The 112,865-nt window shown below is 64.8% G+C and carries 99 protein-coding genes, 2 tRNA genes, 1 other RNA gene and 2 pseudogenes (1 of these 104 running past the window's edge); 41 read left to right on the top strand and 63 right to left on the bottom strand.

Annotated elements, in window-relative coordinates:
* Positions 1-481: 481 nt before the first annotated feature.
* Genes htpX through flgB form a run of 8 tightly spaced genes read right to left on the bottom strand, consistent with a single transcriptional unit; the run spans position 482 to position 7,214 of the window.
* Entirely contained in the window at positions 482-1,327 is an 846-nt protein-coding gene (htpX, locus tag BR00_RS05785; protein ID WP_496476646.1) for a zinc metalloprotease HtpX, read from the bottom strand.
* Between the two features lie 56 nt (positions 1,328-1,383).
* Positions 1,384-2,715: a FliI/YscN family ATPase gene (locus tag BR00_RS05790; protein ID WP_496476647.1), complete on the bottom strand. Its 1,332-nt coding sequence runs from the start codon at positions 2,713-2,715 to the stop codon at positions 1,384-1,386.
* Complete coding sequence (locus BR00_RS05795) at positions 2,708-3,391, bottom strand: FliH/SctL family protein (RefSeq protein WP_496476648.1); 684 nt, start codon at positions 3,389-3,391, stop codon at positions 2,708-2,710. Before BR00_RS05795 ends, BR00_RS05790 begins: the two co-directional genes overlap by 8 nt.
* Complete coding sequence (gene fliG, locus BR00_RS05800; protein WP_496476649.1) at positions 3,384-4,406, bottom strand: flagellar motor switch protein FliG; 1,023 nt, start codon at positions 4,404-4,406, stop codon at positions 3,384-3,386. The genes BR00_RS05795 and fliG overlap by 8 nt, the downstream gene beginning before the upstream one ends.
* A gap of 1 nt (position 4,407) precedes the next feature.
* Complete coding sequence (gene fliF / locus BR00_RS05805; protein ID WP_496476650.1) at positions 4,408-6,012, bottom strand: flagellar basal-body MS-ring/collar protein FliF; 1,605 nt, start codon at positions 6,010-6,012, stop codon at positions 4,408-4,410.
* Positions 6,013-6,044: 32 nt separating this feature from the next.
* The gene (fliE, locus tag BR00_RS05810; RefSeq protein WP_496476651.1) at positions 6,045-6,368 is read right to left on the bottom strand and encodes a flagellar hook-basal body complex protein FliE; all 324 of its coding nucleotides are present in this window, start codon (positions 6,366-6,368) and stop codon (positions 6,045-6,047) included.
* 10 nt (positions 6,369-6,378) lie between these two features.
* On the bottom strand, positions 6,379-6,807 hold the full coding sequence (gene flgC, locus BR00_RS05815) for a flagellar basal body rod protein FlgC (RefSeq protein ID WP_496476652.1): 429 nt from the start codon (positions 6,805-6,807) through the stop codon (positions 6,379-6,381).
* Complete coding sequence (gene flgB / locus BR00_RS05820; protein ID WP_496476653.1) at positions 6,807-7,214, bottom strand: flagellar basal body rod protein FlgB; 408 nt, start codon at positions 7,212-7,214, stop codon at positions 6,807-6,809. Before flgB ends, flgC begins: the two co-directional genes overlap by 1 nt.
* 167 nt (positions 7,215-7,381) lie before the next feature.
* Between flgB and BR00_RS05825 the strand changes: the two genes are divergently transcribed.
* The 5 genes from BR00_RS05825 (at position 7,382) to BR00_RS05845 (ending at position 12,470) form a co-directional block, all read left to right on the top strand.
* Complete coding sequence (locus tag BR00_RS05825) at positions 7,382-7,942, top strand: tetratricopeptide repeat protein (RefSeq protein ID WP_496476654.1); 561 nt, start codon at positions 7,382-7,384, stop codon at positions 7,940-7,942.
* Between the two features lie 101 nt (positions 7,943-8,043).
* A complete protein-coding gene (locus BR00_RS05830) occupies positions 8,044-8,634 on the top strand; it encodes an IMP cyclohydrolase (protein ID WP_496476655.1) in 591 nt (196 codons plus the stop codon).
* An 85-nt stretch (positions 8,635-8,719) separates the two neighbouring features.
* On the top strand, positions 8,720-10,297 hold the full coding sequence (gene hflX / locus BR00_RS05835; RefSeq protein ID WP_496476656.1) for a GTPase HflX: 1,578 nt from the start codon (positions 8,720-8,722) through the stop codon (positions 10,295-10,297).
* 99 nt (positions 10,298-10,396) lie between these two features.
* On the top strand, positions 10,397-11,686 hold the full coding sequence (locus BR00_RS05840) for a double-cubane-cluster-containing anaerobic reductase (RefSeq protein ID WP_496476657.1): 1,290 nt from the start codon (positions 10,397-10,399) through the stop codon (positions 11,684-11,686).
* A complete protein-coding gene (locus BR00_RS05845) occupies positions 11,679-12,470 on the top strand; it encodes an acyl-CoA dehydratase activase (protein WP_496476658.1) in 792 nt (263 codons plus the stop codon). Before BR00_RS05840 ends, BR00_RS05845 begins: the two co-directional genes overlap by 8 nt.
* Here BR00_RS05845 and BR00_RS05850 read toward each other — a convergent pair.
* The 4 genes from BR00_RS05850 to BR00_RS05865 all read right to left on the bottom strand — a co-directional run bounded on the left by BR00_RS05850 (position 12,425) and on the right by BR00_RS05865 (position 19,498).
* A complete protein-coding gene (locus BR00_RS05850; protein ID WP_496476659.1) occupies positions 12,425-14,815 on the bottom strand; it encodes an acetate--CoA ligase family protein in 2,391 nt (796 codons plus the stop codon). The two genes, BR00_RS05845 and BR00_RS05850, sit on opposite strands and share 46 nt — an antisense overlap.
* A gap of 89 nt (positions 14,816-14,904) precedes the next feature.
* On the bottom strand, positions 14,905-16,974 hold the full coding sequence (locus BR00_RS05855; protein ID WP_496476660.1) for a methyl-accepting chemotaxis protein: 2,070 nt from the start codon (positions 16,972-16,974) through the stop codon (positions 14,905-14,907).
* 36 nt (positions 16,975-17,010) lie between these two features.
* A complete protein-coding gene (locus tag BR00_RS05860; protein ID WP_496476661.1) occupies positions 17,011-18,252 on the bottom strand; it encodes a GGDEF domain-containing protein in 1,242 nt (413 codons plus the stop codon).
* A gap of 10 nt (positions 18,253-18,262) precedes the next feature.
* The gene (locus tag BR00_RS05865; protein ID WP_496476662.1) at positions 18,263-19,498 is read right to left on the bottom strand and encodes a BaiN/RdsA family NAD(P)/FAD-dependent oxidoreductase; all 1,236 of its coding nucleotides are present in this window, start codon (positions 19,496-19,498) and stop codon (positions 18,263-18,265) included.
* 210 nt (positions 19,499-19,708) lie between these two features.
* On the opposite strand from BR00_RS05865, the pseudogene BR00_RS05870 reads away from it, so the two are divergent.
* The 7 genes and pseudogenes from BR00_RS05870 (at position 19,709) to ffs (ending at position 26,356) form a co-directional block, all read left to right on the top strand.
* Positions 19,709-20,641: pseudogene (locus BR00_RS05870) on the top strand (TRAP transporter substrate-binding protein).
* 10 nt (positions 20,642-20,651) lie between these two features.
* Positions 20,652-21,212, top strand: coding sequence for a TRAP transporter small permease (locus BR00_RS05875; RefSeq protein WP_496476663.1), 561 nt, complete (start codon positions 20,652-20,654; stop codon positions 21,210-21,212).
* Positions 21,209-22,609, top strand: coding sequence for a TRAP transporter large permease (locus BR00_RS05880; protein WP_496476664.1), 1,401 nt, complete (start codon positions 21,209-21,211; stop codon positions 22,607-22,609). Before BR00_RS05875 ends, BR00_RS05880 begins: the two co-directional genes overlap by 4 nt.
* Positions 22,610-22,636: 27 nt before the next feature.
* Complete coding sequence (locus BR00_RS05885; protein ID WP_496476665.1) at positions 22,637-25,036, top strand: PEP/pyruvate-binding domain-containing protein; 2,400 nt, start codon at positions 22,637-22,639, stop codon at positions 25,034-25,036.
* 4 nt (positions 25,037-25,040) lie between these two features.
* Positions 25,041-26,099: a protein-tyrosine phosphatase family protein gene (locus BR00_RS05890; protein ID WP_496476666.1), complete on the top strand. Its 1,059-nt coding sequence runs from the start codon at positions 25,041-25,043 to the stop codon at positions 26,097-26,099.
* 16 nt (positions 26,100-26,115) lie between these two features.
* A tRNA-Ser gene (locus tag BR00_RS05895) sits at positions 26,116-26,206 on the top strand.
* Between the two features lie 53 nt (positions 26,207-26,259).
* An RNA gene (gene ffs / locus BR00_RS05900) (signal recognition particle sRNA small type) lies at positions 26,260-26,356 on the top strand.
* 32 nt (positions 26,357-26,388) lie between these two features.
* Here ffs and BR00_RS05905 read toward each other — a convergent pair.
* The 23 genes from BR00_RS05905 to BR00_RS06015 form a co-directional block, all read right to left on the bottom strand.
* Entirely contained in the window at positions 26,389-27,294 is a 906-nt protein-coding gene (locus tag BR00_RS05905; RefSeq protein ID WP_496476667.1) for a pseudouridine synthase, read from the bottom strand.
* Positions 27,294-29,816 carry a chemotaxis protein CheA gene (locus BR00_RS05910; RefSeq protein ID WP_496476668.1) on the bottom strand — a complete coding sequence of 841 codons (2,523 nt, stop codon included), beginning with the start codon at positions 29,814-29,816 and terminating at the stop codon, positions 27,294-27,296. The genes BR00_RS05905 and BR00_RS05910 overlap by 1 nt, the downstream gene beginning before the upstream one ends.
* 9 nt (positions 29,817-29,825) lie before the next feature.
* Complete coding sequence (locus BR00_RS05915) at positions 29,826-30,197, bottom strand: response regulator (RefSeq protein WP_496476669.1); 372 nt, start codon at positions 30,195-30,197, stop codon at positions 29,826-29,828.
* Positions 30,198-30,206: 9 nt separating this feature from the next.
* Positions 30,207-30,935 (bottom strand): chemotaxis protein CheW, encoded by a 729-nt coding sequence (locus tag BR00_RS05920; RefSeq protein WP_496476670.1) that lies wholly within the window; start codon positions 30,933-30,935, stop codon positions 30,207-30,209.
* Complete coding sequence (locus BR00_RS05925) at positions 30,932-31,711, bottom strand: ParA family protein (RefSeq protein WP_496476671.1); 780 nt, start codon at positions 31,709-31,711, stop codon at positions 30,932-30,934. Before BR00_RS05925 ends, BR00_RS05920 begins: the two co-directional genes overlap by 4 nt.
* Positions 31,708-32,094, bottom strand: a complete 387-nt coding sequence (locus tag BR00_RS05930) for a PilZ domain-containing protein (RefSeq protein ID WP_496476672.1) — start codon at positions 32,092-32,094, stop codon at positions 31,708-31,710. The genes BR00_RS05925 and BR00_RS05930 overlap by 4 nt, the downstream gene beginning before the upstream one ends.
* Positions 32,091-32,972: a CheR family methyltransferase gene (locus BR00_RS05935; RefSeq protein ID WP_496476673.1), complete on the bottom strand. Its 882-nt coding sequence runs from the start codon at positions 32,970-32,972 to the stop codon at positions 32,091-32,093. The genes BR00_RS05930 and BR00_RS05935 overlap by 4 nt, the downstream gene beginning before the upstream one ends.
* On the bottom strand, positions 32,969-34,918 hold the full coding sequence (locus BR00_RS05940) for a HEAT repeat domain-containing protein (RefSeq protein WP_496476674.1): 1,950 nt from the start codon (positions 34,916-34,918) through the stop codon (positions 32,969-32,971). The genes BR00_RS05935 and BR00_RS05940 overlap by 4 nt, the downstream gene beginning before the upstream one ends.
* Positions 34,911-35,975, bottom strand: coding sequence for a protein-glutamate methylesterase/protein-glutamine glutaminase (locus BR00_RS05945; RefSeq protein ID WP_496476675.1), 1,065 nt, complete (start codon positions 35,973-35,975; stop codon positions 34,911-34,913). The genes BR00_RS05940 and BR00_RS05945 overlap by 8 nt, the downstream gene beginning before the upstream one ends.
* 174 nt (positions 35,976-36,149) lie before the next feature.
* Positions 36,150-36,737, bottom strand: coding sequence for a type II secretion system protein (locus tag BR00_RS05950; RefSeq protein WP_496476676.1), 588 nt, complete (start codon positions 36,735-36,737; stop codon positions 36,150-36,152).
* A 182-nt stretch (positions 36,738-36,919) separates the two neighbouring features.
* A complete protein-coding gene (locus tag BR00_RS05955; RefSeq protein ID WP_496476677.1) occupies positions 36,920-37,717 on the bottom strand; it encodes a tetratricopeptide repeat protein in 798 nt (265 codons plus the stop codon).
* Positions 37,714-39,279 (bottom strand): secretin GspD/PilQ domain-containing protein, encoded by a 1,566-nt coding sequence (locus BR00_RS05960; protein ID WP_496476678.1) that lies wholly within the window; start codon positions 39,277-39,279, stop codon positions 37,714-37,716. Before BR00_RS05960 ends, BR00_RS05955 begins: the two co-directional genes overlap by 4 nt.
* Positions 39,269-39,901, bottom strand: a complete 633-nt coding sequence (locus BR00_RS05965; RefSeq protein WP_496476679.1) for a hypothetical protein — start codon at positions 39,899-39,901, stop codon at positions 39,269-39,271. Before BR00_RS05965 ends, BR00_RS05960 begins: the two co-directional genes overlap by 11 nt.
* A gap of 2 nt (positions 39,902-39,903) precedes the next feature.
* Complete coding sequence (locus BR00_RS05970) at positions 39,904-41,742, bottom strand: hypothetical protein (protein WP_496476680.1); 1,839 nt, start codon at positions 41,740-41,742, stop codon at positions 39,904-39,906.
* On the bottom strand, positions 41,739-42,188 hold the full coding sequence (locus tag BR00_RS05975) for a hypothetical protein (protein WP_496476681.1): 450 nt from the start codon (positions 42,186-42,188) through the stop codon (positions 41,739-41,741). Before BR00_RS05975 ends, BR00_RS05970 begins: the two co-directional genes overlap by 4 nt.
* The gene (locus BR00_RS05980) at positions 42,185-43,414 is read right to left on the bottom strand and encodes a type II secretion system F family protein (protein WP_496476682.1); all 1,230 of its coding nucleotides are present in this window, start codon (positions 43,412-43,414) and stop codon (positions 42,185-42,187) included. Before BR00_RS05980 ends, BR00_RS05975 begins: the two co-directional genes overlap by 4 nt.
* Positions 43,415-43,416: 2 nt before the next feature.
* Positions 43,417-45,075: a GspE/PulE family protein gene (locus tag BR00_RS05985; protein ID WP_496476683.1), complete on the bottom strand. Its 1,659-nt coding sequence runs from the start codon at positions 45,073-45,075 to the stop codon at positions 43,417-43,419.
* Positions 45,072-46,067, bottom strand: a complete 996-nt coding sequence (locus BR00_RS05990) for an ExeA family protein (RefSeq protein WP_496476684.1) — start codon at positions 46,065-46,067, stop codon at positions 45,072-45,074. Before BR00_RS05990 ends, BR00_RS05985 begins: the two co-directional genes overlap by 4 nt.
* 71 nt (positions 46,068-46,138) lie before the next feature.
* Entirely contained in the window at positions 46,139-46,606 is a 468-nt protein-coding gene (locus tag BR00_RS05995) for a type II secretion system protein (RefSeq protein ID WP_496476685.1), read from the bottom strand.
* Positions 46,572-48,032 (bottom strand): polymer-forming cytoskeletal protein, encoded by a 1,461-nt coding sequence (locus BR00_RS06000; RefSeq protein WP_496476686.1) that lies wholly within the window; start codon positions 48,030-48,032, stop codon positions 46,572-46,574. Before BR00_RS06000 ends, BR00_RS05995 begins: the two co-directional genes overlap by 35 nt.
* A 2-nt stretch (positions 48,033-48,034) precedes the next feature.
* Positions 48,035-49,468 (bottom strand): prepilin-type N-terminal cleavage/methylation domain-containing protein, encoded by a 1,434-nt coding sequence (locus tag BR00_RS06005; RefSeq protein ID WP_496476687.1) that lies wholly within the window; start codon positions 49,466-49,468, stop codon positions 48,035-48,037.
* Complete coding sequence (locus tag BR00_RS06010; protein WP_496476688.1) at positions 49,465-50,079, bottom strand: type II secretion system protein; 615 nt, start codon at positions 50,077-50,079, stop codon at positions 49,465-49,467. The genes BR00_RS06005 and BR00_RS06010 overlap by 4 nt, the downstream gene beginning before the upstream one ends.
* Entirely contained in the window at positions 50,076-50,666 is a 591-nt protein-coding gene (locus BR00_RS06015; protein ID WP_496476689.1) for a carbonic anhydrase, read from the bottom strand. Before BR00_RS06015 ends, BR00_RS06010 begins: the two co-directional genes overlap by 4 nt.
* Before the next feature lie 164 nt (positions 50,667-50,830).
* Between BR00_RS06015 and BR00_RS06020 the strand changes: the two genes are divergently transcribed.
* Positions 50,831-51,154, top strand: coding sequence for a PilZ domain-containing protein (locus BR00_RS06020; protein ID WP_496476690.1), 324 nt, complete (start codon positions 50,831-50,833; stop codon positions 51,152-51,154).
* A 28-nt stretch (positions 51,155-51,182) separates the two neighbouring features.
* On the opposite strand, the gene BR00_RS06025 is transcribed toward BR00_RS06020, so the two are convergent.
* Both BR00_RS06025 and BR00_RS06030 read right to left on the bottom strand, forming a co-directional pair.
* Entirely contained in the window at positions 51,183-52,190 is a 1,008-nt protein-coding gene (locus tag BR00_RS06025) for an alpha-hydroxy-acid oxidizing protein (protein ID WP_496476691.1), read from the bottom strand.
* Complete coding sequence (locus BR00_RS06030; RefSeq protein ID WP_496476692.1) at positions 52,187-52,855, bottom strand: FadR/GntR family transcriptional regulator; 669 nt, start codon at positions 52,853-52,855, stop codon at positions 52,187-52,189. Before BR00_RS06030 ends, BR00_RS06025 begins: the two co-directional genes overlap by 4 nt.
* Positions 52,856-52,923: 68 nt before the next feature.
* Here BR00_RS06030 and BR00_RS06035 point away from each other — a divergent pair, with 68 nt between their 5' ends.
* Complete coding sequence (locus BR00_RS06035; RefSeq protein WP_496476693.1) at positions 52,924-53,226, top strand: hypothetical protein; 303 nt, start codon at positions 52,924-52,926, stop codon at positions 53,224-53,226.
* 51 nt (positions 53,227-53,277) lie between these two features.
* Here the strand turns inward: BR00_RS06035 and BR00_RS06040 are convergent, their stop codons facing one another.
* Both BR00_RS06040 and BR00_RS06045 read right to left on the bottom strand, forming a co-directional pair.
* Entirely contained in the window at positions 53,278-53,709 is a 432-nt protein-coding gene (locus tag BR00_RS06040; protein ID WP_281750864.1) for an ACT domain-containing protein, read from the bottom strand.
* A gap of 19 nt (positions 53,710-53,728) precedes the next feature.
* The gene (locus BR00_RS06045) at positions 53,729-55,030 is read right to left on the bottom strand and encodes a phenylacetate--CoA ligase family protein (protein ID WP_496476694.1); all 1,302 of its coding nucleotides are present in this window, start codon (positions 55,028-55,030) and stop codon (positions 53,729-53,731) included.
* A gap of 158 nt (positions 55,031-55,188) precedes the next feature.
* Between BR00_RS06045 and rsfS the strand changes: the two genes are divergently transcribed.
* A complete protein-coding gene (rsfS, locus tag BR00_RS06050) occupies positions 55,189-55,527 on the top strand; it encodes a ribosome silencing factor (protein WP_496476695.1) in 339 nt (112 codons plus the stop codon).
* On the opposite strand, the gene BR00_RS06055 is transcribed toward rsfS, so the two are convergent.
* A complete protein-coding gene (locus BR00_RS06055) occupies positions 55,524-55,862 on the bottom strand; it encodes a tRNA-binding protein (protein ID WP_496476696.1) in 339 nt (112 codons plus the stop codon). The two genes, rsfS and BR00_RS06055, sit on opposite strands and share 4 nt — an antisense overlap.
* Positions 55,863-56,260: 398 nt before the next feature.
* On the opposite strand from BR00_RS06055, the gene BR00_RS06060 reads away from it, so the two are divergent.
* Genes BR00_RS06060 through alr form a run of 7 tightly spaced genes read left to right on the top strand, consistent with a single transcriptional unit; the run spans position 56,261 to position 66,047 of the window.
* Positions 56,261-56,749 (top strand): PilZ domain-containing protein, encoded by a 489-nt coding sequence (locus tag BR00_RS06060; RefSeq protein ID WP_496476697.1) that lies wholly within the window; start codon positions 56,261-56,263, stop codon positions 56,747-56,749.
* Positions 56,750-56,800: 51 nt separating this feature from the next.
* Positions 56,801-57,937, top strand: coding sequence for a substrate-binding domain-containing protein (locus BR00_RS06065; RefSeq protein WP_496476698.1), 1,137 nt, complete (start codon positions 56,801-56,803; stop codon positions 57,935-57,937).
* A 21-nt stretch (positions 57,938-57,958) separates the two neighbouring features.
* Entirely contained in the window at positions 57,959-58,333 is a 375-nt protein-coding gene (locus BR00_RS06070; RefSeq protein WP_496476699.1) for a response regulator, read from the top strand.
* A 43-nt stretch (positions 58,334-58,376) separates the two neighbouring features.
* Positions 58,377-62,132: a response regulator gene (locus tag BR00_RS06075; RefSeq protein WP_496476700.1), complete on the top strand. Its 3,756-nt coding sequence runs from the start codon at positions 58,377-58,379 to the stop codon at positions 62,130-62,132.
* 3 nt (positions 62,133-62,135) lie between these two features.
* Positions 62,136-62,621 (top strand): response regulator, encoded by a 486-nt coding sequence (locus BR00_RS06080; protein ID WP_496476701.1) that lies wholly within the window; start codon positions 62,136-62,138, stop codon positions 62,619-62,621.
* Positions 62,622-62,631: 10 nt separating this feature from the next.
* Positions 62,632-64,932, top strand: coding sequence for a GspE/PulE family protein (locus BR00_RS06085; protein ID WP_496476702.1), 2,301 nt, complete (start codon positions 62,632-62,634; stop codon positions 64,930-64,932).
* Positions 64,929-66,047, top strand: a complete 1,119-nt coding sequence (gene alr / locus BR00_RS06090) for an alanine racemase (protein ID WP_496476703.1) — start codon at positions 64,929-64,931, stop codon at positions 66,045-66,047. The genes BR00_RS06085 and alr overlap by 4 nt, the downstream gene beginning before the upstream one ends.
* Here the strand turns inward: alr and galE are convergent.
* Positions 66,044-67,021 carry a UDP-glucose 4-epimerase GalE gene (galE, locus tag BR00_RS06095; protein WP_496476704.1) on the bottom strand — a complete coding sequence of 326 codons (978 nt, stop codon included), beginning with the start codon at positions 67,019-67,021 and terminating at the stop codon, positions 66,044-66,046. The two genes, alr and galE, sit on opposite strands and share 4 nt — an antisense overlap.
* 120 nt (positions 67,022-67,141) lie before the next feature.
* On the opposite strand from galE, the gene BR00_RS06100 reads away from it, so the two are divergent.
* The 4 genes and pseudogenes from BR00_RS06100 to BR00_RS06115 all read left to right on the top strand — a co-directional run bounded on the left by BR00_RS06100 (position 67,142) and on the right by BR00_RS06115 (position 71,723).
* On the top strand, positions 67,142-70,036 hold the full coding sequence (locus BR00_RS06100) for an insulinase family protein (RefSeq protein ID WP_496476705.1): 2,895 nt from the start codon (positions 67,142-67,144) through the stop codon (positions 70,034-70,036).
* A gap of 698 nt (positions 70,037-70,734) precedes the next feature.
* A pseudogene (locus tag BR00_RS06105) lies at positions 70,735-71,169 on the top strand (hypothetical protein); the annotation flags it as partial.
* Positions 71,103-71,609: an HD-GYP domain-containing protein gene (locus tag BR00_RS06110; protein WP_496476934.1), complete on the top strand. Its 507-nt coding sequence runs from the start codon at positions 71,103-71,105 to the stop codon at positions 71,607-71,609. The pseudogene BR00_RS06105 and the gene BR00_RS06110, both read left to right, overlap by 67 nt.
* A 38-nt stretch (positions 71,610-71,647) precedes the next feature.
* Positions 71,648-71,723: transfer RNA gene (locus BR00_RS06115), tRNA-Thr, on the top strand.
* A gap of 127 nt (positions 71,724-71,850) precedes the next feature.
* Here BR00_RS06115 and BR00_RS06120 read toward each other — a convergent pair.
* The 15 genes from BR00_RS06120 to BR00_RS06190 all read right to left on the bottom strand — a co-directional run bounded on the left by BR00_RS06120 (position 71,851) and on the right by BR00_RS06190 (position 89,396).
* A complete protein-coding gene (locus BR00_RS06120) occupies positions 71,851-74,334 on the bottom strand; it encodes a 2-oxoacid:acceptor oxidoreductase family protein (protein ID WP_496476706.1) in 2,484 nt (827 codons plus the stop codon).
* A gap of 7 nt (positions 74,335-74,341) precedes the next feature.
* Positions 74,342-75,748, bottom strand: coding sequence for a B12-binding domain-containing radical SAM protein (locus BR00_RS06125; RefSeq protein ID WP_496476707.1), 1,407 nt, complete (start codon positions 75,746-75,748; stop codon positions 74,342-74,344).
* A complete protein-coding gene (locus BR00_RS06130) occupies positions 75,666-76,421 on the bottom strand; it encodes a tetratricopeptide repeat protein (protein ID WP_496476708.1) in 756 nt (251 codons plus the stop codon). Before BR00_RS06130 ends, BR00_RS06125 begins: the two co-directional genes overlap by 83 nt.
* A 39-nt stretch (positions 76,422-76,460) precedes the next feature.
* Entirely contained in the window at positions 76,461-77,339 is an 879-nt protein-coding gene (hisG, locus tag BR00_RS06135) for an ATP phosphoribosyltransferase (protein ID WP_496476709.1), read from the bottom strand.
* Positions 77,339-77,716 carry a phosphoribosyl-AMP cyclohydrolase gene (gene hisI / locus BR00_RS06140; RefSeq protein WP_496476710.1) on the bottom strand — a complete coding sequence of 126 codons (378 nt, stop codon included), beginning with the start codon at positions 77,714-77,716 and terminating at the stop codon, positions 77,339-77,341. Before hisI ends, hisG begins: the two co-directional genes overlap by 1 nt.
* Entirely contained in the window at positions 77,703-78,755 is a 1,053-nt protein-coding gene (rlmN, locus tag BR00_RS06145) for a dual-specificity RNA methyltransferase RlmN (RefSeq protein WP_496476711.1), read from the bottom strand. The genes hisI and rlmN overlap by 14 nt, the downstream gene beginning before the upstream one ends.
* Positions 78,756-78,760: 5 nt before the next feature.
* On the bottom strand, positions 78,761-80,077 hold the full coding sequence (locus tag BR00_RS06150) for an HD domain-containing protein (protein WP_496476712.1): 1,317 nt from the start codon (positions 80,075-80,077) through the stop codon (positions 78,761-78,763).
* A 34-nt stretch (positions 80,078-80,111) separates the two neighbouring features.
* Positions 80,112-81,497 carry a sigma-54-dependent transcriptional regulator gene (locus tag BR00_RS06155; RefSeq protein ID WP_496476713.1) on the bottom strand — a complete coding sequence of 462 codons (1,386 nt, stop codon included), beginning with the start codon at positions 81,495-81,497 and terminating at the stop codon, positions 80,112-80,114.
* Positions 81,482-82,768, bottom strand: coding sequence for a dihydroorotase (locus BR00_RS06160; RefSeq protein ID WP_496476714.1), 1,287 nt, complete (start codon positions 82,766-82,768; stop codon positions 81,482-81,484). The genes BR00_RS06155 and BR00_RS06160 overlap by 16 nt, the downstream gene beginning before the upstream one ends.
* A gap of 11 nt (positions 82,769-82,779) precedes the next feature.
* Positions 82,780-83,706 (bottom strand): aspartate carbamoyltransferase catalytic subunit, encoded by a 927-nt coding sequence (locus tag BR00_RS06165; RefSeq protein ID WP_496476715.1) that lies wholly within the window; start codon positions 83,704-83,706, stop codon positions 82,780-82,782.
* 170 nt (positions 83,707-83,876) lie between these two features.
* Positions 83,877-84,890, bottom strand: a complete 1,014-nt coding sequence (locus tag BR00_RS06170) for an ABC transporter ATP-binding protein (RefSeq protein WP_496476716.1) — start codon at positions 84,888-84,890, stop codon at positions 83,877-83,879.
* Between the two features lie 13 nt (positions 84,891-84,903).
* Entirely contained in the window at positions 84,904-85,878 is a 975-nt protein-coding gene (locus tag BR00_RS06175; protein ID WP_496476717.1) for an ABC transporter ATP-binding protein, read from the bottom strand.
* 12 nt (positions 85,879-85,890) lie between these two features.
* Positions 85,891-86,808, bottom strand: a complete 918-nt coding sequence (locus tag BR00_RS06180) for an ABC transporter permease (RefSeq protein WP_496476718.1) — start codon at positions 86,806-86,808, stop codon at positions 85,891-85,893.
* A complete protein-coding gene (locus BR00_RS06185) occupies positions 86,808-87,785 on the bottom strand; it encodes an ABC transporter permease (RefSeq protein WP_496476719.1) in 978 nt (325 codons plus the stop codon). Before BR00_RS06185 ends, BR00_RS06180 begins: the two co-directional genes overlap by 1 nt.
* A gap of 60 nt (positions 87,786-87,845) precedes the next feature.
* Entirely contained in the window at positions 87,846-89,396 is a 1,551-nt protein-coding gene (locus tag BR00_RS06190; protein ID WP_496476720.1) for an ABC transporter substrate-binding protein, read from the bottom strand.
* Between the two features lie 189 nt (positions 89,397-89,585).
* Here BR00_RS06190 and BR00_RS06195 point away from each other — a divergent pair, with 189 nt between their 5' ends.
* Positions 89,586-90,191 (top strand): flavodoxin family protein, encoded by a 606-nt coding sequence (locus BR00_RS06195; protein WP_496476721.1) that lies wholly within the window; start codon positions 89,586-89,588, stop codon positions 90,189-90,191.
* 224 nt (positions 90,192-90,415) lie between these two features.
* Here the strand turns inward: BR00_RS06195 and rfbA are convergent, their stop codons facing one another.
* From rfbA to BR00_RS06225, 6 genes are read right to left on the bottom strand one after another with little or no spacing between them, the layout of a single operon-like run.
* The gene (gene rfbA, locus BR00_RS06200; protein ID WP_496476722.1) at positions 90,416-91,300 is read right to left on the bottom strand and encodes a glucose-1-phosphate thymidylyltransferase RfbA; all 885 of its coding nucleotides are present in this window, start codon (positions 91,298-91,300) and stop codon (positions 90,416-90,418) included.
* Positions 91,301-91,307: 7 nt separating this feature from the next.
* Positions 91,308-91,829, bottom strand: a complete 522-nt coding sequence (locus BR00_RS06205) for a helix-turn-helix domain-containing protein (protein WP_496476723.1) — start codon at positions 91,827-91,829, stop codon at positions 91,308-91,310.
* Between the two features lie 26 nt (positions 91,830-91,855).
* Positions 91,856-94,276, bottom strand: coding sequence for a DNA gyrase subunit A (gene gyrA / locus BR00_RS06210; RefSeq protein ID WP_496476724.1), 2,421 nt, complete (start codon positions 94,274-94,276; stop codon positions 91,856-91,858).
* A gap of 48 nt (positions 94,277-94,324) precedes the next feature.
* A complete protein-coding gene (gene gyrB, locus BR00_RS06215) occupies positions 94,325-96,712 on the bottom strand; it encodes a DNA topoisomerase (ATP-hydrolyzing) subunit B (protein WP_496476725.1) in 2,388 nt (795 codons plus the stop codon).
* A 5-nt stretch (positions 96,713-96,717) separates the two neighbouring features.
* On the bottom strand, positions 96,718-97,854 hold the full coding sequence (locus BR00_RS06220) for a DNA polymerase III subunit beta (RefSeq protein WP_496476726.1): 1,137 nt from the start codon (positions 97,852-97,854) through the stop codon (positions 96,718-96,720).
* A 10-nt stretch (positions 97,855-97,864) separates the two neighbouring features.
* Positions 97,865-99,118 (bottom strand): DnaA/Hda family protein, encoded by a 1,254-nt coding sequence (locus BR00_RS06225; protein ID WP_496476727.1) that lies wholly within the window; start codon positions 99,116-99,118, stop codon positions 97,865-97,867.
* A 78-nt stretch (positions 99,119-99,196) separates the two neighbouring features.
* Between BR00_RS06225 and BR00_RS06230 the strand changes: the two genes are divergently transcribed.
* The 11 genes from BR00_RS06230 (at position 99,197) to BR00_RS06280 (ending at position 108,967) form a co-directional block, all read left to right on the top strand.
* The gene (locus BR00_RS06230; RefSeq protein WP_496476728.1) at positions 99,197-100,369 is read left to right on the top strand and encodes a homocysteine biosynthesis protein; all 1,173 of its coding nucleotides are present in this window, start codon (positions 99,197-99,199) and stop codon (positions 100,367-100,369) included.
* A 5-nt stretch (positions 100,370-100,374) separates the two neighbouring features.
* Positions 100,375-101,484, top strand: coding sequence for a DUF362 domain-containing protein (locus BR00_RS06235; protein ID WP_496476729.1), 1,110 nt, complete (start codon positions 100,375-100,377; stop codon positions 101,482-101,484).
* Between the two features lie 257 nt (positions 101,485-101,741).
* Entirely contained in the window at positions 101,742-102,011 is a 270-nt protein-coding gene (locus tag BR00_RS06240; RefSeq protein WP_496476730.1) for an FmdB family zinc ribbon protein, read from the top strand.
* Between the two features lie 54 nt (positions 102,012-102,065).
* Entirely contained in the window at positions 102,066-103,364 is a 1,299-nt protein-coding gene (gene purB, locus BR00_RS06245; RefSeq protein ID WP_496476731.1) for an adenylosuccinate lyase, read from the top strand.
* Positions 103,364-103,915 (top strand): orotate phosphoribosyltransferase, encoded by a 552-nt coding sequence (pyrE, locus tag BR00_RS06250; RefSeq protein ID WP_496476935.1) that lies wholly within the window; start codon positions 103,364-103,366, stop codon positions 103,913-103,915. Before purB ends, pyrE begins: the two co-directional genes overlap by 1 nt.
* Positions 103,916-104,047: 132 nt before the next feature.
* Positions 104,048-104,668, top strand: a complete 621-nt coding sequence (locus BR00_RS06255; protein WP_496476732.1) for an MBL fold metallo-hydrolase — start codon at positions 104,048-104,050, stop codon at positions 104,666-104,668.
* Positions 104,669-104,717: 49 nt separating this feature from the next.
* Positions 104,718-104,906 (top strand): hypothetical protein, encoded by a 189-nt coding sequence (locus BR00_RS06260; RefSeq protein WP_496476733.1) that lies wholly within the window; start codon positions 104,718-104,720, stop codon positions 104,904-104,906.
* On the top strand, positions 104,897-105,439 hold the full coding sequence (locus BR00_RS06265) for a flavodoxin family protein (RefSeq protein WP_496476734.1): 543 nt from the start codon (positions 104,897-104,899) through the stop codon (positions 105,437-105,439). Before BR00_RS06260 ends, BR00_RS06265 begins: the two co-directional genes overlap by 10 nt.
* Complete coding sequence (locus BR00_RS06270) at positions 105,436-106,116, top strand: ComFC family protein (protein WP_496476735.1); 681 nt, start codon at positions 105,436-105,438, stop codon at positions 106,114-106,116. Before BR00_RS06265 ends, BR00_RS06270 begins: the two co-directional genes overlap by 4 nt.
* Positions 106,089-108,473 carry a response regulator gene (locus BR00_RS06275; protein WP_496476736.1) on the top strand — a complete coding sequence of 795 codons (2,385 nt, stop codon included), beginning with the start codon at positions 106,089-106,091 and terminating at the stop codon, positions 108,471-108,473. Before BR00_RS06270 ends, BR00_RS06275 begins: the two co-directional genes overlap by 28 nt.
* The gene (locus BR00_RS06280) at positions 108,470-108,967 is read left to right on the top strand and encodes a DUF456 domain-containing protein (RefSeq protein WP_496476737.1); all 498 of its coding nucleotides are present in this window, start codon (positions 108,470-108,472) and stop codon (positions 108,965-108,967) included. The genes BR00_RS06275 and BR00_RS06280 overlap by 4 nt, the downstream gene beginning before the upstream one ends.
* On the opposite strand, the gene BR00_RS06285 is transcribed toward BR00_RS06280, so the two are convergent.
* The gene (locus BR00_RS06285; RefSeq protein ID WP_496476738.1) at positions 108,964-109,821 is read right to left on the bottom strand and encodes a DMT family transporter; all 858 of its coding nucleotides are present in this window, start codon (positions 109,819-109,821) and stop codon (positions 108,964-108,966) included. The genes BR00_RS06280 and BR00_RS06285 overlap by 4 nt on opposite strands.
* Positions 109,822-110,045: 224 nt before the next feature.
* Here BR00_RS06285 and BR00_RS06290 point away from each other — a divergent pair, with 224 nt between their 5' ends.
* The 3 genes in view from BR00_RS06290 to metK are tightly spaced (at most 10 nt apart) and all read left to right on the top strand, a layout consistent with a single transcriptional unit that may run on beyond the window.
* Positions 110,046-111,008: an ArsR/SmtB family transcription factor gene (locus tag BR00_RS06290; RefSeq protein WP_496476739.1), complete on the top strand. Its 963-nt coding sequence runs from the start codon at positions 110,046-110,048 to the stop codon at positions 111,006-111,008.
* Entirely contained in the window at positions 111,005-112,426 is a 1,422-nt protein-coding gene (gene ahcY / locus BR00_RS06295) for an adenosylhomocysteinase (protein WP_496476740.1), read from the top strand. The genes BR00_RS06290 and ahcY overlap by 4 nt, the downstream gene beginning before the upstream one ends.
* Positions 112,427-112,436: 10 nt before the next feature.
* Positions 112,437-112,865, top strand: the start of a protein-coding gene (gene metK / locus BR00_RS06300; protein WP_496476741.1) for a methionine adenosyltransferase. It continues 741 nt past the right edge of the window; only the first 429 of its 1,170 coding nucleotides appear in the window; its start codon is at positions 112,437-112,439; its stop codon lies beyond the right edge, outside the window.

A 112,865-nucleotide genomic window follows, 5' to 3' on the forward strand; every position in this document is an offset into this window, starting at 1 on the left:
GCGCTTTAATCCACGCCCCCGCGTGGGGGGCGACAGGCGTGCGATTGCCCCTTATTTGGCAGACTTTTCCGCATACTTCTACATGATGATTACTGAGGGCAACGCTCTCCAAAGCACGTTTCTGAACCTCTAAATCATCTCCATGATGATTACCTCTTTCCGGCGCACCGCTTCCTCCTCCGTCTGCCTCGAACTCATCTCCACGATGGTTACCAGTTTCAATCTACGCCCCGCGTGAAGGCGCCCCCTTCTTCCGGATTCCCAGAGTTACGTCTTTTTCATATCAGCGGGAGTCCGAAGTCCCTGGGTCCACGCAACGGCGTCCGCAAGGAGCTCCTCCTGTCATCCTGGGCCGCGCCGCGCACGCCGCGTCAGACATGCGCCTTCCCGGAATTTCCCCACGTGGACGACCTCAACTTTCTCACACACAAAAAAACGCCCGGAAAAACCGGGCGCAGCATGCCTTCAAGAAAACTCCCCCCTAGCGGCCCGCCATAGCCTTGAGGCGAGCGATACGCTCTTCTACCGGCGGGTGGGTGGAGAACAGGGCAAGCACGTTGCTGCCAGAAAGGGGACTGACGATAAAGAGGTGGGATGTTGCCGGGTTGGCATCCATGGGCATCATATGGGCCGCCTGCTGGAGTTTTCCCAGCGCCGAGGCAAGGGCAAGGGGCTTTCCGGAAAGCTGGGCGCCGGCCTCATCGGCGAGGAACTCCCGGGAGCGGGAGACGGCCATTTGCACCAGGGTTGCCGCGATGGGGGCGACGATGGCCATGATGAGTCCGCCGGCCAGCCCTGGGCCTTCTTCATCGTCGCCACGGCCCATGCCGAAGAGCACCGCCCATTGCAGCCAATTGGCGAGCATACTGATAGCGCCGGCGATGGTGGCGGCGATGGTGGCGATGAGGGTGTCGCGGTGGATGACGTGCCCGAGTTCGTGAGCCATGACCCCCATGAGTTCATCGCGGTTGAGGATCCGCAGAATGCCTTGGGTGGCGGCGACAGCAGCGTGCTTTGGGCTTCGTCCCGTGGCGAAGGCGTTGGGGCTTTCCGTGGGGATGATGTACACCCGCGGCATGGGGATGCCTGCCCGTTGGGCCAGTTCCTGGACGATGCCGTAGAGCTCCGGCGCCTCGGCAGGTCCCACCTCTTGCGCGCCATACATGGAAAGGACGATTTTATCTGAATACCAATACGCAAGGAAATTCATGATTCCCGCAAGGCCCAGGGCCATCACCATGCCCGTCTTCCCTCCCATGGCGCCGCCGAGAAAGACGAGCAGGGCGGTGAGTAGGGCGAGAAAGATGGTGGTCTTGAGCTGATTCATGCACAGTCTCCTTATTGTGGTGAAATCGGTGTCGCTTCGCCAGAGTGGCGAAGTCTTCAAGTAAGGGCTGATGCGGACGAGTCAAGGTGGGCGAGGGCGAGGAGGGCGTCGAAGCTCTGCGTGAGGGGGGATGCTTCGGAGACGTCCTGACGCAGGAATTTGCGGATGGGTTCGATGAGCTCCAGGGCGCGGTCGATTTCGGGAGTCGTGCCTTTTTGGTAGGCGCCGATGTTCACCATGTCTTCCACCCGGGTATAGGTGGCGAGCACCGCGAGGATGTCGCGGGCGGCGCGGCGGACTTCCGGCGGGGTGACGTCGCCTGCCAGGCGGCTGACGCTTTTGAGCACGTCGATGGCGGGAAAATGGCCTTGGTCCGCCAGCTCGCGCGTGAGCACGATGTGCCCGTCGAGGATGGAACGGGTGGCGTCGGCCACGGGTTCGTTGAAGTCGTCCCCTTCCACCAACACGGTGTAAATACCGGTGATGCTTCCCTGTTGTGCCCGACCGGCGCGTTCCAGCAGGCGCGGCAGATGCGAGAATACCGTGGGGGTGTAGCCGCGGGTGGTGGGCGGCTCGCCGGCGGCAAGGCCGATCTCCCGGGCCGCCATGGCAAAGCGGGTGACGGAATCCATCATGAGCAGGACATCCATGCCTTCGTCGCGGAAGAACTCCGCCATGGCGGTGGCGGCGTAGGCCAGGCGCAGGCGCAAAAGCGGGCTTTGGTCCGAGGTGGAGACCAGCACCACCGAGCGGGCCATGCCCTCAGGACCGAGATCTTTTTCCATGAATTCCACTACCTCGCGACCGCGTTCTCCCACGAGGGCGATGACGTTGACGTCCGCCGAGGTGCGCCGCGCCATCATGCCCATGAGGGTGCTCTTGCCGACCCCGGACCCGGCCATGATCCCCACACGCTGGCCTTTGCCGAGGGTGAGCAGCGCGTTGATGGCCCGCACGCCGACGTCGAGCGGCTCTTGGATGCGGGGGCGTGTCAGCGGGTTGGGAGGATCGGCATAGAGGGGGCGGAAGCGGGCCGGGGTGATGTGCACCCCGGGCGTCAGGGGGGCCCCGAAGGCATCGATGGCGTGCCCCAGATAGCGGTGTCCCACGGGAAAGATGGGTGGGCTGGCGGTGGCACGCACCCGGCTTCCCGGGCGGATGCCGCGCAGGTCGCCGTAGGGCATGAAGAGGACGCTGCCGTCGCGAAAACCTACGGCCTCCACGGGCAGGGGTGGTGCATCTTCGGCCAGCACGTGGCATACCGCCCCAAGGGGGACTTCGAGCCCTCGGGCCTCGGCAATGAGGCCCACCACCTTGGTCACGGTGCCGTAGGCATTGACGGGATCAAGGCGATCCAAGAGCTGGAGGCCGGCTTCCAGGTCAATCATGGCCGGTCAACTGCTCCAGGATGTCCAACACCTGGCGCAGACGCTCGTCTACGGTGTTGTCCACAACGGTGCTGCTCGATTCGATGCGCACCCCGCCTTGGGAGATGGCGGCGTCGGTGCGCACACGCATGCTGCGTCCTTCCTGGGAAAGTTCACTCTGGGCGAGGAGTTCTTCCATGAGCGGGGCGTCTTCCGGATGGACGAAGATCGTAACCGTTCCTTCATCCAGGAGTTTGGCCTGGGCCTCGCTAAAGAGGCGCCACAGGGCATCTTTGCGTTCCGTCTGCAGCACCAGGCCCGTGGCCTTTTCCACCGCCAGGATCAAAAGCCGGCGCAGCAGGGTTTCGCGCCGAGTGGACTCCTCCTGGGCGTGGGCGCGCAGTTCGGCATGCAGGGCCGTGGTGAGCGCCGCCAGTCGCGCCAGCTCTTCCTGCCGCGTGGCCTCGGCCTCGGCGCGGCCTTCTTCCAGACCTTGGGCCTGAGCCTGCTCACGGATTTTCTGGGCTTCGGCCATGGCCTCGGCCAAGATGGTTTTGGCCATTTCCTCGGCCCGGGCGCGGACGTCGTTCATATATTGGGTTTGTGTGCCTTCGTCCCAGGCGCCGGCGTGGCGGGAGCGGGTGGCAAACGCCGTGGCGTCGCCCAAACGGCCGTGAAGGATGCGCGGCCTAGACAAGGACGTCGCCTCCGCTGCCGGCAATGACGATGCGGCCTTCGCCCTCCAGGCGGCGGACGGTCTTGACGATGTTCTGCTGCGCCGCCTCCACTTCGGAGAGCTTCACCGGTCCCATGATCTCCAAGTCCTCGCGGATCATATTGCCTGCACGCTCGGAGAGGTTCTTGAAAAACTTCTCTTGGAGTTCGGGCGGGGCGGTCTTGAGGGCCAAGGTGAGGTCTTCGTTGCTGATCTCCTTGAGGATTTCCCGCACGGCCCGGTCGTCCAGACTGAGAATGTCCTCGAAGACGAACATGAGTTGTTTGATGTCTTCGGCCAGTTGAGCGCTTTCTTCCTCGATGTCCGCCATGATCTCGTCGCTGGTGGCGCGATCGATGGCGTTGAGGATCTCGGCCACGGCGCCCACGCCGCCCATTTTTTTGCCTTCCCTGCCGCCGATGGCGATGAGCTGGGATTGAAGCACGCGGTCCACCTCCAAGAGCATTTCTTCGGCTACGGCCTCCAGCTTGGCCAGGCGCATCAGCACCTCCGCCCGGACCCCTGGGGCCAGGTTTTGGAGCAGGGCCCCGGCGCTGTCGGTGGGCAGATGGGCAAGGATCAAGGCCAAGGTCTGGGGATGCTCGTTGCGCAGGATCTGGGCGAGGATTTTGGGGCTCACGTTGGCGAGCTCTTTGAAAGGCACGGGTCCGGTGTCCAATTCTAACTCGTCCAGGATGTACCGGGCGGTGTCCGAATCCAGGTTGGCGGTGATCATTTTGCGCACCTGTTCCGGGCCGCCGTAGAGGAGTTCTTGGCCGAGGACCATGGCTTGATTGAACTCTTTGAGTACCTCTTCGGCCTGCTCCTTGGATATGGTGTCCAATTCGGCCATGGCTTTGGACACGGCGGTGATTTCCCGCCGGTCCAGTTTTTTGAAGACTTCCGCCGTAAAGGCGTCGCCCAGGGCCAAGAGGAGGACCGCGGTCTTTTGCGGACCAGTGAGGCGGGATTGCGCTTTTGCCGGAGCGGGAGGCATGTTAGGATTCTCCTTGAGCCAGCCATTGGCGCATGATCATCAAGGCTTGGTCCATGTTCTGTTCCACCAATTGCTGGGCAAGAATCTTGGCGTTTTCGATGCGTTTGGCCGATTCCATAGCCTCCATCTCTTCGTCGCTCAAGCCTTCGAGCAAGGCCTTGCGTTCTTCGGCGGCTCCCAGGGCGCTCATGGCCTCCGCTGCAGGCTCCTCGCTGACCTTCGGCTTGATGAGGGCCAGGACGATGGGGCGGACCACCAGTACCAGGAAGATGAGAATCACCAAGGTATTGAGGAGCGGTTTGCCCAACAGCTGGAAATAATTGGCCGCGATCTCCAGGAAGGTCTCCTGCGGCTGCATGCTCTCGTCGCCGAACGGAATGGACGAGACTTCGATGGCGTCCCCGCGGGTGGCATCGAAACCCACGGCCCGTTGGGCCAGATTGCGGATGCGCTCGATCTGCTCCACGGGCAGGGGCTGGAATTGGGGATTGCCGTCGGCATCGGTGGTGCTGACACCGTCCACGAGCACGGCGATGCTCAAGCGGCGGATGGCCCCGGCCTGGGAGACGATTTCCTGTTCCTCGCGGTTGATCTCGTAGTTGGTGGTGGATGTGGTGCGGCTGGTTTCCTGGGTCGTTCCTGTGGCTCCGAGGTTATTCTCTCCTTGAAAATTGGGGCTGGCACCCTGGGCGACGTTGGCCGTTCCGCGGCTGGTTTCATCACTTTTGACCTCGCTGCGCACCACCTGGCTTTTGGGGTCAAAGAGTTCCTTGCGCACTACGGTACGGCTGAAGTCCAGGTCCGCCGAGACCTTGGCGATGACCTTGCCTTGTCCCACCACCGGGATGACCAACTGCTCGATGCGGCTCTCCAGGGAGCGCTCCAGGGCCCGCTGCATCTCCAATTGGCTGGTGGAGAGCCCCATCAGATCTTTTTCCCGGGGTTCGAAGAGCACCTTGCCGCGGTTGTCCGTGACGGTGATGTGTTCTTGGGTGAGGCCTCCGACGCTGGAAGCCACGAGGTTCACCACCGCCTGGACCTGCTGGGAAGAGAGGGTGCGCCCACCCTTGAGCTTCACCATCACCGCGGCAGAAGGCGGGGTTTGCTCTTCCACGAACAGGCTCTTGGCAGGGAGCACCAAGTGCACCCGGGCGCTTTCCACCTCCGGGAGTTCGGAGATGGTGCGCGCCAGCTCTCCCTGCAGGGCACGCTGGTAGTTGATGTTCTGGACAAAGCTCGTCTGGCCGATCTTGTTGGCGTCGAAGATCTCAAACCCCATGCCCTGGCCGCGCAAGGTGCCTTCACTGGCGAACTTGAGCCGCAGATCATACACTTTGTCCGCGGGCACCAGCACTGTCATCCCCCCGTTTTCCAATTTGTAGGGGATGTTGTCTTTCTGAAGTGTCTGCACTACTTGGGCGGCATCTTCGGGATACAACTGATTGTACAGTGGACGGTACTCGGTATGATTGAGCCAGTAGAGCATCACTGCAAATGCAATGAATGCACACGCCACCAGTCCTGCTATGGTAATGCGTTGTGGAAGGCTTTTAGCTTCCCAAAATCCAGAGATTTGTCCTGCAAGATTTTGAAAAAACGGTGGCATGAAGGCGCTCCGTGCAATTCATTATCTCTAAGTTAAAACTGCAGCCGCATCACTTCTTGATAGGCGCTCATCACTTTGTTGCGCACCGCAGCGGTCAGTTCCATGGCAAGGCTTGCCTTTTGCAGCCCGATCATGAGTTCGTGCACGTTTTGGTTTTTCCCGGAGGCAAATTCTTCGATGAGCTTGGCCTTGTCCTGCTGCAGGTCGTTGACCGCTGCGAGGGACTGGCGGACGGTTTCGGAAAAGCTGCGGGCCTGGGCTTCGGTGGCGGAAGCTGCACCGCGGACTTTTTGTCCTGAGGCGGTGGCCTGCGCTGCCTGGGCGTATGCCTTGAGGGCGACGGGGGTGATGGCCATGAGGAACCTCCTAGCGGCCGATTTCCAAGGCCTTGGCGAACATGTTCTTGGCCGTGGTGATGGTGGAGACATTGGCCTCGTAGGCGCGCATGGCCGAGAGCATCGTTGTCATTTCCTCCATCACGTTGATATCTGGATAATTCACGTATCCCTCCTCGTCGGCGTCCGGGTGTCCGGGCTCGTACACGCGCCGGAAGGGGCGGTCCTGGGTGCGTACCTCCTGCACCCGCACCCCGGAGAGGTTGCGCTCGCGGTCGAGCAGACTGGCGAAGGGCGACATGGGCGCTTCGGCGAAGAGGGGCTCTTTGCGGCGATATGGACCACCTTCCACGGTGCGCGTGGTCTTGGCGTTGGCAAGGTTCATGGCCGTCACATCCAATTGGGTGCGTTGCGCCGTGAGCCCGGAGGACGCGATGTCGATGGCTTGGATGAGGTCCATTACTTCCCTCCTTCTTGGATGATTTTTTGGATCCCGGCGTAGCCTTTTTGGAGCACGGTGGCCAAGGTGTTGTAGGACAAGGCGTTTTTGGTCATGAGGGCCATTTCCGTGTCCAAATTGACGCCGTCGGTGCCGGGAACCACGCGGGGGTGGAGTTCCCGCAGGACGCTGCCGATCTCGCCGGGACGAAAGGGGCTGGGAGCGTGTCCCGTCCGAGTGCGGGCCAGGCGGTGGGTGTCGTCCAGGTCGAGCGCGGCCTGGAGCGCTTTTTCAAACTCAAGCCGCCGCGGCTGGTAGCCTGGCGTATTGAGGTTGGCGATATTGGAACTGACGAGATTTTGACGTTCGAGCTGCAGGTCCATGACCGCGGCGCTGACTTCGAGGTGACGGGGAAATAGTGTCTTCATAGAGGGCATCTCCTTGACGCGGCTGCATGTGGGCCGTTTCGCCAAAGATGATTGCAATGGTCGTTCCAGTCCTGCAGAATGTAGGTGGGCGGCCGTCTCAGGAGAAGTTGGCATCACCCTTGCTTTTCTTTCGGGCAGGATTCCATTTTTTCCGTAAGGAGGATGCCATGAGTTCCCATCTGGACTATGAAATCAACAAGGAATTGGGTGAATGTTATTTGTTCATGGGGGATTACGACAAGGCAGAGTCGTATTACCTCAAGGCCGCCGGCAGTAACGGCATCCACCCGGATCCGTATCTGGGGCTGGCCACCATCGCGGTGCATCGGGGTGACTTGGAGCGGGCCCTGCACCTCTACGAGCGCGCCGAATCCATCGCCTCTTCGGACAAGTCGCTCACGGGCATTGGGCTCATTGCCATGGAGCAGGGGGATCTGGAGCGGGCGCACGAGGCGTACTCCAAGGCCTTGGGAATCAACCCCGAGAATTTGTACGCCCTCTTCGGGCTGGTACAGACCGCCCATCGTCTGAACCGCACCGCCGATGCGGTGGAGTATTTGCAGCGCTATCTGGAGGCGGATCCCGCCAAGGTGGAGGTGCGGTACTCTCTTGCCGGATGTCTGGTGGCGTGCGGCCGCAGCGCCGAGGCCCAGGAGCAGCTCCGTCATATTTTGGACCAGGACCCGAGCTACGCGCCGGCATTGGAACTTTTGGCCCAGCTGGTGTAACTGGCCTTGGCGTCCTCCCGGGCGGGTCTTTCGGCCCGCCCGATCTTGCCAAGGCGCGGCGATGCTGGCAGGAAGGCCCCACTTCGGATACGGGGGTGCCTATGGATATCTTGCCGGTACGCCGGGCGATCTTGAGCGTGACGGATAAAAGCGGGCTGGTGGACCTGGCCCGGTTTTTGGTGGATCAGGGAGTGGAGTTGGTGTCCACCGGGGGGACCCGGCGGCTTTTGGTGGCCGAGGGACTTGCGGTGCGCTCGGTGCGCGAGGTCACAGGATTTCCGGAGATCTTGGGCGGCCGCGTGAAGACCCTGCACCCGGCGGTGCACGCCGGGATCTTGGCGGACAAGGACGATCCGTCCCACCTGGCCGTGCTCAAGGATTTGGGTTTGGCCCCGTTTGATGTGGTGTGTGTCAATCTCTACAATTTCGCCCAGGCCGTGGAGCAGGCTTTGGATGATCGCCGGGCCATCGAACAGATCGACATCGGCGGCCCCACCATGCTGCGGGCGGCAGCCAAAAATTTCCATTCCGTGTGCGTGCTCCCACATCCGCGGGTGTATTCGGACTTCATGGCCGAGGTTGCGGCCCATGGCGGCGTCTCGTTGGCCTTTCGTCGGCGCATGTGCGTGGAGACCTTTGCCGCCACCGCCGCCTACGACGCCATGATCGCCGAGTATTTGCAGCGGGCCTGATCCTCAAGGAGAATTCCCCATCGCCTCTTCTCCGGTCGGCAATCTCACCGGGCTGCGTCCCGGACAGCTCAAGGCCCTCTCCCGTTTGTTCCATCGCCGTTTTCCGAGCCTGGGGGGCTTCACCCTGGATCAGGCCCGGGAAGTGGCCTTGCTTTCCGCGGACATGGGCCGACAGATCGGCCTGCTCATCTCCCGCAAGGGTATCCCGGAGATGGTGGTGGTGGGCGATGCCCACGGCCTCGTCATTCCGGAGCTCTCCCGCATCCGCCATGCCGGCTCCCGCCTGGCGGGGGTGCGTCTGCTCCATACGCATTTGGGGGACGGCCTGCTTTCCGAGGAAGACCTCATGGACATGGTCTTCCTGCGCCTCGACGCCGTCACCGTGGTGACGGTTTCGGCGCAAGGTGAGCCCCTCCAGGCCCAAACCGCACATCTGCTTCCCCCTGGGGCGGCGGAAGGCGCGTACCGGGTGCTGGATTCCTGTCGGGTGGAGCGGCATGCCGTGGACCTGGCGGCCGTCGTGGCCGGGGTGGAGGAAGAGCTGGATCGGGCGGGAGAAAGTATCGCCGCCAGCCTTTCCGAAGAGCGGGCCGTGCTGGTGCACGTGGGGCCTCAGCCCCGAGCCGTGGCGGAGGCTTCGTTGGCGGAGCTGGCGGAACTGTGCCGCACCGCGGGGCTTGATGTGGTGGGCCGGGTGGTGCAGCGCAATCCCTCCATCAATCCGCGCTCCATCCTCGGCAAGGGCAAACTCGCCGAGGTGGAGGTCCTCGCCTTGCAGCGCGAGGCCGGGGCCTTGGTGTTCGACTGTGAGCTCACCGCCACCCAGCAGCGCAATCTGTGCGAACTCACCGAGCGTAAAGTGCTCGACCGCACTCAGGTGATCCTCGACATCTTCGCCCAGCGCGCCAGAAGCCGCGAAGGCAAGCTCCAGGTGGAGATGGCCCAGCTCAAGTACACGCTTCCGCGGCTCATCAAGCAGAACCGGGCGCTCAGTCGGTTGACCGGCGGTATCGGCGGCCGGGGGCCGGGAGAGACCCGCTTGGAACTGGACCGCCGCAAGATCCGCGACCGCATCGCCGCCATCCGCCGCGAACTGGATGCGGTCCGCGCCCACCGCCGGGTCACCCGCAGCCGCCGCGAGCGCAGCGGCCTGCCCGTGGTCTCGTTGGTGGGCTATACCAATGCCGGGAAATCCACCCTGCTCAATACCCTCACCGGCAGCCAGGTCCTGGCCGAGGACAAGCTTTTTGCCACCCTGGATCCCACCACCCGCCTGCTGCGCGTCCCGCGTCTGCGCGACGTGGTCCTCACGGATACGGTGGGTTTCATCCGCCATCTGCCCGAGGACCTACGCGAGGCCTTCATGGCCACCCTGGAAGAGCTGGAAAACGCTGACCTCCTCCTGCACGTGGCCGACGCCGCCAGCCTCGAACTGGAAGAACAGATGGCCGCCGTGGAGGGTATCCTGGAAGATCTCCACCTGCAGGACGCTCCACGCCTCCTGGTGCTCAACAAGTGCGACCTCTTGGATGCCACGGCCAAGGACAACCTCATGGTCCGCTTCCCGGAGGCCGTCCTCGTCTCCGCCCGCTTCGGCCACGGGCTCGACGCCTTGGTGGAGCGGATTGTCGGGCATATGGGGCGACTGAATCGTCTTTTTTGATACAAAGCGTCTTTTTGTATTTTTCTTGCCGATTTGACATCCACCGTTCCCGGATGCTGAGAAAGGCTCCCGTTTTCTTTTTACCGCAAAGGAGCCTGTATGCAACACGACGCGTATCGCGCCATGTGGGAACGCTTGGATCTCGACCTGCCGGCCCATGACGGCCTCTTGCAGGTGCTCGGCAAATTTTACGGTGACATCTACATGTCCCAGCAGGGCCGACTGCAGGGCATGGAGTACTTGGACTTCGTCCTCTCCGAAGTCCACGGCCTGCGCATTCAAGAGCTCCAGGACGCCAAGGCTCAGGGGCGTAAGGTCATTGGCACGTTTTGCGTCTTTGTGCCGGAGGAGATCACCTTGGCCGCCGGCGCCATCCACGTAGGGCTGTGCTCCGGGGCCGAGGCCGGCACCGAGCTGGCCGAGCAGCTCGTGCCCCGCAATACCTGCGCGCTCATCAAGAGCTTCATCGGCTTCAAGCTCGCCAAACTCTGCCCGTTTACCCAGAGCTGTGACCTGGTGGTGGGCGAGACCACCTGCGATGGCAAGAAAAAGGCCTATGAGGCCTTTGCCGAGCACGTGCCCATGCTGGTGTTGGAAGTGCCGCAGCAAAAGCGGGCCTGTGATCGCGAGCTGTGGAAGGCCGAGGTGCTGCGCTACAAGGCCGAGGTGGAGGCCCTCACCGGCCAGACCATCACCGCCCAGTCTTTGGCCGCCGCCATCCGCACGGTCAATGCCCGGCGCCGGGTGTTGCAGCGGCTGGGCGCCTTGCGGGCGGCCAGTCCTGCCCCCATCTCCGGCCGTGACGCCCTGCTCATCAACCAGGTGAGCTTTTACGACGACCCCGAGCGCTTTACCGGCGCCATCAGCACCCTGTGCGACCAGATGGAGGCGCGGGTGGCTGCGGGCGAAGGCGTGGCGCCGGCGGATACCCCGCGGCTCTTGCTCTCCGGCTGTCCCATGGCGGTGCCCAATTGGAAGCTCCCGTACGTGGTGGAGAGCGCCGGCGCGGTCATCGTGGGCGAGGAATCGTGCATCGGTACCCGCAACACCCGCGATCTGGTGGATGAGTCCGGGACCACGGTGGAAGAGATGATCGACGCCATCGTGGACCGCTACCTGCGCATCGACTGCGCGTGCTTCACGCCCAATAGCGAGCGCATGGACAACGTGGTGGACTTGGCCCGGGCCCAGAAGGCCGACGGTGTGCTGCAATATACGCTGCTCTTCTGCCAGCCTTACGGCCACGAATCCATGAAGCTTGCCCGGCGCCTGGAGGCCGAGGGCATCCCGAATCTTGCCATCGAGACCGATTACTCCATGGAGGACGTGGAGCAGCTCAAGACCCGGGTGGAGGCTTTCGTGGAAATGCTGCGGAGCCGCCGTGGCTGAGATCGTCGCCCTGGGCATCGACGTGGGCTCCCGCTCCATGGAGTTGGTGGCCCTGGATGCCCAGGCCGCGGTGGTGGACAGCGCGCGCCTGCCCACCACCTTCCATCCTGTGGCCCAGCTTGCGGCCCTGCTGGCCGGCCGTACGGCCCCCATGGTGACGGCCACCGGTTATGGCCGGGAGTTGGTGGGGCAGGTGGTGGGGAGCGAAGTGGCCACCATCACCGAGATCACGGCCTACGCCCTGGGGGCGGCGGTGAGTGCCCCCAGGGCGCGCACCATCCTCGATATCGGCGGCCAGGATACCAAGGCCATCCGTCTGGATGCCCAGGGTCAGGTGCTCAAGTTCGAGATGAACGACCGCTGCGCCGCGGGTACCGGGAAGTTTTTGGAGCACATGGCCACGGTCTTCCAGATCCCGGTGGAGGAGTTCGGCGTCTTTGCCCTTGGCGGCCGGGAGGGGGTGCGCATCAACGCCATGTGCACGGTGTTTGCCGAGACCGAGGCCACGTCCCTCATGGCCCAGGGGCACCGGCCCGAAGACATCGCCTGGGCCCTGCACGCCTCGGTGTGCCAGCGCACCGCCTCCATGCTCGGCCGGGTGGGACTGACCCCGCCGCTGCTCTTTGCCGGCGGCGTGGCCCGCAACCCGTGCATGGTGCGTCTGGTGGAGAAGCTCACCGGGGTCTCGCCCATCATTCCCGAGGACCCGGACACGGTGGGCGCCTTAGGTGCCGCCTATCACGCCTGGAGGCGTTGGGCTTCGTCGGCGCAGTCCGCGTCGTGACGCAGGCGTTGGGCGAAGAGTCGGGCCTGGAGGTAACGGCCAAGGCAGCGCATGGCGTAGTCCGCATCGGTAAAGATCGGGACCCCATACTTTGCGAGCGCGTCGGTGAGGTGCGGCGCAGCCCCGTCCACGACCACGACGATGGGTTTGGCGCTGGTTTGGAAGAGGCGTCCGAGTCGGTCGAGGAAGGCGGCGCTGGCTTGAGGCGTGAACGAGGGGTTGAGCGGGATGAGCCCCACCACCAGGGCGTCCACGCCGGGATCGGCCTCAAAGGCGCAGGCGGCGGCCTCGAATACGGCTTCCGATGCCCCAGGGGTAAGATCCAGCGGATTGGTGAGGGCCACCAGGCGGCCCAGCCCATGGGCGTCGAGGGTATGCGCGATGGCCCGGCGGGTGTCTTCGCCGAGCACGGCCAGGCGCAGGTGGTAGCCTTCGCCGTGGATGGCGTCGGCCATGCCCACGGCTTCATACCCTGCAGAAGAAAGGGCGGCCACGCGGTTTCCGGTCACGGCCTTGGCGTGCAGCGCCTGGGCGAGGCGGAAAATCCCAGAAAATTCTGCAAAATCGCTGCTCACCACGGCCCCGGCCTGGGTCAGGCAGGCCTCGGCCACGGCGTAGTCGCCCGCCAGCGAGGCGGTATGGCTGGAGGTGGCGCTTTTGCCTTCCGGCGTGCGGCCGGCCTTGTAGACGATCACGGTTTTCCCCTGGAGTACGGCCTGGCGGGTGGCTGCGGCAAAGGCGAGACCGTCGCCGTCGGCAAAGCCTTCGGCGTAGACCGCCACCACGTCCATGGCCTCGTGCTGGGCAAGGTAGCCCATGAGGTCGCCCAGGGTGACGTCCGTTTGGTTCCCCATGGAGACGAGGTAGGCGGGGTGAAGGTCGGCAAAGCGGCTCATGCGCGTGGCCATGAACGCCCCGGACTGGCTGACGAAGGCTGCGCGGCAGGGGTTTTTTTGCGGCCGGCGGGGGAGTTTGTCTTCGGGGATGAACCAGGCGTCGTAGCGGCCGGGGTGGGAGATGATCCCCATGGAGTTGGCGCCCACGAACACCGGGGCATGTCCCTGGGCGCGGGCGGCGTCGATGCGCTGGCGAAGACCCTGGGCCAGGTCTTTGCTGTCTTCGGTCTCCCCAAGGCCGCCGGGGATGAGGAGCACGGCGGCAATGGGCGGCCCGTGGAAGATGTCGTCGAGAAGCTCCGGAACGCTGCGGGCGGGGACGGCGATGATGAGAAGATCCAGGGCGTGGGGGCGCGCCGCGAGATTCGGGATGCAGGTGACGCCGTCCACCTCCGTGGCCGTGGGGTGGATGACGAGGAGGCGCTCCGGGGCAAAGCCTTGGGCGAGCACGTTGTGGAGGATGGCGCGACCGAAATTGGTCCGTGAGGCAGACACCCCGGCGATGGCGATGCGCTGGGGATGGAGCAGGGCGTGGATCTGTTCCACAGGGCGCGGCGGCCGTTGCCGGGGGCGTTTGAGGGCAAAGCGGCACAGGCCGTCCAGCGGCAGCATCATGAAGTCGTGGAAGGCAAACGGGTTGATCTCCAGTTCTTCCAGCACGAAAGCGCCCTCGCCGGTGGTGGAGAAAAACCGGGCCGTGGCGATCATGGCCGTGAAGCATTCTTCGAGTTGTTCGTCGCTCACCAACCGGCGCTGGGCCCGGGTCTTGCCCGCAAGGATCTGGTAGCTGATGGTGCGGCGGAAGAGTTCGAAAAATTCCGTCCCTGAGGTGAGGTGCGCCGCGGCGCTCACCACTCCGCGCCACTTTTTGAGCCCTGCGGCCAGAAGCTCGGTATCCGTTCCCCCCACGCCGGCGGTGATCACCGGGCCGAATTCCCGGCTGTGGCGCAGCCCCACCAGCAGCTCGCTGCCCACGCTTTCGGAATCTTTGGGCATCCATTGGACGCAGAGCACGCCGAAGGTGTCCTGGATGAGGGCCTGGATGAGGTCGTCGCCGGTAAGCCCTTGATACCGCTGGGGCATGGTGGCTGGCGCGCGTTCCAGACGTTCGGCCTGCGCCGTGGCGGTCTCGTAGGGCAGGCGCCGGATGCCGGCGCGGATCTTTTCCGGCTGGTTGGGCAGGATGCGCACCCCGCCCACATCGCTTTTGTGGACGATGGCCGGGGACACAATCTTGAGCACCACCTGATCTCCGGAAAGCCCCTGGAGCTCATGGTCGGCAATACGCACGCCGCGGGGGAAGAACCGGGCTTGCGGCACGGTTTCTGCGCCCATGTGGCGCAGGAAAGCGTAGACCTCGTGCTCCAGAAGAAAATGTCGCCCCTCGGCGGCGGCGTGATGGAGCACGGCCTCCATGGCGGCAAAATCGATGGCGGTAGCGACGGGCATGGGGCGTCCTTCGTGGGAGGGGGAATACTATGCGGCCATGGATGCCTTCGCGTCCATGGCCGCAGTTGTCTAGGCAACGCGTTGCCTGGTTACGAGACCTTGAAGCGCTGCATGATGGTCCGCAGGTCCACGACCTTCTCGGTGACTTCGGCGGCGCGCATCTCCACGGTCTTGCTGTGATCCGTAAGCTCCGCGGCCAGGGTGCCCATGGCCTCGTTTTCCTGGGCCATGGCGTCCACCATGGTGTTGGTGGCCGCCACGCTCGTCGCCACCTCGCTTAAGCCCGCCGATGCCTGGCCCACGTTGTCGGCGATATCCCGTGTGGTCACGCTTTGCTCTTCCACCGCCGCCGCCACCGTGGCCACGACCTCATCAATGGCGGAGATGGCCTGGCTCACGTCGCCGATATTGGCGACCGTGCCGCCAATGGCCGTTTGGATGGCGCTGATGCGGTTGTGGATTTCCTGGGTGGCGGCGGCGGTTTGGTTGGCGAGCTCCTTGATCTCGTTGGCCACCACCGCAAAGCCTCGGCCCGCTTCCCCGGCTCGGGCCGCTTCGATGGTGGCGTTGAGGGCCAGGAGGTTGGTCTGGGAGGAAATGGCGGCGATGGCCTCCGTGACCTTGCCGATTTCTTGCGCGGCTTGCCCCAGTTCGCCCAGTTGCTGGCTGGTGACTTCGGCCTTGGCCACAGCGTCTTGGGTGACGCCCTTGGCCCGCTCGGTGTTGCCCGCGATCTCGGTGATGGTGGCGGTCATCTGCTCGGCGGCGGCGGCCACGGTGGCGACATTGGTGCTTGCCTGCTCCATGGCCGCGGCCACGGTGTTCATGCGCTCCCGCACCTCCTTGGCCTTGGCGGCGGCGTTCAGGGCCCCAGCTCTGCCTGCCTCGGCGTTGTCCGCCATGGTTTTAGCCATTTGGGTGAGTTCCGTGGCGTTGCGGTCGAGAACGTCGGCGGTCTCGGTCAGGGAATGGATGGTCTGCCGGGTGGCGTCGATCATGGCGGCGAGGCTTTGGGTCACGTCGCCGATGATGTCTCGTGCAGGGTACTCCACCGTGACGCAGTAGTCTCCTTGGGCGATGCGTTGGGTTGCGCCCGCCAATTGGCGCAAAGGCTTTTGGAGGCCCCGCACCAGGAGGAAGGCCACGATGAGGCCCATGGCGACGATTGCCGAGCCCACCATGAGGTTCTGTTGGAGGATGGTTTTATCCGCCCCCTGGAGGATCTCCGAGTGCTTGAGCCCGGTGGCGATGTAGAGGTCCCAGGGTTTAATGTAGCGCACGTAGGCGGTCTTGAGTTCGCCATCCCACGGGTATTCCAAAAACCCCTCTTTATGGTTGCGGAAGAGTTCGCCGATGGCGGGAAGTTCGAAGAGGTTTTTGCCTTCGAGCTTGGGGTGGACCCAGACGGTCCCTTGGGAATCATAGGCAAAGAAATAGCCGCTGCCGGCCACCTTGACCCCGCTGATGAAGTCCCGCACTTCGGGGGTGAGGATGGGCCGGCCCACGAAGAGCGCCCCGATCACTTTGCCGGAGCCGTCCTTGAGGGGCTCGTACACCGTGACATACCATTCCTTCACCACAAAGGCCCGGCCGGTGTAGGTTTTCCCCGCAAGAATGGCCTGGGTCACCGGACTGTCCGCCGGGATGTACGTGCCGATGGCCCGGGAGCCGTCGGCCTTCTTCACCGTGGTGCCGATGCGCAGGAGTTTGCCGTCCACCACCTGAAAGAGCGTCACGTCCGCGCCTTTGGCCGTGGCCTGGACTTGATCCACCAAGGTGGTGTCCCCAAAGAAGAGATCGAAATTCCCCGCGGAAAGCAGCGGGATCTCCCTTTTTTCCTGCGCCTTGGTGATCTGGTTCACCATGGTTACCGGCTGGATGGGCTTTTCCCCGAGTTTGGGGGTCCCCATGTCCGTTATTTCTTTTTGGAAGATGGCGAGGTCCCCCAGGAGTTTTTGCTGGAGGGAGTTGCTGTACATGGTCAGCGCCGCTTCCAGGGTGTCTCCCGCGCTTTTGAGGGAGTCCTTGCCTATGGAACAGGCGCTGTCTGTGGCCTCGCGGATACTGAAAGCGCTGATGCCCGCGATGCTGACCAGTACCAGCAGGATCATGCCGGCATACAGTTTCACGTGAAACGGGATGCGTTGGAAGATGTGCATGAGAGACCTCCTTGGGGGCGCGTGATGATGCAGGTGTTATACCTTGCTCGGAGAAATTGGCAAGGGTTGTGGCGGAGAAAATGCCTCGGGCCTAGGGGTGTGGTGCCGGGCCTTGGCGGCGTACATGGCGGCGTCCGCCTGACGCAGGAGTTCCTCGAAGCTCCAGTCCGGCTGCCATGAGGCGATGCCGATGGATGCGGACACGTGCACCCGTTGGGTCATGCCGGTGTGGGCGGGGATGTGGATGCCGAGCACCGCTTCTTCCAGACGCCGGGTGAGGGCCAGGGCGTCTTCGGGGCTGGATTCGGGCATGAGGATGGCAAACTCGTCACCACCGAGGCGCACGCAGATGTCGTAGCTGCGCACCATGCCGGCCAGGGTGCGGGCCACCTGCACGAGCACCAGGTCTCCCGCATCGTGCCCCAGGCGGTCGTTGACTGCCTTGAAGCCGTCGAGGTCGATGAAGAGGAGCTGCACGGGCCGGCCTTTGCGCCGTGCCAGGTCCAAAAGCCGCGGGGCGTGCCGCTCCATGTAGGCGCGGTTGTGGATGCCGGTGAGACTGTCGCGCACCGTGAGGGCGTCGAGCTCGGCGTGCTCCAAGGCCGTGATCAGGGTGGAGCCCAAAACGGCGCAGAAGTGATCGAGGAAATCCGTGGCCTTGGTGCGGGAAAAGCGTTCCGGATCGGTGTCCAGGGCGCTGAAGATGCCGATGGTGCGGCGGGCGTCGTATTTGTGGCGCAAGGGAAAGATGACGCAGGAGCTCCGGCCGGGAAAGTCCAGGCCCAAAAAGAACGCGGGATCCGGCACCCGCGTTGCGGGGCCGATGTAGGGGGAAAGTCGGCCGCGCCGGTCTTCGAGGAAGGTGAGCCGGTCGAGGAGTGCGCTTGCCGGGATTGCGGGAATGTCTTCAGGCAGGTGGCGGGCAAAGAGGTCGGCATCCAAGACCACACGTACGGCGGTGAGATGCGTCTCCATGCGGATGGCTTCCAGCACTGCGGGGAGGTCCTCCAGATCCGTGAGCTGGAGGATGCGGTCAATGGTGCGGCGGAAGGTTTGGAAGGTCTCCAGCAGCGACCGGTACGCCGCCACCGAAGTGGAAAAACCCTGTTTGGATGCGGCGATGGTCCGCTCCAGCCGGGCGATGCGCGCCTCGGCGTTGTGGAGCTGTTCCCCTGCGGCGAGCACCGCTTCGCGGAGCGCCTGGGCGTCTTCCGGGGCAATCCGGGGGGTGATGCGACGGGCGATTGCTTCGAGGAGTGTCGTGGGGTCCGAGTGCATAGCGGCTCCTTCAGCTCCGAATCATGGCGGCGGCATGGAGTCCTGCATGCCAGCCTGTGGCAAAGGCGGCGTGGAGGTTGAATCCGCCGGTGGGGCCGTCCATATCCAGGATCTCGCCGGCGAAAAAGAGGCCTGGGACGCGGCGGGACATGAGGGTGCGGGCGGTGATGTCGCTGCGCGCCACTCCGCCGCAGGTGATCATGGCCCGTTTCCAGCCGTCGTGGCCGGTGACGGGAAGCGTGAGCCCGGTTACGGCCTGGGAGAGGCCGCGGCGGGCCGAGGCCGACAGGTGGGCGATGGGAGTTTTTTCGTCCAGGCGGCAAAAATGTACGATGAAGCGCGCCAGCTTGGGGGGCGCCCAGGTTTCCAGCAGCCGGACGAGGCTTCGGCGCGGGGAGTTCCGGATGGCTTCGTGCAGGCGGCGGTCCATGGCGGCGGCGTCCATGCCGGGGGCGAGGTTGAGGCGAACGGCGGGGGAATTTCCTGCCTGCAGGGCCTTGGTGGCGTGTTTGCTCATGTCGAGCACCGCCGGTCCGGAAACGCCGCTGTGGGTGAAGAGCACCGGCCCGGTGGTGCGTCCGAGGCTGCGGCCGGCGGCGAGCACCGTGACCTCCGCCAGGGCGGAGCTGCCTTGCGCCGGTTGGGTCCCGGGGCAGTGCAGTCCCACGAGACCCGGATGCAGCGGCTCGATGCGGTGCCCCAGGGTTTCGGCCAGGCGGAAGCCGTCGCCGCGCGAGCCCGTGGCAGGATACGACATGCCACCGGTGGTGAGGATGACGGCGCGGCTTGCGATGGGGGCGCTGTGGGCGCAGCGGACGCGCCAATGGTCGCCCTCGGGACAAAGCTCCGTGACGCGGGTCTGGCAGCGCAGCTCCACCCCGTGGGCGCAGGCCGCGGCGGTGAGGATTTGGGCGAGCTCGCGTGCGCCAACGCTGGCGGGAAAGATCCGGCCGTCCGCCTCGGTGGTGAGCCGCACCCCCACGGTTTCCAGCACGGCGGTGAGCCGGGCAAGGGGAAGGCTATAGAAGGCAGGCTTGAGAAAGGCCGCGGCCGGGCCAAAGGCGGCGAGCAGGGCTTCGGTCTCCATCTGGTGGCTGACGTTGCCGCGGCCATGGCCGGTGAGGGCGAGCTTGCGGCCGGGCCGGTCCATGGACTCCAGAAGCACGACCTGGCAGCCGCGCTGCGCCGCAGCCAAGGCGGCCATGAGTCCGGCGGGGCCGGCGCCGATGACGGTGACGTGGTGCATGGAAAAAGCGCTAGTCCTGACCGGGAGGTAGAGCAAGGCGTACGCCGTCCACTGTTCCGCTGAACGGCTTTTTTTTTCGGTGAGCGGCATTGCCCAAAGCGAGGCAAACTCGATAGGCAAAGGCCACCGTAACCATTTACCTGGGAGGTTTGTGGCATGAAAAAGATTTTTGGATGGATGCTTGCATTGGCCCTGGTGTTGGTTTTGGCCATGCCGGCCCTGTCCGCGCCCATTGTGATCAAGTTTTCCCACGTGGTGGCCGAGGACACCCCCAAAGGCAAGATGGCCCTGAAGTTCAAAGAATTGGTGGACCAGCGCCTGGCCGGCAAGGTGGTGGTGGAGGTCTATCCCAACTCGCAGCTCTTTGGTGACGGCAAGGAATTGGAGGCCCTGCTTCTGGGCGATGTGCAGCTGCTGGCCCCTGCCTTGTCCAAGTTCCAGAAGTACACGCCCCTTTTGCAGATTTACGATCTGCCTTTCCTGTTCAAGGACATGAAGGCCATCGACACCTTCCAGCGCGGGCCCCGTGGCCAGGCGTTGCTCAATTCCATGAAGGACAAAGGCATCATCGGTCTGGGGTATCTCCATAACGGCCTCAAGCAGATCTCGGCCAACCATCCCATCCGGGTGCCTGCGGACGTCAAGGGCAAGAAGTTCCGCATCATGACTTCGGACGTCTTGGCCGCCCAGTACGAAGCCGTAGGCGCCATCCCCATCAAGAAGCCTTTCTCCGAGGTCTTCACCCTGCTGCAGACCAATGCCATCGATGGCCAGGAAAACACCTGGTCCAACATCTATTCCAAGAAGTTCTATGAGGTGCAGCCGTACATCACCGAGACCAACCACGGGATCCTGGACTAACTGGTGATCTCTTCGGTGGAGTTTTGGGACGGCCTGCCGGCGGACATCCGCGCGGAGCTGGAAAAGGCCCTGGCCGAGGCCATCGAGTATGGCAACCAGGTGGCGGCAGCCAAGGATCAGGAAGATAAACAGAAGATCATCGAGTCCAAGCGCAGCGAGATCATCACCCTCACCGAGGCCGAGCGCGCCCAGTGGGTGGAGGCCATGAAGCCCGTGTGGAAGCAGTTCGAGAGCGCCGTGGGCAAGGAAAACCTCGATGCCGCCATTGCCAGCAACGAGTAAGGGGGGCGTCTTGGCTCGTATCCGCAATGTGTTTGCGGCGCTGGAGGAGGGGATCATTTCCCTCCTCCTGGCGTCCATGACCCTTTTGGTCTTCGTCGAGGTCGTCTTTCGGTTTGTGCTGCATCAAGGCATCGCTTGGGCCCAGGAGCTTACCCTGCTGCTTTCGGGGTGGATGGTGCTCTTTGGCGTCTCCTACGGCATCAAGGTGGGCTCCCATATCGGCGTGGATGCGCTGGTGAAGATCCTCCCCCCCAAGGCGCGGCGCATGGTCAGCGTGGTGGCGGTGGTTTTGTGCTTGGCGTACTGCGGCCTTTTTCTCGTGGGCGGCTGGGCGTATATCGCCAAGCTCATGCGCGTGAATGTGTATCTGGAAGATCTTCCGATCCCCAAATGGGTGGCCAGCAGCATCATCCTCATCGGCATGGGACTTTTGGCATTGCGCCTTGTGGGACTTTTGGCGGCCCTGGTGCGTGGCGAGGCCGAGGGGTTCCAGCTCTTGGACGAGGCCAAGGAGAGCGTTTATTTGGCGCACGAGGAAAAACCCGCGGGACTGGAGGGGGATGACGAATGACTTCTCTGTGTCTTTTCTCCCTGCTTTTCCTGTTCATTGCCACGGGCATGCCCATCGCCTTTGCCCTGGGGCTTTCCAGTATCGCCACCATTTTATTTTTTTCCAACGATTCGCTTGCCTCCATCGCCCTCAAGCTGTTGGAGAGCGTTTCCGAGCATTACACCCTCCTCGCCATCCCCTTTTTCATCCTGTCGTCGCAATTTCTCACCACCGGTGGCGTGGCCCGGCGTATCATCCGTTTCGCCTTGGATTGCGTGGGCCACGTGCGCGGCGGCCTGGCCATGGCCGGGGTCTTGGCCTGCATGATCTTTGCCGCGGTGTCGGGGTCGTCGCCGGCCACGGTGGCCGCCATCGGTTCCATCGTCATCGGGGGCATGGTGCGGGCGGGGTATCCCGAGAGCTTTGCCGCAGGTGTCATCGCCAATGCCGGCACCCTGGGGATCCTCATCCCGCCGTCCATCGTCATGCTGGTGTATGCCGCCGCCACCCAGGAATCCGCGGCGCGGCTGTTCATGGCCGGCTTCATCCCCGGGATCCTCTTGGGCCTTGCCCTCATGGCCGCCATCTACGTGGTGGCGCGCGTCAAGGGCCTGCCCTCCCTGCCGTGGGCGGGAGTGCGGCAGATCGTCCGCTCGGGGCTGGCGGCGTCTGGTGGGCTGATGCTCATTGTCATCGTGCTCGGCACCATCTACGGCGGCGTGTGCAGCCCCACGGAGGCGGCGGCCATCTCCGCGGTGTACGCCTATTTTGTGGCGGTGTTCGTGTATCGGGACATGGGCCCGCTGCACCGGGTCCCGCTGCGCGCTGCGGGGGAGAGCGCGCTGCAGGCGGGCCTGCGCTTTGTGCGGGACGTCTTGCGGGCCGCGCCGCGCTCCGTCATGCACCCCGAGGTGCGTCATGTGGTGCTCGACGCCGCCAAGGTGAGCGTCATGCTGCTTTTCATCATCGGCAACGCCATGCTCTTTGCCCATGTGCTCACCACGGAACGCATCCCCCACACCATCGCCGAGACCATCGTGGGCTGGGGGCTCCCGGCGTGGGGGTTTCTCATCGTGGTCAATATCCTGCTTCTGGTGGCAGGCAACTTCATGGAGCCTTCGGCCATCACCATGATCATGATCCCCATCCTCTTCCCCATCGCCCGCAAACTGGGCATCGACCCCATCCATTTGGGCGTTGTCTGCGTGGTGAACATGGAAATCGGCATGATCACCCCGCCGGTGGGCCTCAACCTCTTCGTCACTGCCGGCATCACCGGCAGGGATCTCGCCTGGGTGGTGCGCGCCGCTGTGCCGTGGCTTTTGGTGCTGCTGGCCTTTTTGGTGTTCATCACCTATGTGCCGTCCGTCTCCCTCTTTTTGCCGGAACTCATCGACTCCATTCAGGGATATCGGTAGGCGGAAGCGGGACGATGCGGAGGCCCCATGGCGATCGAGCCTCGATTCCATGCCTTGGGGCGGTGGGTTCGCGAGACCTTCCGCCCCAGGCAGACCCTTGCCCAGCGCTACGCCGCCTTTCGGCGGGTGCTGGACCGTGATGCCCATACCCTCGAGTGCTTGGGTGCGCTCCACGAGCACCTGACGGGCGCCGACCCGGCCGATGCAGCGCGGATCCTGTGGTTGGCGCGCGAAAGTGTGTCCCGCGCCCGGGAACTCGTCCGAGCCCTTGCCCCCTTGGATACGCCGCTTTCCCGGGGCCTCGTGGATGCCCTCTTCCGCATTGCGGGCGCGCTTCCACCGCCCTCCCCGTGGCCTCAGGACCCGCCGTATGTGCTCTCCCTCTCCGAGGCCCACCGTTTTCCGCAGCGCTGCGGCGGCAAGGCGGTGGGGCTTTCCCGGCTGTTGTCCTTGGGCGCGTCGGTCCCCCCGGGTGTGGTGCTCACAGCCCAGGCCTTTGGGCGTTTTCTGACCGCCTCGGGCCTGGATACGGTCATTGCGCGGCATTTGCGCGTGGCGCGCGTGCACGACCCCGAGGCGGTGATCCGCGCCTGCGCCGCCATTCAGGAGGCCATTTTGGCGGCGGACCTCCCGGATGCGGTGGAAGCCGCCGTGGTGGAGGCCGTGCGGGGTCTGGGGGCCGACGTGCTTGCCGTGCGCTCCAGCGCCCTTGCCGAAGACGGCACGGATTCCTTTGCGGGCCAGTACGCCAGCGAGATCGGGGTGCCGGTGGAGGACCTCTTGATGGCCATCAAACGGGTGTATGCCGGCAAGTACTGCCCTCGGGCGGTCATCTACCGCATGCGCCAGGGCCTTCTGGATATGGAGACCGCCATGGCGGTGCTCATTCTGCCCCTGGTGCCGGCCGCGGTCAGCGGCGTGCTCTATACCCAGGACCATCATGGGGAGGCGCCGGTGCTGACGGTGCACGCGGTGCGCGGCCTTGGGGCGCGACTCATGGACGGTCAGGTGCGGCCGTCGCTTTTCGTGTTTTCCCGCTCCCATCCCCCGAGGCCGGTGTTGTTTCGGGATAGCGACGCCACGGGGCTTGACGCGGATGTGCTTGGCGATTTGGCCCGCATGGGGCTCTGGGTGGAAGCCCAGTGGAAAACCCCTCTCGACGTGGAGTGGGCCTTGGGCCCGCAGGGCTTGGTACTCCTGCAGGCCCGGCCGCTTCGGGTGCCCGGGCAGGCGTCGTGCGCCGAAGCACCACCTCCGGATGCGCCGCTTTTGGCCGTGGATTTGGACCGCGCGGCCCCGGGAATGGCCTGTGGCCCGGTGTTTCGGGCCTATAGCGGCCCCCAGTACCAGCAGATCCCTTCCGGTGCGGTGGTGGCGGTGGTGAGCCTGGCCCCGGCCTTGTCCGCCTTCATGGACCGCATCGGCGCCATCGTGGCGGAGCACGGCTCCCGGGCCAGCCATCTGGCCACGGTGGCCCGGGAGCGGGGGATCCCCGTGGTGGTGGGAATTGCTCCGGAGGCGCTGCCTCAAGGAATGGTGGTGACCGTGGACGGCGACCGAGGCTGCATTTGGGAGGGGTGCGTGGCCGGCGCTGCACCGCCTGCGGAGGAGAGCGCCTGGTCGCCTGCGCGTTGGGAGGCGGTGGCGGCGCGGACGGTGCGTCTTACCCGTCTGGACCCCGCGGCCCCGGACTTTGTGCCTGCGGCCTGTCAGAGCGTGCACGACGTGGTGCGCCTGGCGCACGAAGGCGCGGTGCGGGCCATGCTCCATGTGGCGGATCGCCGCGGCCGCGGCCTTGGCCGCGCCCGGCGCTTGCGCGTGGATGCGCCTTTTGCCCTGTACGTGCTGGATTTGGGTGCGGGGCTCGCGGCCCCGGGCCGTGGCCCGGTGGAGCTGGCGCAGGTGCACTCCACGCCTCTGCGTGCCGTGCTCGACGGGTTGCTTGCCGGTGCGCGCCACTGGGGTGGTGGGGTGTTTCACGCCGATTGGGCGGAGCTCGATCGGATTTCCGGGGGTATCGTCGGCCGGGAGAGCCGGACCCTCGGGAGTTTTGCCCTGGTGGACGCGGACTTTGCCCATCTGGGCCTGCGGCTGGGTTACCATTTCTCCCGCGTGGACGCCCTGGCCTCGCCGCGGGTGGAGGCCAATTACGTGCGCCTCAGCCTGGAAGGCGGCGGTGGCGCGGCCTTGGGGCAGGGTCTGCGCCAGGAGTGGGTGCGGCAGGTGCTGGAAGCGTCTGGGTTTACCGTGAGCGTGCGCGCCGAGCGCCTGGAGGCGGTACTGGCCCGCGCGTCCGCCGCTGCGACGCTCGCGGCCTGCCGGTTGGTGGGGCGGTTGGTGGCGGCGCTGCGTCTGCAGGATGCGGCCCTGCGTTCCGCCGATGATGTCACCGAAGCGGTACGCCGGTTTCTGGCGCACACGGAGTAGCGCCATGTCCCAAACGCACGGACCTATCACCTGGGTGACGGACCGATTGGCCGTGGGCCCGGCCCCCATGACTCCGGCGTATTTCCAGTTGCTGCGCGAGGCGGGGATCAGCGCGCTGCTCAATCTCTGCGCCGAATTTCCGGAGCTTCCGGACCTGCAGCGGCAGGCGGGCTTTGAGGTGTATTATCTGCCCATCCCCGACGAAGACGCGCCGGATCTGGACGCCTTGGACGCCGCCCTGGCCTGGCTCGATGAGGCCCTCTATCTCGGCAAAAAGGTGCTCATCCATTGCCGTTTTGGCATCGGTCGCACGGGCACGGTGCTCAACGCCTATTTTCTGCGCCGCGGGCTCGGGCATCGCCGCGCCTGGTGGGCCTTGCGGCCGCTGCGCTCCAAGCCCACCAACTTTGCCCAGTGGCGGGCGGTGCGGCGCTATGGCCGCCAGAATCCGAGCCTGAGGACGGAGACCCCGTCGCTGACCTTCCCGTCCTCTCTGGACCTCGCTTCGGTGTTCGCTGGCTATGAACGCCTCCTTGCCCTTGCCGACCAGGCCGTCGCCGGTCTTCCCCAATGCGGCGTCCACCATGAGCGCTGCTGCCATCGTCCCGGAGATTTGAGCCTTGCCGCGGCCGCGGCCTTGGCTCAGTATGTGGATGCGCACCTGCCCAGCGCAACGCGGCGCACCATCAGGCTGCGTGCCGTGGCCAACGTACGGCGTGAAGACCGCGTCCGCCGCACGCAGGCGCCGGGTTCCTGCCTGATGGGCGTGGGCGCGCTGTGCCCGCTTTTGGCTTCCGGCCGCTGCCGCATCCCTCGGGGCCGGCCGCTGGCCTGCCGCCTTTGGGGGCTCGATGCCCACGGCGCTGCCCGGCTCTGGGAGGAAACCCTGGCCCCGGCCTTGGAGGACTTGGACCGGCAGACCTGGGCCGTGGTCACGGATGGGGCCCCCATTTCCGTGCTGCCGCGCTTTTCCTTTGCCCAGGTGGTGTCCGGCAGGTGGGTGCAGATGGTGTTTGCCGCCATGGTGGAAAAAAAGCTTGCCAAAGGTGCCGCCATTTTCTAATGGCCCTCTTCCACGCGGAGAGGTGGCCGAGATGGTTTAAGGCGCACGCCTGGAGAGCGTGTGTGCTCGAAAGGGCACCGGAGGTTCGAATCCTCTCCTCTCCGCCAGATCTTTCCTTTTTTCCAACAAGGGAACTCCATCCGGTGACAGAGTATGGTGACGAGGGAAGCCGGGTGGCGGTACTGATCATGAACCCCGTGAGATCCGAGAGGAAGCAGCGGTAGTGACCCAGGCCGGGTACCCGGCTTCCCTGGCAGGAGCGAATTTTCGTTCCTGCCTTTTTTTGTGCTCATGGCTCGGACGCGGCTGGCGACGGATCCTCGATGGGCCACAGGGGAAAGAAGTCCGCAGGCAGGCGGTGGACGGGAACAGTGCGGGCAAGCGACTGCCACTGCGGCCAGTCAGGGGGCGTGCGTACTGTGAACTCAGGGAACACGAGGGCGGCGTGGTGGAGGAAAAGGCCGCCTTCCGTGCGCTCCGTGCCATAGCGGCCGTCGCCCACGATGGGATGTCCACAGGCGGCAAGGTGGGCGCGGATATGGTGCCGCCGGCCCTTGAGGATGCGCACCAATACCAGCGTGGAATCGGCCTCGTGGCAGAGGGGCCAGATATGGGTGTGGCGCAGGAGCGAGGGATCGGGCTCCGGCAGCACCCGGACCCGACGCCGGCGGGCGTCGTCGATGCGGGCGGTGCACGTCCGCGCTTGGGTGCAGTGCCCGTGCACCACGGCCAGATACCATTTGCGCACCCGCCCTTCCTCTTGCCACGCGTGGTATTGCGCTGCCGCCGCAGGGGTGGCTGCAGCGAGCACGACCCCTGAGGTCGGGGTGTCCAGGCGGTTGAGGAGTTGCCAGCCGGAAAGCCCCAAAAGCGGCAGGGCCTCTTCCAGGCTTCCTGGGGATGCGCCGCGCACGCTCGGCATGCCCGCGGGCTTGGCCAGGGCGGCAAAGGCGTCCGTTTGCGCGAGCAGCCGGGCCGCAGGCATGGACACACCCGGCGATGCGGCGTTGTCGTCGGTGATGGTCACCCATTGCCCCGGCTGCACGAGCGCCCCTTTGCGGCCAGGTCTGCCATCCACCAGCACGCGTCCGGCCTCGATGAGCTGTTGCCGCCCGCGGCGGCCAAGGGGGCACATGCGCCCCAGGACCACGTCCAGGCGGGCAGGGGCGGGGCCGGGGAAGCGAAAGGCCGCCATCACGCCTGCCGCATGGCCATGCGGAAGATCTCGTGGGGATCGAGGATGAGGATCACCCGGCCGTCCCCCAGGATGGTGGCCCCGGAAATGCCGGGGATATCCCCAAGGTAGTCACCGAGGGCCTTGATCACCACATCCTGACGCAGCAGGAGCTCGTCCACCACCAACCCCAGGCGCCGGTCCTGGACCGCGATGAGCACCGTGGGCAGGGTTTTGTCGGGGCGTGGTGCCGTGGGCAGACCGAGGATGTCCGCCAAGTGCACCAAAGCCACCACTTCGCCGCGCAAGGTGACGGCGTCCCGGCGGTTGACCCGTGAGATGCTCTCCTTGGGGATCTTGGTGGTCTCGGAGACGGCGTCCAGGGGGATGGCGAAGATATGTCCGGAGACCCGCACCAAGAGGGCGTCGATGATGGCCAGGGTGAGGGGAAGCGACAGGGTGAAGCGTGTGCCCTTGCCCACCTCGGAGGTCACCTGCACCGAGCCTTTGAGCTCCTTGATGTTGGTGCGCACCACGTCCATGCCCACGCCCCGGCCGGAGATGTCCGTCACCTGCGCGGCGGTGGAAAACCCTGGGGCGAAGATGAGCTCCCGGGCCGCGGCGTCGTCCATGTTTCGGGCCTGCTCCGGGGTGATGAGGCCCTTTTCCACCCCTTTTTGGCGCATGATGTCCGGGTCGATGCCCCGGCCGTCGTCTTCCACCTCGATGACCACGGCGTTGCCTTTGTGGGCGGCGCGCACCCACACCCGGCCGGTTTCCGGCTTGCCCTGGCGTCGCCGTTCCTCCGGGGGTTCCAGCCCGTGGTCCACGGCGTTGCGCAGGATATGCACCAAGGGGTCGCCGATGACTTCCACCACACTCTTGTCGAGCTCGGTCTCTTCCCCTTCGGTGATGAGCTCCACCTGCTTGCCGGACTTGCGCGAAAGGTCGCGGATGAGGCGTGGGAATTTGGAGAACACCGTATGCACCGGCAGCATGCGCACGTGCATGATGGTGTCTTGCAGGTCGTCGGAGATGCGCGTCATGGCGTCGGTGGTCTCTTGAAGGTGTTGGGCCACTTCGTGGGGGTCGCCGCCGGCAGCCAGGTCCCGGGCCAGCATGGCGAAACGGTTGCGGTTGATGATGAGCTCGCCGATGAGGTTCATGAGGTGGTCGAGCTTGGCGTGCTCCACGCGGATGGTGTTCGTGCCGCGGCGCTCCGCGGCCGGGGCGGCGGGGGCTGGCGTCGGGGTGGGGTCAGGTGTGGGCCTGGAGGACTCTTGGGGCGTTGGGGCAGTGGGGGGTGCCTCTGGCGCTGGGGCGGGCTGGTCTGCGGCCCGGGGGGCCTTGAGGCCTGCAAGGGCCGACTCCACCATGCTTTCCAGGATGCCGGCCTCCTGGGCGAGGAGGTCGAGCATCACGGAAAAGTCGATGCCTTCGTCCCGGGCCTTGCCCACCAATTGGGCCGTGCGCTGGGCGTAGACGCGCAGCTCCTCCAAGTCCATGTAGGCGCAGGCGTTGTGCAGGCTGGTGAGCGAGCGGTAGATGGCGTCCACCAGATCCCGCTGGGCGGCGTCCGTGCGCAGTCCCTCCAGGGCCGCGAAGATGGTGGCCAGCTGCTGGCGCACCGTGCCTTCGAAGACTTCCAGGTCTTCGGCGTCGCGGCCGGCGGGCGCTGCCGTCGGGGGGGCAGGCGGTTCGACACAGGCGGTCGGGGCGCTTGCCGTGAGGGCGCGTACGGCGGAGAGCGCCGGGGTGATGTCGGGCGCAGTGACGCGGCCGGTGGGCTCGATGGCGGCGATAAGCGCCTCGAGGGCGTCCACCGCGGCGAGCAGCGCATCGATCATGGGGCGGGATACGGCGCATTCGCCCTTGCGCGCTCGGCCAAGGAGTGTCTCCGCCTCGTGGGCCAGCTCGTTCATCTCCACGTACCCGATGATGCCGGCGTTGCCCTTGAGGTTGTGGAAGGCGCGGAAGAGGTCGTGGATGAGCTCGGTGTTTTCGGGATTGGATTCCAGCTCCACCAGGCCGCGGGAGAGATTGCCCGTGATCTCCGCCGCTTCCTCGAGAAAATCCCCCAGGTGCTCTTCATTGACGATGGCAAGGTTGTAACTCTGTGCCGTGGGGGCCGGCGGCGGGAGCTCGCAGGAGCAGTCTTGGGCCAGGACGCGGTCCAGCTCGGCCATGATGGGGGCGATGTCCAGGTCGCCTTCCGCACCCGTGGTCTCCAGGGCATCGAGCATGGCGCGCAGGGCGTCGGTGGTCTTGAGAATGAGGTCCATGGTCTCGGGCCGCAGGTGGCATTCGCCCTTGCGCAGGGCGTCGAGGACGTTTTCCCCCTTGTGCGCCAACTGGTTCATGCGGGTGAGTCCCAAAAATCCCGAAGCGCCTTTGAGGGAGTGCATGGGCCGGAAGATGGCATCGAGGAGAGCGCGGTTTTGGGGATCGCGCTCCAGTTCCAGCAGGGCGGGTTCGATGGTCTCCAGGTGCTCCCGGGCTTCGACGATGAAGTCGCCAAACACGTCGTCCATGGGCGCGGCCATAGTCTCCTCCTAGCCCAAGAGCATCTTGACGTTGCGCATGAGTTTTTCCGGTTGGGCGGGCTTGACCATATACATGTTGGCCCCCAGCCGCAGGCCGGATTGGATGTCCTGCTCCTGGCCTTCCGTGGAGAGCACGATGATGGGCAGGTCCCGGTAGGCCTCCTGCTCACGCACGGTGCGGATGAAGGTCAGGCCGTCCATGCGCGGCATGTTGACGTCGGAGATGAGCAGATCCACGGGTTGCTTGGCGCTGTAGAGTTTTTCCAGGCCGTCGATGCCGTCTTCCGCGGCGGTGACCTTGAATCCTTCTTTCTTGAGGATGAACGCCACGAGGTTGCGTACGGTTTTGGAGTCGTCCACGATGAGAATGTGCTTGGCCATGAGAACTCCTCAAGGTTGGAGAACGGCGCGCACGATGGCGGCCACGGAAAGAATGCCGATGAGGCGGCCCTGACGGGGGATGATCCCGGCCAAGAGCCGGTTGCCTTCGCCCAGTCGGGCTTCCACGTTCCATTCCACCTCGCCGTGGCGCACCTGCTCCATGGCGCACAGCCCGTGCACCACGAGACCGAGCTGCAGCCCTTCGCCGCGGCACAGGACGATGAAGCGCTCCTGGTCTTCGGCACGCATGGGGATCTCCAGGAGCTCCGCAAGGCGCACCAAGGGCGTGACCCGGCCGCGCAGCTGGGTGATCCCGGCCACGGCCTTGGGGGCCGCAGGAAGACGGGTGGGGGCTACGAAGGGCACCACTTCCTGGACCTCGGCCACGGGCAGGAAGTATTCTTCACCGCACACGCGAAAGCCCACCAACCGCAAGCGGCTGTCCGCCGCTGGGGCGGGGGCGCCTTGGACGGCCTCCTGCTTTGGCATGGCCTTGGGTGGATGCGGCGCGGCCGGCGCGGGCGCCGGGGCCTCGGGCTGGGGCGCGGGCGGCGTGGCCGGGGGTGCTGGTGGGGTTTCGGTGCGCGCGGCGCAGGGGCGTGGGGGGGCGTCTTGCTCCACGCACAAGCCGGCGTACTGGCGTAAAAACAGGACCTCTTCCGGGGTGAGCTCTCCGGCCGCCGGCAAATCCAGGGGGAGGTCCTGGAAATAGGCTTCCGGGCTGACGACCTGGGTCATGCGGCCTCCGGCAGGTACTGGGTGAGAATCTCTTGCGCCAGCGCCAGGTACTCCTGGGCGCCTCGGCTGGTGGGGGCGGTATGGAGGATGGGTTTACCCTGGGCGCTGGCTTCACGAAATTTGGTGTCCATGCTGATGACCGTGCGGCAGACGCGGGGGCCCAACTTGCGTCCCATGAGCTCCAAGACCCGGCGGCAGGCGCCGGCTCGGCGGTCGTACAGGGTGGCGAGCACCCGCACCGGGATGCGGCGGCGCAGGCCCCGCTCCAGGGTGCGCACGGTGTGGAAGAGCAGCGAGAGCCCATGCAGGGCGAGGAAATCCGTTTGCACGGGGACGAGCACCAGATGGGCCGCGGCCAGGGCGTTGACGAGCAGCACGCCCAGGTGCGGCGGGCAGTCTACGATGGCCACATCGAAGGGTTCGGGGATGGCGGCCAGGCGCCGGGCGAGGATGCCGCCTTTTTCCGGGATGTCCCGCAAGGATTGCTCCAGGTCGGACAGGGCGCTCACCGCAGGTACCAGGGCGAAGCCGAAGTCCCGGCGCGGACTTACGGCCTTGGGCCAGGCGGCGGCGTCGGGCTGGGGGGCAAAGAGGTCCAGGGCGGAGCCGGTGAGCGTGCCGGGATAGTGGGAGAGGTGGATGGAGGCGCAGGCATGGGGGTCGAGGTCGATGAGCAGTACGCGCTTGCCCAGACGCTCGAAGCTCGCCGCCAGGGAGACGGCCGTGGTGGTCTTCCCCACCCCGCCTTTTTGGTTGGCCACGGCAATGGTCTTCATGGCTGCCCCCCCAGGAGGCGGGCGAGGAGTCGCTCCCAGGCGCGGCGGTCGTCCTGGTCCAGGTCGGTAAACTGGATGCCGAGGAGCGCCTGCCAGCCCTGCCGCTCTGCCCGCGCCACGCGGCCCACGGCACGCAGCTCCTGGTGGGCGGCGTTTTCCAGGGCCTTGAAAAATCCTGGATGGTAGAGGTTGAGGCGCGGCACCACGAGCCGCACTTCCACCAGGGCCCCAGGGGCAAGGGGGAGGCCGCATTCCACGGCAAGCCCGGTGGCAGAGACATCCCGGCACGTGGCGTCCGTCCAGGCCGCAGGCGGGAAGGCCACTTCCCGCAGCCGCAAACGGTAGGCCTTGGCCAGCCGAGGTGTCCTCCGTCGCTCCTTCATGCGCTGGGCTCCTTGCGGTAGATGATACAGCCGGGATGCTGTACCGGCCGGAAGGCGCGGGAGAGGTTGTGCACCGATTCCGAATGCCCCAAAAAGAGGTACCCGCCCGGCAGGAGATTGTCGTAGAACCCCGCGAGTACCCGCCGTTTCATGTCGTCGTCGAAGTAGATGATGACATTGCGGCAGAAGACCACGTGGCTGCGTTCCACCCGGCGCACCTGCAGGCGGTCGCTCAGGTTGATCTGGCCAAAGTGCACCAGGCGCTGCACCTCCTCGTTGATCCGAAAGCGGCCGCCGCCTTCGTTGTGGAAGTATCTGGCAATGATTCCAGGCGGCGTGGTGCGCAGGCTGTATTCGGAATAGATGCCGCGCCGAGCGGTATGCAGTACCGCCTCGGAGAGATCGTTGGCCGTGATGCGAATATCCCACGATCCAATGCTATTTCCAAGCACTTCATGGCAGACAATGGCTAATGTGTAGGGCTCTTCTCCAGTGGAACACCCTGCAGACCATATATGGATGGAACGCGTGCTTTTTTGGGACTCGATAATCTCGGGAAGAACGTTTTTTTGGAATACATCGATTTGCGGTGGATTGCGAAAGAAGCTCGTTTCGTTGGTTGTAATGACCTCGAAGAGCTTGGTGAGTTCTTGCTTGCGGTCCGGATCGAACTTGAGAAAATAGTAATACTCGTTGAAATTTTTGAGATTGAGCTCCCGCAGGCGGTTGGCGAGGCGGTTTTCCAGGAGATATTTGCGGTTTTCTCCAATATAGATGCCGCTTTGCTCATAGATGAAGTCACGGAGATTGCGGAAGGCCTCGTCGTCGATGCGAGTTTCCCGCTCTAGGGTGATGGTCTTGGAGAAGAGCGAACTCATGGCCGCATCTCCCCGGATGCAGTATCGAGGGCGTCCAGGGCCCGCTCGGCCGCGGCCTGGATGTCTGGGTTGGGGTTGGCGAGGGCGGCGAGCAGGGCGTGGAAGGCCGCGTGCCCGCCCATGTGGCCGAGGGTTTCCACAGCCTTGATGGCCAGCAGGGTGTTGTCGCTTTGCACCATGGGGATGAGGCGCGGGGCAAAGCGGGTGGCACGGCGCTCGGCCAAGGTCTCCATGGCCCGCACCCGTACCCAGTCGTCGGGGTCCTCGAGGAGGGTGGCCACGTGGTCTTCCCAGGCCGGGTCGGTCTTGGCCAGGTGGGCTGCGGCCTCTGCCAGGGCGAGGCGCACTGGGGCACTGGGGTCGTGGACGAGGGAAAGCAGGGCGGCGTGGATGGACGCGTCACCTTGCGCTGCCGGCACCAGGGCTTCCAAGGCCAGACGCCGCACGTCTTCCACCGGATCGTGCAAAAGCTGCACGAGCTCGTGGACAAAGCGTTCGGCCCCCAGGCGACCCAAGGCAGCGGCTGCGAGAAACCGCTCCAGGGGGGCCGGGGAGTGGGCCATTTCCAAAAAGTGGGCCTCCACCTCAGGTCCGCCGATGGCCACCGCGGCCTCCAGGGCGGCTTCTTTGACGTCGTTGTACGGGTGCTGCAGAAAATCGAGGATCTCCGGGGCGCAGTGACGGCATCGCAGCGTCGTGCCCAGGAACGCCAGGGCGTTTTTGAGTACCGTGCCGTCCGTGGCCGTAGCGAGGATCTCGCGAAACCTGTCGTGGAGGCGTTGGTCCCCATGGCGGGCCATGACCGCGCTCATGCGGCGCTGCATGTCCCGGCCGTGCAGGGGAAAGACCTCGGCCAGGCGCAGGGCCGCTTCCGGGGTGCCGAGGCGGTCGCTCACTGCCACGGCCACGGTTGCCAGGGCCTCGTCGTCTGTGGCGTGCAGGGCGGCGTCCAGAGCGGCCTCCAGGGCGGGGGCGCTGGTGTGGCTCAAGGAGGCGATGGCCTCGATGGCCTTTTCTAGGCGCTCCGGGTCCTGGTCCGGGTTTATGGTTGCCGCCAGGGCGAGCATGCGCCCGGCCGCCTCGCCGTTGCCAATGGCCCCGAGGCCGTGCATGGCGGCGTCTTGGATGTCTGGGTCTTCGTCGTCCAGGGCGATGCGCAGATACCTGCCAAAACTCGCCCGCTCCGCTTCCGGCAGCCAGGAGAGGGCCTTGGGACCCAAAAGGCGCACCACGGCCCGGACCATCTTGTTGCGCAAGGCATCCGGGGCGTCGTGCATGCGGGCCAAAAGCAAGGGGGCGGCCTTGCGGTTGCCCATGGCCGCCAGGGCGTCCACGATCATGGAGGCCACGAGCTCCGAACTGTCTTTCAGGGCGCCGGCCAAGGCCTGGATGGAGGATTCGTGGCCGATCTTCATAAGCGCCTCGATGACGGCAAAGCGCACCCATTCGTCGTCCCCCAGGGCGCGGTTGAGGGCCGAGGCCGCCTCCGGGTAGCCCAGTTCCCCCAGGCTCACGGCCGCCTGATAGCGCACGTTGACGTCCGGGTCGTGGAGCAGGGCGTCGCACAGCGGCGGCACGGCCGTGGCATCGCCGCACGCGCCGAGGATATCGGCGGTAAAGATGCGCACGTCCGGGTCGGGATCGGTGAGCAGCGGCAGCAGCGCGTCCTGGTGCGGCCCTGCCAGGGAGCGCAAGAGGTCCATGGCTAGGTTGCGGGGCACGGGATCGTTTTCCCGCAGCAACGGCAGCAGGGCTTCCACCGTGACGCGGCCGCCGAGATGGCGCAAGGCCATGTCCACCGCCTCCTGCACCCCGGGACTCGGGGAGTGGAGTAGCTGCACCAGCAGGGGGATGGCTTCCTCCATTCGGGCTTCTGCGGCCAGGAAGGCCCCTTCGCGTTGCGCTTCGATGTGCGGACTCTGCAGGAGGGAGAGGATATCAGCCATGAGCGTTCCGTCCTTGGTAGGGCTCGCGGCGCGGGGTGTCCGCAAGCTGGATCAATGTTGCGGCAATGGCGTCGAGATCCACTACCGCATCGGTGAGGCCGGCGTCCACTACGGCCTTGGGCATGCCGTATACCGTGCACGTGGCTTCGCTCTGCGCAAGCACCACCCCGCCTGCGGCCTTGAGCCGCCGGGCGCCTTCCAGGCCGTCGCTGCCCATGCCGGTCATGATGAGGGCCGCGGCGCGGCCGGCACAGGTGCGCGCCACCGAGGCGATGAGCTCGGTGGCCGAGGGCTTGTAGAGGGCGTCTTGAGGCTCTTGGCCCACTTCGGCATGGAGTCGCAGCCCCTGGCGCCGCACCCGCAGATGCAGCCCTCCGGGGCCTACGAGCACCAACCCCGGGGCAAGGGGCATGCCGTCTTCCGCCTCGCGCACCGTAATGGCGCTGGTGGCGTCCAGACGCTGGGCAAAGGGGCCGGTAAAGGCCCGGGGCATGTGCTGGGCGATGAGGATGGGCACCGGGAAGTGGGCGGGCAGGGCCGCAAGGATGCGTTGCACCGCCGGCGGGCCGCCGGTGGAGACGCCGATGGCGATGAGTTCCACGCCTTTGGGCCCAATGCCGGGCGCCGGGGCGGGGCGCGGCGCGGCAGAAACTTTGGGGGCGCGCCGCCGGGCCACGGCCTTGACCTTGGCGCGCAGCTCGGCCTCGATGTGCACGATCTCGAGGCTCACCCGCGATAGGGCCTTGGGGATGAAGTCCACGGCCCCGGCCTCCATGGCGGCCAGGGTCTCCTCGGCCCCTTCGCGGGTGAGCGAGCTCACCATGAGAATGGGGCGGGGGGTCTCGGCCATGATGCGGCGCACGGCGGAGATGCCGTCCATGACCGGCATGTCCACGTCCATGGTGACCACGTCCGGGTCCAGGTGCCGCACCAACTCCACGGCCTCCTCGCCGTTGCGGGCGGTGCCGACCACCTCGATTTCCGGATCACCGGCCAGCATGGTGGCCAGGGCCTTGCGCATAAAGGCGGAGTCATCCACCACCAGCACGCGGATCATGCAGGCTCCTTGGGTTGTTGGTGACGTGCGTCATCGGCCGTGGGTATGATAACCAAAAGCCCATCCCCGGGGCAAGGGCATGTCCCTCCCCGAGCGGCCTCGCCCACCGTGCCTGACCAACAAAAACGGCGCCCGCAGGCGCCGTGGAGATGTTCTGCGCTCACAGAGCGTCCATTATAATTTGAAGTATAGATCAGATACTCCGTTGGTATAAGGTGCACTTCCACGGATACTCCCCGTATTATATACTCCATCGTCATACTGGGTATCGATTGCCTGGCAAACATCATAAGGAACATTGTCAAATCCAATGTACATCGCAGTAAGGTTATGTACCGTAGCGTACCCTATTCCGATGTTGCCGCCATAGATGTTCGCCGGATTTCTGGTTCCATCAGCAGTCGTCGGGCCGCTGATGATGTTTGCCAAGCGCATATGCCACCACGCTTGACAGGTTTCTGTGTTTAAACCCGATGTACAAACAAAATTGAATCCATCAATAAGACCATCGCTGTCGCCAGGGGTTACTGCTGACCAACGAGAGCTTGCTGTGTTGTCATCACCAGGGTACTTGCCGTATTTATCGTAATACGTGTACGTCGCCGCAAGGATTTCCCGGTACTGGTTGTAGAGCCGCTTGACCTTTGCGTTGTTGATGAGCTCTTGCCCCTTGAGCACCGCGCCCAGGATGATGCCGATGATCACCAGCACAATGGCCATTTCGATGAGGGTAAAACCCCGCTGTCCTCTTGCCTTGTCCATACTTGACCTCCGTTGTGGGTTTTCCCGCCGGGTGCGCCACTGGGCCTGGCCGCGTCCCCGTGGCGCCCAGATGGGGGAGCCGCGTCCGTTGCCCGCAGTTTGGTTTTTGATGCAAAAATTCGCCGTTTCCTAGTGCGCCTCCGTGTTCCCGGTCAAGAGGGAGCGCCCGTGTCAACAGATTGTCATGGTCGGGCCGCCTGCGACTGGGGGGCCTGGCTTGCGAGGGTGGTAAGGAGCCGCCGGGCGGCGCGGTTTTCCGGATATTGGGCCACCAGGCGGGTGAGTTCCTCGCGTGCCTCCGGGATGCGGTTTTGGGCAAGCAAGGCCTGTGCCAGGTAGAGCCGAGTGGTGGCGTCGGCGCGGCCTTCGGCCACAAGCCCCCGGAAGATGGCCTCGGCCTGCGCCCCATTTCCCGCGCGCAGGGCGAGCACCCCTTCCCAGCGCCGCACCACCGCGCTGCCGGCGCCGGCCACGCGGCGCAGGCTTTCCAGGAGCTGGCGCACCCGCGCCGTATCCTGCGCCCCCCAGGCTGCGGCCAAATCCCGTTCCAGCTCGAGCACGCGCTGGTTGTGGCGGGCGCGTTGGGAGAAGACCTGCTCCAGCTCCAGGGTGGGCCGCGCCAGGTCCTCGATGCCGATCTTGGTGCGTACCGGCGCTGGCGGCGGCGGTGGCGGGGCCTGGGGGAGGATTTCCTGGGCTGGCGGCGGCGGTGGCGCCTGCGTGGGCGCTGTGGGCGGCGCCGGGGCCGGTTCTATGGTCCGTGTGGCCTGGAGCCGTGGCCCCAGGCGTTCCACCTCGCCCTGCACCCAGTGGACCAACGCCCAGCCCGCCCCCACGCAGGCGGCAAGGATACTCACGCCCACGGCGATGCGGCGCACGACCCGCAGGGGCACGAGCCGTCGGGGGGTGTGCACCGGGGCCGGCGGCGGTGGCTGGGGCGCGGCGGCGTTTTTCTTGAGACTTTCGTAGATGAGGCTCATGGGGCTACCCGGATGTGCATGACCACCACGAGTTCGCGGGTGGTCTCGCTATCGGCGCGGCGGCCAAAGAGCCAGCCCAGGCCAGGGACTTCGGCCAGGGCGGGCACTCCGCGGTCGCCTTTGCTTGAGTCGCGGAAGATGAGCCCGCCGAGGATGATGGTGTCGCCGTTTCGGGCCCGCACATTGGTGCTCACGTTGCGCACGTCCACCTTGGGCAGGGTCACTTCCGATTGGTCCACGAAGGTGGCCTTGTTGGAGAGGTCCACCTTGCTGGTGATGGGAAAGATCTCCAGGTCCACGCTGCCGTCGTCGCGCAAAAACGGCACCACCCCGAGCATCACCCCCTCGAAGGCCGAGGCGGTCTCGGTGCTGATGGTGACTCCGTTGTCGTCGCTCTCCCTGGTGAGCTCGCGGATGTAGTTCATGGTGGTGCCCGAGGTCACCAGGGCCGGCAGGCCATGGCGGGCGCGCACGTGGGGGTTGGAGATGATCTTCACCCCGCCGAAGGTTTTGAGCGCATCCACCGTGGTGTTGAGGATGAAGTCGTAGGTGTCGTCCGAGGTGGGCGCGAGCGAGGAGGGGAATACGATGGGCCCGCCCACGTTGGCGTAGCCGGTCTGCATCCGTCCGGTGCCGTTGGAAGAACCCAGGCCGATTTCGAAGACCCGCTCCCCGAACACCCGGCGTTGGACGAAATTCCAGTCCACGCCCAGGTTGAAGCCTTCGGAGAGAGTGACTTCGAGGATCTGGGCGTCGATGACCACTTGGCGGCTGAGCTTGCGATCCAGGCGTTCGATGAGGCGGGCCACGGCCTCCATGCGGCGCGGCGTGGTCTGCACGTAGAGGGTCCCGGCCACCGGGTCCAGGGTGAAGGTCCCCATGGCCCCTTCCGGGCCGGCGAGCAGGGTGCGCAGGTTGGCGGCCAGTTGTCCGTAGAGGGAGCCTTCCTCCGCGCCCTTGTTGAGGGAGGATTCCACCTGGAAGGCCGAGCGCAGATTGGAGGTGGTGGTGTCGGCGCTGGCGGAGCCGAAGATGTCGCCTCCGGTGGCGATGTCCACGCCGGCGCGGGTGTTCATGAACTCCAGTTGGAAGACGCGTTCGGTGAAGCGCTGCACCACCAGGGTATTGCCGCGCACCTCCCAATGCACGTCAAAGGCGCCCAGGAGGCTTTCCACCACCTGCTGGCTGATGGCGTTCTCGAAGCTGATGGTCACGCGGTTGTCGAGGCTGAGGGCCGGGTCGATGACCAGGTCCATGCCGGCGTTGCGCACCACCACGTAGAGCACGTCGGCCAGGGGCTCGGAGCGCACGGAGATGGTGATACGCGTCTCTTCCAGGGGATTGTAGCGGGGCGGGGCGATCTCCAACGCCGGGGCCTGGGCCGGGGCCTGGGCTTCGAGGTTCTGGATCTCGCTTTGGCGCGCGGCGTGGGTCTGGCGCTGTTCGTCGGCCAGGGCTTCTTGGAGTTGGCGGTATCCGGACCCAGGCTCCAGGGTGTTGCGGGCCAGAGGCGGGGCGCAGGCGGCAAGAAGGACGAGGAGAAAGGCGAGACTAACGCGCATGCTTGAGGGCCTCCAATTGGCGAAGGAGCAGGATGGCTTGATCGGCGTTGATGGATTGTCCCCCCGAAGCGGCCGAGGCATTGGCTGCCTGGGCCGGGGTCTCCAGGGTGGCGTTGGCAAAGGCCGGGGGCTCTTGGGATGCCCGCTCCAAGCGCACGGCAAGCGGCGGGATCCACGGCACCATCTCCAGGGCGCCGGCGGCCTCGAGCAGCACCCCCTGGGACGAGATGGCGTGCACCCGGCGGCCGTCCGGGAGCCTGTCGCCCACCCGGAACACCCGGCCGTCGATGAGGGCCAGGCGCTCGGCCCCTTGGGGCACGATGAGGGTGAGCCGCGTGGCGGTGCGGCCCGTGGTGGTGCGCTGGGAAATGACCGACGTCTCCAGGGAGGCGATGGCCGCCTGGGTGGGGCCTCTGTCCAGGGCCTCCAGGGCCGCGGTGATGGTGCTGCGCCAGGCGGGGTCCGGCAGCGTGGGGGGCGTCATGTCCGGCACTTCGGGGACGTGGCGGGCCACCTGTTCCTGGACCCCGGGCACGTACAGGTATGCCGCCCCTCCCAGGGCTGCGAAAGCGGCCCCCATCAGGGCATATCGGATCAGTACGGCGCGCAGGTACGGGTGCATGGCTATTTCCCGAAGTTTCGGTGCAGGGTCATGGTGAAGGCGTTGCCGTCCATGTCGAAATGGAGATCCGCCGCGGCCACCGTGTAGTCTGCGGCGGCAAGATCCCGTTGGAAGGCGTCGAAGACCGCCTGGGCCTGGGTCATGGGAAGCTCGATGCCGCCGGTAAGCTGCAGCTGCACGCTCCAGGGTTCATAGCGCATCTCCAGGGTGAGGAGCCGGCAGGATTCGGGCTTGAGACGGGCAAGTTCGTTCCACAGCGCGGCCACAGGGGGCGCGGCTTCGGCCTGGAGCACGGCCTGGGCGGTGGCATGTACGCCCTGGGCCAGGGCCGCGTGCTCGGCGGAAAAGGCGGTCTCCTGCTGCACTTGGGCCAAATCCCGCAACAGCTCCGCCTTGCGGGCGGCAAGACGCTCGGCCTGCTGCGCAAGGTCCGCTGCCGTGGAGTGGAGCCACAGCCCGCCTGCCGTCAAGAAAAGGCCCAAAAGCAGCACCATGGCCCAGGCCAGGGGCTCCCAGGGGCGCAGGGCCGCGGCCAGACGCTCCGTGGGGGAGGTGAGGCTTGCGCCGTGGTGCACGTGCGCCAGGGGCAGGGCGGAATACCGCGTGCCTGTTTCGGTGCGCAGGGCGCACACCGGCAGGGCGCGGGCGTCTTCCAGGGGAAGGTCGCGGGTGGGGGTGAGCCCGGCCACCCAGAGGGTCTGGTCCACCTCGAAGCCGTTTTCCTTGCCCGCAAAGGTGATGTCCGCCTGCAGGGCGCGCACGGCGCTCGCCCAGGCCGGGCCGTGGTCTTCGGCGAGCATTTGCCGCCGGCCCCAGAGCACGTGGCCTTGGCGCACCACCAGGGCGGTGATGCTGCCGGGAAACTGGAGAAATCCTGCCACGGTGCCGCGCTCGCCGCGCAGGATGCCCAAAAGCAGGGAGCTGGCGTCGTGAAGGAGCAGGCCGTGGCGGGACTTGGCGTGCAGGTGCCCTAGGCGCGCCGTTTCCGCCGAGGTCATGAGGTGAAAGCCCAGCAGGGTGTGGTTGGGCCCCAGACGCTTGCGGGAAAGGGGAAGGAGCGTCGTGGTGTCGTCCAACTCCCCGCCGCGGGCAAGCAGGCGGCGGGCAAGGAGCGGGGCGTACTTGGGCGGGGCGTCCACGCGCACCGCGCCCGGCCCCAGGGTGTCGCGGGTATCGGCCACCCAGAGGCGGAAACGCTCCAGGCCGTCCTTTTCATCAAGCAGCGTGATTTCGCCGCGGGCCAGGAGCATACGACCGGCGCTGCAGTCCAGCACCACTTCCGTGGCCGGTGCCGGGGCCACGGGGATTTGCGCCAGGGGCGCGTCCGTGGAGGAGGCGGTGGGCTCGGGCGCGCTTGACGGCGCAGGCGGGGCCTCGGGCGGTGCGGGTGGCGTGTCCGCAGGCGGTGCGGCGGGCTTCTCTTGCGGGGCGCTCGGGGGCGTCGCAGGCGCATCCGGGGGTGCGGCCTCGGTGGGCGGCGTTTCGGGGGGGGCTGCCGCCGAGGGCGTTGGCGGGGAGACGGCCTCTGCCGGGGGCTGCGGCGCGCTCCATGCCGGCGGGGGGGTGAGCGCTTCGGCGGGAATTTCCGGGAGTTCCTCCACCTCCCAGGTGGAGGGGAGTTCCACCAGGTCTTCGCTGGGGGGGAGATCGGCCGGATGCGCCGCGTTTTCTGCGGCAGGCCCTGGTGTGGAGTCTGCGGGTGCCTCCGGGGCAGGCTCCGGGACATGCGGCATATTGGCGAGCACGTGCTCCGGCGAGAGGAAATCGTCGTCCAGCGGGGCCGCGTCTGTGGTGGGCGGCTCTGGGACGGCGTCGGGGCGGGACTTGGGGTCCTGGGTCATGGCGTTGGCTCCAGGCTCAGGAATTGGCCGGTAAGCTGCAGTTGGTAGCGCTCGGTGGCGTTGGCCTCGTCTTCTTCCACACGGGTGATGGAGAAGCGCTCGGGCTGGAAGCGGTAGCCCCCGGGCCGGGGATGGGCGTTGGAGACGATGAGCAGCACCGCTGCGGTCTCTTCCCAACTGGTCTCCCGGTCCACGAGGATGGGATAGCGGCGCAGGGCTTCCGGGCGCAGGCGCGGGGCGCAGGCAAGGAGCTCCTGCCAGGCCTGCACCTCGGCGCGTTGCTGGCGCAGTTGGGAAATCCCCTCGGCCAGCATGGCGTTTTCCCGCTCCAAGGCCGCGGCGCGTGCGCCTTCCACCATGGCCGCTTCAAAGGCCCGGCCACAGAACACGGCCCCTGCGGCCACAACCATCAGGGCCACGGCGGCCCACAGCCCCATGCGCATCATGCCCCCAATTTGGTCACCAGTTCGTACACCGGCATGAGCAGCCCCACCATGATCAGGGCAAACATGCCGCCGAGGAAAATCATAATCATGGGCTCCAAGGTCTTGGAGAGCACCTCCACCAGGCCCGCCAGCTTTTGCCGGTAGAGCTCGGCCACGTACTGCGCCTGCTCATCCAGCTTGCCCGTCATCTCGCCCACGGCGAGCATGCGCACCGCAAAAGGGTCGAGGGCCTGGTTTTGGCGCAAGGCATCGGAAAGAATGAGCCCCGCCATAATGGACTTGCGCGTTCCCTGCAATCGCGCCTTGTACACTTCGTTGCCCGTGGATTCGATGACCAAGGAGAGGGAGCGGAGCACGCCGATGCCGGCGCCGATGGTGATGCCGAGGTATTCGGTGGCCCGGGCCGTAAGCGAGGTGTGCAGGATGAGGGAGAGCACCGGCACGCGCAAGGCGAGCATGCTGAGGGCGTAGCGCACGGCCAGGAAGCGCTTGCGCGCCCAGGCAAGCACCCCCCCCAAGACGGCGAGCACCCCCAGGGAGGTGAGAAACCAGTTCTGGAACCAGTCGGCCATGGCCATGAGCAGCCGCGTGGGCGCGGGAAGCTCCACCCCCATGTCTTGAAAGAGCATCACCAGCTGCGGCACCACGTACCAAAACCAGAACACCACGGCCAAGGTGACGACGACAAGCAGAAAGGCCGGATAGGTGAGGGCCCGTTTGGTGCCGCTCACGATGTCGTGGATGTGGCGCAGGTGCGCGCCGCTCTTGTGGAGCATGGTGTCCAGCTGCCCGGTCTCTTCGCCGATGCCCACCATGTGGCGCACCACGAACGGGGCGATCTGTGTTTGGCGGGCGAGAGACTCGCTGAGGGTCTGGCCGGACTGGATGTCGGCGCGGATGCAGGTGATGGCGTTTTTGAGGCGTGGATTTTTGGTGTCGATGGACAGCTCTTCCAGGGCCTCCATCACCGTGACCCCAGCACCCACGAGCATGCCGAGGTTGTTGTAGAATTCCGAGAGCTCCAGGCGCGAGATCTTTCCGATCCCCAGTCCGGTGCGCCGGATGAAGGCGTCCACAGCCCGGGGCAGGGGTTGGATTTCCAGGGCGATGCCGCCGGTGGTCTCCACGTAGCGCACCGCTGCCTCGGGATCCGTGACCGGGAGGTCCAGGACTCCGGATTCGATGCTGCCAGCGCTGGTGAGGATTTTGAAGCGAAAAAGCGGCATGGCTATCTCGGGGCGTAGCGGGTGGTGCCGAGCACGCGCATGAGCTCCGCCACCGTGGTGTCTCCTTGCAGGGCCTTGTCCACGCCTACCTGGAACATGGAACGGAAGCCTTGGGCCTGGGCCGTGGCCTCCAGTTCCGCCAGCGGCGCCTCGGCTTCGAGCAGGGTGCGCAGTTCCGGCGAGACGATGAAGATTTCATAGACCAGGGTGCGGCCGAGATATCCGGTCATGCCGCACGTCGCGCACCCTCGGCCGCGGAAGAGACGCTCGGGGTGCGTGCCCAGGTAGCGGGCCTCGGCCTCGGAGGGCGTGTACTCTTCCCGGCATTGGGGGCAGATGGTGCGCACCAGGCGTTGGCTCACCACCGCCACCAGGGACTCGGCGATGCTGAGGCTGTCGAGCCCCAGGCCCCGCATGCGCGGAATGGCGCCGATGGCCGTGTTGCTGTGCAGCGTGGAGAGCACCAAGTGGCCGGTGGTGGCGGCGGTGATGGCGGTCTTGGCCGTGAGTTCGTCGCGCATCTCGCCGATGAGGATGATGTCCGGATCGTGGCGCAGAAAGTAGCGCATGGCATTGGCAAAGTCGTAACCTGCGGCCTCATTCACCTGGGTCTGGCGCGCCAAGGGCACGATGTACTCGATGGGGTTTTCCACGGTGAGTACGTTTTTGCCCAAGAGATCCAGGGCCGAGAGCCCCGCCACCAAGGTGGTGGACTTGCCCGAGCCCGTGGGGCCGGTGAGCAGGATGATGCCGAAGGGCTCCTGAAAGGCCCGCTCCAGGTTGCCGAGATCCTGGGGGAGAAAGCCCAGGGCGCGCAGGCTGAGGTTGGCCCGCTCTTGCAAGAGCAATCGCAGCACCAGGTTTTCGCCGTACGGGGTGACCACCGAGGAGACGCGCACGTCGAACTTGCGCTCCAGGAGATTCGCACTCCAGCGGCCGTCCTGGGGCAGGCGCTGCTCGGAGATGTCCATGCCGGCCATGAGCTTGATGGCGGTGATGGCGCGTTTCAGGTTCGGGGGGTAGAAGCGCACGCTGCGCAGCACCCCGTCCACCCGGAAGGCGACGTTGATGCCGTGCTCCATGGGACGGATATGGATGTCCGAGGCCCGCTCCTTGATGGCGAAAAGGAGGAGGTGCTCCACGAAGCGGTCCGGGTTCACGGTGAGGGAGGTGTCGTTCGCCAGGATGCGGGCCTCGCGCTCCAGGATTTCCTCCACCGGGTTTTCCAGGAAGAAGAAGTAGTTGTAGATGGCGGCAACGACCTTGCTCTCTTCGGTGAGCACCACCTGCGGTTTTTTGCCGCAAAAGCGCAGGCAGGCCTGCTCCAGGTCGGGCCCGGGCAGGCTGGACGTGGCCACGCGCACGGCCTCACCCTCCAGGCGCAGGGGCAGCATGCGCAGATTGAGGCAGGTCTGGCGGTTGAAGCTGCGCAGCAGCGCAAGGTCCGGCACCTCGCGGGTGATGTCCACGTGCTCGATCCCCAGCTGCTCGCTCAAGGCCTGGGTGAGGTCGTATTCGGAGACGATGCCGATACCCGTGAGCACTTCACCGAGTTTTTCCTTGGTGACCCGCTGCTCCTGCAGGGCGTAGTGGATGTGCTGGTCCGTGATGAGACCTCGCTCCTTGAGGAGGTCTCCCAGGCGGATGACGGGTTGGCTCATGGCTGGGCTCCTTGGGTGGAGGCGTTGGGCCGCAGAACTTCCCAGAGCACGGCGGCGGCGCTGAGACGTTTCCCATCCACCTCCCACAAGGGGACGAAGGCCAGGGCCATGGAGAGACCGAGCATGGCCGCCACCGCCCACGTCCAGGGGAGGTTGTCCACGGCGCCGCGTTCCTGCCGCACTTCCCCAAGGGCCGCCCCGAGCACCCGGCCATCGAGGGCTCGGGCATCCAGGGCCATGCAGGCGTAGAGGGCCCGTTCCAGGATGAGGTTGGCCAGGCGGACGTTGCCCCGGCACCCCCGCCACAGTCGCCGCGCTCCCCAGGGGGTGAGCCGCAGTTGGGATCCGGCGGTGGCGAGCTTGAAATGGGTGTAGTCGACCAATTCCTGGCGGGAGAGCTCCGGCAGGGTGCGGGAGATGGCGATGCGGCTCTTGAGCTGGCGCAGGCAGGGCTCGGTGAGGCGTTCGGCGAGCTCCGGCTGGGCGATGAGCAGCACCTGCACCAGCTTGTGGCCGCCGAACTCGAAGTTGCCCAGAAGCCGCAGGGCCTCCAGGGAGTCGAAGGTCAGGTTGTGGGCCTCGTCCACGGCGATGACGCAGATGCGGCCTTCTTGATAGCGGGCGAGGAAAAATTCCTGCAGGGCCCGTTGGTGGTCCAGAAGCGTCCAGCCGGGATCGGGATGCAGGCCGAAGTCCTCGGCAATGGCCCGGAACAGGTCTTCCTTGGTGAACATGGTGGTGAAGACCCAGGCGAAGTCCACCGGTTCGGATTCCAGGCGGGAGAAGAGCTGCAAGGCCAGGGAGGTCTTGCCCACGCCCACCTCGCCCATGAGGGCGAGAAAGCCTTTGCGCGTGAGGATGCCGTGGGCAAGCTCTTCGAGGATGGTGCGGGTGGCCGGGGTGTGGAAAAAATGTTCCTGGCTCGTGGCCATGGAAAAGGGGTTGCCCGTGATGTGCAGCCGCGCAAAGGGGTGGTCGTGGGAAGAGAGCATGGCCCGCTTCTTGGGGAAAAAACGCTGGCGGTGTCAAGGATGGATGCGGGAAAACCGCAGGTACGGCGCGTTCACGGACACAAGCTCTGCACGAAGGCCGGGGTGGCGAAGTCCACGATGTCGTCGTGCACGGGGCGCAGATCGGTGGGATTGGCGCTGTAATCGGTGTCGTTGGTCTGGTCCGTGCCGTTACTGACGATGAGAAACGCCGCGGTCTGGTTGGTGCCGTTCACCAGGGTGAGGGTCCGGTTGCCGCTCAGGTAGGCCACGGCGCCCAAGCGCCCCCAGCGGTGGGCCGCCTGGGCGGAAAACCAGGCCGCTGGCGGCAGGGCGCAGCCATTGGCCTTGGCATAGCCGAGCACCTCGTTGCGGGCGCTGCGCACCATGCGCTTGGCTTCGGCCATCACGTCCCGCTTGGTGCCGGAGACGATGCGCGGCAGCAGGGCCGCCACCATGAGGCTCATGATCACCAGGATGATGGCCATTTCCACCAGGGAAAATCCCTTACCAATGGGTTTGGGCGAAATGGGACGGTACATACACGAAATCCGTGTGCTTGAGGTCGAAGTTTCCCGGCGGGATGGCCGCGATATGGCCCACGAAGGCCTTGGCATCGATTTCGGCCGTACCGTTGGTGAGCACCCCGCCGGTCCAGACGCTGGTGGCGCCGGTGAAGGAAAAGTCGCCATGGGCCTCCAGGTACATGCGCTGGGCGGCGTCGGTGGAGGCGTTGGTGGCGTCCGTAAAGGTCGTCCCATCCAGGGAAATCTGGGTGGTGATCTTGGAAAGGGACGCCTTTTCCACCACAAAGACCTGAATGTCCGCCAGGGTGCCGGTGGCGTTGAAGTTGAGGCGCAAGATCCCTTTGTTCATGGAAAGGTTCTTGAAGACATAGGAGCCGCTTTGCAGCGTGAGCATACCGTTTTTGGGGATGGTGACGCTTCCGTAATTGCCGGGAGCAAGCGGGCCGCCCGAGCTGACGTCGGGCCCGGTGGAGGCAAAGGTCTGCATCCGGGGGATCCCGGGGGAGACGTAGGGCTGTAGCCCGGGGACAGGACTTTGATTTTGCTGGATAGTCCCCGTGACACTGCCTGGCGCAGTCACCGTCACCGTGCCGCCGGCAACGACATTGCCATGCACCGTTCCACGGATGTGGACACTTCCTGCGGCATACACATTGCCGTAAACATCCGTGTTTTGAGCAATGGTGATGTCTCCGCCCGCATGGATGTCGCCGTGAATGATCACGTGTTGGGCAAGCGAGATGGAACCGTTGGCGATGATCCCCGATGCCTGGGTGTTTTGGGCAAGATCGACCGCGCCGCCGGCGAAGATCGTTCCATTGATGTCCACATTTTGCTGGATGGCGATGGATCCGTCACTGGCGACGTTGCCGGTGACGTCGGAGTTCTGGGGCATGGCGATGGCCGCGGGACTGAAGAGCAGGTGCTGGGTGGCGTTGTGGGCCTGGGGGGAGGTGTTGGTCCCGGTGCAGATGAGGTAGTAGAGTTCTTCCATGCCCATCCATTCCACGAGGTCGTCCTTGGGGTCCGTGGTATTGAGTACCGGGGCCGTGTAGTCCAGGTCTTGGGTGGTGTCGTGGCCGCGGGAGGCTACCCAGAAGGCGGCGCTGATGCTCCCTCCCCCGGAGACGATCTGGGTGGCGGTGGCGTTGGGGATGGTGCAGACACTGATAGTGGAGGAAAAGGGGCGGTAGGTGTAGGCGCGGCCCCAGATGTCGGTATCCGGCAGTTGGGCGCTGGTGAGGTTGGCGGGCAGGGTGTCGTTGTGGGCATCGGCCCACTCGACGATGGCGTGGCGCAGGGCCAGCAGGGCCTCTTTGCCCTCCTGGCGTTTTTCGTGCCGGGTGCTGGAGACGAGCGCCGGCACCACCAGGGCGGCAAGGATGCCGAGGAGGACGAGGACGATGGCGGCTTCCACCAGGGTGAACCCACGCTGCGGCATAGCTACTCCGGGAAGAAGAATTGGGCGCTTTTGAGGGTGACCCGTTGCCGGTAGGAACCCGTGCCCTCGGTCCAACCGAGTAGGACCTTGTCCATGAGGGCGTTCCAGGTGGCGTTCATGGTGACCGTGTGCGCGAAATACTCGCTGGCCGCGTAGCGGTGCTCCGGCGCCACCCCGCCGTCCAGGCCCGAGATCGTGAGATCGCTGCACCCGGCGCAGTTGAACCACACGTGGGTGGTGTATTGCCCGCTGGTGGCGTTGCGCAGGATCTCCACGCGCACCGGATAGGTAACGGTGCCGGTTTCGTCGAAATAGGTTTGGTTGGAAGAGCGGACGTAATTGGGGTGCGGTGGGCTGCCGTCAGACGGGGTGAAATTGTGTTTGAGGTCGTCTTTGCCCCGGTCCAGATCGCTGCTTCCCGTATTGTTTCCCCAATAGGCGATGCCCAGGTGGTCGCGGTGGCTTTTCGGATCGCCAAAAGCCCCAGAGGTATAGAAATCGAACTCCACCGCCATCTTGGGCGGCAGCACGAAGGGGGAGACGCCGTTATCGCCGGGCTGGTTGAAGGTGCTGGCGTATCCCAGGGCCGAACCCTTGCCGCCGCAGGACTGATGCGAGTTGGTGGCCGCGCTCACCACGGCGAAGGTAAAGCCGTCGGCGAGCGGATTGCCGACTTTTTCCACCGTGAAGGTGAAATAGGCCCGCAGTCCCTTGCCCAGGGTGCACTTGCCGCTGGTGCAGACCGGCGTGCCGCTGGTGGCGTTGAGATTCCCCGTGTACCACACGCAGCCGTAGGAAAATGCGGGGGTCGTGCCATTGGGGATGCCGAGGACGATGGACGAGGGCGTGATCTTGGCGCCCAGATCGTTGAGCCCGCTGGTCACGGCTACGGTGTGCAGGAGGATGTCGTCCCAGGTGGCCAGGGCGCCGGGGGTCTGCGCGCCTTTTGCCCGTTCGGCGCACAGGATGGTCTTGAGGTGCGGCAGCGTGACGGCAAGGATCAGGTCGTCGTCCGCCTGCCGGGCGTCGGTGCTGGCGTTCAGCGCCGCGTCTTCTTGAAAGTCCGGCCCCGAGCTTGCCACCACGAAGGCCACGTCCGCGATGGTCTGGCCTTCTGGGGAAACGAAGGTACCTGATGTGGCGTTGGCGGCGCACACGTCGCCGGTGAGGTTCGGATCCCGCCGGTAGCGGATGGCGTTTCCCCAAGGGTCCTTGGGCGCGCCCAAAGGGGCCAGGGTGGCGGGAAGGATGCGGGAGTTGGCCTGCGCCACGCCGATGACGCCGTCCCGCACCGCCTGGAGCGTGGCGCGGGCCTCGCTCATCTTGCCGCGCAGGATGCCGCTTTTGAGGGTCGGCACCACCATGGCGGCGATAAGCCCCAGCACCACCAGGACGATGGCCAGCTCCACCAAGGTGAATCCACGCCGTATCTTCATTGCGGCCCCACCACGTTACGCAGATATCCCATGACCTCATATCCTTGGACCGGGAGCACCACATCGTCTTTGGTGGGCGAGGAAAAGTCCATGCTCGCCGCAAGCGGCACGATGGTGGCGGTATTGAGTCCCGCAAGGCTGGGGTGGTCGGCCGCGCGGTTCTTCCCCAGGCTGACCACGGCAAAGGCGATGCTGGTGCGGTTTTCGCCTTCCGGCAGCAGGATGGCCCGGGAGGCGTTCCCATCGGGAAGCGTCAGGGTCTGGTCGCGGGCGGCGTCCGTGACCACGGCGAAGGACTCGTCAAGCGCAAGCCCGGCGGTGGTGACCCCGCGGATCATGCGCAGCCCCCCGCCCCAGGGGTCCAGCCCGGTTGCGTTGCTGCAGCGCAGAAAATCGGCGTCGCTGGGGTAGTGCTCGTGGAGCAGGCTCGCCCGCAGCATACAGTCGCGTACTTCCAAGAGTTGGGCCCGCGCTTTGGCCAGGCGCCGGGTCTCGGCCAAGGTGTTCCACGAGAGCACGCCCACGGCAAGGAGCAGCCCGATGATCACGAGGGCGATGCTCACTTCCAGGAGGCTGAAGCCGGTGCAGGCCGTGGCGCGTATCTGCTTCATGGGGCGGTGGTTTCGCTGTGGGGACCGCGGGACACCCCGAGGTCCTGGAGGCGGCCGTTGGCAATGGAGTAGAACCAGCCGTGGAGAAAGAGGCGGCGGCCTCGGCTCCAGGCCCGGCGCACCAAGACGTTGTGCGCCAGCGCCTCGACCCCGTGGCGCACGTTGAGCTGGCCGATGTCGTCCACGTCTGCCTCAGGGTGCGCTTCCACCAGGCGGCGGACCGATTCGAGCCAATGGTCGAGCACGCCGGGGGTCGTCCCCCGCATCACCGCCTCGATGCCGCCGCAGCGCGAATGCCCGCAGACGATGATGTGCTCCACGCGCAAGACATCGATGGCATATTGGAGCACGCACATGAGGTTCATGTCCGTGTTGATGATCTGATTGGCGATATTGCGGTGCACGAAGACTTCCCCGGGCATGACCCCGGTGAGCTGATCCGCGGGCACGCGGCTGTCGGCGCAGCCGATCCACAAGAACTTGGGTTTGTGCTGGCGTTCCAGTTTGCGGAAGAATCCGGGATAGTCGCGCTCCATGCGTTCGGCCCAGGCGGCGTTGTTGCGAAGCAGTTGGGCGATGTCGGTCATGGGAACTCCGGCTTTCTTTGTGGTTTGTGGGGAGTATGGATGTCGCCTAGAGGTGCTCGGGACCTGGTGTCAAGGTCGGCTGTGCGCCCGTGGCGTCCTGGGGCTGGGCTGCTGTCGCCGGAGCGTGCTTGACAGGGGCGGTGCTGGCGGGTGAGCATTTTTGCATGGAGCGATCACAGGAAACAGCAGACGCCCGCCGGTATCCGCGCCTGGAATGCTTGGCGCCGGTGCGGGTGCGCTACGCGGGATGGCGGGTGCAGTTCGCCCGCATGGTGGACCATAGCGACGGCGGTTTTCGCGTGCTGTCGCGTTCCGCCTTCGAGGAAGGGGCGCAGGTGGAACTGGTGTTCGAGGGCTTTGTGCCCGAGGGTTCGGCCTTGAGCTTGTTTGAGACCTACGAGGGCGTGGTGCGCTGGACCCGCAAGGTGGAAGGCCCGGGACTCCCCCTGTTCGAGGCCGGCATAGAGTGGGTGCGTGGTCCCTCGTGACCGACGTGAGGCCGGCCACGAGGACGGGTTAGGCGAGGATGTCGCTGGACACGGCCCGGCAGCTGGCGGTGCCGGTCATGACCATGGCCTGTTTGAGTTCCGTGGTGAGGGCATCCAGGTAGGTCTCCACCCCGCTTTGCAGCCCGCCGATGGCGGCCACGGAGAAGGGGCGGCCGATGAGCACGGCGCGGGCGCCCAACGCGAGCATCTTGAGCACGTCGCCGCCGCTGCGCACGCCACCGTCCACGAGCACGGGGATTTGGTGCCCCACGGCGCGGGCCACGGCAGGGAGCACTTCCGCTGTGCCGGGAGTGCCGTCGAGCACCCGGCCGCCGTGGTTGGAGACCACGATGGCGTCCACCCCGGCGTCCACGGCCAGGCGCGCCTGATCCGGCGTCATGATGCCCTTGAGGATGAAGGGCACGGGAATGCGCTCCCGGATGCGCTGCAACTCTTTGGACGAGCGCGGTGACACGGGCCGGCCCATCTTCCGCAGGGTCACGAGCCCGGCGGCGTCGATGTCCATGCCCACCATGGGCACGCCGCAGGCGAGCACCCGTTCGAGTTTTTCGAAGAGTTCCTGATCTTCCCATGGTTTGATGAAGGGAATGCCCCGGCCCCCCGCTGCCGTAAGGGCGGAGCAGGCCGCATCCAGGATGAACGGCGGCACGCCGTCTCCGGTGCACCCCAAGGTGCCGCGGGCCGCGCAGCCGTGGATGATGGCGTCGATGTACTCCTGTTCGCTCCTGCCGCCGCCCATGTTGAAGGATACCCCGCCGATGGGCGCGGCCAGCACCGGCACGCTCAGGGTGTGTCCCAAAAACTCCACGCTGGTGTCGGGCTCGGTGGTGTCATGGATGAGGCGCATGGCCAGGCGTACGCGGGAAAGGGCCTCCACGTTGGCCATGAAGGCCGAGCCCGTGCCGAGACCGCCCATGCCCGGCACTTCGCCGGCGCAGGCCTTGCCATTGCATACCGGGCACACCCGGCAGTAGCCTTGCATGAGTTCTTTGGCTGTGGCGCGGATTTCTTTCATGCGGAATCCTCCTTGGAAGGAAGTTGGGTGAGGGCATGCGCCCAAAGAATGTGGTCTTCCATGGCCTTGGCCGCGGCTGCAGAGTCATGGGCCAGGAGCGCCCCCAGGATGCGGCGGTGCCCGGTTACCGAGGCTTCGTGCCGGGCGGCGGATTGGAGCGCCTCTTCCCGCGTTTCCGTGATGGCGCCGGTGGCGGCCAAGAGCTCGAGTACGAGAGGGTTCTCCGTGGCCTGCGCGATGGCGCGGTGTACGGCCAGGTCCCGCTCCCCCCAGCGACGGGAGTCGGTTTCTTCGGCCTGGGTGGCCACGGCCTTTTGGATGGCCTGAAGGTGCGCGGCGCTCGCCTTGCGGGCGGCCACCGCCGCGATCCCCGGCTCGATGATCAGACGCAGTTCGAAGAGACGGTCCAGGTGTGCGCGCGCGCCGGCGAGCGCCGCTTCCATGGCGCGGGCAAAGGCCTGGGGAGCGCTCACCACGAACGTGCCTGCGCCGCGTCGGCTCTCCACCACGCCTTGGGCGGCCAGATGCTTGACCGCCTCCCGGATGCTGCCTCGGGAGACGCGAAATCTTTGTGCCAAGTCCCGCTCTGGCGGAAGCCGGTCGCCTGGGGTAAGACCCATCTCGTCGATGAGCCGAAGAAGGTGGTGAGAAAGTGGCGTTGTCATTGGTCCGACCAATTGCCGCGGCTGGGGGCTTCGGTCAAGAGGAAGCCGTGCCGCGTACGGAGGCAGCAATGGAGCAGCAGGAAATGGAGCGTTTGTGGGAGGCCTTTTTCGCCAAGTACAAGAAGACCGAGGGGGACCGCACCTCGTGGTCCGCGCCGTGGATGGTCTTTGCCGGCGGCCGCAAGGTGGAGATGATCATGACCCGTTGCCCGCGGGGCACGCGCTTTCGGTTTTTCGTGGACGGCAAGCAGGTGGAAGAGGTGCAGGGATTCGACGGCCTGGCGGCCAGACTTCCCGTCTGGGAGGCGCAGTTTCCGGGTGTTTTTGTCGCGGAAGACTTCTTTGCCCAGATGGCGGAGATGGTTTCGTAGCCGAGGTCCCCGCGCGCCTCGAGGCAAGGGCCCCGAGGCGCGCGGCGTGGCTTAGAGGGCGTAGAGCTCGGGGCCGGAGAGGATGCGCACCCCTGCGGCCTGGAGGGTCTCGATGGCCTGGTCCGTACGGTCGAAGCGGAAGATGAGTACCGCATTTTTGCCGCTCTGGGTGACAAAGGCGTACATGTACTCCACGTTGACCCCTCCTGCTCCCAGGATTTCCAGGATGTTATGGAGCCCGCCCGGCTGATCGGCCACTTCGACGGCCACCACGTTGGTGCGGCCCACGGTGAAGCCGCCGGCCTTGAGGATCTCCTTGGCCCTTTCCGAGTCGGTGACGATGAGACGCAGGATGCCGAAGTCCGAAGTGTCGGCCAGGGATAGGGCGCGGATGTTGATGCCCCCCTGGGCCAAGAGTTTGGTCACCTCAGCCAGGCGACCGGCGCGGTTTTCCAGAAATACGGAGATCTGTTCGACTTTCATGGTTCCTCCCAGGGAGAGCTTAGGCGCTGCGGAGATCCAGGATGCGTTTGGCCTTGCCTTCGGAGCGCTCGATGCTGCGCGGCTCCGACAGGGTCACTTTGGCGGTGACGCCGAGAAACTCTTTGATGTTTTTTTGTATCCTGGCCTCGATGCGCTGTAAATGCTTGATCTCGTCGGAGAAGAGCGTCTCGTCCACTTCCACCTTCACCTCCAGGGTGTCGAGGCTGCCTTCCCGGCGCAGGATGAGCTGATAATGCGGGGTGATGCCCTGGGTTTCCAGGAGGATGGCTTCGATCTGCTGCGGGAAGACATTGACCCCGCGGATGATGAGCATGTCGTCGGAGCGGCCCTGGATGCGTCCCATGCGGCGGTGGGTGCGGCCGCATTTGCACGGGATGGCGTTGATCTGGGTGATGTCCCGGGTGCGGTAGCGGATGAGGGGTTGCGCCTCTTTGGTGAGGGTGGTGATGACCAACTCGCCGGTTTCCCCTTTCGGCAGCACCTCGCCGGTTTTGGGGTCAATGATCTCCATGAGGAAATGGTCTTCCCAGAGGTGCAGCCCGTCCTGGGCCTCGCGGCATTCCATGGCCACGCCGGGGCCCATGATTTCCGACAGGCCGTAGATGTCCAGGGCCTTGATGCGCAGCTTGGATTCGATTTCCGCCCGCATCTTTTCGCTCCAGGGCTCCGCCCCGAAGATGCCGGTATGCAGTTTGAGGTCCGCCACGTCGATACCGGACTCCACAATGGTTTCGTAGAGGTACATGGCGTAGGACGGCGTACTGCACAGCACCGTGGCGCCGAAGTCGCGCAGCAGCATCACCTGACGCCGGGTGCCGCCGCCGGAAATGGGAATGATGGTGGCCCCCAGGCGTTCCACCCCGTAGTGCATGCCCAATCCGCCGGTGAAGAGGCCGTAGCCGTAGGCGTTGTGGACGATGTCCTGGCGGCTGCCTCCGGCGCACATGAAGGAGCGGGCCATGAGGTCCGCCCAGTTGTGCACGTCCCGGGCGGTATAGCCCACCACCGTGGCCTTGCCGGTGGTACCCGAGGAGGCATGCACCCGCACCACGTTGTCGCGGGGCACGGCAAAGAGGCCAAAGGGATAATTGTTGCGCAGATCCTGCTTCTCCGTAAAGGGCAGGTGCCGCACGTCGGCAAGGGTGCGGATGTGCTCGGGCCGCACCCCGAGTTCATCGAATTTTTTACGGTAGAAGGGGACATTGTAGTACACTTTGTCCACCAATTGGCGCAGGCGTCGAAGCTGGAGGGCTTCCAGTTCGTCGCGGGGCAAGGTCTCTTGCGATACATCGTAGAGCATGGGGTCCTCCTTGAAGGCAGTGGACGCGCCCTTTTGGGGCGCTTGAGGTATTGAGCCGGGGTGCCCTGTCCTTGAACAATCGATTATTGTTCGTCAAGGCGATTTGCCCTTGTGCGAGGTTTGCAGTAGGCAGACGCCGTGAGATGCAGGAGGAGCGTGTGGAAAACAAAACACTGGAAATCGCTGCCTGGCTTGATGGGAAAAAAGGTCAGGACATTGTGGCCATGGACGTGTCGGGCCACACGAGTCTTTGTGACGTCGTGATCCTCGTGACCGCCCTTTCCGCCCGCCACGCCCAGGCCATGGCCGAGGACCTGGGACTCTATTTCCGCCAGCACGGGTGGCCGGTGTTGGGTGTGGAAGGGATGGCCCTCGGCGAATGGGTGCTCCTCGATGGGGGCGACGTGGTGGTGCATGTGTTCGTGGACGAGGTTCGCCAGCGCTACAATTTGGAGGGTATGTACGCGCAGGCGCCGCGTCTTTGGCCCCGGCCCTAAAAGAGGCGCGCCCCCACGGGGACGTCCTGCTCCGGGACCGCCAAGACCACGGCGCCGTCCTCCCGGGCGAACCCGGTGAGGAGGAATTCCGAGAGCACTGGGCCGATGCGTTTGGGCGGCAGGTTGAGCACTCCGAGGATGAGTCGGCCGAACAGCGCCTCTTTGGTGTAGAGCTCCGTCACCCGGGCGCTGGTGGTCTTGATGCCCCATGGCGGGCCGAAGTCCGCGCGAATGCGGTAGGCGGGGATGCGGGCCTCGGGAAAGTCGAGGACTTCCACGATGCGGCCGACGCGCAGCTCCACGGCCTCGAAATCCTGCCACGAAATGGTCTCCATGGGTCCTCCTCGTCGTGCGTGTTTGGGACACAAAACCTCTAGACGTTGGCATTCGTTGCGGGTATGGCCTCCTGCAATTTGTATGGCGGAAAATGGTTGAGGAGGCAACAGTGGTCAAAGACCTTGGCAAAAAGATCGTTCTGGGATTGGTGGCGGTTGCATGTTTGGTGGGGGTCCATGCGGCGCTGGTGGCGTCCGTGGTCGGCTGATGGAGCAATCCCGAGAATTTGACGGACATCACAAGGCCTTCGCGGTGCACGCGGAGGCCTTGTGGCATTTTCGGACTTTCTGTGATGGTTTTTGTTGAGATGCTTCTTGCCCATTGCCAAAGGCGGGGTTTTTGTGTCACGTGCGCGGTCGCTCAAGCATCGTGGTGACCGCAACCGGGAGAGGAAACCATGGCTCAGTCCACAAGTGAAGTCGTTGAATTGTACGTCTTCAAGAAAAAAGAGGTTGCCATCGTGTGTCCGAGCTGCGGGCTCGCCAAGACCGTGCCCGTAGAGCCGCTGCGCACCAAGGGGCATTGGGAGGTCAAGGCCAAATGTACCCGTTGCGCCCACGTCTTTCGGATCAGTCTTAATTTCCGCAAGTATTTTCGGAAGGCGGTGGCCTTGCAGGGGCAACTCCTGGACGCCGCGGCTGCCGACGCGCCGGTGGCTCGGGTGCTCGTGCGCGACATCTCCATGGAGGGGGTCGGCCTGGAAGTGCAGGACGCCGAGCGCACCCTGAGCTCCGGGGAGACGTTGGTGCTCCAATTTCCTACGGCGGAGGGCGAACAGATGCGCAAGGACGTGGAACTCAAATCCGTGCGCGGCGATCGCGTGGGCGCGCGCTTTGTGGACCGCCGGTTTGATCCCGCGGTATTTGCTTGGGTATCGGCGAAATAGGAACGATGTATGGCGATAGACTTCGGACGAGTTCACAGACGTTGGACTCCGATGTTTTTCACGCTCGGGGCGCTGGTGCTCATCGCGGCAGCGGCGTTGGTGGCATGGCGGCCGGAACTGGTGATCGGCCGACAGGAGCCGCGCGTTCGTTCGGTGTTCATTTTTCCGCCTGCGGCGGCCCAGGCCGGGGCTGCCTGGCGGCTGACGGGCCAGTGGCGTTCTCCGGGCAAACAGGACGGCGAGGAAACCTTGTGGGCCGTGGAGTTCAAGCCCGTGCCCGACTGGGAAACGCCCCCCCCGGTGCTCCTCTCCCAGGCAGAGCGCGGCGTGGATGTGCGCGGGGTATATCAGCCCGCCCCGTTCACTCGGGAACCCCCCATCAAGGTGGCGGGATCGGTGGTCTTGGCGGATGCGGCGGTGGAGTGGGCGCGCCTGGCGCTCGAGCGCTCCGGTGCCGGCGAGGTGCGGCGCCTGCCTGGTTTGACTCCGGACGCCACGGAAGTGGAAGGGGCGTTTTTCGCCTCGAAGGTCCGCCGGTCCATTGACGTGCGCGCTGTGGGCACGGAAGCGGGGATCACGGCCTTGATGAGCCGGGCCTGCATGATGGCGCTGAGCTCCCGGCCGCTTACCGTGACGGAGGAAGCCTCGGGGCTGCAAGCCCGTATGGTGGGCCGAGATGCCTTGGCCGTCGTGGTCGCTCCGGGAAATCCCGTGCGGACCCTGGATATGGATGCGCTGCGGGATATTTTCAGTGGGCGCATCCAGCGGTGGAGCGAGGTGGGCGGCCCGGATGCGCCCATCACGGTGGTCGCTTTGGAACCCAATTTCGGGACCCAACAGCTCTTCCAGGAATTGGTGTTGGGGTACCTGCCTCTCACGACGAAGGTCCGTTGGGCGCCATCGCCGGCAGCGGTGGATGCCCTGGTGGCGGACGATCCAGGCGCCATCGGGTACACCAGCTTGCCGCTCACGCAGCGCGCGGCGCTTGTGGCTGTCCGCACCGAGGCAGGCCAAGCCCCGGTCTTGCCTTCTCCGGTCTCGGTGCGGGATGGTTCGTATCCTTTGGTGCGGTCGCTCTTTGTGGCCTGGCGCAAAGACGCACCTCCGTCCCAATTGTTGGAGACCATATTTTCCAGTGAAGGCAAGCGCATTCTGGAGCGTTTTGGTTTTCTGGTATCACCGAGTTGATGGCGCATGGGAGAAAATGGCATGCAGAAGCGAATTTTGGTGATTGATGACGACAAGTTGATGTGCTTGGCGCTGGCCAAGATGCTTGCGGCGGAAGGATATGAAGTGGAGCAGGCTGGCGATGGAGACGAAGGATTGCGTCTGTATCGCCAAAACCCCTTCGATGTGGTGGTCACGGACATGATCATGCCGGACAAGGAAGGCATTCAGATTATTCGAGAGCTGCGGAAATTGGATCCCAAAATCCGCATCATCGCCATGTCGGGTGGCGGCCGGGGCGGGGCCACGGATTATCTCAAGTGGGCCAAATTGATGGGGGCCAAGCGCTGCCTCAGCAAGCCTATCAAGCGTGAAGAATTGATCGAGGCGGTGGCGGAAGTGTTGGCTCTGCCCTAGGGCATTCTCCGGACAACCGGCAGCAGCGAAAGAGGACGAGGTCATGGAACGAAGACGGGCTTTTTATAACCTGCTCCAATTCAAGATTCATTTGGGCATCCAGATTATCCTGGTGGCGAGCTTTGTGGCCCTGGGGTACTTCATGTACCAGGCCCAGCTCGCATTCCTTTTGGGCGAGGTGCAGCGCCAAGGACAGGAGCAGGTGAACTTGGTAGCGCAGGCCAGCGTGCCGCCTTTGGAGCGCGGGGCGACATACCTCCTGGAGGAGGTTGCGGCTCGGGCGGAGTTTTCTCCTTCCGTGGCCTACTGCTTGATTACGGATGCCAACGGCAATCCCGTCAACGATGGGGAAGTTCGTCCCGGCGTGACTCGTTTTGCCATGGCCAAGGCGATCCCTCCGCAAGATGTGCTCGTCTTCACCCAGGACTTGACGCGTGGCGGAGTCACGTTGGGGCAGGTGCGTCTGGCCATGCGCGTCGACAAGGCGAAGGAAGAAGCCCAACGCACCATCATCCAGCTCATTGCCGCCTTTGCGGTGGTGCTCGGCGTCATCGCGGTATTTTTGTATTTTTTCCTCAACCGTCTGCTCATCCAGCCTGTGGCCAACTTGGCGGAGCTTACCGAGACCTTGGCCCGAGGCGAGTTCGTGACCTCCAACTTGGACCGTCGTTCGGACGAGCTCGGCGTTCTAGCCGAGGGCTTCAACATCATGAGCCGCAACTTGCGCGAGCTCTACCGCGGATTGGAACAAAAAGTGGCCGAGCGTACCGAGGAGCTGGGCAAGGCCTTTCGGGAAGTGGAGGCCATTTTCGAAAACTCCTTGGTGGGTATCGCCGTGATGACCCCGGATCACCGGGTGGTGCGGGCCAACACCCGTTTCGCCATGATCTTCGGCTATACCCAGGAAGAAATGCCATCCGTCGACCCGGTGCAACTGCATGTGTCCAACCGGGACTTCGACACCTTCGTGGAGAAGTTTTTCAGTCAGTTGCCGGAAGTGGAGATCACGCAGCTGGAGTTCCAATTCCGCCGGAAAAACGGCGAGATCTTCTGGAGCCAGATCTCTGCCAAGGCGCTGGATGAAAGCGATCCGGACAAAGGCATCATCGTGGTGCTCGAAGACATCACGGAGCGGAAAAAGGCCAGCGAGCTTTTGCGCCGTCATGCCGAGGAACTCCGCTTGGCCAAGGAAGAGGCCGACAAGGCCACCCGGACCAAGAGTGAGTTCTTGGCGCGTATGAGCCATGAGATCCGCACGCCCATGAACGCCATCTTGGGCATGGCGGAGATGCTCCAGGAAACGGGCCTGACGGAAGAGCAGGCGGAATACGTGCGCACGTTCAGCTCCGCCGGCGAGCTGCTTTTGGGCATTATCAACGACATCCTCGACTTCTCCAAGATCGAGGTGGGGCAGATCAAACTGGAGACCGTGCCCTTCGATTTGCAGGAGTTGGTGGAAGATATCCATAAGCTGTTCGTATACCGGGCCGAGGAGAAAGGGCTGGCGCTGTCGTGCACCCTGTCGCCGGGCCTGGCGACGCGGTATCAGGGCGACCCGTTCCGTATCCGCCAGATTCTCATCAACCTGGTGGGCAATGCCATCAAGTTCACCCACCAGGGCAGTGTCCGCCTGACCGTGGAGGACGCCGTGGGCGAGGACGGCTCCCCGTGCTGCCTCTTCAAAGTCCAGGATACGGGTATCGGCATCCGCAAGGACAAGATCGCGACGATCTTCGAGAGTTTTGCCCAGGCCGACACCTCCACCACCCGGGAGTTCGGCGGCACCGGTCTCGGTCTCGCCATTTCCAAGAAATTGGCCGAGCTCATGGGCGGCGATATCTGGCTGGAGAGCGAGGTAGGCCGCGGGACGACGTTCTTCGTTCTCTTGCCCCTCAAGCCGGACTTCAGCGTTGCCGCGCAGGAGCGCCGCAGCCAGGTGCCTTCCGATCTGCGGCTCCTGGTGGTGGAAGACCGGCCGCAGGCCCATGACAGTATCGCTGCCCTGGTGCGCTCGTGGGGGCTGACGCCGCAGGTGGCGTCGCACCCTGCGGACGCGGTCAACGTTGTGCGTTTGGGCGGGGTGGACATGGTGGTCGTGGACAGCCAGGTGGACGGAGACCCGGGCTTTGACGTGGTGCAGCTTTTGCTCGGCCAGGACGTAGAAGCCCCGCCCATGGTCTTGCTGGTGGACTCTCCGCAGGCCTTGGGTGAGCTCCCGAGCCCTTCGGACGTGGGGCCGCTGGCGTACATGTTGCGTCGGGAGCGCACCGCCCGGCTCCAAGACGTGCTCTTGGATCTGGCCTCCCAGCAGAAGCACCGCCGCCTGACCTCGGCGCGCCAGCAGTGGAAGGTGCTGCTCGTGGACGATGTGGAGGCCAACCGCAAGGTGGTGGAACTCTTCCTGAAGAACACCAATGTGGTGCTCACCCACGCGGAAAACGGTCAGGTGGCGGTGGACCGCTTCATGGCCGAACCCTTCGATCTCGTGCTCATGGACATGGAAATGCCGGTCATGGATGGTCTGGAGGCCACCCGGCGCATCCGTCTCTGGGAGCAGGAAAAGCGGGAGTACTCCACGCCCATCGTGGCCCTGACGGCCCATGCCTTCCAGGAGCACCGCCAGCAGTGTTTGGCGGCGGGGTGTACGGACTTTTTGGCCAAGCCGCTCAAGAAGCAGGACTTGCTCGACATGATCGAGCGCTACGCGGGCGTGCGGGAGTCGCTGCGGCCAGGGGCCCCGGCGGCAAGCCAGGCGCCGCTTCCGGAAAGCGCCGACGAGGACTCCTCGCCGGTACAGATCGATCCGGAGCTGGCGGACCTCCGTCCCATGTTTTTGCGCACCGTGCGGGACTTCCAGCGTCAGATCAAGGAAGCCCTCGATGTGGAGGACTTTCTCACCGTGCAGCGGTGCGGCCATAGCCTCAAGGGCCTGGGCGCCACGTACGGTGTGGACCCGGTGAGCCAGATGGGGCGCAGCCTGGAGCTCGCCGGGCAAAACAAGCAGAAAAACGCGGCCATCCAAGCCTTCAATCTCCTGAGCACCTTTATGGATACCGGCGAGGTCCCCAAGGTGCAGGCAGAGAAAGCGGCCTGTACCTTGGTGGAGGATCTGCCGGAAGCCAGCGGGTCGGAGCGGTTGGTGGTCTACGTGGCCCCGGAGATGCGCGAGCTCATCCCCTTCCTCATGGACTCCATGCGCAAGGATTTGGAGATCATGCACGGGGCCTTGGAGCAGGGCGATTTCGCCACGGTGCGGCGGTTGGGGCACAGCCACAAGGGGTTTGGCTCCACGTATGGCTTCGACTACGTCACCGAGACGGGCTATGCCATCCAATGTGCGGCCGAGGCCAAGAACACCGAGGAGTTGCAGCGGCTTCTGCAGAATTTGAGCCAATATCTCGACCAGGTGCATGTGGTGTACGGTGAAGCGCCGGCCCCCGAGGCCGTGGAGCCGGTACGCCTGGATGAAGGCGGCAAACCGGTGCGGTCGGCCGCCGCAGCCCCGGTGGTGGCCGTGGATGCGGAGCTCATGGATTTGGTGCCGCTCTTTTTGGATACCATGCGCCGGAATCTGGCGGAGATGCACGAGGCCCTGCCGCGCGGGGACTTCGAGACCATCTGCCGCCATGGCCATAGCCAAAAGGGGCTCGGGAGTACGTACGGCTTCGAGGAACTTGGTGAGATGGGCATTCGGATCGAGGATGCCGGCAATCGGAAGGACTCCACCGAAGTGGCGGCCCTGCTCGATGCCATGGAAGCATATTTGGCCACGGTGCAAGTGGTCCGCAAGGAGGAATGACGGATGATGCGGCAGCGTGAACTCCTTCCCCAGATACCCATAACCGTGCTTTTGGTGGACGACGAGTTTCTCATCGGCGAGGCCATGCGCATCAAACTCGCAAGCCAACGCGACATCGCCTTCCATTACTGCCGTGAGCCTGACCGGGCCTTGGAAGTGGCCCTCTCCGTGCATCCTACGGTCATCCTCCTGGACCTGGTCATGCCTGGGGTCAATGGCCTGACCATGGTGAAATTTTTCAAAACCAGCGAGGACTTTGGGGATGTCCCGCTCATCGTATTGTCCGCCCGGGAAGAGCCGGAACTCAAGAAAAAGGCCTTTGACCTCGGTGCCGACGACTACATGATCAAGGTCCCGGACAAGCTGGAGCTCATCGCCCGCATTCGCTGCCATTCCGAGCGCTATATCTTCCGGGTGCAGCGTGACGCCCTCCTTGCGCGTTTGGCGGCCGCCGAAGAGCAGACTGTCGCCGTTTCCGCCGGAGCATAAGAGCGTGCATATGCATCCCCAAGTCATTCTTTCCCTCAATAAGATCCTTTTGCATGCGCCGTCTTTCGACGATGCATGGAAAAAACTGATCACCGAAGTGCCTAAAGTTTTTGGTTGTGAGCAGGTCCGCTTGTACCGGAAGCATCCTTCCAAATCCGAAGTCATTGCCCGTGTTTCCGGGAACGACGGAAAGCAACAGGTGATCACGCTATCGTTCGCTACTTCGAGCATTGCCGGGTATACGGCCCTGGTGCGTATTCCCATCCTTCTCAAGAGTTTGAATCGTTCGGAATTCACGCTCATCCATCCGGACTTGCGTTTTGACTCCCGCTATGACGCTGCCACCAATGTGGTGACCCGCAATCTCATTTCCTTGCCGCTGACCCATGGGGATGCCTTTTTGGGGGTCCTGCAACTCGTGAACAAAAAAGAGGGCACGTTTCAGCGGGAAGATGAAGCCGTTGCCCGGCTTTTGGCGGATTTGCTCGCCCGGAGGATGCACGAGGAACTGCAGATCCCCAAGGGGCCTTTCGATGCCCTGGTGCATGGGGGCTTTTTGGACGCCGACGCCCTGGAAGCGGCGAAGGCCGCGGCTCGCCAGCGCGGTCTGCCGGTGTCCGTCATCCTGCGACGGGACTACGGCATCGCCCCCATGGAGATCGGGGCGTCGCTGGAGCGCTATTACCAGGTGCCGTTTGTGGCCTTCGAGGGAAAGTTCTTCGGCGACAACGCCCTGCAGGGGATGAACCGGGCATACCTCAAAAAGAATTTTTGGGTCCCGCTCAAGCGCGAAGAGGAGCGCTGCGTGGTCCTGGTGCACAACCCGGCGGATCTCAACCTCATGGAAGACATCCGCCATGCCTTGGGGGCCACGAGCTACGAATTTCGTGTGGGGCTCCCGGAAGAGATCTTGGCTTTTTTGGGAGATTTTTCTTTGCTTCCCGAGGCTGCGGCTACGGCGACCGCATATACGGACGCCGAGTCTTCCGAGGCGGACGCGAAGGCCGTCGCCTCTGGGCTGGCGGAATTCCTGGAAGCCGCCGAGACGGGGGGCGATGTGGTGGATACCGCCGAAGCAGGCCACGCCGAGGAGGACATCTCGGCGGAAAGCCGCCAGCAGGCAGTGAGCTTCGTCAACAAGATGATCATTCACGCCCACACTATTGGCGCCTCGGATATCCATATCGAGCCCAACAAACCTGGAACACCCGGAGTGGTGCGTATGCGGGTGGATGGGGCGTGCGCCAAGGTTCTGGGGGTCCCGGGGGATCTCCTGCCTTCGGTGGTCTCCCGCATCAAGATCCTCTCCGGGCTCAACATCGCCGAACGCCGTCTCCCGCAGGACGGCAAGGCCAAGGTCCGCTTCAAGGGTAAGGAGATCGAGATGCGCGTGGCCACCCTGCCCACCGTGTACGGCGAGAGCGTGGTGCTGCGCATGCTTGCCGCAGGTCAGACCATGCCCTTTGAAAAGCTCAATTTGCGTGCGGACAACGCCCGGCGCATCGAAGCCGTCATGAAGAAGCCCCATGGGATCTTCTTGGTGGTCGGCCCCACGGGTTCGGGAAAGACCACGACTTTGCACGCCATCTTGGGGCGCATCAATACGCCGGACAAAAAGATCTGGACCGTGGAAGACCCGGTGGAAATCACCCAGCCGGGGTTGCAGCAGGTGCAGGTAGATACCTCCATAGGGCTCACGTTTGCGCGCATCATGCGGGCCTTTTTGCGCGCTGACCCGGATGTGATCCTGGTGGGTGAGATGCGCGACTTGGAAACCGCCCAGATCGGCGTGGAGGCTTCCCTGACCGGGCATTTTGTGTTTTCCACCCTGCATACCAACTCGGCCCCCGAGACATTGACCCGTTTGCTCGAGATGGGCATCGAACCGCTCAACTTTTCCGAGGCGTTGCAGGGAGTGCTTGCCCAGCGCCTGGTAAAGACTTTGTGTTCGGCGTGCAAGGCACCGTATGCGCCCAGCGACGAAGAATGGGAGTTTCTGGTGGAGCAGTACGGGGCGGAGCTGTTTCCGGAGCTCGGCGTGGACCGTCAGACCGCGCAGCTCTACCGTGCAGTGGGGTGCCCCCGGTGTGACAACACTGGATATAAAGGCCGCACCGGCATCCATGAGCTCCTGGTGCCGACCCCGGAGATCCGCAGGGCCATTGCCCGTCGCGTCCCAACGGACGAGATTAAACAGATGGCCTTGGCCTCGGGCATGCGGACCCTGGTTCAGGACGGGATCGCAAAGATCTTCCGGGGTGATTTCGATATTTTGCAGCTGCAGAAAGTCACCGCCAGCGACGAGTCATGATTGGGTACAACGCGGTACAGGTTCTCGTTGCTCCCCAGGCCGTGGCGGGCAATTGGCTGCGCCTGCAGCACAAAGGCCCCGAGATGGTGGCAGTGGTCAAGGCGGACGCCTATGGTCATGGCTTGATTCCTGTGGCCCAGGCCCTAGCGCGGGTAGGGGCGCGGCGCTTTGCCGTGGGCACGGTGGCCGAGGGCGTGGCGCTGCGCGAGGCCTTGCCTGGAGCGCAGATCATCGCCTTGCTGGGGATTCAGGATGCTTCGGATGCTGCTGCCTGCCGGGACTATGGTATCGTTCCCCTGGTGACCCATGCCGAGCAGTGGCCGCTTTTGCGCCGTGCGGCGGCTGCGGCGGCTGCGCCTTTGGCGGTCATCCTCAAGTTCGATACTGGGATGGCTCGTCTCGGCTTCACTGTGGAGGCGCTGGAGCATGTGGTGGATGCCCTGCGCGCGGCCCCCATGCTGCGTCTGGTGGCCGTCTTCTCGCATTTAGCCACTGCCGACGACCCCGAAGCCGCGGATTTCGTGGCCGAGCAGGCCGCCCGGCTTGCGGCCATCCAGACCTTTTTGGCGGCAGCGGGATTTTCTGTGCCGGCAAGTTTGGCCAACTCTGCAGCCTTGGTAGCCCATCCCGTGGCCCACTTTCAGATGCAACGCCCAGGCATTGCCCTCTACGGCGCCAACCCCTTGGCGGGGACGGCCTGGGAAGACCGCTGCCCGCCGCTGCTTCCGGCCATGACGGTAACCGCTCCCATCCTGCAGGTGCGTGATATCGCTCCGGGTGTTACGGTGAGCTATGGCCGCACCTTTCGTGCCTCCCGCCCCATGCGCATCGCCATTGTAACTGCAGGTTATGCCGACGCCTATTCGCGGGGGCTTTCCGGAAAGGCGGCCATGGTGGTGGGCGGAGTGCGCGCTCCGGTGCTCGGGCGGGTGTGTATGCAGATGACCGCCGTAGATGTCACCCATTGTCCGTCGGTGCGGCCTGGAGACCGGGCGTATCTCTTGGGTGGTCCGGGAGAGGCGGCCATTACGGCAGACGAGCTTGCCGCCTGGTGGGGGACCATTCCGTACGAGGTTTTTTGCCTGCTTGGGATGAATCCCCGCACCATGGTCTAGAGGCGCTGCTCCCAGAGATAGGCGCTCTTCACAATCTCCTCGATACAGTCATGTTTGGGCTGCCAGCCCATGACGCGCTGGATGCGCGTGCTGTCCGCCACCAGCGCCGGTGGATCACCGGCGCGGCGTGGTGCGGTGCGCACCGGAAATGCGTGTCCAATGACGGCTTGCATGGCGGTGATGATCTCGCGCACCGAATAGCCGTGGCCGTAGCCGCAATTGAAGATCCCCGGAGCTCCGCCGCCTTCCAGGTGCCGCAGGGCGCGCACGTGGGCTTCGGCCAGATCGGTGACGTGGATGTAATCCCGGATGCAGGTGCCGTCCGGCGTGGGATAGTCGGTGCCGAAGATGGACAGCGCCTCGCGCCGGCCCAGGGCGGTCTGCGCCGCCACCTTGATGAGGTGGGTTGCCTGCGGGGTGCATTGGCCAAGCCGCCCTCCTGGGTCTGCCCCGGCCACGTTGAAGTAGCGCAGAACCACGGGGCGAAAGTGCGGGTGGGCTGCGGCGGCATCGAAGATGGTCCATTCGCTCATGAGCTTGCTGCGGCCGTAGGGGTTGATGGGCGCGGTGGGGGCCTCTTCGGTGACGGGAACGGCCTCTGGGATGCCGTACACCGCGGCGGTGGAAGAAAAGATGAAGTGGGGGATGCGGTGGCGTAGGGCGAGTTCCACCAGGGCCGTGGTGTTGGTGGTGTTGTTTTTGTAGTATTTGATGGGGTTTTCCACGGACTCGGGCACGATGATGGAGCCGGCGAAGTGGAGCACCGCCGTGAAGCGGGATTCTGCCATGAGTGTGGCGAGTTTGGCGGTTTCGGCCAAATCCCCCACCACCAGGCGTGCCGGTGGGAGCACGGCCTCGGCGCGGCCGGTGGAGAGGTTATCGTACACGATGACGTCGTAGCCGGCCTGGGTGAAGGCCAGGGTGGTGTGGGAGCCGATATATCCGGCGCCGCCGGTGACTAGCACGGTAGGCATGGGTTTCTCCTCGATGTAGGATGTGTGCCCAGGGCTTTACAGGAAGGCGCCGGCCTTGCAAAGGAAAACGGCTCTATGGCCCTTGGGCGGGGTCGGACTTTTGCGCTATAAGGAGACTCCATGTCCATCATTCCTGGATTTACTCTGGTGTATTCAACCGTTGTCCCGGAGATCGCCTCCCATGTGGACCTCATTCGTCACGATTCCACGGGCGCGCGCATCCTCTCGCTTCGCAATGCCGATCCCAATAAGGTTTTTGGCATTACCTTCCGTACCCCTCCTACGGATTCCACGGGCGTTGCCCATATCTTGGAGCACTCCGTGCTCTGCGGCTCGCGGAAATATCCCGTCAAGGAGCCGTTTGTGGAGCTCCTCAAGGGATCGCTGCAGACCTTCCTCAACGCCATGACCTATCCGGACAAGACCTGTTATCCGGTGGCAAGTCAAAATCTCAAAGATTTCTATAACCTGGTGGATGTCTATCTGGATGCGGTCTTCTTTGCGCGCCTCTGTCCCGAGGTGTTCGAGCAGGAGGGCTGGCATTTGGATCTCCCCGCCCCTGGTGGCGAGCTCACCATCAAGGGCGTGGTGTACAACGAGATGAAAGGGGCCTACTCGTCGCCGGAGTCCTGCATCATGGAGCGGGCCCAGCACTCCATCTTTCCCGATACCCTCTACGCCTTCGACTCCGGCGGCGATCCGGCGGTGATCCCGGACCTCACCTTCGAGGCGTTCGCGGATTTTCATCGCCGCTACTACCACCCGGCCAATAGCTGGATCTTTTTCTCCGGCGATGACGACCCCGCGGCCCGCCTTGCTTTGCTCGCCCCGTACCTCGATGCCTTTGCGCCGCTTGCGATCGATTCCCGCATCCCGCTGCAGCCGCTGCGTCCGAGGCTGGTGCGTCAGGTCTTCCCCTTCGAGGCCGATGGCACGGGGCGGGCCATGGTGCTGCGCAGCTGGCTCATCCCGGAGGATCTCGGCTTTTCCTCCATGGCGGAGACGCGCCTTGCCCTGCGCATCCTCGATCAGGCCCTTTTGGGGATGGACGCTTCGCCTTTGCGTCGGGCCCTGGTGGAATCGGGCCTGGGCGAGGACGTGCTCGGCTGCGGCATGGAATTGGAGCTGGCGCAGCCCTATTTCAGCGTGGGCCTCAAAGGGGTGGCGGAAGAGCGTTTGGACGCCGTGGTGGAGTTGGTGGAAACGACCCTGCGCCGCCTGGCTCATGAGGGTTTTGCGCCCGAAGTGGTGGAGGCGGCGCTGCACTCGGTGGAATTCGATTTGCGGGAGCGCAATACCGGTGCGTACCCTCAGGGACTCATCACCATGCTCCGGGCGCTCACTTCCTGGCTCTACGACCGTGATCCTTTGGAGAACGTAGCCTTTGAAGCCCCCCTTGCCCGCCTGAAGGAGCGCCTGGCCGCAGGCGAACCGGTGTTCTCCTCGCTGGTAGAGCGCGCCTTGGTGGCCAATGGCCATGGCTCGGACGTGCGTTTGGTGCCGCGCAGTGGCCACGGCGCCCAACTGGCGGCCGAGGAAAAGGAGCGCATCGCCCGTCTGCGTGCGGCCTGCTCCCTTTCCGACGCCGAGCTTGCCGCCCGCACCCAGGCCCTGCGGCAGCGCCAGGAAGCCCCGGACGCCCCCGAGGACTTGGCGCGCATCCCGCGGCTGACGCTGGCGGACGTGGAGCGGGCAGTGCGAGACGTCCCCACCCGCAAGCTTGCGGCGGTCCCTGCCTTGATCCATGAGCTCCCGACCTCCGGCGTCTTCTATTTGGACATTGCCTTGGATGCTGCAGGCGTACCGTGGGACTTGGTGCCGTATCTCCCCTTGTGGGCGCGCCTTGCCACTGAGGCAGGCACCAGCCGGCAGGACTATGCCGCTTTTGCCACACGCATCCACCGGCACACGGGTGGAGTCGTCGTGCGTCCTTCGGTTTTTCTCCATGAAGACGGCCACGCGGTGCTCTGCATGCTGGTGCGCGCCAAAGCCCTTGCCAGCGGCGTGCCGGAGATGCTCGACATCATCGCCGAAGCCCTTCTCGATGCCCGCTTGGACGACCGGGAGCGCTTCCGGCAGATCCTCTTGGAGGAAAAGGCCGCTTTGGAACACGCCTTGGTGCCTGCAGGGCACCGTTTCGTCGCCACGCGCCTGCGCAGTTTCTATCACCCGGCCGAGGCCCTGCAGGAGCACATGGGCGGCATTGCGTACCTTGGCTTTGTTCGTCGTCTCGTGGCGCGTCTGGATACGGATTGGCAGGAGATTCATGCTGCCCTGATGCGTATCCGCCAGGCAGTGGTGCGTCAGGGCGGGGTGACGCTCAATCTCACTGCAGACGGCGGCCTGCTGGCGCGCGTAGAGTCCGCCGTGTTGCGTTTGCCGGAGCGCTTTGCGCCAGGCGCCTCTTCGGCCGCTGTGTGGCCTCTCCCGCACGCCCCGCGCAGCGAGGCCTTTCTTCTGCCGGCCCAGGTGAACCACGTGGGCAAAATCCTGCCGGTGGCGCAGGCGGGCTACCACTTCCATGGATCCGGTCTGGTGGGCTGCAAGCTCTTGCGCACCGGCTGGCTCTGGGAGCGGGTCCGGGTTGTGGGCGGGGCCTATGGGGCGTTTTGTTCTTTGGGAAGGCAGACGGGGCTTCTCCATTTCGGCTCGTACCGGGACCCCAATGTCCTCTCCACCCTTGAGGCCTTTGCCGCTGCGGCTACGGCCTTGCGGCGTGCGGATCCTGCTTCCTTGGAGCAGGCCGCCATCGGAGTGAGCGGGGATCTCGATCCGTGTCTCCTGCCCGATGCCCAGGGTTTTGCCGCCTTTTCGCGCCACCTCTCCGGGACGACCACGGCCATTCTCCAACAGGTCCGAGACGAGGTCTTGGCGGTTTCGTCCGAGTCGTTGGCGTCCTTGGCTGCCGCCATGGAGCAGGCCGAGGGGTGTGTGTGCGTCTTGGGGGGCGAAGACAGCGTCAACGGAGCGAAGGCGCAAGGGGTGGTCTTCGATAACGTGGAACGTTTGGCGTGATGTGCTCCTGGACAGAGGCGGGGCTTCAGTGTATCGCTATGATACACCCGGTTGGGCACTACTGAATGGAGCCGGTCATGCATGCCGATGAAGAACCACTGGTATTCGCCGCCGAGGGGCCGGAGGACGAGGGGCCTAAGGGGCCGCCGTGGAAGGTCCTGGTAGTGGATGACGACGAATTCGTGCATCGCATTACCGAGCTTGCCTTGCAGGGATACCGGTTCCAGGGACGGGGGCTTTGCTTCCTCCATGCCCAAAGCGCGGCCGCAGCCCGGGGCCTGCTCGCCCAGCATCCGGACATTGCGGTCATTTTTTTGGACGTGGTCATGGAGACCGAGCAGGCCGGACTCGATCTGGTGCGCTACGTGCGCGACGAGCTGGGCAACTCTCAAGTGCGCATCATCCTGCGGACCGGGCAGCCTGGACGGGCCCCGGAGCGTTCCGTGGTCCTCGACTACGATATCAACGACTACAAGCAAAAAGCGGAGCTCAGCGAGCTCAAGCTCATGACCTCGCTCACCGCGGCCTTGCGCGCCTACGAGCAGATGCAGACTCTGGCGTTGGCCCGGGACGGCATGGCCGCCTTGGCTCTGGGTACGAGCCGTATGCTCGCCCTGCGCACCGAGGCCCAATTTGCTGCCGCGGCCTTGGATACGGTGCAGAGTGTGGCTGAGGCCGCGGCGTGCCGGGTGTGCGCCATGGTAGGGCGTGTGGGCGCCCATGGGGTGGAGCCCATCGTGGCAAGCAACGGGGTGACCGGGCCGTGGCTCGAGCAGGCCAGCACCCGTCTGGCGGCGTGCGCGGGCGCCTTTGCGGTGGAAGAGGCGTGGTTCGTGGCCCGATTTGTGGACGGGGGCGTGGCCGTGGTGGCGGAGTTCTCCGCGCCCGTGTCCCCGGTGGTGCGCCAGGTTTTGGATACCCTTGCCCTGCAGCTTGCCCTGGCCTTGGACAACGTGTTTTTGCACCGGGAAGTCACCGAAACCCAGGGGGAGATCATCGCCACCCTGGGGGATGTGGTGGAGACCCGCTCCAAAGAAACCGCCTATCATGTGCGTTCGGTGGCGGAATGCGCGGCGCTTTTGGCGGCCAAGGCCGGTCTTGGCGAAGAGGTGGTGGACTTGGTGCGCCGGGCGACTCCGCTCCACGACGTGGGCAAGATCGGCATCCCCGATGCCATCCTGCTCAAGCCCGGCCGCCTGTCGCCGGAGGAGTTTGCCGTCATCCAAGGCATACCTCCATCGGTCATGCCATTTTGGCCAAGTCGTCACGCCGCCTTTTGCGCGCGGCATCCATCATCGCCTTGGAACACCACGAACGTTGGGATGGAAGCGGCTACCCCCAAGGACTGGCGGGAGAGTCCATCCACATCTTCGGCCGGCTCACGGCCTTGGCGGATGTCTTCGACGCCTTGCTCAGCCCGCGGGTGTACAAACCCGCCTGGTCATTGGCGCAGACGCTGGAGTATTTGGCCGCGCAGCGCGGCCGCCAGTTCGATCCGTTCCTGGTGGACCTGCTTTTGGACGATGTGCCGGCGTTTTGCGCCCTGCGCGCGCGTCTTCAGAATGGCTCTTGACGGCTTGGGGTTCTGCGCATAAGAGCGGCTTCTCTTCCGCCAGGATAGCTCAGTTGGTAGAGCAGCTGATTCGTAATCAGCAGGCCGTGGGTTCAAGTCCCATTCCTGGCTCCACTGAACAATCGTGCCCCCTGGAGTGCTGCTCCAGGGGGCGTCGTTTTTGTCGTGGCCTCAAGGGCTTTCCAAGCGCGGCCCAACCTCGCGCGGAGGCCGGGCCGCATGCTGCCCACAGCGTGTCTGGTTACAAACAGCGGCCGGCTTGGAAGGCGGCGTGGTTCATCTGCCAGACCTCTGGCTTGGGGGCCACGCGGCGCAGGGCCTCCAGCCAGTAGTCCACCGGGAAGCTATTCCACGGCGCAAGCGTGGAGAGCACGCCGAGCATGACCACGTTGGCCGAGCGGCCGCTCACGTCGCCCAGGCGCAGGGCCTCGGCCTGGACGTCCACCCAGCGTACGGTAAAGGCCGAAAGTGCGGTCTCGATGCGTTCCCGCGAGGGATAGTCCTCAGGCTGCATGCCCCCGGGCAGGATAGTCGTGGGGGCGATGAGAATGGTGCCGCCCGGGGTGAGGAGATCCACAAAACCGGGGCGCAGCACTTCGGCCTGTTCCATGGCTACCAGACAGTGCACCGTGCCGGGCAAGGGGGCGGGACTCCAGGTGGTGCCGCAGGCAAAGGTGCTGATGACCGGCCCGCCCATCTGCGCCATGCCGTGGGTTTCGCCCTTGACGATGTTGGCGCCTTCGTAGCCCAGAAGGAAGGCCAGCTGGGTGAGGACCCGGCCGAAGAAGAGGTTCCCTTGGCCGCCCACCCCGCGCACCGCCACGGACAGGCGTTCGGGCAGCGGCGTGTAGGGGGAAAGCTCCCGGGCGGCCGGGGCTTCGGGGATCTCCACGCAACCGGTGCGCCCGCACGCCTCGGGGGTGTGGGCGGAGAGTGCGCCGGTAGGACACATCTGCGCGCAGGCCGGCACGTTGCCGGCACAACCCGAGCATTGCGGGGTCACCTGCGGCAGCCCCTCGGCGTCGGCAGTGAGTCCCGGGCAGATCTGGCACAGGCCGCAGCGCACGCAGGCTTTTGCATCCACGGTGACGCGGGTCTGCATGCGGTTTTTGGGGACCTTGCGGATACACATGCCGCGCACTACCAGTACGTGGAAGCCGCCGTCGGCAGCCCCTTGCAGTGCGTCTTGGAGCGCTTTTTCGATGCCTTTCTTGTCGTAGGCGTCCACGGTGTGCACCGTGGCGCCGTGGCCGCGCAGACTCGCTTCCAGATCGAAGACATTGGATTGTCCGGCCAGATTCACGGGTGAGGTGGGCGCGGGCTGACCGCCGGTCATGGCGGTCCAGCTGTTGTCGAGGATGACTTTGACGCCGGGGACGTGGCGGAACAGGGCGTTGCGGGTGGCATCCATACCGCTGTGGCACTCGGTGCTGTCGCCCAGGACGGAGAGGCAGCGGCCCGCGGCCTCGGGTTTGGCGAGTACGTACCCTGTGCGTTTGCCCTCGCTTGCGCCCATGGCCAGGACCGTGTCCATGGCGCCGAGGAAGTGGAGCAGGGTGTTGCAGCCGATGTCGCCGAACACGGCGTCGAGCTTCCCTTTGCGCCGCATCTTGCCCACGATGAGCCCAAAGAGGCGGTACGGGCAGCCTGGGCAGATGAGCGGCGGCCGGGGGACCGGCGCAATGGACACGCCGGCGCGGGGAAGATCCACCCCCAGCCGGGCGGCCACCGTGGCCGGGCTCCATTCGGTGGTGGGATCCGTGGGCGTTTTGCCGGATACGGCGATGCCGCGGCTTTGCAGGAGCTCCTCCAGGTAGCGCTGCCCGTCTTCCATGACGTGGATGGGGCCCTTCACCTGGGCAACGAAGGTTTCGATGCTCTTCCAGGGCAGGGGGTTGGTGAGGCCGAGAGCGAGCACATGGGGCTGGATGCCGAGGTGCTGGCAGGCCTCCTGCACGTGGAGGAGGTTCACCCCGTGGGTGATGACGCCGAGAGGCCGGTCCCCGGCAAGGCGCACAGGAGGCAGGATTTCCTCGGCCGCGGCCTCCAGGGCGGGCAGGCGTTCGGCCAGGATCCGGTCGTAGGCCACGCGGGCCTTGGCCGGCAGGGTGACGAAGGGCGGGAAGCCTTCGCTGAGTTCCGCCTTGGGCCGGGTGGCGGTGGGCATGAGGCGCACCAAGCCTTCACAATGGCACAGGGTGCCGCTCGCCAGAATGGCCACCGGCGTATGGAAGCGGCGGCTGATGTCCGCGGCGAGTCCGGCGGATTCGTGGAGCTCCTGGTGGGTGCGCGGTTCGAGGATGGGAATGCCGCAGCTGCGCAGCAGCGCCTTGGGGTCGAGGAGGTGTTGCGTGGAGCTCGGGGTGTAGTCCGAGGCGATGTAATAGATGAGGGCGCCGCGCGGCGCGCAGTAGAAGGCGCTGCTGGTGATGACGTCCGCGGCCTGGAAGAGGCCGGGGATCTTCATGGTCACTACGCAGTCGTTGCCCGCCAGGGTGTGGCCAAAGCCTACGGCCACGGCCACGGCCTCGTTGACGGACCAGCCGACGATCATGCGGTCCTGTACCTGGGAGAGCCCCCGGTCGATGACTTCGGTGCTCGGGGTGCCGGGGTAGCCGTCGGCGGCATGGATGCCGGCACGCACGCACCCCAGGGCGAAGGCGATATTGCCTTGCAGGACTACCGGGGTGCCGCTCGGTGCGTCGCAGAGATCGGAAAAAGTCATGGCTTCCTCATTGGGGGTTGGGGTTGCGTTGGACTTGGCGCACGAGGGTTTTCCAGCGGGCGGCCTCGGTCCAGGAAAAGCCTCCGGGCCGGCAGGGCCAGAGGGAGTTGTTGTGGGTGAGGGGTTCTTCGGCCAAGGGCCAGGGCGAGACGCGCTCCGCTCGGGCAAAGAGCGGCGTCCCCGGGATGGGGGAGTAGAACGCAAGTTCCACGGGGATGCCCAAGCGGCCTGCTTCGGCGATGGTGGCCGCGGTGGCGTCGTCGTCTTCGTCCGGCAGGCCAAAGAGCACGTAGGCGCGCACATGCCTTGCCTCAAACCCGGCCGCGTGCAGGGCGGCCACTGCCTGTCCCCATTCCTCAAGGGTGAGTTTGGCGTCAAGGCGGTGGTTGAAGTCCAGAGTCTCCAGGCCCAGGCGCAGGGTGCGCACCCCGCCGCGCCACAGGCGCCGGCAGACGTCAGGGGTCAGGGCGCGGACGTGCACGGCGTTGGGGGTATGCAGGGTCATGTGGTGTTCGGCGCACCAGGCAAGCGCCGACCAGAGCCAGGTTTCCGGGGCCACGAGCAGGGCGTCGTCGTAGAAGGCCACATGGCGGACCCCTTGGGCGTGTAGGCTCCTAAGGCGCTCGAGGACGAGACGTGCCGGCGCCTGGTGAAATCCCGGGGAAAGCAGTCGGCTTGCGCAGTAGGCGCAGGCAAAGGGACAGCCGCGGGAGCCGAGGAGCACACCGAAATCCGGGGCCGCGTAGAGCTCGTGGGCGAGGCGCAGTCCGGCATGGTCCGGGAGACTCGGGGCGGAAGCCCCCAAAAGCCGCCACAAGGCGGCCCAATTCTCCGGAGTTTCCAGGGGGCCGCAGATGCAGTGATCCGCCTCCAGGCGCCGGGCGTGTTCCGGGCAGAGGGTGGCATAGACGCCGCCCACCACCACCGGCACCCGGGGCCAAAGGCGTCGGCACAGGCGCACTGCTTCGTCCACACCCGGATACCAATAGGTCATGATGGAGGTGACGAGCACCAGGTCCGGAGGCGGGGAGAGGGCGGCCAGGGCCGCTTCCACCCGCGCCGGATCGTGGCCGTAGCGGCAAAACCGCCGGGGGACCTGGGCGAGGACCGCAGGCTTGGGGATCTCCGTCTTGGGATAAGGGCCACGACCATCAGGTCGGGGGCGGGGCCAGGGGATGTCAGCCCAGGTGCGCTCCAAGGTGTCCATGAGAGCCACCGAACAGCCGCATTGGGAGAGCATGGAGAGGGCGGCGAGCAGCCCTGCCGGTCGCGACCACAGGCCGTAGGCGGCAAAGTCGTGGATCCAGGGGTTGATGCCCAGGATGCGGGGGCTATTTGCCCTCGGGGAGGATGTCCAGGTAATCCTGGGCCACTTTGGCCTCTGGGGTGCCGGGATGGTCTTTGACGATGGCATGAAACTGGGCCTTGGCCTCGGCGGTCTTGCCTTGGCGGAGGATGTTTTCCCCAAGGGCGAGTTTGAGGGCCACGGCATTGAGGTTGGCGGCGAGTCCTTCCTCCAGGGTGGCCTGAGCGGCGGCGAGGTCTCCCTTGCCTTCCTGGATTTGTGCCAGGAGGAGATAGGCGGGCGTATAGAGCCAGTTGCGGCGGATGGCGAGCCGGGCCATGGCTTCGGCTTGGTCGGCTTGGCCGTGGCGTAGCAGCAGCCGGGCGAGGTTGGTGGCCGCCAGCTCCGGGGTGGCGTAGGTGAGGATGGCGATGGCCTTTTCGTAGGCCGCCTTGGCCTCCTCCCATTTGCCTTGTGCTTCGAGGACGCGGCCGAGGTTGTTCCAGCCTTCGCCGTATTCCGGGTCGATTTCCACGGTGCGGGCAAAGGCCTTGCGGGCGTCGTCCACCTGGTCCAGGGCAAAGTAGGCGAGCCCCAGGTCGAAGTGGTAGCGCTTGAGGCCTTCGGCCCGGTCCGCAATGGCCACGAGTTCCTGCATGGCCAGTTGGGGCTTGCGGTTGGCGATGTACGCCTCCGCGAGGTCCAGCCGTAAGGACACTTCCTTGGATCCGCTGCCCATATGGGCGCAGCTCGCAAGCATGAGCAGGGCGATGAGGAGGATGCGAGAGCAGACGGCGGGCATGGGTTCCTCCAGGGCTGGGAGGGAATCCCCTCCCAGCGGCTAGATGACTTTGTTCAGCGCATACTCGATGATGTCCTGGGCCCCGGCGGCAAGGAGCTTGGGGATGAGGTCGCGCACCTGGCGGCGCTCCACCACCGTCTCCACGGACAGCCAATCGGACTGGTAGAGGTGGGCCACCGTGGGCGCGTTCATGCTCGGCAAAACCCCCATGATGGCATCCACTTTGTCCGCGGGCGCGTTCATCTTCAAGGCCACCATGGTTTCGGCGCGCAAGGCCCCTTGGAGCAGGGTATTGAGGATCTCGATCTTGCGGCGCTTCCAGGGGTCCTCCCAGGCCTTCTTGTTGGCGATGAGCTGGGTGTTGGTCTGCAGGAGTTCGGCGATGATGCGCAGCCCATGGGCCTTGATGGTGGTGCCGGTCTCGGTGATCTCCACGATGGCGTCGGCGAGTCCCTCCACCACCTTGGCCTCGGTGGCGCCCCAGGAATATTCCACTTCCACCGGGATGCCGGCCTCGGCAAAGTAGCGGCGGGTAAAGCCTACGAATTCCGTGGCGATCTTTTTGCCGGCCAGGTCTTCCGGGCGGCGGTAGGGGGCGTCGCCGGCCACGGCGAGCACCCAGCGCGCGGGCCGGTTGCTGGCCTTGGAGTAGATGAGGTCCGCCACCACCACGACGTCGGACTCGTTTTCCAGGATCCAGTCCTTGCCGGTGAGCCCGGCGTCCAGCACTCCGGACTCCACGTAGCGGGCCATTTCCTGGGCCCGGCATAGGGCCAGGGAGAGTTCAGGGTCATCCACTTCCGGAAAGTAGTTGCGGTGGTGGGAGGTGATTTTCCATCCGGCCTTGGCAAAGAGTTTGACGGTGGCCTCTTCCAGGGAACCCTTGGGGATTCCCAGACGCAAGCGGGGTTCATCCATTATTTGTATACCTCCTTGGGATCGAAGATGACAGGAGAGCACGCACGCCACGAGCCATCGGGCAGGCGCTCGGTATAGAAACAGCTGCGGTGGCCGGTGTGGCAGGCGGCGCCGCCCACCTGCTCCACCACGAGCAAAACGGTATCGGCATCGCAGTCCAGGCGGATGGCGTGGACCTTTTGCACGTGTCCGGAAGTGCCGCCCTTATGCCAGAGCGTCTGGCGGCTGCGGCTGTAGTAGTGGGCCTGTCCGGTGGCGAGGGTGGCCTCCCAGGCGGCCTCGTTCATGTAGGCGAGCATGAGGACTTCGCCGGTATGGACGTCTTGAGCGATGGCCGGCACGAGGCCGCCACACTTGGCAAAATCAGGTTTGTGCATGGGCTGTTCCTTGAGTGGCGAGTTGTCCGCAGGCCGCGGCGATGTCTTGGCCTTTGCTTTTGCGCAGCGTCACGGTGAAGCCTTTGCGCCGCAAGAGGTCTTCAAAGGCGAGGACCGCGTCGGGGGCGGGGGCCTGGTAGACCGCGCCGGGCGTGGGATTGTAGGCGATGAGATTGATCTTGCATTTGAGGTGGGACAGCAGCCGCACCAAATCCCGGGCGTGGGCAAGAGTGTCGTTGACCCCGCCAAGGAGCAGATACTCGATGGTGATGCGCTCCCGGGGGCGCAGGGGGTAGCGGCGAAGCGCCGCCACGAGCTCGGTGATCTCCCAGTGCGCGGCTTTGGGCATGATGCGCGCCCGCAGTTCTTGGGTGGGGGCATGGAGCGAGATGGCCGGCAGGGCGAGGTCTTCTTCGGCGAGAAGCTCCAGCGTGCCGGGGATACCGCAGGTGGAAAGGGTCACGCGGCGGCGGGAGAAGTTCAGCCCCTCGGGATGCGTCAGGATGTGGAGGGCGCGGCGCACGTTGGGCCAATTGAGAAAGGGTTCCCCCATACCCATGAACACGAGGTTGGTGATGGGCTTTTGCGGGACGTTTTCCTCTGCCCAGAGGCGGGCGGCAAGCACCTGGGCGGCGATCTCGCCGCCGGTCAGGTTGCGCCGAAGCCCCATGGTCCCGGTGGCGCAGAAAGTGCAGGCCATGGGGCAGCCCACTTGGCAGGACAGGCATTGGGTGAAACGGTCGTCATCGGGGATGAGCACGGTTTCCACTTGGGCCCCGTCTTCCAGGGTGAGGAGAAATTTGACCGTGCCGTCCTGGCTTCGCTGGACTTGGGCGATGTGCGGCAAACGTGCGCTCGCCGTGGCGCTGAGTTCGGCGCGCAGGGCCTTGGCCAAGTTGGTCATGGCCGCAAAGTCCAGCTGGCCGCGGCGCCACAGCCATTGCCACAGCTGCCGTGCCCGAAACGGAGGATGCCCGCGTTCGCCAACGAAGTCCTCCAGTTCGGGGAGAGTGAAGCCCAGGAGATTCGGGGTGTCCATGGCCACTACAGGCGGTTGTGCTCCTTGTAGCGCAGGACGAATTGCACCGCCTCGTCCACGGTGGTGACATCGCCGGAGATTTGCGCCTGGAGCAGGCTGTCGCGGATGAGCCCCACCGCGGGGCCGGGCTTGATGCCGGCGATATCCATGATCTGCTTGCCGTTGAGCAGCGGTTCCAGCAGCTCTTCACGGATATCGGCCCGGTCGAGCATCTTCATATTGTGATTGAATTCGGTGTAGGCGCCGTCGCGGGCCTTGATGTTGGCGCGGGCGATCTCGATGAGCCGCGGGTACTCGTCCAGGGCCTTGAAGCGGCGGATGCCTTTGTCGGTGAGCATGAAATGAAAATGCATGTGGTGCCGCACCAAGTGGCAGATGAGGTCCACCTCGTCGGTGTTGAACCGCAGCCGTTTGAGGATCTTGCGGGCGACTTTGGCCCCCACCCGATGGTGTTGGTAGAAGGTGATGCGCTCGCCCACGCGTTCGCCGGTGTAGAGCTTGCCGCAGTCGTGGAAGAGGCACGCCAATGTGCCGTACCAGTCGTAGGGGAGTTCCTCGGGATAGTGGCGCATGACCGCCACCGTATGCTGCCACACGGACGTGCGGTCTTCGTCGTTGGTTTCGAAAATGCGCGACAAGGCGGCGAGCTCGGGCACCAGGCCGTGGAGGATCATGGTGTCGAAAAGCAGTTGGACGAAGCGCCACATGTTTTCCGCCTCCACCTTGCGCCATTCGTCCATGATGTCCGTGACCGAGACGTAGTCGAGCACGCGGCGGGAGGCGCGCACCAAGGCCATCCAGGTGTTGTCCTCGATGGGCAGGTGGTAGTTGGCGGCAAAGCGCAGGGCGCGGATGGCGCGCGAGTAGTCGTGCTTGAGGGTTTCGTCCGGGATGCCCTTGAGTTGCACCACTCCGCGATCCAGAGGTTCGAAGCCGTCGTAGGTGTCTCGGGGTTGCGGGATGTAGGGGCAGGCCACGGAAAGGGGGAATTCTTCGCATTCCTGCAGGGCGAGGATCATGCGCGGGGTGAGCTGCGCCACGCAGACCTCGGGATGCGAGGCGTCGAGGACGTCGGCGGCATAGAAGTGGAAGATGGATTCTCCCTGGGTGAGCGTGGCGAACATGGGGCCGTCGGCGGCTTTGATTTCGGGAAAGAGGCCGCGCAGGCCGTCTATGTCCAAATCCGTGCAGATATCCACGGTGGCGTCTTTGGAGTGGGCAAGGAGGCGCTCATGCAGGGCGGCGCCAATGACGTAGGCGTCGTAGCCGTTGCGCATGATGGTTTTGCACAGCGATGCAGCGTCTCGGATGGGTTGGGGCATGGGAAGGCTCCTTATGGGCGAACGAAGTCCCGGCTTACGGGCCGGAGAAAGAATCTTCGTCTTTTTCTGTGGTCTTGGTCAAGCGGTAGCGCAGCTGCCGAAAACTGATTCCTAAGAGTTCCGCGGCCTTGCCTTTGTGACCGCCGGTCTTGGCAAGGGCTTCGTGGAGGATCGAGCGCTCGTGCTCCAGGAGGTATTGATCGAGGTTGATCTGGCCGTTCCACAGGCGGGAGAGTTCCGGATCGTGGGCACGATGGGGGCAGGTCTCGTAAATAATAAGAGATTCTGGGTGGATGACTCGTCCGGTCTCCAGCGCCACGGCGCGCTCGACGATGTTTTCCAGCTCGCGCACGTTGCCGGGGTAGGTGTAGGAGAGGAGTTTGGCGCGGGCGCTTTCGGAAAAGGCCTCGATGGAGCGTTTTTGTTCGGCGCAGGCCCGGCGCAGGAAGTGCTCGGCCAGGGGAAGGATGTCTTCTTGGCGCTCCCGCAGCGGCGGGAGATGCACCCGCATGCCGCTCAAGCGGTAGTAGAGGTCTTCGCGCAGGGTCCCCTGGGCCACTTCCTCCTCCACCGGACGGTTGGTTGCGGCGATGATGCGCACGTCGGCGCTGCACTCTTCCGTGGATCCCAAGGGGAGGAAACGGCGTTCTTGGAGAAACCGCAAGAGTTTGACTTGGATGGCTGGCGTGAGTTCCGCCACTTCGTCGAGAAACAGGGTGCCGCCGTTTGCCATTTCCACCAGGCCTTTTTTGGAGCGATCGGCGCCGGTAAAGGCCCCTTTGCGGAAGCCGAAGAGTTCGCTCTCCACCAGGTGCTCCGGGAGGCCGCCGCAGTTGATGGCCAGAAACGGCCCGCCCCCCCGGGGGCTTTGGCGGTGGATGGTGCGGGCGATGAGCTCCTTGCCCGTGCCGGATTCGCCGGTGATGAGCACGGAAATGGGCGTGGGCGCGATGCGTTCGGCAAGGCGCAGCACGTGGCCCATGGCCGGGGAGTGGGCGATGACCGTGCCGTAGCGGTCGTGGAGCTCCCCTTTGAGCAGGGCGTTTTCCATCTCCAGGCGGGCGCTTTCCAGGGTGCGTTCCACGAGAAGCAGGAGTTCGTCCAGCTCGAAGGGTTTGGGGATGTAATCCCGGGCGCCGAGGCGGATGGCTTCCATGGCGCTTTTGGTGTCCGCATAGGCGGTGATCATGACCGTCGGCGTGGGCAGGCCGGCCTCGTGCATGCGCCGCAAGAGCTCCAGGCCGCTTTCCGTCCCCAGGCGCAGATCCACCAGGGCGAGGTCCACACTCTCCCGCTCCAGGGTCTTCCAGGCCGAGGCAATGTCCGCGGCCAGGCGCACCTGGTGGCGGGCGCGGGAGAGGGCGATTTCCAGCACCTCCCGCAGGCTGAGATCATCATCGACGATCAGGATGCGGGCCATGGCGTGCGGTGGAACAAGAGTTGGCCGCCGAGGAAGTGGGCGACGACCCGGCCAGGGAGTTCCATGCCTAGGGCCGGGGTATTGGTGCTCTTGGAGAGCATGGTTTGTCGGGACACGGTCCAGGAGGCGTCTTCCGCCAGAAGGAGGAAATTGGCGGGAGCGCCTTCCTCGATGCGTGCTTCCGGCAGGCGGAAGATGCGCGCCGGAGCCTCGGCCCAGAGACGCACGGCGTCGCTCCAGGAAAGCGCGTGCTCGCGCACCAAAAGGGTGGTGAGCGCCAGGGCCGTGTCCAGGCCGCTGATGCCGAAGGGCGCCTCATCGAAGGGGACGTCTTTTTCGTGGGCCGCGTGCGGGGCGTGGTCCGTGGCCAGGATGTCGATGACTCCGGTGCGCACGGCCTCGCGCAGGGCCAGGACATCGTCGGCGGTGCGCAGCGGCGGGTTCACCTTGGCGGCGGTGCGGTACCCCTCCACCATGGTCTCGTCCCACACCAGGTAGTGGGGACAGGTCTCGGCCGTGACCGGCACCCCTTTGGCCTTGGCTTGGGCAATGATCTCCACCGAGGCGCGGCAGCTGATGTGGGCCAGGTGGATGGGGATGTCGAGATAGCTCGCCAAGAGGACATCCCGCGCCACCTGGATGGCCTCGCTGACGTCCGGGATGCCTTTGATCCCCAGGCGGCCGGAGAGCGCGCCTTCGTTCATGCCGCCGCCAGCGCCCAGCGCGGGGTCTTCGCAGTGGTCGACGACCATAAGTCCAAGGTCGGCGGCGTACTCCATGGCCCGGCGCAGGATCTCCGTGGAGGCCACGGGTTTTCCGTCGTTGGAGAGGGCCACGCATCCTGCCTCCGCCAGTTCGCCGGCAGGCGCCAGCTCTTGGCCGGCCAGGCCCTTGGTCAGGGCGCCGATGGGCCGAAGCCAGGGGCCGTGGGGGTGGCTCACACGGGCCCGCTCCAGCATGAAGGTGGTCACCGTGGCCGAATCGTTGACCGGGTTCGTGTTGGCCATGGCCATCACCTGGCCGAAGCCGCCCGCCAAGGCAGCGGCAAGGCCCGAGGCGATGTCTTCTTTGTATTCGAATCCAGGCTCCCGCAGGTGGACGTGGGCGTCGATGAGGCTCGGCAGCAGCCGCGCGCCGTGCGCCTCCAGGACGCGCGCATCCTCGGCCTGGAGACTTTCTGCCGGGGCGATGGCGGCGATGCGGTCTGCCTGGACGGCAAGATCTATGATCGCATCGCCCAGACGGGCATGGCGGATGATCCAGGTGAGCATGGAATTCTCCTTTAGGCTTTGCGGGTAAGAAGCAAGTGGAGCACGGCCATGCGCACGGCCACTCCCGCGGTCACTTGACCGAGGACGCGGCTGGCAGGGCCATCGGCCACAGAATCGGCGATTTCCACTCCCCGGTTCATGGGACCGGGGTGCAGGACCACGGCCCCCGGGGCCGCCTTGGCGAGCAGCGCACGCGACAGACCAAAGCGTCGGGCATATTCGGCAAGGTTCGGGAGAAGCCCTGCCTGCTGGCGTTCCAATTGGAGGCGCAGACACATGATGGCGTCCGCCCCGGCCACTGCCGCGCCAGGGTCGGTGTACACCTGGGCGGGCCAGCTGGCCACCCCTGGGGGTAGCAGGGTGCGGGGCCCGCAGAGGCGGACACGCACGCCCAGGCGGGAGAGGAGGTCCACGCCGGAGCGCGCCACCCGGCTATGGGCGATATCGCCGAGGATGCAGACGACCTTGCCGGCGAACGCCCCCTGCCAGGCCTGGCTCAGGGTGAAGGTGTCGAGCAGCGCCTGGGTGGGGTGGGCGTGCTGGCCGTCGCCGGCGTTGATGACCGCGCAGCGCAGTCGCTCGGCCAGGTACTGGGCCGCGCCGCTTGCCCGGTGCCGGATGACGATGGCGTCCGGCCGCATGGCCTCCAGAGTGAGGGCCGTGTCCTTGAGGCTTTCGCCTTTTTGCAGAGAGCTGGTGGAGGCGCTGATGCTGAAGCTGTCAGCGGACAGGCGCTTGACCGCAACGTCAAAGGAGACCTTGGTGCGGGTGGAGGGCTCGGCGAAGAAGAGGACGACGCTTTTGCCTTTGAGAATGGGCGCCTTCTTGACGGGGCGGGTGTTGATCTCGGCAAAGCGTTCGGCCGTACGCAAGAGAAAGAGCGCTTCCTCGGTGGTGAGCTGAGAGACGTCGAGTAAGTCTTTATGGGGCCATTGCATGGGGACCTCGCTGGGCTAGGACGAAAAAAAAGGGGCCCTCCACTTGCGGAAGGGCCCCGTTGGCTTGAAAAGTTCAGCGGATTTTCGAAGAATCATGGCACTGGGCGGATACTGGGTCCGGCGTTCCTCCGCAAAATTTTCTAGCCGAGAGAGACGTGGCCGTCCAGGACTTATATCCACCCCTCCTCCACCCCGTGGCAGGCCACGTGCGTGCCGGAGGGCAGGGCGTGGAGCCGGGGGATGTCCTGGCGGCAGCGCTCCCGGGCGTGGGGGCAGCGGCCGTGGAACACGCAGCCGGAAGGCAGGTGGATGGGCGTGGGCACGTCGCCGGTGAGTTTTACATGGGAAAAGCCTGTGGCGCCGATCTTGGGAATGGCGGAGATGAGGGCCTGGGTGTACGGGTGGCGTGGGGCCTGGAAGATTTCTTCGGCGTCCGCCAGCTCGCAGAGACATCCCAGGTACATCACTGCCACGCGGTTGGAGATATGGCGCACCACCGAGAGGTCGTGGCTGATGAAGAGGTAGGTCAGGCCGCGTTGTTCCTGAAGGTCCATGAGCAGATTGAGGATCTGCGCCTGAATGGACACGTCCAGGGCCGCGATGGGTTCATCGGCGACGATGAACTCCGGGTCCACGGCCAAGGCTCGGGCAATGGAGACTCGCTGGCGTTGGCCGCCGGAAAATTCGTGTGGAAAGCGGTCCCCCCAGTCGGGGTTGACGCCTACCTGTTCCATGACTTCTGCCGCCCGCTGTGCGGCCTCGTGCGCGGACAGATGCGGGTTGTGGAAGAGGATGGGCTCGGTGATGGTGTCGCGGATGCGCATGCGCGGGTTGAGGGAGGCGTACGGGTCCTGGAAGACCATCTGCATCTTGGTGCGGTACGGCCGCATGCGGTTTCGGGAGAGATTGTCGATGCGTTCGCCCCGGTAGCGGATTTCGCCGGAATTGGGCGGATAGAGGCGCATGACGGTGCGGGCCAAGGTCGATTTGCCGCATCCGGATTCTCCCACCACGCTGACGGTTTCCCCTTCATGGATGGAGAAGGAGACATTGTTGACCGCATGGACGATGGTGCGGCGTTGGGTGAGTTTGCCGTTCCGCCAGGAGATGCGGTCCAGAAAGCCGCCGGAAATATCGAAGTGTTTGACCACGTTATGGAGTTCTACCAGTACAGGTGTCTTCATGGCAGTGCTCCTTTTAGTCCACGAGATGGCAGGCCACTGCCGTGCCGTCGGCAAGAGGGTGCACGTGGGGGGGAGTCGTGCGGCAGATATCCGCGGCCTTGGGACAGCGGTTGTGGAAGGAGCACCCTGAAGGAATGCGAGAGAGCGTGGGCATTGTTCCGGGAATCTGGTTGAGCCGACCGCGGCGCGCGGCGTTTTGGGGCAGGGCGGCGAGGAGTCCTTGGGTGTAGGGATGCTTGGGGGCGCGGACGATGTTTTCGGTGGGGCCCATCTCCACGATGGCTCCGGCGTACATGACGGCAATTTTTTGGGTGACCTGGGAGACCACGGCCAGGTCATGGGTGATGAGCAGAAGCCCCATGTGCTCTGTTTCGCACAGGTGCAGCAAAAGCTCCATGATGTCCGCCTGGATGGTGACATCCAGGGCGGTGGTCGGCTCGTCGGCGATGATGAGCGACGGAGAGGTGAGCAGGGCGATGGCGATGACGATGCGCTGGCGCATGCCGCCGGAAAACTCATGCGGGTATTGGCGCAGGCGCTTTTCCGGCGAGGGGATGGCCACCTGGCGCAGTTTTTCCAGGGCCAAGGCCTCGGCTTCGGCCGTGCTCATGGGGAAGTGGGCCTGAAGGGTCTCCACCATCTGGGTGCCGATGGTCAGCACTGGATTCAGGGTCATCATGGGATCCTGAAAGATCATGGCGATGCGGTTGCCGCGGATTTGGCGCATCGCTTCCGGAGAGAGGGCTACCAGGTCTTGGCCTTCAAAGAGGATGGATCCGGAGGCGATATGTCCGGGTTTGCTCACCAGATTGAGCAGGGCAAAGCCGGTGACGGACTTGCCGGCCCCGGATTCGCCCACTAAGCCCATACGCTCGCCCTTGGCGAGGTCGAAGCTGACGTGGCGCACGGCAGGAAGAGGGCCGGTGCGGAGCTTGAAATCGACGCACAGGTCACGGACTTGGAGGAGTGCCGAGGATTCGTGGTTCATGGGGGACGCAGGTTATCCTTTGTAGATCTTGGGGTTGAGGTAATCGCGCAGCCAGTCGCCCAAAAGATTGATGGCGAGGATGAGAATCACCAGGGCGATGCCTGGAAAGAGGGTGATCCACCACGAACCGCTGAAAATGTAGTCAAAGCCAGCCTTGATGAGGGAGCCCAGGCTCGGCCGGGTCACGGGCATGCCGAGGCCGATGAAGGACAAGGCCGCTTCGGACATGATGGCGTTGGCGACCTGCACGGTGGAGATCACCAAAACCGGGGTCATGGTGTTGGGCAGAATGTGGCGCCACATGATGCGGCTGGTGGACAGCCCCGCCACGCGCGCCGCCTCCACATATTCTTTCTTCTTTTCCGCAAGGACCGAGGCCCGTACGGTGCGGGCGTATTGCGGCCACTCCGCTACGCCGATGATGACGATAAGCAGGGGAATGGCCAGGCGCTCATAGGTGCCCATGCCAAAGGCGGACTGAAAGATGGCGCCGAAGAAGATGGCCACCATGTAGGTGGAGAAGGAGAGCTGGACATCCGTGAGCCGCATGAGGAAGGCGTCGAGTTTTTTTCCGAAATATCCCGAAGCCATCCCCACGAGGATCCCCAGGGCCGCCTGGAGCACCACGGCGCCGATGCCGATCATGAGCGAAACCCGCATGCCGTAGAGCATGGTGGAGAGCATGTCGCGGCCTTGGGTATCGGTGCCGAGCAGAAAGCGTGCGTCTCCGTCGGGCATCCAAATAGGGGGAATTTCGCTGTCTAAGATGTCCACGGTGGAGGGATCATAGGGGTTGTACGGCGCAATCCACGGAGCGCCCAGGCTTGCGATAAGGAGCACCAGGAGGACAACCGCGCTGGCCACGGCCAAGGGGTCCTGGAGAAAGGAATGGACGAGAAGAGATCGTCGCAGCCGTTGCCACCAGCCCATTATTTCCTCCCCGCGATACGGACCATGGGATTGACCACGCCGTAGATGAGATCCACCACCGTGTTCACCACCACGAAGACGAAGCCGACGAACACCATATAGGCGACGGTCAGTGAGGTGTCGGCGCGGTTGATGGATTCGATGAACATGGAGCCCATGCCCTGCCAATTGAACACGGTTTCCGTGAGGATGGTGAAGGCGATCATGGTGCCCAGCTGCACACCGCCCACGGTGATGACCGGAAGCAGGGTGTTCTTGAAGGCGTGCACCAAGAGGATGCGTCGTTCGCGCAAGCCTTTGGCGCGGGCGAATTTGATGTATTCAGCCTCCAGCACCTCTTTCATCTCCGCCCGGATGAGGCGGATGAAAAGCGGCAGCATGATGGAGGATAGGGCAATGCTCGGCAAGATGAGGTGGAGCAGCCCGTCCGTGGTGACCAGCCCCGACTGCCAGCCGGGAAAGATCTCCACCAGTTCTCCGCGCCCGTAAGCGGGCAGCCAGCCGAGTTGCACCGAGAAGACGTAGATGAGCAAAATGGCCGTCAAAAACACCGGAATGGAGACTCCGACGATGGACGCCCCCATGCATATCCGTGAGAGCCAACTGGTGGGTTTGACCGCGGCGTAGATGCCAATGGGCACGGAAAAGACGATGACGATGATGGACGCGACGAACACCAACTCCAAGGTGGCGGGTGCCTTGCTCAGGATGACTTCCATGGCCGGGCGCTTGAAGTAGAACGAGTTGCCCAGGTCTCCATGGACGGCGTTTTTGACGAAGCGCGCCCACTGCACCAAGAAGGGGTCGTTGAGCCCCAGTTGCTGGCGCAGGGCTTCCCGTTCGGTTTCGGAGACCGAAATGCCCGTGAGCTCACGAATGGGGTCCCCTACGGACTGTTTGATGCTGAAGCCCAAGATGCTGATGACCAGCATCACGAGCATTGCTTGAACAATACGGCGGATGGCGAAAGCAAACATAGTGGTGGTATGGAGGGCCTGGGCGCAACACCCCAGGCCCCGAGTGTCGCAAAGTTGGGGTTATTCCATGATGAGGTCCCCAAAATAGGGGAAGTTCATCACGTTGACGATCTTGTCGGCGTTTTTGAGCTTGGGCGAGCAGGCCCAGGAGAGCATCTGCCAATGCAGCGGGATGAAGGCCGCGTCGTTGTAGAGGATGGTTTCCACTTCCTGGAGCATCTTGGCGCGCTTTTCCAGGTCGGTTTCCTTGTTGGCGGCCATGGTCAGCTCATCCACTTTGGGGTTGCAGTAGTTGGCGGAATTGTACTGGCCTTTGCCGGTTTCCTTGTTGGGACACATGTTGAGGTACTCGAAGAAGTTGGCGGAGTCTTCCGTGTCCGAGTGCCAACCGATCATCTGGATGTCCGCCACCTGGGCATCGAACTGGTCCCAATACTGGGCCTTGGGCATGGTCTTGAGCTCCACTTTGATGCCGATTTTGGCGAGCATCCCCACGACGGCCTCGGCGATCTTCTCGTCGTTCACGTAGCGGTTGTTGGGAGCGATCATGGAGACCGTGAAGCCCTTCTCATACCCAGCTTCCTTCATGAGGGCCTTGGCTTTTTCCAGATCGTAGCGCGGGGTGAGGGCCGGGTTGTGGCCGGCATAGCCTTCTGGCGAGTTCTGGCCTGCGGCCTTGGCGCGGCCTTTCATGATCCGTTTGACGATACCCTCGTTGTTGATGGCCAGGTTGAGGGCGGTGCGCACCCGCACATCCTGGAACTCCGGCCGGCGTTTCATATTGGCCTGCAGGGTGATGACGCGCGTGCCGTCCATGGTAATGAGTTTGGCGTCTTTGGCGTTGTCGATGCGGTCGTAGTCCTGGGGCGGCACCGGGGAGATGAAATCCACATCTCCTGCCAAGAGCGCGGCCACGCGGGTGGCGTCTTCCGGGATGGGGGTCAGAATGATTTCGTCGATGTTGCCGCTGTTTTTGTCCCAGTAGTCGGCGAAGCGTTTGAGGATCCACTTCTGCCCAGGCTCGCGCAGGGCCACGGTGAAGGGGCCGGTGCCGGACTCGTGCTCATTGGCAAAGGACCAGTCGGTCTTGACGATGGCGTCTTTGGGTTTACCTTTCTCATCTGTGCCCGTGTAGAACTTGGAGTCCATGGGGAAGATGTAGGTGGCCATGTTGAGGAGCAGTCCGTAGGGCTCCCGGGTGGAGATGTCTACCGTGTACTTGTCCACCGCCTTGGCCGAGAATCCGTCAAAAAGACCTTTGAAGTCGGTGCTCCGGAGGAGTCGATTCAGCGTCCAGACCACGTCCTCGGCGGTGAGTTCGTTGCCCGAGTGGAACTTGACCCCGTGGCGCAGATGAAACCGCATGGTCAAATCATCGATGCGCTCCCATTTTTCCGCCAGGCGTGGCTCGAACTGCATGTCCTGGGTCCAGCGCACCAAGGGGTCGAAGACCAAGTGCGAGTACTGGAGCATGCCGCCGGACAGCTGCACATGGGGATCCATGGATACCGGGTCCGCGTCCAGGGCCAGCCGGAGCACTTTGGGTGCGGCCATGGCCGGCGATACGGCAAGAAGCATCGCCGCCAACAGCAAAAGGGGGAACCGTCGCATAGGGAACCTCCTGCAAGGGGTTATTGTGTGGGGCGGCCCATCCGCCCCGTCCAGCCGGCAAAGCGGAGGGGAATTACCCAAATTGCGCCGTCAAGGCAACCATGGCATGCTTTGGCATGCTTTGGTGAGGATGGCCCATTGGAGCCGCTGAGCGCGTGAGATCGTCATCAACCATTGAGGAGTGTATGTATGTACGCAGTCGCTGTGAATGGGAGCCCTCGGAAGGGGGGAAACACGGAAACCTTGTTGCGCCATGTGCTCGAACCTTTGGCCGAGGCCGGCTGGGAGACTGAGCTGATCCAGGTGGGCGGGCAGAAGATCCGCGGGTGTCAGGCCTGCTACCAATGCTTTGAACGCAAAGACGGCACTTGTGCCTTCCAGAACGACGCCTTTGCCGAGATCATGCCCAAGCTCTTGCGCGCCGACGCCATGATCTTGGGATCGCCCACCTATTTTACCGATGTATCGGCGGAGATGAAGGCCCTCATCGACCGCGCCGGCTTGGTGGCTATTGCCAACGATCGTGCCTTCAAGGGCAAGATCGGTGCCGCGGTGGTGGCGGTGCGTCGTGGCGGCGGCACGCACGTTTACGACACCATCAACCATATGTTCCTGATGAACCAGGTGATCGTGCCCGGGTCCTCCTATTGGAACTTGGGCTATGGCCGCAACAAGGGCGAGGTCCTCTCCGACGCCGAAGGCCTGGCCAACATGCGCAACCTCGGCCAGGTCATCGCCTGGCTTGGGGCGGCCATTGCCCCCCATCGGGAGCAGTTCCCGGTGCTGAAGCCCTAGCTGGCATCGGACTTCCGCCCCCGCTTGGGGGCGGAACGGTTCGGGCCGTTCTCTCTCGTCGCAACGTCCGTTTTTCCGCAAGGGTTGGTGAAGGCGTGCGGAAAGCGGGAAGTCAAGCGTCCGCCTGGATAGCAATGACGCCAAGGCCGTGGGGGCAGGGGGCCAAACTTGCCGGGAGGGTATCCGCAGCGGGGATCCCTCTCCGGGGCAGGCGTGGGAATTGCCTAACCCCGGCACGCCTCAGGGGTCGCCAGACGCTGCAGGTACTGACCGTAGGCGTTTTTCTGCAGCGGCTTGGCGAGGGCGCGCAGGGCCTCGGTGTCGATCCAGCCGTGGCGCCAGGCGATCTCTTCCGGGCAGGCGATCTTGAGCCCTTGGCGGCGCTCCATGGTGGCCACGAACTGCGAGGCATCGAGCATGCTTTCGAAGGTGCCGGTATCGAGCCAGGCATATCCTCGGCCCATGAGCTCCACGCGCAGCTGGTGGTCCTCAAGGTAGAGGCGGTTGAGGTCCGTGATCTCCAGTTCGCCGCGGGCCGATGGCTGGAGGGTCCGGGCGCGCCTTGGGGCGGTTTCGTCGTAGAAATAGAGGCCGGTGACCGCGTAGTTGGACTTGGGGCAGGCGGGCTTTTCCTCCAGGCTGAGGACTTGCCCTTCGCCGTCGAATTCCACCACGCCGTAGCGGTGCGGGTCGTGCACGTGGTAGGCGAAGACCGTGGCCCCGTCGGTCTGCGCCATGGCCCGGGCAAGCAGGCGCTGCATGTCGTGGCCGTAGAAGATGTTGTCGCCCAGGATGAGGACGCAGGGGCTGCCTGCAAGGAAGTCTTCGGCGAGGATGAGGGCCTGGGCCAGACCGTCCGGGGAGGGTTGGACCGTATAGCTGAGGTGGATGCCCCATTGGGTTCCGTCGCCAAGGAGCTTTTGGAAGCGAGGGGTGTCCTCGGGCGTGGAGATGATGAGGATCTCTCGCACTCCTGCCAGCATGAGGGTGGAGAGTGGGTAGTAGATCATGGGTTTGTCGTACACCGGCAGGAGTTGCTTGGAGACCGCAAGGGTCGCGGGGTAGAGCCGGGTGCCGGATCCGCCGGCCAGGATGATGCCTTTGCGCATGGGGCCCTCACGAGGTTGGTGGGTTTTTGCTCGCCAGGTGGAGCATGAGGCGTTTGGACCAGAACTGGCATTTTTCCATGTCTTCGCGCAGGGCGGCGATGGCCTCGCGCAGCTCGCGCTCCAAAAAGTGGATGCGTTCTCCTTGGCGGGCGAGTTCGTGCGCCAGGGATTGGACGCGGGCTTCGAGGTCGTGGGCCGGAGCAGGGAGCTGTTCCTGGGCAAAGGACGTGGGGCGCTGCTCCAGGGCCGCGGCCAGACGTTCCATGACGCGGGCTTGGGTGTGGATGAGGTCGGTGAGCAGGCGGCGCTCTTCGGTGGCCTCTGCGGCCGGAGCGATCACCGCAGGGGGCAGGCTTGTCGATGCAGGCAGGAGGGCCACGAGTGCGGCCTCGGCCTCGGGGGGAAAGCGCAGGGCCCTGCCTACACGCTGGTGTGGGATGCGGTCGCCGTGGCGCTTGAGGAGGCGCCGCAGTCGCCGTTCACTGATGCCCAGTCGCTCGGCCAATTGTCGGGGCGAGAGGCCGTCCATGGTGCCCTCCTTGCTGGGTGCGCTCCTTACGTGCTGGATTCGGCGGGAGCCAGATCGAAGGCCACCACCACGTGTCCTTCTTCCAAACGCACCAAACGCACGCCTTGGGTGGCGCGGCCGAGCACGGAGATGTCCTCGGCGCTGATGCGGATGATCTTGCCTGCAGAGGTCAGGAGCACGATGGCGTCGCTGGGGTCCGCGAGGCAGGCGCCCACCACCGGGCCGGTGCGCGGCGTGATGCGCATGTTGATAATGCCCATGCCTCCGCGGGACTGGGCCCGGAATTGGGCAAGGGGCGTGCGCTTGCCGTAGCCGCCTGCCGATACGGTGAGCAGCTCCTGAGTCCCTTCCCGGGGCACCACCACTCCGGCCACCACACAGTCGCCGGAGCGCAGCTGCATGCCGCGCACGCCGGTGGCCACTCGGCCCATGGCGCGGACTTCGGCCACCGGGAAGCGGATGGAGTAGCCGTTTTGGGAGACGAGGATCATCTCGTCGTCTTCCGCCACTTCCAGCACGCCCACGAGTTCGTCTTCCGGCCGCATGGAGAGGGCGATGAGCCCCTGGGAGCGGACGTTGCGGTAGAGTTCCGTGGCCGTCCGTTTCACCGTGCCCTGGCGGGTGTAGAAGAAGTAGAATTTTCCTTCTTCCATCTCGCGGCAGGCCATGGCGGCGGCAATCTGCTCTCCTTCGTCCAAGGCAAGGAGGTTCGCCAGATGCTTGCCCCGGGACGTACGGCTGGCCTCCGGCAGCTGGTGCACCTTGAGCTGGTACATCTTGCCGCGGTTGGAGAAGAAGTTGATCCATTGGTGGGTGGTGGCGGTGATCAGGGTGGTGATGAAGTCCTCTTCCGCCACCTGCACGCCGGTGACCCCGGTGCCACCGCGGCGCTGCTGACGGTAAACCTCGAGGCTGGTGCGTTTGATGTAGCCGTTTTGGGAGATGGTGATGACCACCGGCTCATCGGGGATGATGTCTTCCACGTCGATGCTCCCCGGCTCGTGCTCCAGGAATTGGGAGCGGCGGGGGGTGGCGAAGGCGTCGCGCAGCTCCGTGAGCTCCTCGCGGATCACCGAACGCAATACTTCGGGATTGTTGATGACGCTTTGGAGATACTCGATGCGCTGGAGCACTTCGGTATATTCGCGCACCAAGGCTTCGCGCTCCAGGTTGGTGAGCCGCTGCAGGCGCATGTCGAGGATGGCCTGGGCCTGGGCGTCGGAGAGGCCGAAGCGCTCCATGAGCCGGGCCTTGGCCTCCGCCGGAGAGGCTGAGGCCCGGATGAGGGCCACTACCTCGTCGATGAAGTCCAGGGCGATGCGCAGGCCTTCGAGAATATGGGCGCGGGCCTGGGCCTTTTCCAGGTCGAAGCGGGAGCGGCGCAGGATGACTTCGCGGCGATGGGCCAAAAACTGGGCCAGGGCGTCTTTGAGGGTGAGGAGCTTGGGTCGACCTCCCACCACGGCGAGCATGTTGATGTTGAAGGCCGTGTCCAGGGGGGTGAACTTGTAGAGCTGGTTGATGAGGACCTCGGCCACGGTGCCGCGCTTGAGGTCGAGGACGATGCGGATGCCGTTGCGGTCCGACTCGTCGCGCAGATCCGCCACGCCTTCGATTTTGCGCTCGCCCACCAGGGCGGCGATGCGTTCCACCAGGCTCGCCTTGTTGACCCCATAGGGGATCTCGCGGATCACGATGGCTTCCAGATCTCCTTTGCGGCGTTCCACCTCCACCCGGCCCCGCATGCGCACGCTGCCGCGGCCCGTGCGGTAGGCCTCGCGCAGTCCCTCGCGGCCGTAGAGCTGGGCCCCGGTGGGAAAGTCCGGGCCGGGCAAGTGGACCATGAGCTCCTCGACGCTGGCCTCGGGGTTGTCCAGGAGGTGGAGGGTGGCGGCGATGGTCTCGCCCAGATTGTGGGGTGGAATGTTCGTGGCCATGCCCACGGCGATGCCCGAAGACCCGTTGATGAGCAGGTTGGGCACTTTGGTGGGAAGCACCTCGGGCTCGGAGAGGGAGTTGTCGTAGTTGGGCCGGAAGGCCACGGTGTCTTTGTCGATGTCCGCCAGAAAGTGGCTGGTGAGCTTGGCCATGCGCACTTCGGTGTAGCGCATGGCCGCAGGCGCGTCGCCGTCCAGGGAGCCGAAGTTGCCCTGGCCGTCCACCAAGGGTTCGCGCATGGAAAAGTCCTGGGCCATGCGCACCAGGGCGTCGTACACGGCGGCGTCCCCGTGAGGATGGTATTTACCGATGACGTCACCGACCACGCGGGCCGATTTCTTGTACGGCCGGTTGTAGGTGTTGCCCAGCTCGTGCATGGCGTAGAGGATGCGCCGGTGCACGGGCTTGAGCCCGTCGCGCACATCCGGGATGGCGCGCCCGATGATGACGCTCAAGGAATATTCCAGATAGGCTTGCTGGAGTTCTTTTTCGATACTGATTTGGGACATGCGTGCCTCGTGCGGGGCCGGAATACGGCCGACCGATACTCCTAACGTTTAGATATCGAGATCGCGGACTGCGAGTGCGTTGCGTTCGATGAATTCCCGCCGCGGCTCGACTTTGTCGCCCATGAGTTTTTCGAAGAGCTCGTTGGCCTCTTCGGCGTCTTCGATGGTGACTTGCAGGAGCGTGCGGGTTTCGGGGTTCATGGTGGTTTCCCACAACTGCACCGGGTTCATCTCACCCAAGCCTTTGTACCGCTGGACGGCGAGGCCTTTTTGCACCGCGGCAAAAACGGCGTCGAGGAGCGTGAGCGGCGAATCGGCCTGGACCTCGGTGTCTTTGTGGCGGAAGACGAAGGTGGGCTCGGGGTGGGCCTGGGCCATGCGAGTGGCCAGCTCGAAGGCCCGGCGGTAGCGTTTGGAGGTGAAAAACTCCGCCCCGAGACGCACCTCATGCCCATCCGCTTCCCAGAGTCGCACCACGAAGCGGCCTTCCATGCCGGCAGCAGCGGGGTCGTCTTCGTGCTCCACCATGAGGCGTACGCCGCGCGCGGCCAGCGCGGCGGTGAAGGCCTCAGGGAAATGTCCACACCGGATTTCGTCGCCGTCCAAGGCCACCCCGTGTCCCACCAAGGTGAAAAAGAGGGGTTCCGGGATGCCGAGACCAGCGTGCTCCTGGGCCATGGAGCGCAGAAACACCGCGTCCTGGAGGAGCGCCTGCAGCGGCTCGCCCTGGATCCAGCGCTCGCCCTGACGCAAGGAGATCTCCTCGGCGGCGCGGGAAAGGAGAAACTGGGTCATCTCCTCTTCGTTCTTGATGTAGCGTTCGAAGGAGCCTTTGTGCACCCGGTAGAGCGGCGGCTGGGCGATGTAGAGGTGTCCGGCCTCGACGAGCTCCTGGTACTGGCGGTAGAAAAAGGTGAGCAGCAAGGTGCGGATATGGGCGCCGTCCACGTCGGCATCGGTCATGAGGATGATCTTGCCGTAGCGCAGCCGCGAGAGGTCGGTGTCCTCCTCGCCGATGCCCGCGCCCATGGCGGTGATGAGGGCGCGGATCTCCTTGTTCTGGAGCATCTTGTCAAAGCGCGTCTTCTCCACGTTGAGGATCTTGCCGCGCAGGGGCAAGATGGCCTGAAACTTGGGATTGCGGCCCTGTTTGGCGGAGCCTCCCGCGGAGTCGCCCTCCACGAGGAAGAGCTCGCATTCTTCCGCCACCTTGCTCTGACAGTCCGCAAGCTTTCCGGGCAGCGAGTGGTCCGAAAGGGCACCTTTGCGGCGCACCAGTTCTTTGGCGCGGCGGGCAGCCTCCCGAGCGCGCGCCGCATCCACCACTTTGTCGATGATCAGGCGGGCATCTTTGGGGTTTTCGCCGAAAAACGCGGTGATGCGCTCATAGACCACTGTGGCCACATGTCCGGCCACTTCGGAGTTGCCGAGTTTGGTCTTGGTCTGCCCTTCGAATTGCGGGTTGGGGATGCGCACGCTGACCACTGCAGTCAGGCCTTCGCGGACGTCGTCTCCAGAGACCTTCTGCTTCTGCTTTTTGGGCAGGTCGCTGTTGGTGATGTACGTGTTGATGGCGCGGGTGAGGGCAGTCTTGAAACCCACAAGGTGGGTGCCGCCTTCTTTGGTACGGATGTTGTTGGCAAAGGTAAACACGTTTTCTTTGTACGTGGAGGAATACTGCAGCGCGAAATCGATGGAGACGCCATCCACTTCTCCTTTGCCGGAGATCACCTTGTGGATGCCGTCGTCGCCGTTCTTGTTTTTGATGAAGGAGATGAGCCCGCCTTCAAAGTGGTAACGGTGGGTCTCCTGGCTCTTTTCGTCGTGGAACTCGATGGTGAGCCCTGGGTTGAGATAGGCCAGCTCCTCGAAGCGTTTGGCGAGGATCTCGGCCTGGTACTCGGTCTCCTCGAAGATCTCTTCGTCAGGCTTGAAGCGGACCACCGTGCCGGTGGCGGACGCAGGCCCGAGCTCTTTGAGCGGGCATTGGGGCACGCCGCGGGCGTAGCGCTGGTAGTGGCGCTTGCCGTCTCGGCTCACGGTCACTTCCAGGTATTCGGACAGGGCGTTGACCACCGACACCCCTACGCCGTGTAGGCCGCCGGAGACTTTGTACGTGGCGTTGTCGAACTTGCCGCCGGCGTGCAGTACGGTCATGACCACTTCCACGGCGGGCCGGTTTTCCTTGGGGTGGATGTCCACCGGGATGCCGCGGCCGTTGTCCGCCACGGTGATGGAGTTGTCGAGGTGGAGGGTCACCTGGATATGGGAGCAGAACCCGGCCATGGCCTCGTCGATGGAGTTGTCCACCACTTCGTACACCAGGTGGTGGAGCCCTGCGCTATTGGTGGATCCAATATACATGGCGGGCCGCTTGCGGACCGCAGACAGGCCTTCCAGAACAGTGATATTGCTTGCAGTGTAGGATGTGCTCATACCGTTTATTCGTAGTAGACTTCTTCTTCGATGACCACCGGCATGATGGAGACGCTATAGCCCGGGTCGTCGGCGCCGGTGATGCGTATCAAGGAGCGATAATCGGCGAAGTGGATGGTGATTTGGGCAGAGGCAAAGCGGGAGAGGATGTCCATGACCGGCCGGGCGGCCAGGGAGAAGGTGTCGAATTGGCCTTGGGCCTGGCATGGCAACGATTCCATTCCAGCGCCGGTTTCGTGGCCTGGCGTGGAAACGGTGAGGGTTTCCTGCTGGACGTCGAATACGGCCACGTAGTTGTTGTCCGTGGCAAAGATGGCGATGCGGTCCAGGGAGTCCAAGAGTTCTTCCCGGGCCATGGTGACGTGGCCCTGATAGCGGGCTTCTGCCGAGGAGAGGAGGTTTTGGTAGTCGTAAAACGGCATGTCCCGCAAAGGCAGACTCATGGTTTCGCGCCGGTCGGGGGTGCGCACGAAGAGTCTGGTCCCGTGGCGGGCGATCTCCACCGGGCCTTCGGGCAGCCATTTGCGCAGGTCATGGAGATATTTTTTTGGGGCCAGAAGCTCCGGGGCAAGGGCCTGGGCGAGGTCGGAATGCTCTATGGTGGCGAGCGCGATCTTGAGGCCGTCGAGGCCGCAAAATTCCACGCTTTTCTCCTGTGCCGTGACCTTGAGGCAGGTCATGCTGCCGAGGGTGTCGTCGTCGGCCACGCAAAAGAGGATGCGGTCCAGGATGTGGCGGAGCTCTTGGCCGTCGATTTGGGCCGCCGGGCCTTGGGGGAAGGGGGTCGTGGGCTGGTACCAGGCTGGGTCACTTACCGCGAGCTTGTAGGACCTGGGGCCTTGGGTGAGGTGGAGCACCGATTCTCCGGGATTGGCGCGCAGGGTGATGGGCCCGGGCGGCAGTTTGCGCACCAGGTCGGCCAGGTATTTGCCTTGGGCGCCCAGGGTGCCGGCGCGTTCCACTTCGGCCGGATACGTGCCGCAAAACTCCAGGGAGGAGTCGGTGGCGGAGACGGTCAAGGTGCCGTTTTCGGCGTGCAGCCATACGGTACGCAGGTAGGCGGCGCCGGTGCGGGTGGGGGTGATGCTGGTGGCCTGGAGAAGGCCGTCCACGATGTCTTCCTTACGCAAGGTCACAAGCATGGGGTATTCCTTACTCGGTTGAGGGGCTGGACGCAGCGCGGATGCGGCGGGAGATTTCGTGCACCTGGGCTTTACGTCCCGGGTCCCGGGCCATGTCGCTCTCTACCTTGCGGCAGGCGTAGATGGCGGTGGTGTGGTCCCGTCCGCCGAAGAGCCGGGCGAGCTCGGGGTATGAGAGGCGCAGGTGTTTGCGACATAGGTACATGGCCACATGCCGCGCCCAGGCGATGGCCCGTTGGCGGCCGTGCGCGATGAGGTCTTCGCGGCGCACGCCCAAGGTCTGGCTCACGGCGTCCATGATATCGTGGGCCGTGATGGGGGCGGCTTGAGCCGGGGTGGTGGAGTAGCTCAGGATTTTGAAGAATTCGTCGTCGGAAATGTGGGGCGAGACGAGGTCCGTGTAGGCCAGGAGTTTGAGCAGGGTCCCTTCGAGCAGGCGCATGTCTGTAAACCGCTGGGCGAGCAAGATCTCCCGGTCGCGGGAAAGCGTCAGTCCGTGGCGTTTGCGCCAGCGGCGGACAAACTGGAGGCGCACGTCGAGGTCCGGGGCCTTGAGGGCGATCATGAGCCCCCACTCCAGGCGGGAACGAAGTTTGGGCTGGAGAAAACTGCACGCCGCAAGCGTCCCCGTGCAGGAGAAGACCATCTGGCGGCGGCCTGCGTGGAATCGGTCGAAGAGCAGGATGATTTCTCCTTGGAGGGTGTCGTGGAATTCCAGATCCTGGAGGTCGTCGAGGACGAAGACGTCGTGGTCCAGCACCCAGGTGCGTGCGTCGCTACGGCGGTCGTATTCCGTGGCCAGATCGGCCACCGTGCTGGCGAGGACGCGTCGACCCTGCAAGGCCTTGGCGTTGGCAATGGCACGCAGAAGGAAGGTCTTGCCGGATCCGGACTCACCGCACACGGTGAGGGGATTGAAGCGGGCGCTCTGGTCTTCCGCCACTTCCCGGGCGGAGGCCAGGGGAAAGGCGTTCTTGCTGTTGGCGAGGAATTCGTCCAGCCGGAACTCCTCGCCAAAGGGCAGCGCCTGCGGGACGAGGCGCACGGTGAGCCCCCTGGGCGCCAAGGCTTGGGTGAAGAGCGGCAGGACGCTCTCGGAAAACCACGGTGCCATGTCCGGCTGGCGGAGACGGACGCTGAGTTCGTTTCCCTCTTGGGAAAAGTCCAGAGAGTCGAACCAGCCTTCCATTTCCGGTGCGGAAAGGACGGTCAGCAGCGCCTGACGTACGGTGTCGCGCAAGGTATGGAGGTCTGGGGTCGTCATGTTTACTCGCAGCAATAATTGCCGTAACGCCGGTCCGCGAACGCTTGCATGCGGCAGCAACCAGCACGAGGAGGCCATATGGGAACACACAAAGTGCACCGGAGCATCGCGGAAATCAATGAGAAGATCCGTCAGGGCAAGGCCGTGGTCGTTACGGCGGCAGAAATGACCCGCCTAGTGCGCACGGAGGGGAAGGTCAAGGCCGCCCAGGCCGTGGACGTCGTCACTACCGGCACCTTTTCCCCCATGTGCTCCTCGGGACTGCTCTTTAATATCGGTCAGAAAAATCCGCCGACCATCAAGGTGAGCCGCATGTGGCTCAACGGGGTCCCCTGCTACTGTGGGGTGGCGGCGGTGGACGCCTACATCGGCGCCACCGAACCCACCGAGGAAGACCCCTTGAACAAGGTCCATCCCGGGCAGTTCAAGTACGGCGGCGGCCACGTCATCGAGGACCTGGTGCGCGGCAAGTCCGTGCACCTGCGGGCCACGTCCTACGGCACCGACTGCTACCCCCGCCGCGCACTGGAAAAGGACATCACCCTGGCGGACCTGCGCAATGCGGTGCTCCTCAACCCGCGCAACTGCTACCAGAACTACAACTGCGCCATCAACCGTTCCCGGCGCATCAAATACACGTACATGGGGCCGCTCAAGCCTGGCATGGGCAACGCCAACTACGCCACCTCCGGCGAGCTGAGCCCGCTTTTCAACGATCCGTACCTGCGCACCATCGGCCTGGGGACGCGCATCTTTCTCGGTGGTGGCGTGGGCTACGTCATCGGCGCCGGCACCCAGCACGTGGAAGCGCCGCCGCGCAACGCCCGGGGCATTCCGCTCGCGCCGTCGGCCACCTTGATGCTCAAGGGGGAGCTCTCGGGCATGAACGCCCGCTACCTGCGCGGGGTGAGCATCCTGGGGTATGGATGCTCTCTGGCTGTGGGCGTGGGCATCCCCATTCCCATCCTCGACGAGGACATGGCCTGGTTCACGGGCGTTGGCGATGCGGACATCCAGGTGCCGGTGGTGGACTATAGCGAGGACTACCCCAATTGCCGGCCCAGTCCCTACGGACACGTCACCTTCGAGGAGCTCAAAAGCGGGGCCATCACTATCGAAGGCAAACGCGTCCCCACGGTGCCGCTCACCAGCTACGCCTTGTCTCTGGAGATCGCCGAGGAGCTCAAACGCTGGATCGAGGAAGGGCGGTTTTTGCTCACCGAGCCCCAGGAACCCATCATTTCGCGGTAAGCGCCATGGTCGCGGACGTCTGGTGGTGGAACCTGTGGGCGGCCCGGCGCTCGCCCTACGAAGTGCGCATGAAGCGCCTACTCAAGGCCGTGGGGCTTGGCAGTGTGGTGCGCTCCGGGGATCTGGTGGCCGTGAAGCTCCATTTTGGCGAGCAGGGCACCACGGCCCACGTGCAGCCCCTGGAGCTTGTCCCCATTGTGGCCTTTATCCGCAAATGCGGCGGGGCGCCGTTTTTCACGGACACCAACACCCTCTACGTGGGCCAGCGCGGCGAGTCTGTGTCCCATGCACTGCAGGCCGCCCGCCATGGGTTCGACCCCAACCTCTTGGGCGCGCCGGTGATCATCGCCGATGGGCTCAAAAGCGGCAACGAGCGCGTCGTGCCCGTGGGGGGCACGCATTTTCAGGAAGCCTATCTGGCGGGCGACATCGTGGATGCGGATCTGCTCGTCACCGTGTCCCATTTCAAGGGGCATGAGCTGGCGGGCTTTGGCGGGGCCATCAAGAACGTGGGCATGGGGTGCGCTACGCGGCGGGGCAAGATGCGCCAGCACGGCGGCCTGGGGCCGGACGTGCACCCGACGCACTGCGTGGGGTGCGGGCAGTGTGTGGAGGTGTGCGCGGCCCAGGCCCTGCGTTTGGATGCCCAAAAGCGGATCACCTTGGACCGGGAGGCGTGCGTGGGGTGCGCGGCGTGTTTTCTCGTCTGCCGCCATAGCGCCCTGCACGTGGATTGGCGCACGGACATCGTGGCGTTTTTGGAGCGCATGGCCGAATATGCGGCCGCTGCGCTCCTGTCGCGGCCCCGGCCTTCCGTGCATCTGGCCTTCGTGCGCGCCGTGACCCCAGGATGCGACTGCCTCGGCTATTCCGACGCCCCCATTTGTCCGGACATCGGGGTGCTTGCCTCCATGGACCCCGTGGCCTTGGATCAGGCCTGCCTGGATCTGGTCAATGCCGCGCCGCCCTTGTATCCGAGCGCTTTGCCCGAGGGACTTGCCCCTGGGGACGACAAGTTTCACGCCCTGCACCCCGGGGTGCGCGGCGAGGTGCTTTTGGCGTACGCCGAAGCCTTGGGCCTGGGGCGGCGGGAGTACCGTTTGCGGGAGATTTAGGGCCGCCTGCCGTGTTGGGGGCTGCCGTGTTGGGGGCTGGACAAGGCTGGGTCGCTGCCTATAAGAGGTCCGCTTTCGACGCATATTTTTAGGGAGGATGCACCATGGCTCATAAGAAGATTGAACGCCGTAAGGAATTGGACCGCCGCCGCAAGCGCCGTGAAGAGCGTCTCAAGGCTCGTATCAAGGAAGCCAAGGCGGCTGCGGCCAAGGCCAAAAAATAACTCTATTTCTGTGTAGAGGCGGAGGAACCGACTATGCCCATCTACGAATACCGCTGCGAGGAGTGCCATCAAGTCTTCGAGGAGTGGCAGAAAGACTTCGTGGAGCGCACCATGCGCTGCCCCATCTGCGGAAGCGAAGCCCATCGCGTGATCTCCAATACGTCGTTCATCTTGAAGGGCGGTGGATGGTATGCTTCCGGCTACTGCAAAGAGGGGGGCAACGGGCAGAAAAAGACCGAGTCCGGATCGTCGTGTTCGTGCACGTCGAGCTCGTGTTCTTCCTCGACATCATCGGACGCCTAACCCCCGCATCACGCAGGCAGCTTCGGCTGCCTGTTTCATTTGGAAGGACATGCTATGATTGAGCGCTACACCCGCCCGGAAATGGGCGCTTTGTGGAGTTTGGATCGGAAATTTCAGGCCTGGCTGGACGTAGAGCTCGCCGTATGCGAGGCGTGGTGCGAGCTGGGCGTCATCCCGGAGGCGGCCATGGCCGAGATCCGCGCCAAGGCCGGTTTCGATACGGCCCGCATCCTGGAGCTGGAGGAGACCACGCGGCACGATGTCATCGCCTTTCTCACGGCGGTGGAGGAGCGCGTGGGCGAGGCCGCGCGCTACATCCATTTGGGATGCACTTCTTCGGACATCGTGGATACCGCCGGTGCCCTGCTTTTGGTGGAGGCGGGGCGGAAGATCCGCCAGGGGCTGCTGGACCTTCTGGAGACCCTCAAGCGCTTGGCCCTGGAGCACAAAGGGCGGCTGTGCATGGGCCGCACCCACGGCATCCACGCCGAGCCCACCAGCTTTGGGCTCAAGATGCTCGGGTTCTACGCGGAATTTTCCCGGCACCTGACACGCCTCGACGCTGCGGTGGAAAACATGCGCGTGGGCAAGATCTCCGGCGCAGTGGGTACGTACGCCATGCTCACCCCCGAGGTGGAGCGCCGGGCGCTGGATCGCCTCGGCCTGGCCGTGGATCCGGTGTCCACCCAGATCCTCCAGCGCGATCGCCATGCCCAGTTGCTTACGGCCCTCGCCCTGCTTGCCGGCGGCGTGGAGCGTTTGTGTGTCGAACTCAGGCATCTGCAGCGCACCGAGGTCCTGGAGGTGGAAGAAGGCTTTGCCCCAGGCCAGAAGGGCTCTTCGGCCATGCCGCACAAAAAGAATCCCATCTCCGCCGAGAATCTGGCGGGCCTGGCGCGGCTGGTGCGCACCAACAGCCTGGCGGCCATGGAGAACATGGCCCTGTGGCACGAGCGCGACATCAGCCACTCCTCCGTGGAGCGGGTGATCTTTCCCGACTCCACCATCCTTGTGGACTACATGCTCCACCGCCTGCGCCGGGTGCTCGAGGGATTGCGGGTCATCCCGGAGAACATGGAGCGCAATCTCATGGGCTCCTACGGGCTCTTCTTCTCCCAGCGGGTGCTCTTGGCCCTGGTGGAGGCCGGCTGGTCGCGGCAAAAGGCTTACGAGGCGGTGCAGAAGGTGGCCATGGCCTGCTGGAACGAGCGTCGCTCCTTTCCCGAGGCCGTGCGCGCCGACGCCACCTTGCGCGCGGCGCTTTCTGCCGAAGCCTTGGATGCCCTTTTCGACGCCCGGTTCTATCTGCGCCACGAAGACGCCATTTTTACGCGCGTGTTGGGAGGGGCATGATGCGCCGACGTCTTGCCCAGCTTTTGCTGGAAAAATCCTATCTCGAAGGGGAGTTCACCCTCACCTCGGGCAAAAAGAGCGACTACTATTTCGACTGCAAGCCGACGGCCCTGCATCCCGAAGGGGCCTATCTCATCGGCCGGTTGTTGGTGGAGGAACTCAAAAAACTCGGTGGCGTGGACGGGGTGGCCGGCATGACCTTGGGTGCGGATCCGCTGGTTTCGGCCGTGACCGTGGTGTCGTATCTGGAAGGCATGCCGCTTGCGGGCATTATCGTGCGCAAGAACCCCAAGGGGCACGGCACCAACCGCTATCTGGAGGGCCTGACCAACTTTGCCCCAGGTGCGCGGGTGGCCTTGTTGGAAGACGTAGTTACCACCGGCGGCACCTTGCTGACCACCATCGAGCGGGTGCAGTCCGAAGGCCTCACCGTGGCGGCGGTGCTCTGCGTGCTGGACCGCGAGGAAGGCGGCCGCGCCCGGCTTGCCGAGGCCGGCTTCGAGCTCCATGCCCTGTTTACCCGCGGTGCGCTGGTGAGCCTCGGGCGATAAGAAGATGGTTTTGGTGCCGCAGAATGCTTGCGGTGGCGCCCTCTGGCAGTTCCAGGGGGCGTTCTTTTTTCGTGTTTGACAGTGTTTTTCTCTCCCCTCTAAGAGTTGGGAAAGCACTATCGGGAGGGTGCGATGCGCATCGAAACTCTGGCCCTTGGGCCGCTGGAAACCAATTGTTACGTGGTGGGGGACGCCGACCGGGCAGTGGTCATCGATCCCGGCGGCGAACCTGAAGTGGTGTTGGCAGCGCTTCAGGGACGGACCCTGGAGGCCATCCTCGCCACCCATTTTCACTTCGATCACATTCAAGGCATCGCTGGCGTGGCCGAGGCCACGGGCGCTCCGGTCTGGGCCGATCCCCGCGAGGCCTCGCTTTTGGACACGGAACTCGGCGCCGGCGGCATGTGGGGCTTTCCCCGCACCCCCGCCTTTTCCTGGACGCCGGTGGAGCCCGGCGAACACCAGCTTCTCGGCATCCCGTGCCAGATCCTGAGTACCCCCGGCCATAGCCCGGGCGGGCTCTCCTTCTATTTCCCCTCCTTGGGGGCGGTGTTCGTGGGCGACCTCCTCTTTTATCGCTCCGTGGGGCGCACGGATTTTCCGGGCAGCTCGGCTGCGGTGCTGGAACGCTCGGTGCGCGAGCGGATCTTCACCCTGCCGGAGGCGACCCGCGTCTATCCCGGCCACGGGCCAGCCACCACCGTGGGCGACGAAATGCGCCACAACCCATTTTTTTCGCCTTTTCAGGCATGATGCGTGGGGACTTATGGCGGAAATCGACTTGCGCCGCGTGTGCTGAGGCTTGACGCGGGATGCCAGTTGGCATCTGCGTTTTGCCACGGCGTCGGAAGTGGTGATGCTGGTGCGGCCCGAAGGCCTGGATGCGGTGCTGGAGGCGCGCTGGCTGGAGCCGGATTGGCAGGCGGACGCCGAGACGGTCTCCCCGGACACGGTGCGGGTGGTGTGGCGGCGTAACACCTCATGGAAATAGTACTGAGCCTTTCCCCGCATCAAGGGGGCACGACGGAGACCCTGGCCGCGGCCGTGGCGGGAATGCGCCAGGCGCGGTGTCTCTTTTTGCGGGATTTTCAGGTCGTCCCGTGCCGGGGTTGCGGGGCTTGCCGTCAGGGGGCGTGTCCCCTGGCGGCGGACGACGATGCCGAGGCGTTGTTTGCCCGAGTGAGCGCGGCCTCCCGGCTCATCCTGGCGGCGCCGGTGTACTTCTACCATGTGCCGGCCCTGGCCAAGGCGTGGATCGACCGGGCCCAGAGCCGGTATTGGTCCGGACCGTCGGCAGGGCCATGGAAACCTGCGGCAGCGGTGCTCGTGGCCGGTCGTAGTCGGGGGGAGGAGCTTTTTTCGGGCATTGCGCGCACGCTGCGGTTTTTTTTGCCATATCTGGGCTTTGCCTTAGGTCCTGTAGTGGAACTGCGCGGTGTGGAAGGTCCTGGGGATCTGGATGCGCGCGTCTGGGAGACGGTGCGCGGAGGGCTTGCTGCCTGGCCGTACCCGGAGGGCGGATGATGGGCAATGGGGGCGCGTGGCTTGGCCGTCGTTGCCAGGGCTGTGGCGGGGTGGTGGCGGAGGGTTGGCTGTGCGCGCAATGCTCCCGGCGCATGCCGCGGCAGGCGCATTCCTTTTGTCCGCGCTGTGGAGAGATCCGTGCGGGGGCAGCGGGAGCGCCGCTGGTGTGCGGTCGCTGCCGCCTGGACCCACCGCCGTGGAGTGCGGTGGCCTTTTGGGGGGGGTACGCCGGGCTTTTGCGCCGGCTTTTGGTGCGCTTGAAATTTGCCGGCGACCTGGGCCTCGTGGGGGCTTTGGGCTGGATGATGGCCGAGGCGGTGCAGGCCCGGGGGCTTGCCGCCGACGTGGTGGTGCCGGTGCCCATGCGCCCTTCGGGGTTGGTGGAGCGCGGCTTCAACCAGAGTGTGGAACTGGGCCGGATGCTTTCCCGGCGCATGGGCTGGCCGTTGCACCAGGCGCTCACCAAGATCCGGGATACCGAGCGCCAGGCGCGGCTTTCGTGCGCTGAGCGCCAGGCGAACGTGGCTGGGGCGTTTGTATCGGCACCGGTGCACGGGCTGCGCGTGGCCGTGGTGGATGACATCATGACAACCGGGGCGACGGCCCGGGCGTGCGCCTGGGCATTGAAGGCCGCAGGGGCGCGGGAGGTATGGTGCGCGGTGGTGGCACGGGCATGACGGTGGGCAGCAGATGGTGGATCGGGATCGGGCTGGGGCTGATGCTGGCCGCCCTGGTGGGGGCGCTGATCGTAGCGCGGATGGCCGAGCGCGCTGCGGCCCAGCGGGTGGCATGGGCTCAGGTGGAAGCGGGACTCGCCCACATGGGGGCGGCGGTGCGCCGTCTGGACGCAGAGGTGGCCGTGCTGGAGGACGCGGCCCAACGGTCGCCCCTGCGCCTTCAAGTGCGGATGGCGTTGGACGATGCCTTGAGTGAATTGCTGCAGGGCATTCACCGCGTGCGGGTGGCTGCGGCCCCGGTCTTGGGGGAGGAGACGGTGCAGCCGGTACTCAGCAAGGCCCAGGAGCTTGAAGACGCCTTTCGTCTCGTGATTTCCTTGAAACAGGGCGCTTCTGCCGAGGATTGGCGGCATCAAGCAGGACGCATGCGGGATGCTCGGGAAGGATTGGTGGCTGCCATGGGGGATGTGCGTCGTAGGGGGGCTGGGATGCAGACCCCCGAGACGACTTGGCGGCCGCTGTTGGCCCTCGCGGGAATGGGATTTCTTTTCGTTGTATGGGGGCTGGGACGCCTCCGGGTTGCAGCTATGCCCTCTGCCGGGACGACGCGCTCCCGTGGCGACGATGCGCTGCTCGACGCCCTGCCCGTGCCCGTGGTGTTGGTGGATGCGGCGGGCATGGTGCGCCGGCTCAATCCTGCGGCAGCGACCCTTTTGGGTGTCGAACCTGCCGTGGACCCAGGATATCCGTGGTCCGTGCTCGAGGGGGGCGGATCGGAATTGGACTTGGGTTCGCTTCTCACGCGGGAGGTGTGTCTGCTTCGGGGGGACGGAACCTCGGTGTGGGTGATGCGCATGGTCGCTCCCTACCGGATGGGGGGCGAGCAGTATTGGCTCGTTGTGCTGTGGGACATCTCCCGGCGCCGGGATGTGGAACAGACGCTTCGGGTCGAGGTGGAGCGGTGGCGGGGCATTGTCGAGAGCCTGGAGTGCGGTCTGCTTGCGGTGGATGGCACCCGACAGGTGGTGGCCGCCAATGCCGCTTGGGCGCGCCTTTTGGGGCGTGCGCCGACGGAAGTCGTGGGGCGCTCGGTGCGCGAAGCAGTGCCTTGGCTTCGCGGCCACGACGCTGGGAGCTGGGTAGGGAAGTGGAATGGCGCGTGGGTGCTGGCCTGCGACGCCATGTGGCCCCAGGGGGGAGACGGCGCTCGGGTGCTGGCGGCCATGGACGCCGGCGATGCCTACCAGCGCGGTGTGGATGCCGGCCGGCGGCTGGTGCTCGAACGATGTCTGGGGATCTTGGAGCGCATGCATGCGGAAGTGGCGCATTTGGACAAAGCGGAAATTTCGCTGCGCCGCCTCATCCAGACCTTGCAGGCGCTGCTGGAATTGCGTTTGGGGCGGCATGCCGTCCTCCCCGAGGAAGTGGCGTTGCGGCCTTTTTTGCGGCGGTTTTTCGAGCAGACGCGTGCGCACGGGGAGCGTTGGAGCGTCTCGGTGCACGTGGGCCAAGGGCGATTGCCGGAAAAGTGCCGGGTGGATGCGGCCATGCTCTGGCAGGCCATGGAGCAGCTCTTTTGGGGCGCGTGCCTGCGCGCCCGTGGGGGACGAGTGCTCATCAGCGTGGATGCGGCCCCCAGTGATGACCCGGGCACAGCCCTGGTGACTTTCGGGGTGCAGGCCCCAGGGGAGCCGCCGAACATCCCTCAAGCTCTGGACATGCCTTTGGGGGACGAGCTCTTGGACGGCGAGGCGCTCCATCTGGTGGTGGCGGAGCTTACCCTGCGCCGTCTCGGGGCTCGGGGGATCGGGCGCCATCAGGGTCCCTTGGGGACGGAGCTCGGATTTTCCGTGGAGCTGGAGGTGCTGCCTTCGCCGCAGGAGGAGGCGGAGGCATCCTTGCCCGGCCCATCGTCCGAAGCGCTTCCGCACGCAGAAGAGCCCTCGTCTGTTTGCAGCTCTGCGTCTACTTCTTCAGGATTTCGAGTCGTTATCGCTGAGGACAATCCCTTCAATGCGGCGCTCTTGGAGTCGCTTCTGGTGCGGCTGGGGGCGCGGCGGACCAAGATCGTGGAGGATGGCGAGCGACTGGTGGAAGCCGTACTCCAGGACCCCACCGGGTTTGACCTGGCGGTGGTGGACGTGGAGATGCCGGGACTTTCCGGCCCGGAGGCGGTGGAGCGTTTGCGGGCGCAGGACGTGGGGTTGCCGGTGGTGGCCATCACCGCCCATGACGACGCGGCCATGGAGCAGGCCTGTTTGGCTGTGGGAATTTCGGCGGTGCTCGCCAAACCGTATGACGCGCCGCAGCTGGCGGCGGTGCTGCGCCGGTTGGGATTTATGGTGAATGACGGATGATGCTCGATGCGCTTTTCAGCGTGGCGTTGGTGGCGGCCTTCGGCCTGCATGTCTTTTCCTTGCCCGCCAATTGGATCCTGCTTGGGCTTTTTGCCCTGGCGGCGGTGACCGGAAGCCATGGGGCGACCGCCGGGGTGTGGGTGGCGCTGGTGCTCGTGGCCGTAGCCGGAGAAGCGGCCGAGTGGCTCCTGCAGGATCGGGAGGCGCGGCGCGCCGGAGCCTCCACCCAGGGAAGCGTCCTTGCCATGGTGGGGGCGGTGGTGGGCGCCATTGTGGGCGCGCCCGTGGCCTTTGGTCTGGGGGCGCTTGTGGGCGCGGCTCTGGGGGCTTATGGCGGGTGTCTGCTGGGGGAGATGATGCGGGGAGTTTCTTTTGCTCAGGCCCGCACCGCAGCTTGGGGGGCCTTGCGCGGCCGGGTGGGCGGCATGGTGGTGAAGATGTCCCTGGGCGCGGGCATGCTCGTCTTCATGGTTTTGCGCCTCTGGGGAGCTTAGCGCCGGTTGGCCAGCCGCACGCCGCAGAGCACCAAAAGCCCTCCGGCCACAAGAGAGAAGTCGATGGGCTCGCCCAAGAGCATCCAGGCCAGAAGCACCGCGCATACCGGCACGAGGTTGATGAATACCCCTGCCCGGGGTGCGCCTACGGCCTGAATGCCCTGCACATACCAGGTAAAGGCCACCCCTGTGGCCAGAACTCCCAAAAAGACGATATTGCCCCAATCCAGGAGCGTGGCCGTACGGGCGTGCTCCACGACGTCGCTCTGCAGTGCCGGCAGGGCAAGGAGCAGGGTGCCGGCCACGCATGCCCAGGTGACGGCGGTGATCGGCTCCATGCGTCGGGTGGCCCGGGCGTTGAGGATGGAATAGGCGCTCCAGCTCACCACGCATCCGAGGATATGCAGGTCCCCCGTCGTCAGGCCGGTGGCAAAAAGCCGCCAGGGCGCCCCGTGGGCGAGGACGGTGCCCGCCCCGGCAAGGGCCACAAGCGCGCCGCCAATCACTTGCGGCCGCCACCCTTGAGGACTGGCCAAGGTGATCACCAGCGGCGCGGTGGCGATGATGAGGGCGGCCCGGCCTGCCGGCACAGTGGCAAGCCCGGTGAAGAAGAAATAGTTGTAGGCGAAAATGCCCGTGGCCCCCAAAAGGGCCACCAGCCCCCAGTGGCGCGGCGGCCTGGGGATGGCGCCGGTGCGCCACCATGCCCAGCCCACGAGAAAGGCCGAGGCCACCACAAAGCGCAAGAACGCCGCGCAAAAGGAGGGCATGCTCTGGGCGAGCAGCCGACCGGAAACCCACGTTCCGCCCCACAGAACCACGGAACCCACCAATTGGGCATACACACGCAGCATGGCATCCTCCGGGAAAGCCGCTCCCTAGACTTGGAGCCGGGCGGGGGGCAAGGAAAATTCGTGGGCGGCGGCGTTTTATCGGGCCTGGGTCTGGAGAGGAGGGGCCCGCGGCGTGCGCCGTAGGGCACGTCAATTCCACAAGTCCAACGGAGATGTCCGTGTGGATTTTGGTGCTTGACAGGGGGCGGGGCGACCGCTAGATTTTCATATCAAGATATTTTGATATGAAGACTTCGTGCATCGAACCTCTGTTGCTGCAGGCCAAGGCCTTGGCCGATGCCACCCGGTTGCGCTTGGTGGGCATCCTTGCTTCTCATGAGCTTACCGTGGGTGAGACCGTGAGCGTGCTCGGCATGGGCCAGTCGCGCATCTCCCGCCACCTCAAGATCTTGGTGGATGCGGGGTTTTTGACCTGTACGCGCAGCGGCGCCTGGGCCTTGTACCGGGTGCCGGACCCGGTGCCGTCGGTGTTGGCTGCGGTCCTGAAGCTTTTGGAAGAGGACCCCGAGGTGCAGGCGGACCGGCAGCGGGCCGCGGCCGTGCTCGCCGAGCGCCGTGGCCGGGTGGTGCGTTTTTTCGACGCCGTGGCCCAGGACTGGAAGACCCTTTCTCAAGAGATCCTGGGGGATTTCGATCTGGACGGCGCGGTCGTGGCGCGCTTGGACGGGGCCTCGGTGGTGGTGGATTTGGGCTGCGGCCCTGGATTCTTGCTGGAGCGTTTGGCTGCAGCGGGCAAGCAGGCCGTGGGCGTGGACCATTCGCCGCGGATGCTGGAGGCGGCGGCCCGGCGGGTGGGCACGTGTGCGGACATCAGCCTGCGCCTGGGGGACTTGGCCCATCTGCCGGTGCGTGACGCCGAGGCGGACGGCGCGGTGCTTTCGCTGGTGCTCCATCATCTTTCGCACCCGCAGGAGGTCCTGGCCGAGGCGGCGCGGGCCGTGCGTCCGGGCGGACGGCTGGTGTTGGCGGACTATCTTTCCCATGGCGAGGAGCGCCTGCGCCGGCGCCATGGCGATCATTGGCTTGGATTCCGTCTTGAAGACTTGACCTCCTGGGTGGAGGCCGCAGGGTTCTTCGTGCAGACGGTGGATGAATATCCTTTGCCCAGCCGCGTGCGTCTGGTGGTTCTGGCGGCCGAGCGGCATGGGTCACGTGCTGGGGGCGTATCCCCCAAGGAGAGTCTATGACGAAACCACTCGATCTTTCCCTGCCGTACAAGGTGGCGGACATGAGCCTGGCCGATTGGGGCACCAAGGAGATGCAATTGTCCGAGCGGGAGATGCCGGGGCTCATGGCCCTCATGGATCGCTACGGAAAATCCAAGCCCTTGGCGGGCCTTCGGGTCTCCGGCAGTCTGCACATGACCATCCAGACGGCCATGCTCATCAAGACCCTGCACGCCTTGGGCGCGGACGTGCGCTGGGCCTCGTGCAACATCTTTTCCACCCAGGACCATGCCGCCGCTGCAGTGGTGGATCAGGGGCTGGCCGCGGTCTTCGCCTGGAAGGGCGAGACCTTGGAAGACTATTGGTGGTGCACGGAGATGGCCCTCACCTGGCCTGACGGCACAGGTCCGGACCTCATCGTGGACGACGGCGGCGACGCCACCTTGCTGGTGCACCAGGGGGTGCGCGCCGAGCGGGACCCCTCTTTTCTTGAGGAGCCCACGGACAACAAGGAGTGGGCCTGCGTGGTGGAGCGCCTCAAGCTTTCTCTCGCCACGGCCCCTGGCAAATGGACGGCCATGGCCAAGAAGATCCGCGGCGTCTCCGAGGAGACCACCACCGGTGTGCACCGCCTCTACCAGATGGCCAAGGCGGGGGAGCTGTTGTTTCCGGCCTACAACGTCAACGACTCGGTCACCAAGTCCAAGTTCGACAATCTCTACGGCTGCCGGGAGTCTTTGGCTGACGGCATCAAGCGGGCCACGGATGTCATGGTGGCCGGCAAGGTGGTGGTGGTGTGCGGCTACGGCGACGTGGGCAAGGGATGTGCCCAGTCCATGCGCGGTTTCGGCGCCCGGGTGCTGGTGACCGAGTGCGACCCCATCTGCGCCTTGCAGGCGGTCATGGAGGGCTATGAGGTCACGGTCATGGACGAGGCCTGCGAGCGGGGCGACATCTTTGTGACCGCCACCGGCAATTACCATGTCATCCGCGGCGAGCACCTGGAGCGCATGAAAGATGAGGCCATTGTGTGCAACATCGGCCACTTCGACAACGAGATCGACATGGGTTACTTCGAGCGCACTCCGGGGTGCCGCCGCATCCCCATCAAGCCGCAGGTGGACAAATGGGTGCTCCCGTCGGGCAAGAGCATCATCGTCCTGGCCGAGGGGCGTCTGGTGAACCTTGGCTGCGCCACCGGGCATCCGAGTTTTGTCATGTCCAACTCCTTCACCAACCAGGTGCTTGCCCAGATCGACCTCGCCACCCACACCTATCCGCCCCAGGTCATGACACTGCCCAAACGCCTGGACGAAGAGGTGGCCCGGCTCCATCTGGAGCGTCTGGGCGTGAAACTGGAGCGCCTCACCCCGGAGCAGGCCGCCTACATCGGCGTGTCCGTGGATGGTCCCTTCAAACCCGATCATTACCGCTACTAAGGAGCGTGCCATGATCCTCAATGCTGATCACTATCTGTTCACGTCCGAGTCCGTCACCGAAGGCCATCCCGACAAGGTGGCGGACCAGATTTCCGATGCGGTGCTCGACTGCATTCTCGCTCAGGACCCCAACGCCCGCGTGGCCTGCGAGACCATGGTGACCACGGGCATGGCCATCATCGCCGGCGAGATCACCACCACCGCCTATGCCGACCTGCCGGAGATCGTCCGCACCACGGTGCGCGAGATCGGCTACGTGAGCTCGGACATGGGCTTTGATGCCACCACCTGCGCCGTGCTCTCCTCCATCGACAAGCAGTCCCCGGATATCGCCATGGGCGTGGACCGCTCCCGGCCCGAAGACCAAGGCGCCGGCGACCAGGGCATGATGTTCGGCTACGCCACCACCGAGACCCCCACGCTCATGCCCGCTCCCATC

Source organism: Thermodesulfomicrobium thermophilum DSM 16697, assembly GCF_059568695.1.

Bases quoted from the DNA above. Each gene is read 5' to 3' on its own strand.
- htpX (WP_496476646.1), bottom strand. From the start codon at position 1,327: ATGAATCAGCTCAAGACCACCATCTTTCTCGCCCTACTCACCGCCCTG.
- BR00_RS06270 (WP_496476735.1), top strand. From the start codon at position 105,436: ATGATGGGCAATGGGGGCGCGTGGCTTGGCCGTCGTTGCCAGGGCTGT.
- BR00_RS05885 (WP_496476665.1), top strand. From the start codon at position 22,637: ATGGCGATCGAGCCTCGATTCCATGCCTTGGGGCGGTGGGTTCGCGAG.
- BR00_RS06175 (WP_496476717.1), bottom strand. From the start codon at position 85,878: ATGAACCACGAATCCTCGGCACTCCTCCAAGTCCGTGACCTGTGCGTC.
- BR00_RS06255 (WP_496476732.1), top strand. From the start codon at position 104,048: ATGCGCATCGAAACTCTGGCCCTTGGGCCGCTGGAAACCAATTGTTAC.
- fliE (WP_496476651.1), bottom strand. From the start codon at position 6,368: ATGGCCATCACCCCCGTCGCCCTCAAGGCATACGCCCAGGCAGCGCAG.
- BR00_RS06285 (WP_496476738.1), bottom strand. From the start codon at position 109,821: ATGCTGCGTGTGTATGCCCAATTGGTGGGTTCCGTGGTTCTGTGGGGC.
- BR00_RS05980 (WP_496476682.1), bottom strand. From the start codon at position 43,414: ATGCCGCTTTTTCGCTTCAAAATCCTCACCAGCGCTGGCAGCATCGAA.
- pyrE (WP_496476935.1), top strand. From the start codon at position 103,364: ATGCGCCGACGTCTTGCCCAGCTTTTGCTGGAAAAATCCTATCTCGAA.
- BR00_RS06160 (WP_496476714.1), bottom strand. From the start codon at position 82,768: ATGCTCACCTGGATCATCCGCCATGCCCGTCTGGGCGATGCGATCATA.
- BR00_RS06080 (WP_496476701.1), top strand. From the start codon at position 62,136: ATGATGCGGCAGCGTGAACTCCTTCCCCAGATACCCATAACCGTGCTT.
- BR00_RS05935 (WP_496476673.1), bottom strand. From the start codon at position 32,972: ATGAGTTCGCTCTTCTCCAAGACCATCACCCTAGAGCGGGAAACTCGC.
- BR00_RS06015 (WP_496476689.1), bottom strand. From the start codon at position 50,666: ATGACCGACATCGCCCAACTGCTTCGCAACAACGCCGCCTGGGCCGAA.
- gyrB (WP_496476725.1), bottom strand. From the start codon at position 96,712: ATGAGCACATCCTACACTGCAAGCAATATCACTGTTCTGGAAGGCCTG.
- BR00_RS06230 (WP_496476728.1), top strand. From the start codon at position 99,197: ATGGGAACACACAAAGTGCACCGGAGCATCGCGGAAATCAATGAGAAG.
- BR00_RS06195 (WP_496476721.1), top strand. From the start codon at position 89,586: ATGTACGCAGTCGCTGTGAATGGGAGCCCTCGGAAGGGGGGAAACACG.
- BR00_RS05995 (WP_496476685.1), bottom strand. From the start codon at position 46,606: ATGTACCGTCCCATTTCGCCCAAACCCATTGGTAAGGGATTTTCCCTG.
- flgC (WP_496476652.1), bottom strand. From the start codon at position 6,807: ATGGACCTCATCCAAGCCATCGACATCGCGTCCTCCGGGCTCACGGCG.
- BR00_RS05955 (WP_496476677.1), bottom strand. From the start codon at position 37,717: ATGAGCCTCATCTACGAAAGTCTCAAGAAAAACGCCGCCGCGCCCCAG.
- BR00_RS06045 (WP_496476694.1), bottom strand. From the start codon at position 55,030: ATGCTCTACGATGTATCGCAAGAGACCTTGCCCCGCGACGAACTGGAA.
- BR00_RS06225 (WP_496476727.1), bottom strand. From the start codon at position 99,118: ATGACGACCCCAGACCTCCATACCTTGCGCGACACCGTACGTCAGGCG.
- BR00_RS05990 (WP_496476684.1), bottom strand. From the start codon at position 46,067: ATGCTCTCTTCCCACGACCACCCCTTTGCGCGGCTGCACATCACGGGC.
- BR00_RS06025 (WP_496476691.1), bottom strand. From the start codon at position 52,190: ATGAAAGAAATCCGCGCCACAGCCAAAGAACTCATGCAAGGCTACTGC.
- BR00_RS06205 (WP_496476723.1), bottom strand. From the start codon at position 91,829: ATGGACGGCCTCTCGCCCCGACAATTGGCCGAGCGACTGGGCATCAGT.
- BR00_RS06120 (WP_496476706.1), bottom strand. From the start codon at position 74,334: ATGACTTTTTCCGATCTCTGCGACGCACCGAGCGGCACCCCGGTAGTC.
- BR00_RS06150 (WP_496476712.1), bottom strand. From the start codon at position 80,077: ATGCCCCAACCCATCCGAGACGCTGCATCGCTGTGCAAAACCATCATG.
- BR00_RS06040 (WP_281750864.1), bottom strand. From the start codon at position 53,709: ATGAAAGTCGAACAGATCTCCGTATTTCTGGAAAACCGCGCCGGTCGC.
- fliG (WP_496476649.1), bottom strand. From the start codon at position 4,406: ATGCCTCCCGCTCCGGCAAAAGCGCAATCCCGCCTCACTGGTCCGCAA.
- BR00_RS06060 (WP_496476697.1), top strand. From the start codon at position 56,261: ATGGCTCAGTCCACAAGTGAAGTCGTTGAATTGTACGTCTTCAAGAAA.
- ahcY (WP_496476740.1), top strand. From the start codon at position 111,005: ATGACGAAACCACTCGATCTTTCCCTGCCGTACAAGGTGGCGGACATG.
- BR00_RS05880 (WP_496476664.1), top strand. From the start codon at position 21,209: ATGACTTCTCTGTGTCTTTTCTCCCTGCTTTTCCTGTTCATTGCCACG.
- BR00_RS06035 (WP_496476693.1), top strand. From the start codon at position 52,924: ATGGAGCAGCAGGAAATGGAGCGTTTGTGGGAGGCCTTTTTCGCCAAG.
- rlmN (WP_496476711.1), bottom strand. From the start codon at position 78,755: ATGGACACCCCGAATCTCCTGGGCTTCACTCTCCCCGAACTGGAGGAC.
- galE (WP_496476704.1), bottom strand. From the start codon at position 67,021: ATGCCTACCGTGCTAGTCACCGGCGGCGCCGGATATATCGGCTCCCAC.
- BR00_RS06030 (WP_496476692.1), bottom strand. From the start codon at position 52,855: ATGACAACGCCACTTTCTCACCACCTTCTTCGGCTCATCGACGAGATG.
- BR00_RS06075 (WP_496476700.1), top strand. From the start codon at position 58,377: ATGGAACGAAGACGGGCTTTTTATAACCTGCTCCAATTCAAGATTCAT.
- BR00_RS05925 (WP_496476671.1), bottom strand. From the start codon at position 31,711: ATGAAGACCATTGCCGTGGCCAACCAAAAAGGCGGGGTGGGGAAGACC.
- BR00_RS06170 (WP_496476716.1), bottom strand. From the start codon at position 84,890: ATGAAGACACCTGTACTGGTAGAACTCCATAACGTGGTCAAACACTTC.
- alr (WP_496476703.1), top strand. From the start codon at position 64,929: ATGATTGGGTACAACGCGGTACAGGTTCTCGTTGCTCCCCAGGCCGTG.
- BR00_RS06280 (WP_496476737.1), top strand. From the start codon at position 108,470: ATGATGCTCGATGCGCTTTTCAGCGTGGCGTTGGTGGCGGCCTTCGGC.
- BR00_RS06220 (WP_496476726.1), bottom strand. From the start codon at position 97,854: ATGCTTGTGACCTTGCGTAAGGAAGACATCGTGGACGGCCTTCTCCAG.
- BR00_RS05840 (WP_496476657.1), top strand. From the start codon at position 10,397: ATGCAACACGACGCGTATCGCGCCATGTGGGAACGCTTGGATCTCGAC.
- BR00_RS06010 (WP_496476688.1), bottom strand. From the start codon at position 50,079: ATGAAGCAGATACGCGCCACGGCCTGCACCGGCTTCAGCCTCCTGGAA.
- gyrA (WP_496476724.1), bottom strand. From the start codon at position 94,276: ATGTCCCAAATCAGTATCGAAAAAGAACTCCAGCAAGCCTATCTGGAA.
- BR00_RS06085 (WP_496476702.1), top strand. From the start codon at position 62,632: ATGCATCCCCAAGTCATTCTTTCCCTCAATAAGATCCTTTTGCATGCG.
- BR00_RS05850 (WP_496476659.1), bottom strand. From the start codon at position 14,815: ATGCCCGTCGCTACCGCCATCGATTTTGCCGCCATGGAGGCCGTGCTC.
- BR00_RS05930 (WP_496476672.1), bottom strand. From the start codon at position 32,094: ATGAAGGAGCGACGGAGGACACCTCGGCTGGCCAAGGCCTACCGTTTG.
- BR00_RS06155 (WP_496476713.1), bottom strand. From the start codon at position 81,497: ATGGCCCGCATCCTGATCGTCGATGATGATCTCAGCCTGCGGGAGGTG.
- BR00_RS06275 (WP_496476736.1), top strand. From the start codon at position 106,089: ATGGTGCGCGGTGGTGGCACGGGCATGACGGTGGGCAGCAGATGGTGG.
- BR00_RS06265 (WP_496476734.1), top strand. From the start codon at position 104,897: ATGGAAATAGTACTGAGCCTTTCCCCGCATCAAGGGGGCACGACGGAG.
- BR00_RS06100 (WP_496476705.1), top strand. From the start codon at position 67,142: ATGTCCATCATTCCTGGATTTACTCTGGTGTATTCAACCGTTGTCCCG.
- BR00_RS05860 (WP_496476661.1), bottom strand. From the start codon at position 18,252: ATGCACTCGGACCCCACGACACTCCTCGAAGCAATCGCCCGTCGCATC.
- hisI (WP_496476710.1), bottom strand. From the start codon at position 77,716: ATGCACAAACCTGATTTTGCCAAGTGTGGCGGCCTCGTGCCGGCCATC.
- BR00_RS06190 (WP_496476720.1), bottom strand. From the start codon at position 89,396: ATGCGACGGTTCCCCCTTTTGCTGTTGGCGGCGATGCTTCTTGCCGTA.
- BR00_RS05855 (WP_496476660.1), bottom strand. From the start codon at position 16,974: ATGCACATCTTCCAACGCATCCCGTTTCACGTGAAACTGTATGCCGGC.
- BR00_RS06290 (WP_496476739.1), top strand. From the start codon at position 110,046: ATGAAGACTTCGTGCATCGAACCTCTGTTGCTGCAGGCCAAGGCCTTG.
- BR00_RS05945 (WP_496476675.1), bottom strand. From the start codon at position 35,975: ATGATCCGCGTGCTGGTGGTGGATGACTCCGCCTTTATGCGCAAGGCC.
- BR00_RS05965 (WP_496476679.1), bottom strand. From the start codon at position 39,901: ATGCACCCGTACCTGCGCGCCGTACTGATCCGATATGCCCTGATGGGG.
- rfbA (WP_496476722.1), bottom strand. From the start codon at position 91,300: ATGCGCAAAGGCATCATCCTGGCCGGCGGATCCGGCACCCGGCTCTAC.
- BR00_RS05920 (WP_496476670.1), bottom strand. From the start codon at position 30,935: ATGACCCAGGTCGTCAGCCCGGAAGCCTATTTCCAGGACCTCCCCCTG.
- BR00_RS05915 (WP_496476669.1), bottom strand. From the start codon at position 30,197: ATGGCCAAGCACATTCTCATCGTGGACGACTCCAAAACCGTACGCAAC.
- BR00_RS05865 (WP_496476662.1), bottom strand. From the start codon at position 19,498: ATGCACCACGTCACCGTCATCGGCGCCGGCCCCGCCGGACTCATGGCC.
- BR00_RS06110 (WP_496476934.1), top strand. From the start codon at position 71,103: ATGCGCGGCGCTTTTGGCGGCCAAGGCCGGTCTTGGCGAAGAGGTGGT.
- BR00_RS05985 (WP_496476683.1), bottom strand. From the start codon at position 45,075: ATGAGCCAACCCGTCATCCGCCTGGGAGACCTCCTCAAGGAGCGAGGT.
- BR00_RS06065 (WP_496476698.1), top strand. From the start codon at position 56,801: ATGTTTTTCACGCTCGGGGCGCTGGTGCTCATCGCGGCAGCGGCGTTG.
- BR00_RS05970 (WP_496476680.1), bottom strand. From the start codon at position 41,742: ATGACCCAGGACCCCAAGTCCCGCCCCGACGCCGTCCCAGAGCCGCCC.
- flgB (WP_496476653.1), bottom strand. From the start codon at position 7,214: ATGAAGACACTATTTCCCCGTCACCTCGAAGTCAGCGCCGCGGTCATG.
- BR00_RS06180 (WP_496476718.1), bottom strand. From the start codon at position 86,808: ATGGGCTGGTGGCAACGGCTGCGACGATCTCTTCTCGTCCATTCCTTT.
- BR00_RS05830 (WP_496476655.1), top strand. From the start codon at position 8,044: ATGGATATCTTGCCGGTACGCCGGGCGATCTTGAGCGTGACGGATAAA.
- BR00_RS05910 (WP_496476668.1), bottom strand. From the start codon at position 29,816: ATGGCCGCGCCCATGGACGACGTGTTTGGCGACTTCATCGTCGAAGCC.
- BR00_RS06240 (WP_496476730.1), top strand. From the start codon at position 101,742: ATGCCCATCTACGAATACCGCTGCGAGGAGTGCCATCAAGTCTTCGAG.
- BR00_RS06000 (WP_496476686.1), bottom strand. From the start codon at position 48,032: ATGCCGCAGCGTGGGTTCACCCTGGTGGAAGCCGCCATCGTCCTCGTC.
- fliF (WP_496476650.1), bottom strand. From the start codon at position 6,012: ATGCCACCGTTTTTTCAAAATCTTGCAGGACAAATCTCTGGATTTTGG.
- BR00_RS06185 (WP_496476719.1), bottom strand. From the start codon at position 87,785: ATGTTTGCTTTCGCCATCCGCCGTATTGTTCAAGCAATGCTCGTGATG.
- BR00_RS06165 (WP_496476715.1), bottom strand. From the start codon at position 83,706: ATGCAATGGCCCCATAAAGACTTACTCGACGTCTCTCAGCTCACCACC.
- BR00_RS05940 (WP_496476674.1), bottom strand. From the start codon at position 34,918: ATGGCTGATATCCTCTCCCTCCTGCAGAGTCCGCACATCGAAGCGCAA.
- BR00_RS06235 (WP_496476729.1), top strand. From the start codon at position 100,375: ATGGTCGCGGACGTCTGGTGGTGGAACCTGTGGGCGGCCCGGCGCTCG.
- BR00_RS06005 (WP_496476687.1), bottom strand. From the start codon at position 49,468: ATGAAGATACGGCGTGGATTCACCTTGGTGGAGCTGGCCATCGTCCTG.
- BR00_RS05890 (WP_496476666.1), top strand. From the start codon at position 25,041: ATGTCCCAAACGCACGGACCTATCACCTGGGTGACGGACCGATTGGCC.
- purB (WP_496476731.1), top strand. From the start codon at position 102,066: ATGATTGAGCGCTACACCCGCCCGGAAATGGGCGCTTTGTGGAGTTTG.
- BR00_RS06130 (WP_496476708.1), bottom strand. From the start codon at position 76,421: ATGCCCGCCGTCTGCTCTCGCATCCTCCTCATCGCCCTGCTCATGCTT.
- BR00_RS05825 (WP_496476654.1), top strand. From the start codon at position 7,382: ATGAGTTCCCATCTGGACTATGAAATCAACAAGGAATTGGGTGAATGT.
- BR00_RS05950 (WP_496476676.1), bottom strand. From the start codon at position 36,737: ATGGACAAGGCAAGAGGACAGCGGGGTTTTACCCTCATCGAAATGGCC.
- BR00_RS05905 (WP_496476667.1), bottom strand. From the start codon at position 27,294: ATGGCGGCCTTTCGCTTCCCCGGCCCCGCCCCTGCCCGCCTGGACGTG.
- BR00_RS05960 (WP_496476678.1), bottom strand. From the start codon at position 39,279: ATGCGCGTTAGTCTCGCCTTTCTCCTCGTCCTTCTTGCCGCCTGCGCC.
- BR00_RS06070 (WP_496476699.1), top strand. From the start codon at position 57,959: ATGCAGAAGCGAATTTTGGTGATTGATGACGACAAGTTGATGTGCTTG.
- BR00_RS05790 (WP_496476647.1), bottom strand. From the start codon at position 2,715: ATGATTGACCTGGAAGCCGGCCTCCAGCTCTTGGATCGCCTTGATCCC.
- BR00_RS06055 (WP_496476696.1), bottom strand. From the start codon at position 55,862: ATGGAGACCATTTCGTGGCAGGATTTCGAGGCCGTGGAGCTGCGCGTC.
- BR00_RS06125 (WP_496476707.1), bottom strand. From the start codon at position 75,748: ATGCCATCGTCAAAGACCATCCCGGCACCCCAGAGGCCAAAGTGGCCC.
- hisG (WP_496476709.1), bottom strand. From the start codon at position 77,339: ATGGATGAACCCCGCTTGCGTCTGGGAATCCCCAAGGGTTCCCTGGAA.
- BR00_RS05975 (WP_496476681.1), bottom strand. From the start codon at position 42,188: ATGATGCGCATGGGGCTGTGGGCCGCCGTGGCCCTGATGGTTGTGGCC.
- BR00_RS06020 (WP_496476690.1), top strand. From the start codon at position 50,831: ATGGAGCGATCACAGGAAACAGCAGACGCCCGCCGGTATCCGCGCCTG.